The 115,343-nt window shown below is 72.7% G+C and carries 101 protein-coding genes and 2 pseudogenes (2 of these 103 cut by a window edge); 47 read left to right on the forward strand and 56 right to left on the reverse strand.

The genetic code is table 11. The annotated features are described in order from the left end of the window. A protein-coding gene (locus tag ASE25_RS02475) for an NAD-dependent succinate-semialdehyde dehydrogenase (protein ID WP_056822468.1) crosses the window boundary here: on the forward strand, positions 1–314 show its final stretch. The gene continues 1,183 nt to the left of window position 1, outside the view; only the last 314 of its 1,497 coding nucleotides appear in the window; its start codon lies off the left edge, out of view; its stop codon occupies positions 312–314. A 172-nt stretch (positions 315–486) separates the two neighbouring features. On the opposite strand, the gene ASE25_RS02480 is transcribed toward ASE25_RS02475, so the two are convergent. Further along, complete coding sequence (locus ASE25_RS02480; protein ID WP_082622647.1) at positions 487–4,233, reverse strand: S8 family serine peptidase; 3,747 nt, start codon at positions 4,231–4,233, stop codon at positions 487–489. A 232-nt stretch (positions 4,234–4,465) separates the two neighbouring features. On the opposite strand from ASE25_RS02480, the gene ASE25_RS02485 reads away from it, so the two are divergent. From ASE25_RS02485 to ASE25_RS02495, 3 genes are all read left to right on the forward strand, one after another. Further along, the gene (locus tag ASE25_RS02485) at positions 4,466–5,452 is read left to right on the forward strand and encodes a helix-turn-helix domain-containing protein (protein ID WP_056771839.1); all 987 of its coding nucleotides are present in this window, start codon (positions 4,466–4,468) and stop codon (positions 5,450–5,452) included. 117 nt (positions 5,453–5,569) lie between these two features. Beyond that, positions 5,570–7,762 carry a glycosyltransferase gene (locus ASE25_RS02490; protein ID WP_056771842.1) on the forward strand — a complete coding sequence of 731 codons (2,193 nt, stop codon included), beginning with the start codon at positions 5,570–5,572 and terminating at the stop codon, positions 7,760–7,762. Then, positions 7,759–9,099, forward strand: a complete 1,341-nt coding sequence (locus ASE25_RS02495; RefSeq protein ID WP_056822472.1) for a nucleotide disphospho-sugar-binding domain-containing protein — start codon at positions 7,759–7,761, stop codon at positions 9,097–9,099. The genes ASE25_RS02490 and ASE25_RS02495 overlap by 4 nt, the downstream gene beginning before the upstream one ends. Positions 9,100–9,176: 77 nt before the next feature. On the opposite strand, the gene ASE25_RS02500 is transcribed toward ASE25_RS02495, so the two are convergent. From ASE25_RS02500 to ASE25_RS02545, 10 genes are all read right to left on the reverse strand, one after another. Beyond that, positions 9,177–10,355 carry a guanine deaminase gene (locus ASE25_RS02500; RefSeq protein WP_235508506.1) on the reverse strand — a complete coding sequence of 393 codons (1,179 nt, stop codon included), beginning with the start codon at positions 10,353–10,355 and terminating at the stop codon, positions 9,177–9,179. Between the two features lie 129 nt (positions 10,356–10,484). Then, complete coding sequence (xdhC, locus tag ASE25_RS02505) at positions 10,485–11,318, reverse strand: xanthine dehydrogenase accessory protein XdhC (RefSeq protein WP_056822474.1); 834 nt, start codon at positions 11,316–11,318, stop codon at positions 10,485–10,487. 1 nt (position 11,319) lies between these two features. Further along, positions 11,320–13,791 (reverse strand): xanthine dehydrogenase molybdopterin binding subunit, encoded by a 2,472-nt coding sequence (xdhB, locus tag ASE25_RS02510; protein ID WP_056822476.1) that lies wholly within the window; start codon positions 13,789–13,791, stop codon positions 11,320–11,322. Next, a complete protein-coding gene (locus ASE25_RS02515; RefSeq protein WP_056822478.1) occupies positions 13,788–15,254 on the reverse strand; it encodes a xanthine dehydrogenase small subunit in 1,467 nt (488 codons plus the stop codon). The genes xdhB and ASE25_RS02515 overlap by 4 nt, the downstream gene beginning before the upstream one ends. A gap of 54 nt (positions 15,255–15,308) precedes the next feature. Beyond that, complete coding sequence (gene ribA, locus ASE25_RS02520; protein ID WP_200958950.1) at positions 15,309–15,923, reverse strand: GTP cyclohydrolase II; 615 nt, start codon at positions 15,921–15,923, stop codon at positions 15,309–15,311. A 68-nt stretch (positions 15,924–15,991) separates the two neighbouring features. Continuing rightward, on the reverse strand, positions 15,992–16,687 hold the full coding sequence (locus ASE25_RS02525; RefSeq protein ID WP_082619394.1) for a RibD family protein: 696 nt from the start codon (positions 16,685–16,687) through the stop codon (positions 15,992–15,994). Beyond that, positions 16,680–17,663 carry a lysylphosphatidylglycerol synthase transmembrane domain-containing protein gene (locus ASE25_RS02530; protein WP_056822479.1) on the reverse strand — a complete coding sequence of 328 codons (984 nt, stop codon included), beginning with the start codon at positions 17,661–17,663 and terminating at the stop codon, positions 16,680–16,682. The genes ASE25_RS02525 and ASE25_RS02530 overlap by 8 nt, the downstream gene beginning before the upstream one ends. Before the next feature lie 83 nt (positions 17,664–17,746). Beyond that, the gene (locus ASE25_RS02535; RefSeq protein ID WP_082622649.1) at positions 17,747–18,808 is read right to left on the reverse strand and encodes a glycosyltransferase family 4 protein; all 1,062 of its coding nucleotides are present in this window, start codon (positions 18,806–18,808) and stop codon (positions 17,747–17,749) included. Next, complete coding sequence (locus ASE25_RS02540; protein ID WP_056822482.1) at positions 18,796–19,194, reverse strand: 6-carboxytetrahydropterin synthase; 399 nt, start codon at positions 19,192–19,194, stop codon at positions 18,796–18,798. Before ASE25_RS02540 ends, ASE25_RS02535 begins: the two co-directional genes overlap by 13 nt. Positions 19,195–19,205: 11 nt before the next feature. Beyond that, a complete protein-coding gene (locus ASE25_RS02545) occupies positions 19,206–20,198 on the reverse strand; it encodes a zinc-binding alcohol dehydrogenase (protein WP_056822484.1) in 993 nt (330 codons plus the stop codon). Between the two features lie 92 nt (positions 20,199–20,290). Between ASE25_RS02545 and ASE25_RS23115 the strand changes: the two genes are divergently transcribed. The 4 genes from ASE25_RS23115 (at position 20,291) to ASE25_RS02565 (ending at position 24,526) form a co-directional block, all read left to right on the forward strand. Beyond that, positions 20,291–21,085, forward strand: a complete 795-nt coding sequence (locus tag ASE25_RS23115; protein WP_235508507.1) for a CDP-alcohol phosphatidyltransferase family protein — start codon at positions 20,291–20,293, stop codon at positions 21,083–21,085. Beyond that, entirely contained in the window at positions 21,082–22,752 is a 1,671-nt protein-coding gene (locus ASE25_RS02555; RefSeq protein WP_056822488.1) for a hypothetical protein, read from the forward strand. Before ASE25_RS23115 ends, ASE25_RS02555 begins: the two co-directional genes overlap by 4 nt. 96 nt (positions 22,753–22,848) lie before the next feature. Next, on the forward strand, positions 22,849–23,238 hold the full coding sequence (locus ASE25_RS02560; RefSeq protein ID WP_056771876.1) for a hypothetical protein: 390 nt from the start codon (positions 22,849–22,851) through the stop codon (positions 23,236–23,238). Between the two features lie 94 nt (positions 23,239–23,332). After that, positions 23,333–24,526 carry a hypothetical protein gene (locus tag ASE25_RS02565; protein ID WP_056822490.1) on the forward strand — a complete coding sequence of 398 codons (1,194 nt, stop codon included), beginning with the start codon at positions 23,333–23,335 and terminating at the stop codon, positions 24,524–24,526. Here the strand turns inward: ASE25_RS02565 and ASE25_RS02570 are convergent. The 9 genes from ASE25_RS02570 to ASE25_RS02610 all read right to left on the reverse strand — a co-directional run bounded on the left by ASE25_RS02570 (position 24,501) and on the right by ASE25_RS02610 (position 35,689). Then, positions 24,501–26,333, reverse strand: a complete 1,833-nt coding sequence (locus ASE25_RS02570) for a HAMP domain-containing sensor histidine kinase (protein WP_082622650.1) — start codon at positions 26,331–26,333, stop codon at positions 24,501–24,503. The two genes, ASE25_RS02565 and ASE25_RS02570, sit on opposite strands and share 26 nt — an antisense overlap. A gap of 24 nt (positions 26,334–26,357) precedes the next feature. Beyond that, positions 26,358–28,832 (reverse strand): ATP-binding protein, encoded by a 2,475-nt coding sequence (locus ASE25_RS02575; RefSeq protein ID WP_056822495.1) that lies wholly within the window; start codon positions 28,830–28,832, stop codon positions 26,358–26,360. A gap of 166 nt (positions 28,833–28,998) precedes the next feature. Then, a complete protein-coding gene (locus tag ASE25_RS02580) occupies positions 28,999–29,412 on the reverse strand; it encodes a nitroreductase family deazaflavin-dependent oxidoreductase (protein WP_056822498.1) in 414 nt (137 codons plus the stop codon). A gap of 81 nt (positions 29,413–29,493) precedes the next feature. Further along, positions 29,494–30,663 carry an acyl-CoA dehydrogenase family protein gene (locus ASE25_RS02585; RefSeq protein ID WP_056771890.1) on the reverse strand — a complete coding sequence of 390 codons (1,170 nt, stop codon included), beginning with the start codon at positions 30,661–30,663 and terminating at the stop codon, positions 29,494–29,496. 75 nt (positions 30,664–30,738) lie between these two features. After that, complete coding sequence (locus tag ASE25_RS02590; RefSeq protein ID WP_056822500.1) at positions 30,739–31,959, reverse strand: acyl-CoA dehydrogenase family protein; 1,221 nt, start codon at positions 31,957–31,959, stop codon at positions 30,739–30,741. 2 nt (positions 31,960–31,961) lie between these two features. After that, entirely contained in the window at positions 31,962–33,008 is a 1,047-nt protein-coding gene (locus ASE25_RS02595; protein ID WP_056822501.1) for a phosphotransferase family protein, read from the reverse strand. Position 33,009: 1 nt separating this feature from the next. Next, positions 33,010–33,780 (reverse strand): 3-oxoacyl-ACP reductase FabG, encoded by a 771-nt coding sequence (gene fabG / locus ASE25_RS02600; RefSeq protein ID WP_056771899.1) that lies wholly within the window; start codon positions 33,778–33,780, stop codon positions 33,010–33,012. Then, positions 33,777–34,562 (reverse strand): SDR family oxidoreductase, encoded by a 786-nt coding sequence (locus ASE25_RS02605; RefSeq protein ID WP_056822504.1) that lies wholly within the window; start codon positions 34,560–34,562, stop codon positions 33,777–33,779. The genes fabG and ASE25_RS02605 overlap by 4 nt, the downstream gene beginning before the upstream one ends. 116 nt (positions 34,563–34,678) lie before the next feature. Continuing rightward, positions 34,679–35,689: an alpha/beta hydrolase gene (locus tag ASE25_RS02610; protein WP_056822506.1), complete on the reverse strand. Its 1,011-nt coding sequence runs from the start codon at positions 35,687–35,689 to the stop codon at positions 34,679–34,681. A 112-nt stretch (positions 35,690–35,801) separates the two neighbouring features. On the opposite strand from ASE25_RS02610, the gene ASE25_RS02615 reads away from it, so the two are divergent. The 13 genes from ASE25_RS02615 (at position 35,802) to ASE25_RS02675 (ending at position 53,960) form a co-directional block, all read left to right on the forward strand. Next, positions 35,802–37,379 (forward strand): ATP-dependent DNA ligase, encoded by a 1,578-nt coding sequence (locus tag ASE25_RS02615; protein ID WP_056822508.1) that lies wholly within the window; start codon positions 35,802–35,804, stop codon positions 37,377–37,379. 154 nt (positions 37,380–37,533) lie between these two features. After that, on the forward strand, positions 37,534–39,345 hold the full coding sequence (locus ASE25_RS02620; RefSeq protein ID WP_235508508.1) for a glycoside hydrolase family 3 protein: 1,812 nt from the start codon (positions 37,534–37,536) through the stop codon (positions 39,343–39,345). A gap of 26 nt (positions 39,346–39,371) precedes the next feature. Then, the gene (locus ASE25_RS02625) at positions 39,372–40,694 is read left to right on the forward strand and encodes an exo-beta-N-acetylmuramidase NamZ domain-containing protein (protein WP_056822510.1); all 1,323 of its coding nucleotides are present in this window, start codon (positions 39,372–39,374) and stop codon (positions 40,692–40,694) included. 55 nt (positions 40,695–40,749) lie between these two features. Further along, on the forward strand, positions 40,750–42,492 hold the full coding sequence (locus ASE25_RS02630) for a serine hydrolase (protein ID WP_056822513.1): 1,743 nt from the start codon (positions 40,750–40,752) through the stop codon (positions 42,490–42,492). Positions 42,493–42,496: 4 nt separating this feature from the next. Beyond that, positions 42,497–43,396, forward strand: coding sequence for a MurR/RpiR family transcriptional regulator (locus ASE25_RS02635; RefSeq protein ID WP_020142469.1), 900 nt, complete (start codon positions 42,497–42,499; stop codon positions 43,394–43,396). Positions 43,397–43,605: 209 nt separating this feature from the next. Next, positions 43,606–44,556, forward strand: a complete 951-nt coding sequence (locus ASE25_RS02640; protein ID WP_056822516.1) for an N-acetylmuramic acid 6-phosphate etherase — start codon at positions 43,606–43,608, stop codon at positions 44,554–44,556. A 68-nt stretch (positions 44,557–44,624) separates the two neighbouring features. After that, positions 44,625–45,944: an ABC transporter substrate-binding protein gene (locus tag ASE25_RS02645; protein WP_056771917.1), complete on the forward strand. Its 1,320-nt coding sequence runs from the start codon at positions 44,625–44,627 to the stop codon at positions 45,942–45,944. A gap of 10 nt (positions 45,945–45,954) precedes the next feature. Further along, positions 45,955–46,854: a carbohydrate ABC transporter permease gene (locus ASE25_RS02650; protein ID WP_056822518.1), complete on the forward strand. Its 900-nt coding sequence runs from the start codon at positions 45,955–45,957 to the stop codon at positions 46,852–46,854. Continuing rightward, positions 46,851–47,759, forward strand: a complete 909-nt coding sequence (locus tag ASE25_RS02655; protein ID WP_056771920.1) for a carbohydrate ABC transporter permease — start codon at positions 46,851–46,853, stop codon at positions 47,757–47,759. The genes ASE25_RS02650 and ASE25_RS02655 overlap by 4 nt, the downstream gene beginning before the upstream one ends. Positions 47,760–47,772: 13 nt before the next feature. Next, complete coding sequence (locus ASE25_RS02660; RefSeq protein ID WP_056822519.1) at positions 47,773–48,726, forward strand: BadF/BadG/BcrA/BcrD ATPase family protein; 954 nt, start codon at positions 47,773–47,775, stop codon at positions 48,724–48,726. Positions 48,727–48,897: 171 nt separating this feature from the next. Next, entirely contained in the window at positions 48,898–51,396 is a 2,499-nt protein-coding gene (locus tag ASE25_RS02665; RefSeq protein ID WP_157623293.1) for a glycoside hydrolase domain-containing protein, read from the forward strand. A gap of 149 nt (positions 51,397–51,545) precedes the next feature. Further along, on the forward strand, positions 51,546–53,315 hold the full coding sequence (locus ASE25_RS02670) for an alpha-amylase family glycosyl hydrolase (RefSeq protein ID WP_056822522.1): 1,770 nt from the start codon (positions 51,546–51,548) through the stop codon (positions 53,313–53,315). Between the two features lie 93 nt (positions 53,316–53,408). Continuing rightward, positions 53,409–53,960: a DM13 domain-containing protein gene (locus ASE25_RS02675; RefSeq protein ID WP_056822525.1), complete on the forward strand. Its 552-nt coding sequence runs from the start codon at positions 53,409–53,411 to the stop codon at positions 53,958–53,960. A 169-nt stretch (positions 53,961–54,129) separates the two neighbouring features. On the opposite strand, the gene ASE25_RS02680 is transcribed toward ASE25_RS02675, so the two are convergent. After that, on the reverse strand, positions 54,130–55,398 hold the full coding sequence (locus tag ASE25_RS02680) for an FAD-binding oxidoreductase (protein WP_056822527.1): 1,269 nt from the start codon (positions 55,396–55,398) through the stop codon (positions 54,130–54,132). A 141-nt stretch (positions 55,399–55,539) separates the two neighbouring features. On the opposite strand from ASE25_RS02680, the gene ASE25_RS02685 reads away from it, so the two are divergent. Together ASE25_RS02685 and ASE25_RS02690 are read left to right on the forward strand one after the other, a co-directional pair. After that, positions 55,540–57,174, forward strand: a complete 1,635-nt coding sequence (locus tag ASE25_RS02685; RefSeq protein WP_235508509.1) for a CdaR family transcriptional regulator — start codon at positions 55,540–55,542, stop codon at positions 57,172–57,174. Between the two features lie 28 nt (positions 57,175–57,202). Next, a complete protein-coding gene (locus ASE25_RS02690) occupies positions 57,203–57,886 on the forward strand; it encodes a hypothetical protein (RefSeq protein WP_056822530.1) in 684 nt (227 codons plus the stop codon). On the opposite strand, the gene ASE25_RS02695 is transcribed toward ASE25_RS02690, so the two are convergent. Further along, positions 57,883–58,326: a VOC family protein gene (locus tag ASE25_RS02695; RefSeq protein ID WP_056771939.1), complete on the reverse strand. Its 444-nt coding sequence runs from the start codon at positions 58,324–58,326 to the stop codon at positions 57,883–57,885. The genes ASE25_RS02690 and ASE25_RS02695 overlap by 4 nt on opposite strands. 137 nt (positions 58,327–58,463) lie before the next feature. On the opposite strand from ASE25_RS02695, the gene ASE25_RS02700 reads away from it, so the two are divergent. Then, the gene (locus tag ASE25_RS02700; protein WP_056822532.1) at positions 58,464–58,931 is read left to right on the forward strand and encodes a hypothetical protein; all 468 of its coding nucleotides are present in this window, start codon (positions 58,464–58,466) and stop codon (positions 58,929–58,931) included. 99 nt (positions 58,932–59,030) lie between these two features. On the opposite strand, the gene ASE25_RS22165 is transcribed toward ASE25_RS02700, so the two are convergent. Continuing rightward, positions 59,031–59,222, reverse strand: coding sequence for a BldC family transcriptional regulator (locus tag ASE25_RS22165; protein ID WP_045191048.1), 192 nt, complete (start codon positions 59,220–59,222; stop codon positions 59,031–59,033). Positions 59,223–59,664: 442 nt separating this feature from the next. Between ASE25_RS22165 and ASE25_RS02705 the strand changes: the two genes are divergently transcribed. After that, entirely contained in the window at positions 59,665–59,859 is a 195-nt protein-coding gene (locus tag ASE25_RS02705; RefSeq protein WP_020142456.1) for a DUF3073 domain-containing protein, read from the forward strand. Between the two features lie 254 nt (positions 59,860–60,113). Here ASE25_RS02705 and purM read toward each other — a convergent pair whose 3' ends face one another. From purM to ASE25_RS02740, 7 genes are all read right to left on the reverse strand, one after another. Next, entirely contained in the window at positions 60,114–61,244 is a 1,131-nt protein-coding gene (gene purM / locus ASE25_RS02710; RefSeq protein WP_056771946.1) for a phosphoribosylformylglycinamidine cyclo-ligase, read from the reverse strand. 69 nt (positions 61,245–61,313) lie between these two features. After that, positions 61,314–62,876 carry an amidophosphoribosyltransferase gene (gene purF / locus ASE25_RS02715; protein ID WP_056771949.1) on the reverse strand — a complete coding sequence of 521 codons (1,563 nt, stop codon included), beginning with the start codon at positions 62,874–62,876 and terminating at the stop codon, positions 61,314–61,316. Between the two features lie 42 nt (positions 62,877–62,918). Then, positions 62,919–63,479: an RNA 2',3'-cyclic phosphodiesterase gene (gene thpR, locus ASE25_RS02720; protein ID WP_056822534.1), complete on the reverse strand. Its 561-nt coding sequence runs from the start codon at positions 63,477–63,479 to the stop codon at positions 62,919–62,921. Continuing rightward, positions 63,476–64,678, reverse strand: coding sequence for a CaiB/BaiF CoA-transferase family protein (locus tag ASE25_RS02725; protein ID WP_304437911.1), 1,203 nt, complete (start codon positions 64,676–64,678; stop codon positions 63,476–63,478). Before ASE25_RS02725 ends, thpR begins: the two co-directional genes overlap by 4 nt. Then, on the reverse strand, positions 64,675–64,923 hold the full coding sequence (locus tag ASE25_RS02730; protein WP_056771955.1) for a hypothetical protein: 249 nt from the start codon (positions 64,921–64,923) through the stop codon (positions 64,675–64,677). Before ASE25_RS02730 ends, ASE25_RS02725 begins: the two co-directional genes overlap by 4 nt. Further along, positions 64,920–65,300, reverse strand: coding sequence for a sterol carrier family protein (locus ASE25_RS02735; RefSeq protein ID WP_056822537.1), 381 nt, complete (start codon positions 65,298–65,300; stop codon positions 64,920–64,922). The genes ASE25_RS02730 and ASE25_RS02735 overlap by 4 nt, the downstream gene beginning before the upstream one ends. Positions 65,301–65,343: 43 nt before the next feature. Beyond that, positions 65,344–66,225, reverse strand: a complete 882-nt coding sequence (locus ASE25_RS02740; RefSeq protein ID WP_056822539.1) for an LLM class flavin-dependent oxidoreductase — start codon at positions 66,223–66,225, stop codon at positions 65,344–65,346. 88 nt (positions 66,226–66,313) lie between these two features. Between ASE25_RS02740 and ASE25_RS02745 the strand changes: the two genes are divergently transcribed. Together ASE25_RS02745 and ASE25_RS02750 are read left to right on the forward strand one after the other, a co-directional pair. Beyond that, entirely contained in the window at positions 66,314–66,739 is a 426-nt protein-coding gene (locus tag ASE25_RS02745; RefSeq protein ID WP_056771963.1) for a VOC family protein, read from the forward strand. Between the two features lie 111 nt (positions 66,740–66,850). Then, complete coding sequence (locus ASE25_RS02750; RefSeq protein ID WP_369793452.1) at positions 66,851–67,669, forward strand: spermidine synthase; 819 nt, start codon at positions 66,851–66,853, stop codon at positions 67,667–67,669. A gap of 19 nt (positions 67,670–67,688) precedes the next feature. Here ASE25_RS02750 and purL read toward each other — a convergent pair whose 3' ends face one another. From purL to ASE25_RS02775, 5 genes and pseudogenes are all read right to left on the reverse strand, one after another. Beyond that, positions 67,689–69,989, reverse strand: coding sequence for a phosphoribosylformylglycinamidine synthase subunit PurL (gene purL / locus ASE25_RS02755; protein ID WP_056822541.1), 2,301 nt, complete (start codon positions 69,987–69,989; stop codon positions 67,689–67,691). Next, entirely contained in the window at positions 69,986–70,681 is a 696-nt protein-coding gene (gene purQ, locus ASE25_RS02760) for a phosphoribosylformylglycinamidine synthase subunit PurQ (RefSeq protein ID WP_056822544.1), read from the reverse strand. The genes purL and purQ overlap by 4 nt, the downstream gene beginning before the upstream one ends. A gap of 89 nt (positions 70,682–70,770) precedes the next feature. Then, a pseudogene (purS, locus tag ASE25_RS02765) lies at positions 70,771–71,019 on the reverse strand (phosphoribosylformylglycinamidine synthase subunit PurS); the annotation flags it as partial. 94 nt (positions 71,020–71,113) lie between these two features. Then, positions 71,114–71,743, reverse strand: a complete 630-nt coding sequence (locus ASE25_RS02770; protein WP_056822546.1) for a hypothetical protein — start codon at positions 71,741–71,743, stop codon at positions 71,114–71,116. 129 nt (positions 71,744–71,872) lie between these two features. Next, the gene (locus tag ASE25_RS02775; RefSeq protein ID WP_056822549.1) at positions 71,873–72,442 is read right to left on the reverse strand and encodes a GNAT family N-acetyltransferase; all 570 of its coding nucleotides are present in this window, start codon (positions 72,440–72,442) and stop codon (positions 71,873–71,875) included. Between the two features lie 120 nt (positions 72,443–72,562). Here ASE25_RS02775 and ASE25_RS02780 point away from each other — a divergent pair, with 120 nt between their 5' ends. Then, positions 72,563–74,323: an HNH endonuclease gene (locus tag ASE25_RS02780; RefSeq protein WP_056822551.1), complete on the forward strand. Its 1,761-nt coding sequence runs from the start codon at positions 72,563–72,565 to the stop codon at positions 74,321–74,323. Positions 74,324–74,326: 3 nt separating this feature from the next. On the opposite strand, the gene ASE25_RS02785 is transcribed toward ASE25_RS02780, so the two are convergent. The 4 genes from ASE25_RS02785 to purD are packed head-to-tail and all read right to left on the reverse strand — an operon-like array spanning position 74,327 to position 77,729. Beyond that, positions 74,327–74,794: a GNAT family N-acetyltransferase gene (locus ASE25_RS02785; RefSeq protein WP_157623295.1), complete on the reverse strand. Its 468-nt coding sequence runs from the start codon at positions 74,792–74,794 to the stop codon at positions 74,327–74,329. 23 nt (positions 74,795–74,817) lie between these two features. After that, a complete protein-coding gene (locus ASE25_RS02790; protein ID WP_056771980.1) occupies positions 74,818–75,723 on the reverse strand; it encodes a phosphoribosylaminoimidazolesuccinocarboxamide synthase in 906 nt (301 codons plus the stop codon). A gap of 56 nt (positions 75,724–75,779) precedes the next feature. Then, complete coding sequence (locus tag ASE25_RS02795) at positions 75,780–76,415, reverse strand: RNA polymerase sigma factor (protein ID WP_235508510.1); 636 nt, start codon at positions 76,413–76,415, stop codon at positions 75,780–75,782. Between the two features lie 36 nt (positions 76,416–76,451). Continuing rightward, on the reverse strand, positions 76,452–77,729 hold the full coding sequence (purD, locus tag ASE25_RS02800; protein ID WP_056823793.1) for a phosphoribosylamine--glycine ligase: 1,278 nt from the start codon (positions 77,727–77,729) through the stop codon (positions 76,452–76,454). Here purD and ASE25_RS22170 point away from each other — a divergent pair. After that, positions 77,644–78,144 (forward strand): DUF664 domain-containing protein, encoded by a 501-nt coding sequence (locus ASE25_RS22170; protein WP_082619432.1) that lies wholly within the window; start codon positions 77,644–77,646, stop codon positions 78,142–78,144. The two genes, purD and ASE25_RS22170, sit on opposite strands and share 86 nt — an antisense overlap. Before the next feature lie 150 nt (positions 78,145–78,294). On the opposite strand, the pseudogene ASE25_RS02805 reads toward ASE25_RS22170, so the two are convergent. Continuing rightward, positions 78,295–78,870, reverse strand: a pseudogene (locus ASE25_RS02805) (GNAT family N-acetyltransferase); the annotation flags it as partial. Here ASE25_RS02805 and ASE25_RS02810 point away from each other — a divergent pair. Continuing rightward, a complete protein-coding gene (locus ASE25_RS02810) occupies positions 78,846–81,164 on the forward strand; it encodes an ATP-binding domain-containing protein (protein ID WP_235508511.1) in 2,319 nt (772 codons plus the stop codon). The pseudogene ASE25_RS02805 and the gene ASE25_RS02810 sit on opposite strands and share 25 nt — an antisense overlap. A 581-nt stretch (positions 81,165–81,745) precedes the next feature. After that, entirely contained in the window at positions 81,746–83,323 is a 1,578-nt protein-coding gene (locus ASE25_RS02815) for a M4 family metallopeptidase (protein WP_056822557.1), read from the forward strand. A 65-nt stretch (positions 83,324–83,388) separates the two neighbouring features. Here ASE25_RS02815 and lysS read toward each other — a convergent pair whose 3' ends face one another. From lysS to ASE25_RS02850, 7 genes are all read right to left on the reverse strand, one after another. After that, positions 83,389–85,182: a lysine--tRNA ligase gene (gene lysS / locus ASE25_RS02820; RefSeq protein WP_056822560.1), complete on the reverse strand. Its 1,794-nt coding sequence runs from the start codon at positions 85,180–85,182 to the stop codon at positions 83,389–83,391. 59 nt (positions 85,183–85,241) lie between these two features. Further along, a complete protein-coding gene (locus ASE25_RS02825) occupies positions 85,242–86,552 on the reverse strand; it encodes an adenylosuccinate synthase (RefSeq protein ID WP_056771996.1) in 1,311 nt (436 codons plus the stop codon). Between the two features lie 271 nt (positions 86,553–86,823). Beyond that, positions 86,824–87,627 (reverse strand): Cof-type HAD-IIB family hydrolase, encoded by an 804-nt coding sequence (locus tag ASE25_RS02830; protein WP_056822562.1) that lies wholly within the window; start codon positions 87,625–87,627, stop codon positions 86,824–86,826. 25 nt (positions 87,628–87,652) lie between these two features. Continuing rightward, positions 87,653–88,060, reverse strand: coding sequence for a DUF3151 domain-containing protein (locus ASE25_RS02835; RefSeq protein WP_056751827.1), 408 nt, complete (start codon positions 88,058–88,060; stop codon positions 87,653–87,655). Beyond that, the gene (gene fbaA / locus ASE25_RS02840; protein WP_056822563.1) at positions 88,057–89,085 is read right to left on the reverse strand and encodes a class II fructose-bisphosphate aldolase; all 1,029 of its coding nucleotides are present in this window, start codon (positions 89,083–89,085) and stop codon (positions 88,057–88,059) included. The genes ASE25_RS02835 and fbaA overlap by 4 nt, the downstream gene beginning before the upstream one ends. Before the next feature lie 102 nt (positions 89,086–89,187). Further along, positions 89,188–89,976 carry a hypothetical protein gene (locus ASE25_RS02845; RefSeq protein WP_156415423.1) on the reverse strand — a complete coding sequence of 263 codons (789 nt, stop codon included), beginning with the start codon at positions 89,974–89,976 and terminating at the stop codon, positions 89,188–89,190. Between the two features lie 13 nt (positions 89,977–89,989). Then, positions 89,990–90,835 carry a GNAT family N-acetyltransferase gene (locus ASE25_RS02850; protein WP_156415425.1) on the reverse strand — a complete coding sequence of 282 codons (846 nt, stop codon included), beginning with the start codon at positions 90,833–90,835 and terminating at the stop codon, positions 89,990–89,992. Between the two features lie 29 nt (positions 90,836–90,864). Between ASE25_RS02850 and ASE25_RS02855 the strand changes: the two genes are divergently transcribed. Then, complete coding sequence (locus ASE25_RS02855) at positions 90,865–92,277, forward strand: FAD-binding oxidoreductase (RefSeq protein WP_056822565.1); 1,413 nt, start codon at positions 90,865–90,867, stop codon at positions 92,275–92,277. Between the two features lie 15 nt (positions 92,278–92,292). On the opposite strand, the gene ASE25_RS02860 is transcribed toward ASE25_RS02855, so the two are convergent. Then, the gene (locus ASE25_RS02860; RefSeq protein WP_056822567.1) at positions 92,293–93,420 is read right to left on the reverse strand and encodes a Xaa-Pro peptidase family protein; all 1,128 of its coding nucleotides are present in this window, start codon (positions 93,418–93,420) and stop codon (positions 92,293–92,295) included. A 79-nt stretch (positions 93,421–93,499) separates the two neighbouring features. Here ASE25_RS02860 and ASE25_RS02865 point away from each other — a divergent pair, with 79 nt between their 5' ends. From ASE25_RS02865 to ASE25_RS02880, 4 genes are read left to right on the forward strand one after another with little or no spacing between them, the layout of a single operon-like run. Continuing rightward, entirely contained in the window at positions 93,500–94,888 is a 1,389-nt protein-coding gene (locus ASE25_RS02865; protein ID WP_056822570.1) for a sensor histidine kinase, read from the forward strand. Further along, positions 94,885–95,589 carry a response regulator transcription factor gene (locus ASE25_RS02870; protein ID WP_056822572.1) on the forward strand — a complete coding sequence of 235 codons (705 nt, stop codon included), beginning with the start codon at positions 94,885–94,887 and terminating at the stop codon, positions 95,587–95,589. The genes ASE25_RS02865 and ASE25_RS02870 overlap by 4 nt, the downstream gene beginning before the upstream one ends. A 35-nt stretch (positions 95,590–95,624) precedes the next feature. Next, positions 95,625–96,551 carry an ABC transporter ATP-binding protein gene (locus ASE25_RS02875; RefSeq protein WP_056822574.1) on the forward strand — a complete coding sequence of 309 codons (927 nt, stop codon included), beginning with the start codon at positions 95,625–95,627 and terminating at the stop codon, positions 96,549–96,551. Then, positions 96,548–97,798 carry an ABC transporter permease gene (locus ASE25_RS02880; protein ID WP_056822576.1) on the forward strand — a complete coding sequence of 417 codons (1,251 nt, stop codon included), beginning with the start codon at positions 96,548–96,550 and terminating at the stop codon, positions 97,796–97,798. The genes ASE25_RS02875 and ASE25_RS02880 overlap by 4 nt, the downstream gene beginning before the upstream one ends. 2 nt (positions 97,799–97,800) lie before the next feature. Here ASE25_RS02880 and ASE25_RS02885 read toward each other — a convergent pair whose 3' ends face one another. Together ASE25_RS02885 and ASE25_RS02890 are read right to left on the reverse strand one after the other, a co-directional pair. After that, positions 97,801–99,069, reverse strand: a complete 1,269-nt coding sequence (locus ASE25_RS02885; RefSeq protein ID WP_056822579.1) for an MFS transporter — start codon at positions 99,067–99,069, stop codon at positions 97,801–97,803. A gap of 214 nt (positions 99,070–99,283) precedes the next feature. Continuing rightward, on the reverse strand, positions 99,284–100,456 hold the full coding sequence (locus ASE25_RS02890) for a citrate/2-methylcitrate synthase (protein WP_056822582.1): 1,173 nt from the start codon (positions 100,454–100,456) through the stop codon (positions 99,284–99,286). A 118-nt stretch (positions 100,457–100,574) separates the two neighbouring features. Here ASE25_RS02890 and ASE25_RS02895 point away from each other — a divergent pair, with 118 nt between their 5' ends. Next, positions 100,575–101,753, forward strand: coding sequence for a citrate/2-methylcitrate synthase (locus ASE25_RS02895; protein WP_056822584.1), 1,179 nt, complete (start codon positions 100,575–100,577; stop codon positions 101,751–101,753). A gap of 1 nt (position 101,754) precedes the next feature. On the opposite strand, the gene ASE25_RS02900 is transcribed toward ASE25_RS02895, so the two are convergent. Then, complete coding sequence (locus ASE25_RS02900; protein ID WP_056772038.1) at positions 101,755–102,423, reverse strand: TrmH family RNA methyltransferase; 669 nt, start codon at positions 102,421–102,423, stop codon at positions 101,755–101,757. Positions 102,424–102,599: 176 nt separating this feature from the next. Between ASE25_RS02900 and ASE25_RS02905 the strand changes: the two genes are divergently transcribed. From ASE25_RS02905 to ASE25_RS02920, 4 genes are all read left to right on the forward strand, one after another. Beyond that, the gene (locus ASE25_RS02905; protein WP_235508512.1) at positions 102,600–103,514 is read left to right on the forward strand and encodes an SPFH domain-containing protein; all 915 of its coding nucleotides are present in this window, start codon (positions 102,600–102,602) and stop codon (positions 103,512–103,514) included. Further along, on the forward strand, positions 103,511–104,137 hold the full coding sequence (locus ASE25_RS02910; protein WP_056772040.1) for a hypothetical protein: 627 nt from the start codon (positions 103,511–103,513) through the stop codon (positions 104,135–104,137). Before ASE25_RS02905 ends, ASE25_RS02910 begins: the two co-directional genes overlap by 4 nt. Positions 104,138–104,395: 258 nt before the next feature. Further along, on the forward strand, positions 104,396–105,124 hold the full coding sequence (locus ASE25_RS02915) for a DedA family protein (protein WP_056772041.1): 729 nt from the start codon (positions 104,396–104,398) through the stop codon (positions 105,122–105,124). Between the two features lie 91 nt (positions 105,125–105,215). After that, positions 105,216–106,166 carry a TIGR03086 family metal-binding protein gene (locus ASE25_RS02920; protein ID WP_056822586.1) on the forward strand — a complete coding sequence of 317 codons (951 nt, stop codon included), beginning with the start codon at positions 105,216–105,218 and terminating at the stop codon, positions 106,164–106,166. Between the two features lie 19 nt (positions 106,167–106,185). Here ASE25_RS02920 and ASE25_RS02925 read toward each other — a convergent pair whose 3' ends face one another. Continuing rightward, the gene (locus ASE25_RS02925) at positions 106,186–106,935 is read right to left on the reverse strand and encodes a LemA family protein (RefSeq protein ID WP_056822589.1); all 750 of its coding nucleotides are present in this window, start codon (positions 106,933–106,935) and stop codon (positions 106,186–106,188) included. Positions 106,936–107,078: 143 nt separating this feature from the next. Between ASE25_RS02925 and ASE25_RS02930 the strand changes: the two genes are divergently transcribed. Both ASE25_RS02930 and ASE25_RS02935 read left to right on the forward strand, forming a co-directional pair. Beyond that, the gene (locus ASE25_RS02930; protein WP_056772051.1) at positions 107,079–107,372 is read left to right on the forward strand and encodes a DUF1905 domain-containing protein; all 294 of its coding nucleotides are present in this window, start codon (positions 107,079–107,081) and stop codon (positions 107,370–107,372) included. After that, a complete protein-coding gene (locus ASE25_RS02935) occupies positions 107,369–108,049 on the forward strand; it encodes a hypothetical protein (protein WP_056772053.1) in 681 nt (226 codons plus the stop codon). The genes ASE25_RS02930 and ASE25_RS02935 overlap by 4 nt, the downstream gene beginning before the upstream one ends. Here ASE25_RS02935 and pyrE read toward each other — a convergent pair. Next, the gene (pyrE, locus tag ASE25_RS02940) at positions 108,013–108,576 is read right to left on the reverse strand and encodes an orotate phosphoribosyltransferase (RefSeq protein ID WP_056772055.1); all 564 of its coding nucleotides are present in this window, start codon (positions 108,574–108,576) and stop codon (positions 108,013–108,015) included. The genes ASE25_RS02935 and pyrE overlap by 37 nt on opposite strands. 81 nt (positions 108,577–108,657) lie before the next feature. On the opposite strand from pyrE, the gene ASE25_RS02945 reads away from it, so the two are divergent. From ASE25_RS02945 to ASE25_RS02960, 4 genes are all read left to right on the forward strand, one after another. Further along, positions 108,658–109,431: a maleylpyruvate isomerase N-terminal domain-containing protein gene (locus ASE25_RS02945; RefSeq protein WP_056772059.1), complete on the forward strand. Its 774-nt coding sequence runs from the start codon at positions 108,658–108,660 to the stop codon at positions 109,429–109,431. Between the two features lie 122 nt (positions 109,432–109,553). Next, positions 109,554–111,014: a right-handed parallel beta-helix repeat-containing protein gene (locus ASE25_RS02950; protein ID WP_056822591.1), complete on the forward strand. Its 1,461-nt coding sequence runs from the start codon at positions 109,554–109,556 to the stop codon at positions 111,012–111,014. Beyond that, positions 111,011–111,469: a hypothetical protein gene (locus ASE25_RS22625; RefSeq protein ID WP_056822593.1), complete on the forward strand. Its 459-nt coding sequence runs from the start codon at positions 111,011–111,013 to the stop codon at positions 111,467–111,469. Before ASE25_RS02950 ends, ASE25_RS22625 begins: the two co-directional genes overlap by 4 nt. Positions 111,470–111,546: 77 nt before the next feature. Beyond that, complete coding sequence (locus ASE25_RS02960) at positions 111,547–113,136, forward strand: Rieske 2Fe-2S domain-containing protein (RefSeq protein WP_056822596.1); 1,590 nt, start codon at positions 111,547–111,549, stop codon at positions 113,134–113,136. 43 nt (positions 113,137–113,179) lie between these two features. Here ASE25_RS02960 and ASE25_RS23345 read toward each other — a convergent pair whose 3' ends face one another. The 3 genes in view from ASE25_RS23345 to ASE25_RS02975 are tightly spaced (each overlapping or abutting the next) and all read right to left on the reverse strand, a layout consistent with a single transcriptional unit that may run on beyond the window. Next, positions 113,180–113,824, reverse strand: a complete 645-nt coding sequence (locus tag ASE25_RS23345; protein ID WP_369793463.1) for a sugar transferase — start codon at positions 113,822–113,824, stop codon at positions 113,180–113,182. After that, positions 113,821–114,831 carry a hypothetical protein gene (locus ASE25_RS23350; protein WP_162260582.1) on the reverse strand — a complete coding sequence of 337 codons (1,011 nt, stop codon included), beginning with the start codon at positions 114,829–114,831 and terminating at the stop codon, positions 113,821–113,823. The genes ASE25_RS23345 and ASE25_RS23350 overlap by 4 nt, the downstream gene beginning before the upstream one ends. Beyond that, a protein-coding gene (locus ASE25_RS02975; protein WP_056772078.1) for a lipopolysaccharide biosynthesis protein crosses the window boundary here: on the reverse strand, positions 114,828–115,343 show its end. The gene runs 771 nt beyond the window's last position; the window shows 516 of its 1,287 coding nt (coding positions 772–1,287); its start codon lies beyond the right edge, outside the window; its stop codon occupies positions 114,828–114,830. Before ASE25_RS02975 ends, ASE25_RS23350 begins: the two co-directional genes overlap by 4 nt.

Here is a 115,343-nt window from a genome sequence, read left to right on the forward strand (position 1 = left end):
AGGAGATCTTCGGACCGGTCGCCTCGATCGTTCCCTTCGACACCGAGGACGAGGCCGTCCGCCTCGCGAACGCCACGCCGTTCGGACTCGTCTGCTACGTCTACACCCGCGACCTCGACCGAGGGCTCCGGATGGGCGAACGTCTGGAGACCGGGATGCTCGGCCTCAACACGGGCGTGGTGTCCAACCCGGCAGCTCCGTTCGGCGGCGTGAAGCAGTCCGGCCTCGGCCGCGAGGGAGGACGTGAAGGTATCGAGGAGTACCTCGAGACCTGCTACATCGGCGTGGCCGACCCGTTCGCAGCATTCGGATGAGGGTCGGTCCGCCGCCGCGCCCTCATTCCCCGGCGCGCGAGATGACCTCGGCCACGAGCCAGCCGGGTTCGTGGTCAACCTCCCAGCGGGCAGGTGCGCCGAGTCATGGGCGGATGCCGCCCACCTCCTGGGAGGGGACGGCATCCGCCATGTCGAGAAATCTGGCGCTTCGTCAGCGCACCGCGTAGGCCGACTTGACGACCTGCGTCACCGAAGCACCCTTGCTGTCGGTCACCTCGACCCGCGTGGTGACCGTCTTGCCGCTGGCACCCGTGTGGTCGACGACCGCGCTCCACGCCCCGGCGTTGCTGGACACCGCGGCGTCCGTCCACGTCGTGCCACCGTCGTAGGAGAAGGCAAACGTCGCCGAGACGATGTCACCAGGGGCGTAGCCGCCGTGACCGGTGACCCGGATCGGCAGCACCTGCCCCGCCGAGGCGCCGAGGGTCTTGCTGCCTTCCTCGGGCAGGCCGACCCGCGGGAAGAGCAGCGGGAGACCGACCGAGAACGTGTCGGGGTCGAGCGCGGAGCGGAAGCGCCACGTCGTCTTGACCTCGGTCGATCGGGCCCACTGACGCGCCGGGCTCCCGAACTTGCCGGTGTTCATCTCCAGCTCGTAGGCCGAGTCCTCGGCCGGCACCTCGAAGACGCCGTTGGGGGTGTAGCTGTAGCCGATCTCCTCGCCGTTGCGGCGCAGCGTGAGGTTGCCCTCGTCCCCGAAGCTGCCGGGGTTGGCCACGTGCCCGAAGTCGTCGCCCCACATCTGGGGGGCGAAGCCCATCAGGCCACCCTGCCGCTCGGCCGTCAGCTGCTCGAGGCCCTGGTCGTTCTTGATCGCAGCCGGGGCGACGATGCCGCCGTACCAGCTGTCGGTGCGGACGCTGCCGGCCGGGTAGGTGCGCCAGGCCTCGGTCATCGCCTCTCCGAAGGGGAAGCTCGAGGTGAGGTAGTGCAGCCACTTCGTGCCGCCGTCGGTGTAGAACTCGGTGCGCTTGGTCGCGACGTGGACCGCCTCATAGGCGGAGACACCGAAGGTGACGCCGTTGTCACGACCGGCATAGACGTAGTCCAGGAGCGGCGTGTCGACACCCATGCCCTTGTAGTCCGCCTCCGTGCGGCCGAGCTTCTTGTCCTGGGCGACGAACGTCTTGTCGTCGGTCAGCGGGGTCGACTGGGTGAAGCCGAGGTTGTAGACGTACGGGCTGCTGGCCGTCGCCTTCCAGGAGAGCGTCAGCTGACCACCGGGGGCGGTGGCAAGGAGCGCCTGGAGCTGGTCGCCCTCGACCATCGGAAGGGAGTAGGTCGCCACGCTGAGCGGCGTGAACCCGGCCACCGGCAGCCACTTGCCGGGAGCCGGAGCGTACGCGAGCAGGGCCCTGACACCGGCCGCGCGAGCCCGGTTGACCATCGACGGAGAGATGCCAGCGGTGCTGACCTTGACGAGCACGACCTTGCCACCCACGCGGGCGGGGTCGAAGATCGAGCCGGTACCGCCGTCGACGAGACCCGCAGTGCCGACACCGTCGAGGCCCGGCGCCGCGTTCGGCGCCGCGATCGGGTGCAGCACCGGTCCTGCGACGACCGACAGGGACTCGACGGCAGGCGCGTAGCGGCGCGACCAGTCACCGAACTCCCAGGTGCCCTGCTGGGGGTTGCCCTGCACGTCGGCGTACACGGCGGTCGTCGTCGAGCCACTGCTGAGGGAGCCGGCGTGGATCCACGTGTCGTCCCACGTGCGGGAGAACGAGAGGACCGAGGCCTTGGGCTCACTGGGCCGGTCCGTCTTGACCGACAGCAGGTGCGCCTTGGTCGCGTCGAAGTCGACGGTCGTGTCGCCGGTGATCTTGATCTCCGGTCGGCCGAAGTAGGCGATGGAGCCGACGGTGTTCGGGGTCAGGTAGGTCGGGTCGGGGCTCCTGACGAAGCTCGACAGGAAGTAGGTGCCGGGACGCACCTGGAACGTCTGCTCCGCGGCGCCGTTGTTGAAGGCGCGCTGTGCCTTGATGGAGTCGATGTTGACCACGTCGACGCTCGAACCCAGGTTGGCGGGCTGACCGAGGCGGTCCTTCATCCGGACGGTGAGCCGCACCGTCTGGGGAGTGACGTAGAGCGAGAAGGGCGTCGACACGTCGGCGCCGCCGGTGGCCAGGATGCGGCCCGTGACGTCGCCGTACTGCGCAGCCGCGAGCTTCGCGGTCGGGTCGACCTTCAGCGGGACCTTGACGGTGCCACCAGCGGGGACGGTCACCGACGAGGCTCCGAGGACGGCCGGCGTCGACGTGACGGCGGAACCGTCGTCACCCGTGACACCGGCGACGGACAGCTTGAGAGTGACCGGCTGGTCGGTGACGTTGGTGTAGGGAAGGTCGATGGTCGTGACCTGGGCGCTCGTGTGCGGCCACGCGAACGTCCCGGCCTGCACCGGCATGGTGATCACCGGGGCCTTCGCCGCGGCGATCACATCCAGTCGACCCGCGCCCTGCGCGCGGACGTCACCGGGAACATCGGACTTCGCCGACGACACGAGGGCCGCCTTGAGCTGCTGCCCGGTCCAGGTCGGGTGCGTCTGCTTGACGATGGCGGCGGCACCGGCGACGTGCGGCGTCGCCATCGACGTGCCCGACATCGCGACGTACGCGTTGTCGCCCCGCCCGCCTGAGCGGGCGGCGGTGATGCCGACGCCCGGCGCCGAGATCTCCGGCTTGAGGGTGTGGTCGACCGCTGTGGGCCCGCGGCTGGAGAACCATGCCGGCACGTCCTGACGGTCCACGGCGCCCACCGTCAGCACGGCGGGAGCACAGCCGGGAGCCGAGACCGTGTTGTTCGCCGAGCCCGTGTTGCCCGCCGCAATGACGAAGAGGGTGGAGCTCGTGGTGGCGAGCTCCTGCGCAGCGGACGACATCGGGTCGTTGCAGGCGGCAGGTGCCCCATTGCTCCCGAGGCTCATGGACACGACGTCGGCGCCCTGCGAGACCGCCCACTCCATGCCGCCGATGATCATCGAGTCGGAACCACCACCGTTGTCACCGAGCACCTTGCCGATGAGCAGCTGGGTCTCGGGCGCGACGCCCTTCTCGACGCCATCGCTCGCCGCGCCGGAGCCGCCGACGGTGGAGGCGGTGTGCGTGCCGTGACCGTGCACGTCCGACAGCGCTCCACCCGCTGAGCCGGTGAAGTCCTTGGACGCCACGATCCGACCCTGCAGGTCAGGGTGCTCGGCGTCGGCGCCCGTGTCGAGGACGGCGACCTTGGTGCCGGCCCCCTTGAGGCCCTCTGCCCAGGCCTGGTCGGCGTTGACCTGCTTGGTCGACTGGTCGAGGGTGGCGTACGCCTTGGCGTCGAGCCAGATCTTCTCGATCTTGGCGCCCGCCGCGGTGGACGGGTCCGTCGCGTCGGCGAAGAAGTGAGCGGCCTGCGCCTTGCCGGCCTTGAGCGCGATGCCGTCGATCGAGTGCAGCGTCTGGCCCTTTGCCGCGCCCTTCGGGGTGACCGGTGCCGAGCGGGCCCGGCTGAGGTCAGTGGTGTAGCGCGCGATGACCGGCACGCTGTCGGTGCTGGCGTCGTCGTAGCCCATGGCGACGAGCCCGGTCACGTTGAAGAGCTCCTCGTCCACCTTGCCCGAGGCCAGGGCGTCCACGGCATCGGCGGGATAGACGTAGACGTCCTTGCCGACCCGGCGCGTCTCGACAGAAGGCACGGTGCCGTCCTCGCGCGGCAGCACGGTGACGATCGGCGCGTTGGTGCCTGCCCCGGTGACGAGGACCTTGTCGCCCGTGATCAGGGTGACGGTCTTGGGGGCGTCGCTCGCCGCGTGGGAAGCGGACGATCCGACGATCGGGCGGGGTGTGGCACCTGAGTCCTGGCCGAAGGCCGAGGTGGGGGCGGCCGCGGTGGCGGCAACGATGGCAACCGTTGCCACCCCTAGGGTGTGACGCCAGATGGGGCGCATGCTGGTCCTCCGGGGAGTGTGGCGCGAGCCCGCTGTTCGGGTCACGCTGCGTGAGGGTGGCGCCGGGGGTGGGACTCCGGCGCCGCGAGCCACAGTGCCCGAGGAGCGAATCGTCGGGAAGAATGTGCGTGCGGCGGTTATGCGTCATGGCGCAGGTGCGCCACCCGCCCGAACGACGTAGGACGTACCGGAAGGAGCCGGCGTGGAAGCGCTTGCCGCGCTGGGCCTCGGCCCGGCGGAGTCCACGCTCTACCGCACGCTGGTCGGGCTGGGTGGCACGACCGTCGACGACCTCACCCATCGCTGCCAGCTCTCGAGCGCGGAGGTCGAGGAGAGTCTCGTCGGGCTGGAGCGCATGGGACTGGTGGCACAGTCGGCCGCCACGCCGGGCCGCTGGGTGGCGGCGCCACCGGGGATCGCGCTGCGCGCCCTCCTCAACGACCGCCGTCACGAGCTCGATCAGGCTGAGCTCGTGGCCGCACGGCTGGCGGAGGCGCACCGCACCGATGCTGCGGGGAGCGTTCACGATCTCGTCGAGGTGGTCGTCGGGGCCGGCGCGGTCGGACAGCGGTTCCACCAGCTGCAGCTGGGCGCCGTCGAGGAGGTCTGCGTCCTCGTCACCGACAACCCGACGGCCGTGACGGCGGCGGAGAACCAGGCCGAGGACATCGCGGCGGCCCGCGGCGTCCGGTACCGGGTCGTGCTCGAGCGCGACGTGCTGGAGCAGACGTCGCAGACCGAGCTGGTGGCGGTGATACGCCGCGACGAGGAGGTGCGGATCAGCGACCGTGTCCCGACCAAGCTCGTCATCGCCGACCGTCGCACCGCGATGGTGCCCCTTGACGCCGACTCCCCGGAGCCGGCGGCCCTCGTCATCCACTCGACCGGGCTCGTCCAGTCCCTCCTGTCGCTCTTCGACTTCGTCTGGCGCGAAGCCTGGCCGCTCAACTTCGTGTCTCCGGAGAGCGACGAGCTCGTGGAGACGGCCCCGGGTCCGGACGAGACCGACCTCCAGGTGCTCTCGCTCCTCATCGCCGGCGCCTCCGACGTCCTGGTCGCGCGGCAGCTCGACGTCGGGCTACGCACCGTCCAGCGCCGGGTCCGGTCGCTCATGGATGCCACCGGTGCCAACAGCCGCATCCAGCTGGGTTGGGCGGCACACGAGAAGGGCTGGCTCCGCCGACCGTAGCTCGACGGTCTCCGCCCCCGACCGCTGAGGCGGGTGCCGGTGCCGCCTGCTCGCCTGCTCGGCCAACGTTGGACAAGGGTTGTACATCTTTGCGATCGGACGCTTAAGGTCGGAGCCATGGACCCCCGCTCCGCGCTCGAGGCGGTCCGGACCGCTCCCACCCTCCTCGAAGCCATGCGGGCAGCGTCGACGCTCACCGATGTCACGGCGCAGGCGGACGGTGACGCCGTCCGTGACCTGATCTCGGCCACGCTCTCCGACGATCCCCTGACCGCCCTCGCCGCCGTCCACGCGCTCGGCGTCTGTGACGACCCCACCGCGGCACCAGCACTCGCACGCCTGGTGGCTGACGGGCGGCGCCACGTGGCGGAGCACGCGCTCGACGCGCTGCGGCACACGGCTCCCGTCGACGAGGCGCTGCCCCACCTCGTCAGCGCGAGCCGCGACGGCGGCTTCACTGGGATGCTGGCCCAGCGCACCCTCGAGAGCTGGGCGGTGCGGCAGCCGGACCGGGTGCGTGGTGCCGTGCTGACCCGCCTGGCGGCAACGGCCGACGACGACGGCCGCGCCAGACTGGCCGAGACACTGGGGCTGGTGCCCGGCGCAGCGACCACGACGGCGCTCGTGGCTCTCGCGGCAGACGACACCGAGGCGCTCCCGGTGCGCGCGGCCGCGACGGCCGCCCTCGGCGACGGACCCGCGGCCGACCACAGCGCCGAGGCGCTCCTCGTGTCGTTGGCCCGCACGGTCGGCCCTCTGGCCCAGACCGCCCGGCTCGCCCTCTTCGACCTGCGTCCGACCCCCGCACCGCCCGTGCCCGACGGGTTGACCGTCGTGCAGCTCTTCCTCCACTCCGACATCGACGGGCAGCTGCACCATTCCGGCCGGGGCGACACGGGCGGCATCGCCACGCTGCTCGTGCACCTCGGGGACGCCCTGCTGCGCGGCGAGCCCGCGATGGCTCGGGTCATCACCGTGTCGGGCGGCAGCCCCGAGCCGACCCAGTTCCCCTCAGGACGTCCGTCCGCCGCGCCCGGTGGCCACCTCGGCTCCTCGCTGCTCGCGAGGGGCCACCACTACGCCAAGGTGCCGCTGTCGGGTCCTGTGGGGGTGAGCCGTGCGTGGCCTGCGCGGGTCGCGGCGCGCCGCGGGATCCGGCGGGTCCTCCGGACCGCCGGTCGCGTCGACGCGATCCACCTGCGGATGGCCGACGTCGGGTCCATGGCCGCCGCAGAAGTGGCGGACGAGCTCGGCATCCCCGTCGTGCTGACCGTCGCGCCCGACCCCCAGGCCCTCATCGACGCGCGGGACCACGCCGGGACGTTGACCCGTGCCGGGTTCGACGAAGCCGATCTCGTGGAGCACCTGTGGTTCCGCGACCAGCTGCTCCGCGACCTCGCCGCGCGCGCCTCCCACCTCGTGCTCTTCCCGCGCCCACGGGTCGGCGACGACCTGCGGCGCTACCTCGGGATCGACATCGACGTGCAGCGAGACCGCCTCACCGTCGTCGGCGAGGGCATCGACGTGGCAGGTGTCGACCGCATCGTCGGCGAGACCCTCGATGGGTCGGGACGTCGCCGCGGGTCCGGCGTCGCATCCGCACTCGACGAGCTCGACACCCTCCTCGACACCCTCCCCGACGACCGCCGAGCCCTGCCGACCGTCGTGTCGGTCGGTCGGCTCAACCCCGTCAAAGGGATGGCGACCCTCGTGCGGGCCTGGCGCGACGACGCCCGGCTGCGCGAGCGCTGCAACCTGCTCGTCGTGGGCGGCGACCTCGACCACCCGAGCGACGAGGAGGCAGCCGAGCTGGCCCGGATCGACGCCGTCGTGCCTGCCGCCGAGGCGGCCGACCTGGGGCTGCTCGTGGCCGGGCACCGTCCCAACGCGACGACCATCGCGTGGCTCGCGCGGCTGCGCGGACGTCCGGGCGACACGGCGCCGCCCGGGGTCTACGTGAGCGCGAGCCTCAAGGAGGAGTTCGGCATCGCGATCCTCGAGGCGATGGCCGTCGGGCTCGTCGTCGTCGCACCAGACGGCGGGGGCCCGGCGACCTACGTCGCCCACGGGAAGACGGGCATCCTCGCCGACACGTCCAGTGCCGCCGGCCTCGCGGGCGCGACCCACGCCGCCCTCGACCTCGCAGCCGCACCGGCCGCCGACACCCGGAAGGCGCAGGCCCGGGACATGGTGCGCACGCGGTTCGGCATCGACACGATGGCCGCGTCGCTCGCCGGGGTCTACCGTGAGGTGGCGCCGCAGCGAGCGGGCGAGCCGCGCCTTTCCGACGCCGTGGAGGGAGCCTCGTGACGCTGCTCGTCATCAGCCCTGACTACGCCTCCCACCTCTACCCTCTCGCCACCCTCGCCACGGCCTGGCGTGATGCGGGTGAGCGCGTCGTCGTCGCCACCGGCACGGCCACCGATGCCCTCGTCACCGCCTTCGGCTACGAGCGCGAGCACCTGCAGCTGGGACGCGGCTCGAACCCGGGCGTCATCCGGGCCGAGGAGCAACCGGCGGGCGAGGACGACTCGCTCCGTGGGTTCTTCGAGGCGACGCGGCTCGGCGCCGTCGAGACGCTGGCCTACCAGGCCCGGGCGCGCGGTGACGACCTCCTCTGGAACGCCGTGGGCGTGGCCCGGGCCGTGCACGACGTCGTCGACCGGGTGCGCCCGGACACGGTCGTCGTCGACCACCTCGCCTTCGGTGCGCGACTGGGTCTCGCCAGCAGGGGCACCAGCCACGCCGACGTCGTGCTGGGTCACCCGTCCGCTCTCACCGTCGGCGACGAGGTCTACGGCTACCCGCCCGCCTGGCCGCGTGCCTTCACGCCCGGGCCGGACGCGCTCGCCGAGCTGCGGCGCCTCTCGGAGCAGGTGCGCGACGACTTCACCGCGCAGTGGAACACCGCACTGGCGCAGCTGTCGCCGGGGGCCACGCCGAGCGTCGACGCCTTCGCCGAGACCGGCGACGTCCTCATGCTCAACTACCCCGCGGAACTGCACGACCACGACCGCACCGCCCTGCTCCCGCGCCACACCTTCCTCGGCTCCGCGGTGCGGGCCGAGGCCCCGGACGAGGAGGTCGAGGCGTGGCTCGGCCGCAGCGACCAGCCGGTCGTCTACGTCAGCCTCGGCAGCTTCCTCTCCGCCCGCTCCGACCTGCTCGCGACGATCGTCGAGGCGCTGCGCCCGCTGGACGTCCGCGTCGCCCTGGCCCACGGGTCGACGCCGCGCCCCCTGCTGGGTGCTCTCCCGGAGTCGTGGCTCGTACGCGAGATGCTCCCGCAGGTGACCCTGCTCGGTCACGCTTCCGTGGCCGTCTCGCACGGCGGCAACAACAGCGTCACCGAGTCACTGACAGCCGGCGTCCCCCTGCTCCTCCTCCCCCTCTCCACCGACCAGTTCGCCGGCGCCGCCGCCGTCGAGGTGCAGCGGCTGGGCGAGGTGCTCGACCCCAACCGCGCCGACGCCGCTGCGATCCGCTCGGCCGCCGAGCGCCTGATGGGTCCCGCGGACTCCGTGGACCGCGCGGGGCTACACCGGCTGGGTGCGTCGATGCGCGAGCATCCGGGCCCCCTTCGGGCCCGCGACGCACTGACGCGGCAGACCACGCCCGCAGGCGGGAGCGGTCCCGCAACGCTCTGAGCCTCACCCCGGCGCGTGGGGACGTCCACCTCGGCAGGTGGGGCGGCGGCATACGCCCTCGGTCGGGCGGGGGCACGTCAGCGGGGGCGTGGGCTCCGCCACCGGCCGGCGGCGATCTGCTCGCCCCCGACCCACACGCCGCCGACGTCGGAGGTCGTCCCCAGCGCGAAGACCTTGGAGAGCGCGTCGTCGGGGGACGATGCGTTGTCGAGGCCCACGGCGAGCGGGTCGCCGGACTCGGGCAGCACCCAGACGGCGTCGAACTGCTTGCCGACCGAGAGGTCACCCACGTCGTCACCGAGCCCGAGCGCGTCGGCGCCCGCCCCGGTGCTCAGCCAGAGCAGGTGGGCCGAGGTCAGCAGCATCCCGTCCGGGCCGAGGAGCTGCTGGACGAAGTAGGCCTGCAGTCCCTCCTTGAACAGCGAGAAGCCGGTGCCGGCGCCGACGTCCGAGCCGAGGGCGACGCGCACCCCGGCCTCGACGTGACGACGGAGCGGGAAGAGCCCGCTGCCGAGCGCCGCGTTGCTCGTGGGGCAGTGCGCCACGGCGGCGCCGCGACCGGCGAGCGTGCTCAGCTCGGCATCGGTCGGGTGGACGTCGTGAGCGAGCACCGACCTCGGCGTGACGAGGCCGAAGCGGTCGTAGGTGTCCACGTAGGAGGCCCCGCCGAAGAGGGCGGCGACCTCGCTGATCTCGTGGAGGTTCTCGTTGAGGTGCGAGGTGAAGAGCGACCCCGGCACCTCGGCGAAGGTGGCGGCACAGGCCTCGAGCACCCCCTCGCTCGCCGAGAGGGAGAAGCGTGGTGTGACGGCGTAGCGCAGCCGGCCCTTGCCGTGCCAGCGGGCCGCGAGCTGGCGCGACTCGGCGTAGGCGCGCTCGGGGGTCGTGAGCAGCGGCTCGGGCAGCAGCCGGTCCGAGGTCACGAGGCCGGTCGCGACCCGCAGGCCCCAGTGGTCGGCCGCCTCGAACATCACGTCGACGGCCGGGGCCTGGTGGGCCCCGAAGACGAGTGCGGTCGTCGTCCCGGCGTCGACGAGCCCCGCCACGAAGTCACGGGCCACGCCCCGGGCGTGGTCGACGTCGGCGAGCCGCATCTCCTCCGGCAGGGCATAGCGGTCCAGCCAGTCGAGCAGCGGCAGGCCGAGCCCGCCGATGACGCGCACCTGGGGGAAGTGCACGTGCGTGTCGACGAGCCCCGGCAGGAGCAGACCCTCGCGCAGGTCGAGGACCGGCTCGTCGGGATGCTCCGCGCGCACCACGTCGAAGGGGCCCGCGGGCCGTGATGACGCCGTCCCCGACGAGCAGCCCGCAGTCGTCGTCGGACCGGAGCGTGCCTCCGGCGAAGGGGCTCGTCGGCGTGTCGAGGACGCGCACCCTGAAGATCGTCACGGACGGGTGCCCGGCGTCGGGCGCTCGAGCTGCCGCTCCCGCTCGAAGGCCGCGAGCAGGTCGACCGCGACCGCCACGGCGATGGTCGCCGGGCTCTTGCCGGTGAGCCCGGGCGCCCCGATCGGCGTCGTGATCCTGCCCAGGTCCTGCGCCGAATGGCCTTCTGCCGCAAGGCGTTGCTCGAAGCGGCGCCACTTCACCGACGACCCGATGAGCCCGATCGAGCCCAGGTGCGAGCACCTCAGGGCGGCGTCGCACAGCGCGACGTCCTCGGCGTGGTCATGGGTCATGACGAGCACGTGAGTGCCGCGCGGGACCTGCCCGAGCACGAGCTCCGGCACGGGCGCGTGGTGGACGTGCACACCGGCCACGGCGTCGGCGAGCCCCGCGAGTCGTCCCGCGGCCACGCGGTCGGCCCGGCCGTCGACGAGGTGCAGCTCGAGGTCGTGTCGGCTGAGGATGCGCGCCAGCTCGGCGCCGACGTGCCCCATCCCGAAGATCGCCACGGAGGGCACGACGGGCAGCGGCTCGAGCAGCAGCGACACCTCGCCCCCGCAGCACTGCTGGCCGTGCTCGACCGGGGCGCGCTCGTTGAGCGCCAGGTCCAGCTGCTCGGGAGCGACCTCGCCCCGGGCGAGCATCGCGCGCGCCCGCTCGACGGCCGTCGCCTCGAGGTTGCCACCGCCGATGCTGCCCCACGCGTCGTCGGGCGAGACGACCATCTTGGCGCCGGGCTCGCGCGGGGCGTGGCCGCGGACGGCCGCGACCGTCACGAGCACGCCGGGGATCCGGTCTGCACGCAGCCGCTGGGCTGCCGAGAGCCAGTGCACGTCAGTCACCCCTCCCGGCGGCGACCTGCTCCGAGTGCGGGCGCAGCGGGTGCCCGTCGGGGTCCGCACGCTCGGGCGCGACGCCGACGCCCTGGCGCCCGCCCCGTACGACCGCCACCGTGTGCGGCGGCTGGCCGGCGCCTCGTGCCTGCTGGACGGCCCAGAAGACCGCCTCGGGGGTGGCCGGCGACGCGAGGTCGACCTGCGTGCCGTCGGGCCCGAAGGCGGCGGCCGCCTGGCGCAGGGCTTCGCGGACCGACATGGCGAGCATGAGCGGGGGCTCCCCGACGGCCTTGGACCCGTAGACGACGCCGTCCTCGGTGGCGCGCTCGAGCAGTGCGACGTTGAAGACCTCGGGCATCTCCGAGAAGCTCGGCAGCTTGTAGGTGCTCGCCGATGCCGTGGCGAGCCGGCCGCGTGTCGGGCCGGAGGACTCGTCCCACCGGAGGTCCTCGAGGGTGAGCCAGCCCGCACCCTGCACGAAGCCACCCTCGATCTGGCCGAGGTCGACGAGCGGAGAGAGCGAGTCACCCACGTCGTGCACGATGTCGACCCGGCGCAGCCGGTAGGCGCCGGTGAAGCCGTCGACCTCGACCTCGGCTGCCGCGGCGCCGTAGGAGAAGTACTTGAACGGCGAGCCCTGCATCCTGGTCGAGTCCCAGTGGAGTCCCTCGGTGCGGTAGAAGCCGGCCGCCCAGAGCTGGACCCGTTGGTAGTAGGCCTCACTCACGAGATCGGCCCAGGCCACCTCTGCTGCGCCTGACGCCGCTCCCGACGCCGCTCGCGCGCACCCGTCCTCGAACCGCACGTCCTCGGCGGGGACGCCCAGCCGGGCGGCGGCCACGGCGCGGAGCCGCTCGAGGATCTGCTCACAGGCGTCCTTGACCGCTGCGCCGTTGAGGTCGGCCCCCGAGCTCGCCGCCGTCGCAGACGTGTTGGGCACCTTGTCGGTGCGCGTCGGCGCCAGCCGGACGAGCGACAGGGGGACGGCGAGCGACGTCGCGGCGACCTGCAGCATCTTCGTGTGCAGGCCCTGGCCCATCTCGGTCCCACCGTGCGTGATGAGGACCGAGCCGTCCTTGTAGACGTGCACGAGCGCCCCGGCCTGGTTGAAGGCGGTGAAGTTGAAGGAGATCCCGAACTTCACCGGGGTGACGGCCAGGGCCCGCTTCGTGTGCTCGTGGGACGCGTTGTACGCGGCGATCGCCGCCGAGCGCTCCGTGAGCTCGCCGGTCGTCAGCACCTGCTCCCAGCACGCGACGGCCCGCTCGGGGTGACGGACGACCTGGCCGTACGGCGTGGCCTCGCCCTCCGCGTAGAAGTTGCGCCGCCGCAGCTCGACGGGGTCGATCCCGAGCAGCGGGGCGCAGCGGCCGAGGACGTCCTCGATGACGAGCATCCCCTGGGGTCCGCCGAACCCGCGGAACGCCGTCTGGGACGTCTTGTGGGTCCGGGCGATCCGCCCGTCGGCCCGCAGGTGGGGGATCCAGTACGCGTTGTCGACGTGACAGAGCGCCCGCGCCAGCACGGGCTCGGAGAGGTCGAGGCTCCAGCCGCCGTCGGAGGTCAGGGTGGCATCGAGCGCCTGGATGCGACCGTCAGCGTCGAACGCGGCGCGCCACTGCGCGTGGAAGCCGTGCCGCTTGCCCGTCATCGTCAGGTCCTGGGTCCGGGTGAGGCGCAGGCGCACCGGGCGCCCGGTCAGGACGGCTCCCAGCGCGGCGACGGCTGCGTAGCCGTGCGGCTGCATCTCCTTGCCGCCGAAGCCTCCTCCCATCCGCAGGCACTGGACCGTGACGGCGTGACTCGCCAGGCCCAGCACGTGCGCCACGATCTGCTGGGTCTCCGTCGGGTGCTGGGTGCTGCTCTGGACGAAGACCTGTCCGCCCTCGTCGACGTGGGCGAGCGAGCAGTGCGTCTCGAGGTAGAAGTGCTCCTGCCCGGCGAGGTCGAGCTCGCCGCTGAACACGTGCTCGGCCGCGACGAAGGCCTCGTCGACCTGCCCGCGCTCGAGCCGCGGCTGGCCGCCCTGGAAGCTGCCGGCCTCGATCGCCTCGCGGACGGTGACGACCGAGGGCAGCGGCTCGTAGTCCACCTCGACGGCCAGGGCCCCGAGCCGGGCCGCCTCGAGGGTGTCGGCCAGGACCCAGCACACGGCGTGACCGAAGAACATCACCTCGGACGGGAAGAGCGGCTCGTCGTGCTTGACGCCGGCGTCGTTGACGCCGGGCACGTCGGCAGCGGTGAGGACGCGGACGACGCCCGGAACCGTGAGTGCTGGGTCGGGGTCCAGCCGCGTCACGCGGGCGTGGGCGTGCGGTGCCTGGACGGGGTGGGCGTGCAGGACCCCAAGGGTCCGCACGCTGAGGTCATCGGTGTAGAGCGCGTCGCCGGTGACGTGAAGGGCGGCCGACTCGTGCGGGATCGGCTGTCCGACGACGGAATCCGCGGCCCGGCGCGACAGGGACGTCATGCGCCCACCCCGTCGGCAGACTGCTCGTCCCCATGGAGGCGAAGGAGTGAGGTCCCGAGCACCGCGATGCGGTAGGCCGCGCTGGCCCGGTGGTCGTCGAGCGGGGTGCCCTCCCCCCGCATCACCTCGGCGGCCGCCTGCACCGTCGCCGCGGTCCAGGCCCGGCCCTCCAGGGCTGCCTCGGTGGCGAGCGCCCTGACGGGGGTGGCCGCCACGCCGCCGAGACCGATGCGCGCCCGCCGGACGGAGCCGTCGACGACATCGAGGGCCACGGCGACGGCGACGCTGGAGATGTCGTCGTAGCGGCGCTTGGCGACCTTGTGGAAGGCCGTGGTCGGGCTGAGCGGCAGGGGGATCCGCACCGCACGGATCAGCTCGTCGGGGCGGCGCACGCTCTGCCGGTAACCGGTCCAGTAGTCGGCGAGCGGCACCTGCCGGTCCCCGTCCGGACTCGCCAGCACCATGACGGCCTCGAGCGCGAGCAGGGCGGGCGGCAGGTCACCGATCGGCGAGCCCGTGCCGAGGTTGCCGCCGAGGGTCGCCCCGTTGCGGATGAGCCGGGAGGCGAACTGAGGGAACACCTGGTCGAGCAGCGGGATCCGCCCGGCCAGCTCGCGCTCGACCTCGGTGAGGGTCAAAGCGGCGCCGATCTCGACGGCCTCGTCATCGACCTCGAGGCGGCGCAGCTCGGGCAGACGGTCGATGCCGATGACGAACGGCGCCCTGGTGCCACGGAGGTTGACGTCGACGCCCCAGTCGGTCGAGCCGGCGACGACCGCCGCGCCCGGATGTGCCGCGAGCAGCTCGAGCGCCTCGTCGAGGTCGGCTGCCCGGGCATAGGTGCCGGTCGCCCCCGAGAGTCGGGTCCCGACCGGAGGTGGCGGCGCGCTCGAGCGCCGCGAGGCGAGCGCGTCGTCGGCCGCCGGGGAGTCGAGCACGAAGGCTGCGTCCCGGATCGGCCGGTAGCCGGTGCATCGGCACAGGTTGCCGGAGAGCGCCCCGAGCCGGAAGCCGTTGGGCCCCGACTCGTGCGCGTCCGCGTCGCTGCCCACACGGGCCGCGTCGTCCTGCCGGTCGGCCCGGTAGTACTCGGCAGCCATGGAGCAGACGAAACCGGGCGTGCAGTAGCCGCACTGCGACCCGCCTCGCACCGCCATCTCGTGCTGCACGGGGTGCAGGTGCTGGGGCGTCCCCAGTCCCTCGGCGGTGACGACCTCCTGGCCGTCCAACGAGGCGGCCGGCAGGAGGCAGGCGTTGACGGCCGTCCACTCGGTGCCCGACCCACCGTCGGGGCGGGCCACGAGCACCGCGCAGGCGCCACACTCCCCCTCGGCGCACCCCTCCTTGGCCCCGGTGAGCCCCTGCCCCCGCAGCCAGTCGAGGGCATTGGTCGCGGGGTCGGTGCCCGCCAGACCGCGCTCGGTGCCATTGACCGTCACCGAGAGGCGCTGCCCCGGCGTCATCCGAAAGTCCCGTCGTCCACGGACCCATGATGCACCGCCGGGTGCTGCGGTCAATCAGGGCTGGACGTTCAGGTCGAGGGTGTGCGCGCCACGCACGACCTTCGTCGCGAGGTAGTGGGCGTTCGCGTCAGACAGGTGGACGCCGGTCGGGACGCGACGGGCCACGGTGACCCCGAGCGCCCGCAGCTGATCCACCTTGTCGGGGTTGTTGCTGAGCAGCTCGACGCGGCTCACGCCCAGCGCACCGAGCATCTGCGCCGCGACGGTGTAGTCCCGCTCGTCCTCGCCGTAGCCGAGCGCGACGTTCGCCTCGTAGGTGTCGAGGCCCGCGTCCTGGAGCACGTATGCGTCGAGCTTCGGGTAGAGCCCGATGCCGCGGCCCTCCTGCCGCAGGTAGAGCAGGAACCCGCCGCTCGCGTCGAGGCGCTCGACCGACTCGCGCAGCTGGGCGCCGCAGTCGCACCGCCCGCTGCCGAAGACGTCACCGGTCAGGCACTCGCTGTGCAGCCGGGTCGGCGTCGGGTCACGGTCGCAGGCCCCTGGACCGGGGGCGTCCGCACGGTCCCCGAGACCCAGCGCGACGTGCTCGCGCCCGTCGGCGAGACCGTCGAAGGTGAAGACCCGCGCCGTCGTCGCGAAACCGTCGGCGAAGGTGACCGGTACGAGCACGTGGGTGCGGATGCGGGCCGGTGGGGGTCCCGGAGCAGCCGCCGGTGCGCGACTCGGCGCCCCGGGGATCACGCGCTCTCCCGGAAACGCGGCGACAACGCATACCTCAGCAGGACCACGTCGCCGATCTGGCGCACCTCGGCGAGCGTCGCCCGACGGCCGGCGTTCCAGGGGTAGCGCCCGTCACCGACGAACCGGCACGCCGCCGAGTCCCCGACGAAGAAGGGCGCCACGACGAGCTGGAGCTCGTCGGCGAGGTCGTCGGTGAGCAGCTGCGTGTGCACGGTGCCGCCGCCCTCGACCATGAGCCGCCGCACCCCCCGGTCGCCGAGGTCCTCGCAGACGCGGCGCATCGTCGCGGGACGACCGGCATCGACGACGGCCGCAGCCGCACCGAGCCGTCCGCGCGCCTCGGGCACGACGTCGCTGGGGCAGTAGACGATCTTGTCCGCACCGTCGGCCGCGAAGAAGCTTGCGGCGCAGTCGAGCTCGGCCCGTCTCGTGACCGTCACCTTCGTCGGCGACGGGGTGAGACCGCGGGCCACCCGTGCAGCCCGCCGCTCGGGCGAGCGGACGAGCAGGCGCGGGTTGTCGTGACGGATCGTGCTGGCACCGACGAGGATCGCGTCGCTCGCGGCTCGCTCTCCGTCGACACGGTCGAAGTCGGCGTCGTTGGACAGCATGAGCCGGGCCGAGGTGCCGGCACTGAGATAGCCGTCGATCGACATGCCACAGCTGAGCAGGGTGTAGGGGCGGTCAGCCACGGACGGCTCCTTCCGGTGGGAGCGCGGTCGGGGTGCGGGGGCCTCCGCGCCGTGACACGACGAGCAGCGCCGCACCCGGCAGGGCAGCGACGAACGACATCACGCCGTAGACGACGGCGGTCGCCACTCCCCCGGCGACGCCGAGCCCGGCCACGCCGAACACCCAGGCCGCCACCCCTTCACGCGGTCCCCAGCCGGCGACGTTGAGCGGCAGCGCCATCGCCACGAGGACGACGAGCGCGAGCGGCACGAGGTCGGCCACGGGCGCCTCCACCCCGGCACTGCGGGCGGCCAGCACGAAGGTCGCGACGTGCCCGACGACGACGAGCGCCGAGACCACGACGACGCCCGGCCACGTATGCCGTCCCAGGAGTCCGTGACGCACGTCGGCGACCGCGACCCGAAGGACCCGCGAGACCTGCGCGAGGGGCCCGGGTGGCACGGCCGGGGTGCGACCCGAGCGACGCCGCCGGGTCGCCACGACGCCGACCAGAGCGGCGGTCCCGGCGACGAGAACCATGGTGGCCACGGGGGATCCGCCCGGCTGCAGGCGCGACGGCAGCAGCAGCACGGCGCCCAGCGTCAGCCCGAGGAGGACGGCCTGACCGGCCGAGCGCTCCCACACGACCGACCGCACGCCGCGGCTGACGTCGCCGCCGTCACGCCCGTGTCGGACGCCTCGGTGCACGTCGCCGAGCACACCCCCGGGCAGGGTCACGTTGAGGAACTGCGACCGGTAGCACGCGGCGACCGCCGAGCGCAGGGACAGCTCGGACCCGAGGCCCCGGGCCACGAGGACCCACCGCCACGCGCCGCAGACGGTCGTGACCACGGCGATGGCGGCCGCCGCCGCGACCGAACGGGCGTCGACGTGGCGCAGTCCGTCGACGAAGGCGCCACCACCGATGCGCCACACGAGGACGCCGAGGATCACGAGCCCCGCGAGGGGGCGCAGCCAGGACCGGTCGCGCTGCATCTCCTCCGCCCTTTCTGCCCAGGATCTGCCGAGTATCCGCCCGGGACCCCTGATGGTGACGACGTCCGGCTCCACGATCGGGTTCAGCGACCCCCTACCCGCTCGAGCACGGCCGACACGTGTCCTGCGGTCTCCGACCACGATGACAGGGTGTCGCGTCGCGCCAGGGCATTCCGGCGCAGCCGTTCCCGCAGGGCCCCGTCGGTGAGCCACGACCGGAGCGCAACCGCCAGCGCCTCGGGGCTGCCTGCAGGGACGAGCAGCCCGGGCCGCCCGTCACCCGCCTGCCCGACCGCCTCGCGGACGCCACCGACGTCGGTCGCGAGCACCGGGACGCCGCGCGCGAGTGCCTCGGTCACGACCATCCCGTACGTCTCGAGGTGGGAGGGCAGGACGAGGAGGTCGGCGGTGGCATACGTCAGCTCGAGGTCCGCGCCGACGCGCGGTCCCACGAGGTGCACGCGGTCGCCGAGGCCCGCCGACGCGACCCGCCGACGCAGCCCGTCGACGACGTCCGGCTCGCGCGTGAGGGCGCCGACGAGGACGCACGACCACGGGAGGTCGTCCACGAGCGCGAGCGCCGCGAGGAGGTCGGCCTGCCCCTTGAGCGCGGTCACCGCGCCGACGCAGATCAGGCGCCCGCCGTCGGGACCGCCGGCCGCCACGCGCGCCCGGTCGACCCCGGGCCGGGCGACGCGCACGGCCGCGGGAGCGAGGGCGTACGCGTCGAGCAGGACGTCCCGGGTCCACCCGCTCGTCGTCACGACGGCCGCGGCCGCGGTCAGCACCCGGCCCTCAGCCGCGGCCGCGCTCGGGTCAGAAACCCCCAGCGGCAGGTGGACGACGACGACGAGATGGACGCGGTCCGCCGCGGGCACGAGGACGGCGTCCGCGGCCGACGCGACGAGGCCGTCGACGAGCAGCACCGACCCCGTGGGGACGGCCGCGACGACATCGGCCAGGCAGGCCGTCGCTGCCGAGTCCGGGTGTGGCCACCGCCCGGGCACGTGGTGCTCGCTCGCCTGCCACCCGAGGGCACGCAGGCCGTCGAGCACCCTGCGGTCGTAGGTGTTCCCCCCGCTCGGGAGCAGGGGGTCGTCGATCCCGGCCGGGACGACGGCGTGGAACTCCCTCAGAGCTCGCACTCGTAGCTCGCCCAGGCGACGTGTGACTCGTGGAGGGTCACGGCGAGCGCGGTGACCCGGTCGGTGGCGCCGCCGAGGTCACCGGCGCGTATGCGACCCGCGACCCGCTCCGCGATGGTGCGGGCCAGCACCTCGGTCGAGGTGTTGACCCCCGCGAAGTCCGGCTCGTCGTCGAGGTTGCGGTAGCCGAAGGCACCGACGACCTCGCGGACGTGCTGGGTCGCGAGACCGATGTCGACGAGGATGTCGTCGTCGTCGAGCTCGGGACCGCGGAAGGTCACGTCGACGACGAACGTCGCCCCGTGCAACCGCTGCGCCGGACCGAACACCTCCCCCCGGAAGCTGTGCGCGATCATCATGTGGTCCCGGACGGTCACGCTGAACATCGGCTCCCCGCTCAGTGGGTGGGTCGGTAGGAGATCGTGTGGCAGATGGCCGGCAGGGAGCCGTCCGCGAGGCGCGGCATCAGCGCGGGCAGCTCCTCGAAGGGCGAGTCGCCGGTCAGCAGGGCGTCGAAGGCCGGGTCGCGCAGGAGGTCGAGCGCGAGCGCCAGCCGCTCGGCATACGTGTATCTCGAGCGCCTCGCTGCCGCAACGGAACCCACCTGACTGGCTCGGATCCGCAGCCGCGACGAGTGGAACGCTCCGCCGAGCGACAGCTCGACCCGCGCGTCGCCGTACCAGCTGAGGTCGAGCACCGTCGCCTCCGGTGCGAGGAGGTCGAGCGAGAGCTGGAGCCCGGCACCCGTGGCGCTCGTGTGGACGACGAGGTCGTGGCCCCCGCGCACGTCGACGAGGTCGGCCGGCCGCGCGAAGCCGACCCCGAGCGACCCCGCCACCGCCTCCCGCGACGGGTCCACGTCGACGAGGGTCACCCGGCACCCGGGGACCCCGGCGAGCAGGCGCGCGACGCAGCACCCGACCATCCCCGCACCGACGACGGCGACGCGGTCACCGAGCCGCGGAGCGGCGTCCCACAGCGCGTTGACGGCGGTCTCGACGGTGCCGGCGAGCACGGCCCGCCGAGCGGGCACGTCGTCGGGGACGACGACGACCGCCCCGACGGGGACGACGTAGGACGTCTGGTGCGGGTGCAGGCAGAAGACCGTCCTCCCGACGAGACCCGTCGGGCCCTCCTCGACGACGCCGACACCGAGGTAGCCGTACTTCACGGGACCGGGGAAGTCCCCCTCCTGGTGCGGGGCGCGCATGACGGCGTACTGGTCCTCGGGGACTTTCCCACGGAAGACGATCGTCTCGGTGCCGCGGCTCACGCCCGAGTGCAGCGCCCGCACGAGCACCTCGCCCGACCCGGGAGCGGGCACGGTGACCGGCCGGATCTCGCCCCTGCCGGGCTCGACCACCCAGAAAGCCCGCGCATCGGTGGACACGCGACCAGACTAGGGCTGTCCGTGAACTCCGGCGGTGACGACGGCGTCCTTGGATGAAACCTCTCAAGCCCGGTGGAGGCGCAGTGCGTCACGTGACCCCTCACGGCCCGGTCGTCGGGCTCGTCGGCGTGCTGACCCTGCTCGCCGTCCTGGGCCGGGCGACCGACCTCGGCGCAGCCGGCTGGATCGTCGGCCTGGCCTCGGGGGTGGTGCTCTGCGCCCTGCTCACGGCCGGGCTCGTCCGGGCCTCGCGCCGGCGCCTCCTGCCCGCCGACCGTGTCACCCTGTCGAGGGCGGTGCTCGTGTGCGGCGTCGCGGCCCTCGTCGCCGACAGCGTGGCGGGGACCGTGGCGGGGACCGGGGGCACCGACGAGCCGACCGGCGTCCTCGTGGCCCTCGCCTCGGTGGCACTCGTCCTCGATGCGGTGGACGGCCGGGTCGCGCGCCGCACCGGGACCGTCCACCCGCTCGGCGCGCGCTTCGACATGGAGACCGACGCCTTCCTCATCCTCGTCCTCAGCGTGGCCGTCACCCGTGACCTCGGGTGGTGGGTGCTCGGCGTCGGGGTCGCCCGCTACCTCCTGCTGCTCGTCGCGCTCGCGGCCCGATGGGCGCCGTGGCTGCGCGGACAGGTCCCGGCACGTCTGTGGCGCAAGGTGATCGCGGCCTACCAGGGCATCGTCCTCACGGTGGCCGCCGCCGGCATCCTGCCCGCTGTGGCCGCAGCGGTCGCCGTGGCAGCCGGGCTCGGGCTGCTCGTCCTCTCGTTCGGCACCGAGGTCCTCACGCTGCGGCGGATGTCGGTGTCCCGACGCCACGAGGTCGAGGTCCTCGCTCCGCGGCCGGTCGTCGGGCAGATGGCCGTCGACGCGCGCGTGCTGCCGTGACGTCGCCACCCCGGGCCCGGACCGGCCGCCGCGTCGCCGGCCACGTCCTCACCACCCTCGCCGTCCTGCTCGTCTGGGTCGCGCTCGTCGCGCCGAACCCGGCGGTCGGCTGGTCGCCGACACCGCTGGCGCTGCTCCGGATCCCCGTCGAGGGCCTGGTCCTCGTGGCCGGGCTCCTGCTCCTGCGCGGCGTGGCCGCGCGGTCCTTCACGATCGCGGTCGGGCTGGGCCTCGGGGTCCTCCTCGTCGTCCGGGTCCTCGACGCGGCCTTCCTCGCGACGCTCTACCGGACGTTCAACCCGCTCACCGACTGGCGCTACGCCGGGTCGGCCACCGACCTCCTCGGCGACTCGACGGGTCCGGTGACGGCGGTGGTGGCCGTCGTCGCGGCGGGGCTGCTCCTGCTCGGCATCGTCGTGCTGACGCCCCTGGCCGTGCGACGGGTCGGGCGGGTCGTCGATCGCCACCAGACCGGCGCGACGCGCGCCCTCGTGGCCGGGGCGGTCGCCTGGGGCGTCTGCGCCTCGCTCGGGCTCGGCGTCACGGCAGACCTGCCCGCCGCGTCGTCGAGCACGGCGGCCCTCGCCGGCCGCGAGTTCACGTCGGTGCGCGACGGCCTCCACGACCAGGACGTCTTCGCCGCGCAGATCACCGTCGACCCGTACCGCGACACCGCGCCGGGCGGTCTGCTGACCGCGTTGCGCGGCAAGGACGTCGTCGTCGTCTTCGTCGAGAGCTACGGCAAGGTCGCCGTCGACGAGAGCCCCGACGTGGCAAGGGCGCTCACGGCCGGGACGAACGGGCTGAAGGCCTCCGGCTACACGACGCGCAGCGCGTGGCTCACGTCCCCCACCTTCGGCGGGATCAGCTGGCTCGCCCACTCCACCCTCCAGTCCGGACTCTGGGTGAGCAGTCAGCGGCGCTACGACCAGCTCCTCGACACCGCGACGTCGGCCGACCGCCGCCTCACCCTCGCCGGTGCCTTCGCCCGCGCCGGGTGGCGCACCGTCGACGTCATCCCGGCCAACCGTCACGACTGGCCCGAGGGCAAGGCCTTCTACGGCTACGACACCGTCTACGACGCACGCACCCTGGGCTATGCCGGGCCCGGTTTCGGCTACGCACCGATGCCCGACCAGTACACGCTGTCAGCCTTCGACCGGCTCGAGCTGCAGCGCCGCCCACCCGGTCGACGGCCGCCGGTCATGGCCGAGATCGACCTCGTGACGAGCCACGTCCCCTGGGCGCCGCTGCCGCGGCTGCTCGACTGGGCGGCGATCGGCGACGGCTCCCCCTACCTCGCCCAGGCGGGGCTCGCGACGCCACGCGACGTGGTGTGGAGCAGTCCCGAGAGGGTGCGGGCGGCATACGGCCAGACGGTCGCGTACTCCCTCGACAGCGTCGTGTCGTTCCTGCGCGCGACCCACGACGACGACCTCGTCGTCCTCGTGCTCGGCGACCACCAGCCGGTCAGCATCGTCTCGGGCGACCACGCCGGGCACGACGTGCCCGTCAGCATCGTCGCCCGCGACCCGGCCGTGCTCGCGCGCATCTCCTCGTGGGGCTGGCAGGACGGGCTGCGACCCGGACCCGCCGCCCCGGTCTGGCCGATGGACCGCTTCCGCGACCGCTTCCTCGCCGCCTACGGGCCGACCGCCGGCGGCTGAACCGGCGCCCACGACGGAGCGTCTTCAGGGGAAGGGAGTCCAACACCGCGACGCCAACGGGACGCCGCGGCGCGACCCGGACGACAGGAGCGCATCATGAGACTCCGAGGCGTGGGAGCGGTGGCGTTGCTCGTCTCCGCCGGCGTGCACCTCTACCTGTGGTTCGACGGGGTGCGCAACCAGAGCGTGGGGCCGATGTTCCTCATCAACGTCGTGGCCGGCGTCGTCATCGCGATCCTGCTGCTCCGCTGGGAGCACTGGGTCCCGGCGTTCCTGACCGCCGGTTTCGGAGCCGCCACGCTCGGGGCGTTCATCATCGCGTCCACCGTCGGACTGCTCGGCGTGCACACCGTGTGGGCGGGCGGCTCGGTCTGGACGGCCGCGATCGCCGAGGTGGTCTGCATCGTCGTCGGCGGCCTCCTGCTGCTGCGCGGGCGGTCGATGGCGCCCCAGCTGGCGCAACCCGCCAAACGGCACGCCGCCTGAGCCTCACCCGCATCGGGGGATGCGGGGGCCCCGACGCCACGGGAGGCTCGGAGGACAGGTCGGAGGCCTGTCCCCGTGACACCCGGAGGTCGAGATGCCCGCACGACTGCGCTCGGTGCTGGCAGCCGTGCTCCTCGTCATCGGCGTCGTGCTCGTGCCGGTCGGGGCGACCGCGACGTGGCTGCGCACGACGGTGACCGACACGGACACGTATGTCGCGACGATCACCCCGCTCGCCACCGACCCGGCCGTCACGTCCTTCGTCGAGGACCGCGCCACCGCACGCGTCGTGGCTGCGATCAGCGACCAGCACCTCGTCGACCGTGCGCTCGCCGCGCTGGAGAACCGCGGGCTCCCCGCCGCAGCCACCCGAGCGCTCGGACTGCTCGCGGCACCGCTCGCGGCCCAGGTCGAGCAGGTCGTGCGCCGGGTCGTCACCGCGGTCGTCGAGAGCGACCAGTTCGCCACTGCCTGGGTCGCGGCGAACCGGGTCGCGCACGCCCAGCTCGTCGCCGTGCTGTCACGGTCGCCCGACGGCGCCATCGTCGACAACGGGTCGACCGTGAGCATCGACATCGGCAACCTCGTCGAGCCCGTCGAGCAGCGCCTCGTCGCCGCAGGGGTCCCGCTCGTCGACAAGCTGCCGCCGATCACCGTGTCGGTGCCCCTGCTCCCCAGCAGCGACCTCGACACCGCACGCACCGCCTACAACGCCCTGCGCATCGGCGGCGTGGCCCTGCCGCTGCTGGCTCTCGCGTTCATCGCCGGAGGGGTCGCCATGGCGCGCGACCGCCGGCGAGCACTGGTACGCGTGGGGCTCGGTGCCGCTGTGGCCTGCGTCGTGCTCGTGCTGGGGCTGTCGTTCGCCCGGTCGCACGTGGCGAGCAGCCTGCCGCCTGGCGCCTCCGCCGCCGCGGTCTCCGTCATCGACACGGTCACCGAGGGCCTGCGCCAGCTCGTGCGCGTCGTCGTCGTGGTCGCTCTCGCCGTGGTGCTCGTCGCCCTCGTCGTCGGCCCGTCGCGCGGGGCCCGCCGGGTGCGGTCCCTGGCCGTCACCGGGTGGAACGGTGCCCGCGGCGGGATGGACCGCGCCGCCGGCACGCCGCTCGCGATCCCGGTCGCCGTCGGGGTCGCCGTCGTCTGCGTGCTCGTCGTCGTCTTCGCCGGCGACCTCGGAACGGGCTGGACGATCGTGCTCGCCGCCGTGGCCGCGCTCGCGCTCGTCGTCGCCCTGCTCGCCGGTCGGGCCCCCGCGCCCGAGGTCAGAGAGCCGGCAGCAGGAGCGTGATGCTCGTCCCCCGGCCGAGCTCGGACTCGACGTCGATGCGCCCGCCGTGCCTCGTCACCACGCGCTGCGCGATGCTGAGGCCGAGACCCGTGCCCGGCACCTGGAGGGTCTCCGGGTTCGTGCCGCGGAAGAACTCAGTGAAGAGGCTCTCCTGGTCCTCGGGTGAGATGCCGAGTCCGTCGTCGATGCACTCGAGCACGACCCGGTCGCGTCGGCTCGCGACGGAGACCGCCACCTTCCCGCCGGCCGGGGTGAACTTCACCGCGTTGCTCACGAGGTTCTGCACGACCCGCTCGAGGTCGCCAGCACTGCCCCGGACGAGCGGCAGCCGCTCCTCGAGGTCGAAGGTCAGACTGACCTGCTGGGTGTCCGCGCGCGGACGGAACATGTCGACGACGTCACGTGACACCTCGCCGAGGTCGACGTCGGCCTCGGGCATGGGCCGGTCGGGGTCGCTGACCCGCGACAGCGTCAGCAGGTCGTCGACGAGGCTCTGCAGCCGCTCGGTGTTGCGCTCGATGACCCCGAGCGACCAGTCGCCGTTGCCGTCCGGCTCCTGCCGGAGCAGCTCGACGTGCCCGACGATCGAGGCGAGGGGGTTCTTCAGCTCGTGCGACACGGTCGAGAAGAGCTGCGTCTTGCTGCGGTCGGCCTCACGCAGCTCGGCCGCGACCCGCCGCTCGACGGCATACAGCCGGGCGTTCCGGATGGCCCGCCCGAGGTCACGGCCCATCTCGAGCGCGGCCTGCGCCTCGGCGTCGGTCCAGTCGGGGTCACCGGGCCCGCGCGTGCAGGCGATGTAGCCGAAGCAGCTCGACCCCGAACCCATCGGCGCGATGAGCAGCGAGCGCGCGGCGGCGTCGGACAGGAAGACGCGCACCTGCGCGATGTCGTCGTTGCTCCAGAGGCGCGCCGGCTCGACGTGGCCGTCGGCGCCGACGACCGCGACGACACCGGCACGCCAGCAGCGGGCGGCCATCCGACGGGCGATCGCGACGAGCGAGACGGGCGTGTGCACGCGCTCGCCGCTGCGCGCCGAGACGCTCTCACGCTCGTCGTCGTCCTCGCCCGCGAAGGCCCGCAGCCACAGGCCCGCCGACGCGAGGCCGGCCGAGATCGGCATCGCCGCGACGTCGACGACCCGGGCGGGGTCGAGGTCCTCCTGCGCGATGCGCGCCACCGTCTGCACGGCCTCACCGAGACGGACCCGCTCGGACAGGGCGTGGCGCTGGCGGGCGGCCGAGATGGCGATGCCGGTCTGGTTGGCGAAGAGCTCGAGCACGGCCCGTTGCGTCACGTCGGGGCGACGCCCGCTGAGCGGCAGGTCGACCGAGAGGATGCCGAGCAGCTCCCCGACGGCGTCGAAGAACGGTGCGATGAGGGTGTCCTCGGGGTTCCACGCATCGGGGTCACCGGCAGGGGTCGGCGCGGTCCAGTCGGCCGACACCCAGCCCTCGGCCGACCCGTCGGGCAGCTCGCCGGCGGGGACGAAGCGCAGGCTCCCCCACCTCTCGGCCACGGCGAACTCGGCCTCGAGGACCGGACGCGGCGTCCGCCTGCCGAGCAGCTCGACGCGCGCGTCGTCGTCGCCGGCCACGGCCACGACCTCGATGTCGCCCGAGGGCACGACGAGACTGATCGCCGCCACCTTGAAGCCGACCACGTCGGCGGCGCCGTCGACGACCATGTCGAAGAGGATCGACAGGTCGTCCTGTGCGCTGACCCGGTTCATCAGCTCAGTGAGCCGACTGAGCGCCAGCACCTCCCACACCACGCCGTCGCGCACCCTGTCCCCTGTCTGCGTCATACCCCTGGATCGTGGCCGCCGCCACTAGGAATCATCCCGATGGTCACGATATGTCCGAGAGGCCGCTTGCGTGGGCGGACCGGCAGAACCCGCAACGGGAAGACACACCGTGAACGTCGATCCCTCGTCGGGGGTCGAGGCGACCGACACCGACCCGCCGTGCCCCTCGGCGATGGCGCGCACGATCGACAGCCCGAGACCGGAGCCCTGGATGGCCCGCTCGTTGGCCGCACTCGAGCGGAAGAACCGCGCGAAGACGCGCTCGTGGTCGGACTCCGGGATGCCCATCCCGGAGTCGGAGACGACGAGGCGGACCGTGTCCGGACGGCGGTCGTCGGGGTGCGCGGCGAGCGCGACCCGGCCGCCGTCCGGGGTGAACTTCACGGCGTTGGAGAGCAGGTTGGTGACCATCCGCTCGAGCGCGGCCGGGTCGCCCTCGATCCACAGCGGTCGCGGCGACACCTCGACCTCGCGCACGAGGTCGCGCTGCGCCGTCACCGTCTCGACCGACGTCCACGCGCTGGCGACGACGTCGGACAGGTCGCACCGGCGCGGGGCGAGCTCGAGACGTCCGGCCTCGATGCGGGAGTTGAGCAGGAGGTCCTCGATGAGCGAGAGCAGGCGACGGCCGTTGCGGTCGACGCGGGCCACGAGCTCGAGCTGGCGGTCGGTGAGAGCGCCGGCGGCGCCGTCCTCGAGCATCTCGGTGTAGCCGAGCACGCTGGCGAGCGGAGTGCGCAGCTCGTGGCTGACCGCCGACACGAAGTCGGACTTCGTCCGGTCGAGCTGGGTCAGCTCCTCGACCGCCTCACGCTCCCGGTCGAGCGCGACCTGCAGGGTGACCTCGACCTGCCGGCGTCTCGTGACGTCCTCGGCGACGCCGAGGTAGCCCGTGAGCTGTCCGCCCTCGTCGCGGATGCCGCTCATCGTCAGGGACACCGTGCGACGGGTGCCGTCCTTGCGGACATAGGTCCAGTCACGGGTCTCGGTCGCGGCGCCACCCCGGACGCGGTGCACGAGCACGTCGAATCCGGGCTCGACGCCGAGCTCCTCGGCCCGGCGGTCGATCTCGGCGGGGTCGTGCAGCAGCGACCAGTCCTTGCGGCTCACGACCTCCGACGCGCGCCAGCCGAGCACGGTCTCGGCACCGCGGTTGAAGAGGGTGATGACGCCGTCGAGGTCGGTGCCGATGATCGCGGTGGCGGTGGCGGCCTCGAGCACGGCCTCGACGAAGGTCCGGGCCGCACGCTCGTCGGTGACGTCGACGCCGGTCTTGACGAGGTGGGTGCGGTGCCCGGTGTCGTCGGTGAGGTACGCGTTGGTCCACACGATGTGACGCACCCCGAGTCCCGTGACGCGCCAGTCCTGCTCCTCGTGGAGCGGCACGGCACCCTCGCCGATGCCGGCCATCTGCGCGGAGACGCGCTCGTGGTCGTCGACGGGGAAGACCTCCGCGGCCGGACGTCCGACGAGCTCGGCCTCGGGTGCACCGAGCAGCCGCGCCGCCGTCGCGTTGAGGCGGGCGATGGCCCCGGCGCGGTCGACGACGATGATCGCGCTGGCGGCGGTGTCGAGCACGACGCTGCTGAGCTCGACCTCGCTGCGCAGGTCGGCGAGGGCAGCGCGGCGCTGCGTCGAGGCGACGGCGAGCGAGAGGGCGGTGACGGCGGCCGTCACGAGGAACGCCTGGGTGAGCGCGCCGACCGTCTCGGGCCGGAGTCCGCCGACCCGCGCCGCCGCAGCGAAGGGTCCGCCGCCGATGCTCGTCAGCGTGACGGCCAGGACACCGACGACGAGCAGCTGGATCGCGACCGTGCGCAGCCCGAGGCGCAGGGCGCCCCAGACGAGGACGGGGATGGGCAGGAACGCGAGCGGCAGCGCCTGGTCGGGATTGAAGACCCAGGCCGTGAGCCCGACGACGACGACCCACTGGACGAGGTCCTCGAAGCCCGGGCGGCGGGTGCGGCGCGTGCCCACGGCGATGCCGAGGGGAGCGAAGACGAGCACGGCGGCGGCGTGCGAGGCGGTGACGGCGGACGCGGTCGCGAGGAACGGGCCGCCGACACCGATGCTCACGGTGAGCCCGGCGAACAGGCCGAAGACGAGGGCTCCGGCGAGCGTCGCCGCGAGGAGGTTCCAGAGATCCTCCATCGACGCGAGCGCGGGTCGCCGGCCGCCGCGGGTCAGCAGCCCGTAGACGACCGCCACCTCGGCGGCATTGGCCACGCCGAAGCACAGGGCCACGAGGGGCGAGCGCCCTCCGTAGGCGTTGGCGGCCGCACTGGAGACGAGGACGCCCACGACGAAGAGCCAGGCCCGTGCGCCCCGTGCCGTCGCGACCAGGAACGACACCGCGAGACCGGCGGCCGGCCACCAGACGGCCACGGTCGACCCGGGCGGGGCGAAGCGCACCGCGGTCGCCCCGAGGACGAAGACGCCGACGAGCGCCAGGGCCGCCGCCACCCACCAGCGCGCGCGGCCGAGGGTCGGGCGGGTCACGAGGGTGCCCTGTTCGGGGCCAGCGTCCCGGAGCTCGTCGGTCGACGCGCGGCGTCACGTGCAGCCTTTTCCGCTGACCTCATTGACTCATGATGTCGCAGAGACGGCGACAATCCGGCAAAAGGGACTTTTCGCACCCCGTGTCGTCGGCCGGAGTGGCCGGTCGTCACCAGCCGGACTGCATCGCCGAGTGCTCGGGGGCCGGGGTCCGGGTCAGCTGGAGGAAGCCGCCGGGCATGTCGCGGCGGTCGATCGCCCGCCGGGTCATGCCCTTCGCCGCGGCGAGGGCGACGGCCTTGTCGACGAACGTCGGCTCGGTGCAGGTGAACTCGCGGCCCTTCCAGCGGATCGTGCAGCCGCCGGCGGCGCGGACGTTGCGGACCCAGTCGGTGCCTCGTCCCCACGGGAGGGCGATGATGAAGGTCGACGGCGTGGGGATGACGGCGATGGGGGTCGCGTAGTCCTTGCCGCTCGAGCGGCCTTGGTGGCGCAGCACCGCCCAGAGCGGGAAGACGCGGTGCCCGGCGAGCCGGACGGCGACCTTGTTGAACTGCTTCGCGCTTGCGGGTGGGCCTGCCATCCCCACAGCATCCTCCCCACCGGCCCCGACGGGGCTCCTTTGGTCGAGGGCGTATGCCGCCGGGTCGGGTGCGGCCGCGCGTCAGCCCAGGTGCCCACGCACCGACACGTGCCCCTTGAGCAGGTTGCGCGCGATGGTGCGGCGCTGGATCTCGTCGGTGCCCTCGTAGATGCGCAGCAGGCGCAGCTCGCGGTACCACCGCTCGACGGGCAGCTCGCGGGTGTAGCCCATGCCGCCGTGCATCTGGAGCACGCGGTCGACGATCTCGTTGGCCTTGACGCCGCCGTAGAGCTTGGCCATCGACTGGGACTGGCGCGAGTCGAGGCCGCGGTCGACCTGCCAGGCGGCGGCGAGCACGAGCCAGCGCAGCGCCTCGATCTCGACGGCGGAGTCGGCGACCATCCACTGGATGGCCTGCCGCTCGGCGATGGGCTGGCCGAAGGTGACCCGGTTGCGGGCCCACTCCATCCCCATCTCGACGAGCCGCTCGCACGAGCCGAGCGCGCGCGCGGGCAGCATGTAGCGCCCCTTGCCGATCCAGCGCATCGCGAGGTCGAAGCCCTTGCCCTCCTCGCCGAGGATCGCGGAGTGCGGCACGCGGACGTCGTCGAAGACGAGCGCGGCCGGGCCCCACTCGCCCATCGTGTCGATGGGGGTGCTCGTCCACCCGCGGTCGCGGTCGACGAGGAAGCACGTGACGCCGCCGTCGGCGCCCTTCTCCTTGTCCGTCACGGCGAAGACCATGACGAAGTCGGCCTCGTTGCCGCCGGTGATGAAGGTCTTCTCGCCGTTGATGACCCACTCGTCGCCCTCGCGTCGGGCACTCGTGCGGATGGCGCGGGCATCGGAACCGGCCCCGGGCTCGGTGATCGCGAAGCACGACCTCCGGGTGCCCTCGATCGTCGGGCGGAGATAGGTGTCCTGCTGCTCCTCGGTGGCCGAGAAGAGGATGTTGTCGGCCTCGCCGGCGAAGCGGAACGGCACGAACGACCGGCCGAGCTCGATCTCGATGAGCGCGGCGACGACGGCACCCTGGCCCATCCCGCCGTGACTCTCGGGTGTCTGGATGCCGAAGAAGCCGGACGAGCGGGCCTTGTCCTGAAGGGCTTTCAGCTCCTCGGCCGTGAGCCCGCGCTCGCCCCGCCGCTCCCGCTCGAGCACCTGCGGCTCCAGCGGTACGATCTCCTTGCGCACGAAGGTGCGCACCCAGTCGCGGATCTCGCGCTCCTCGGCGCTGAGGTCGAAGTCCATCGTCGGTCCCTTCGTCGTGCGGTCGGGTGGGTCGTGCCGTGGGGCGCCCGGCGGGCGTATGCCGTCCGGCGGGGGTCAGCGGGCGGCATACCTCCGCAGCTCGGCCTTGGCGAGGGCGTTCTTGTGCACCTCGTCGGGGCCGTCGGCGAAGCGCAGCGTGCGGATGCCGGCGAAGGCGGCCGCGAGCTCGGTGTCCTGGCTCAGCCCGGCGGCGCCGTGGGTCTGGATGGCCTTGTCGAGGATCCACTCGACGGTCTTGGGCGTCGCGATCTTGATCGCCTGGATCTCGGTGTGGGCGCCCTTGTTGCCGACGGTGTCCATGAGCCAGGCGGTCTTGAGCACGAGCAGGCGCAGCTGCTCGATGCGCACGCGGGACTCGGCGATCCAGTCGCGGACGACACCCTGCTCGGCGATGGGCCGCCCGAAGGCGACGCGCTCGGAGGCGCGGCGGCACATGGCCTCGATGGCGACCTCGGCGAGGCCGATCGAGCGCATGCAGTGGTGGATCCGGCCGGGGCCGAGGCGGGCCTGGGCGATGGCGAAACCGGTGCCCTCCTCGCCGATGAGGTTGCTCGCGGGCACGCGGACGTCCGTGAAGCGCAGCTCGGCATGGCCGCCGTGGTCGTGGTCGTCGTAGCCGAAGACCTCCATGCCGCGGACGACCTCCACGCCGGGGGTGTCGCGCGGGACGAGGACCATCGACTGCTGGCGGTGCCGGTCGGCGTCGGGATCGGTCTTGCCCATGACGATGAGGACCTCGCACTCGGGGTTCATCGCGCCGGTGATCCACCACTTGCGGCCGTTGATGACGTAGTCGTCGCCGTCGCGCCGGATGCTCGTGGCGATGTTGGTCGCGTCGCTGCTCGCGACGTCGGGCTCGGTCATCGCGAACGCCGAGCAGATCTCGCCGCGCAGCAAGGGTTTCAGCCACCGCTCCTGCTGCTCGGCGTTGCCGAACTGGGCGAGCACCTCCATGTTGCCGGTGTCGGGGGCGGCGCAGTTGAGGACCGCGGGCGCGAGGCGGATGGAGCGGCCGGTGATCTCGGCGAGCGGGGCGTACTGGAGGTTCGTCAGGCCGGCGCCGTGCTCGCCGGGGAGGAAGACGTTCCACAGCCCGAGGTCGCGGGCCTCCTGCCGGAGGTCCTGGAGCACGGGCGCGGTACTCCACGCCCAGCGGTCGGGCATTGCCGATACCTGCTCGTCGAAGACGGGCAGCGACGGCACGATGCGCTCGTCCATGAAGCCGAGCAGCTCCTGGCGCAGCTCCTCGGTGCGGGAGTCGAATCCGAAGTCCATGGTCAGCTCTCCTTGACGGCGGCGAGGCCGGCGGTGACGAGGGGGACGGTGGCCTCACCGATGCGGGCGAAGCCGCTCCCGACCGTCTGGCCCTGGGTGTAGCGGTAGTGGATGCCCTCGAGGATCACCGCGAGCTTGAAGTAGGCGAGCCCTAGGTGGAACGAGAGGTGCCCGAGGTCGCGACCGCTCGCGGCGGCATACCGCTGGCGCAGCTCGGGACCGCTGATGAAGCCCGGCGTCCGCGAGACGTCGGAGACGGCGACGCTGTCCATCATGAGCGGGAGGGTCTGGTAGGCCTCGAGCAGGGCGACGTCGGTGAGGGGGTCACCCAGCGTCGCCATCTCCCAGTCGAGCACCGCCGAGACCTCGTCGTCGCTCGTGACGAGGAGGTTGTCGAGGCGGAAGTCGCCGTGGACGATCGTCGGGTCACCCTGTGCCGGAACGGATCCCGCGAGCCTCTCGTGCAGCTCGTCGATGCCCGGGAGGTCCCGGCTGCGGGAGGCGTCGAGCTGCTGCTTCCAGCGCCGCACCTGCCGCTCGAGGAAGCCGTCGGGGCGACCGAAGTCGCCGAGACCGACCGACCCGGGGTCGACGGCGTGCAGGGCGACGAGGGTGTCGACCATCCGCTCGCTGACCGCCCGCACCCGTGTGGCGCCGAGGGGCTGGAGCTGTGCCTCGAAGCGGTAGGGCGTGCCCTCGACCCGCTCCATGACGTAGAAGGGCGCCCCGACGACGTCGGGGTCGTCGCACACGGCATACGTCGTGGGGACGGGGACGGCGGTGTCGCGCAGGGCGGTGATGACGCGGTGCTCGCGCACCATGTCGTGCGCCGTGGCGAGCACGTGGCCGAGCGGCGGGCGGCGCACGATGACCGTACGGGTGCCGTCACCGACCTCGTAGGTGAGGTTGGACTTGCCGCCCGCGACGACCCTCCCGCTGAGCGGGCCCGACAGCAGGTCGGGCGCCGTGTCGTCGAGGAATCGCCGGAGCCGGTCGAGCGGCAGGCCGGGCGGGTCCCCGTCGGGGGCGGCGTCGCGGGCGTCGGTCACGTCAGTCCTTCGGTCCGCCGGCGACGTAGATGACCTGGCCGGAGACGAAGCCGGCCTCGTCGCGCACGAGGAAGGAGGTCGTGGCGGCGATGTCCTCGGGCTGGCCGACGCGGGCCACCGGGATCTCCTTGGCGGCGCCCTCGAGGAACTGCTCGAAGGTGATGCCCATCCGCTCGGCCGTCTGGCGCGTCATGTCGGTGGCGATGAAGCCGGGGGCGATGGCGTTGGCCGTGACGCCGAACTTGCCGAGCTCGATGGCGAGGGTCTTCGTGAAGCCCTGGAGGCCCGCCTTGGCGGCGGAGTAGTTGGCCTGCCCGCGGTTGCCGAGCGCGGAGGTCGAGCTGAGGTTGACGATGCGGCCGAACTTCGCGTCGATCATGTGCTTCTGCGTCGCCCGCGTCATGAGGAAGGAGCCGCGGAGGTGGACGTTCATGACGGCGTCCCAGTCGTCGGCGCTCATCTTGAAGAGCATGTTGTCGCGGATGATGCCGGCGTTGTTGACGAGCACCGTCGGGGCACCGAGCTCGGACGCGACGCGGTCGACGGCCGCCTGCACGGCCGCCTCGTCGGACACGTCGACACCCACGGCGAGACCCGTGCCACCCGCGGACTCGATCTCGGACACCACTGCAGCGCAAGCGGACTCGTCGAGGTCGAGGACGGCGACGGCATACCCGTCGGAGGCGAGGCGCTTGGCCACGGCGGCGCCGATGCCGCGCGCGGCCCCGGTGACGATGGCGGTGCGCTGGGAGGTGTTCGGCTGGTCGGTCATGCGTTCTCCTGCTGGTCGGCGGTCTGGTGGTCGAGCTTCTGCTGGAGCCGGTTCATGCCGGCGAGCCAGGCGTCGGGGTGGGCGGCGCGCTGCGCGTAGTAGCCGCTCACCTCGGGGTGCGGGAGGACGTAGAACTCGTCGCCCGCGAGCGCCCGGAACGCGGCGTCGGCAACCTCGTCGGCGGTCAGCGTCGCGTCGAGGGTGAGCAGGTCCTTGAGCGGGCCGGAGCCGTCGAGCATCCGGGTCTGCACGCCCTGGGGGCAGATCGCCTGGACGACGATCCCGCGGTGGCGGTAGGTCGCGCTCAGCCACTCGGCGAAGGCGACGGCGCCGTGCTTGCTCACGGAGTAGGGCGCGTCGCCGAGCATCGTCAGCAGCCCGGCGGCCGAGGCGGTGACGACGAGGCGCCCGCCGCCGGCGTCGAGCCAGCGCGGCACGAGGTGCCGGGCGGCACGCACGTGGGCGAGGACGTTCGTCTCGAGGGTGCGGGTCCACTCGTCGTCCGAGGCGTCGAGACCCTTGAGGGTGCCGATCCCCGCGTTGGCGAAGAAGACGTCGACGTGCCCGAGGCGGTCGTATGCCGTGTCGACGAGGTGCTGCACGCCGGCGTCGGCCGACGTGTCGCCCGGGACCGCGAGGGCGCCCAACTGGTCCGCGACCGCCTGGAGCTCAGCGGCGTCGAGGTCGGCGACGACGACCTGCCAGCCCTCGCGGGCCAGGCGGGTGGCGATGGCGCGGCCGATCCCCCGGGCTGCTCCGGTGACGACGGCGGTGTCGGGCATGGTGCTCCTCGCGATGGACTAAGCGCTTGCTTACCCTGACGACAAGAGCCCCTCCACGTCAAGTGCCGCCCCGCCCCACCCCTCGAACGTCGAGGGGGCCAGAGTTCCAGCGGTCCTCAGCCGGCGACGCGCTCGATGAAGGCGACCGCCCGGTCCAGTGCCTCGCGCCCGTCCGCGGTGTCGAGGTCGAACTGGAACTCGTGCCCGAGCCGCGGCTCGTGGCCGTCGTCGAAGAGCAGGGCGTCGTGGTCGACGCCGTGCCGGTCGAGTGCCTCGACGAGCGCGACCGTGTGCGGGAGGAGAGGGTCACCGTTCCCGGCCGAGACGAAGGCCGGGGGGAACGACGACGTGACGTGCACCGGAACCGAGCCCTGACGGGTCGTCCGTTCGTCGTGGCGCCGGGTCGAGCCGAGGTAGGACCAGATGGCCGTGTCGATGAGCCAGCTGCCCAGCCGGGTCGAACCCTGCGCGAGGCTGAAGTCGTAGGCGCCGCAGAAGAGCACGAGACCCTTGAGGGACGCCGGCGGCACGTCCACCTCGATGCCGACGTCCTTCGCGTAGGCAGCGTCGCTGGCGAGCAGCGCGACCTGCGCAGCGATCTGGGCGCCGGCCGAGTCGCCGGCGAGGACGATGCGCGCCGGGTCGACGCCGAGCCGGTCGGCGTGGTCGACGAGGTGGTCGAGCGCGGCGGCGACCTGCTTGACGGGCGTGGGATAGCGCGAGCCGGGGGCGATCGAGTAGTCGACCCCGACCGTCGTGAACCCGCGGCCGGCGAGCACCCGGAGGTAGTTGGCGACGTCGCCCTTCGACCCGGACACGAACGCACCGCCGTGCACCCAGACCACCGTGGGCAGCGGCTCGGTCCGAGGTGGCCGGAAGACGTCGAGCCGCCCGTCGGGGGAGGCGATGTCATACGCCTCGTCGACGACCTCGACGAGGTCGCCCGGGACGTGCTTCTCCAGGGCGGCGCTCGCGTGCGCGGCCCCACGGTCGAAGACGGCCCGGATGAGCAGCGCCGACGGCCAGGGCGTGGTCCGCGCGGTCACGAGCAGCGCGCCGGCCGCGGTTGCCGTGCCCAGCGCGACCCTGCGCACGAGACCGCGAGTCCGGTCGACGATGACACTCATCCTGCGAATCTAGTCCGGGCACCCGCAGACCTTGGCCCCTCGACACCTGGCCACCCACAAACTGTGGCCTCTCGACGGTGGGGATGTGGGTGGGAGCGGGCAGGATCGGGGCATGCAGCTCTCCGACGTCGTCGCCACCTCGCACACCGTCACCGCCACGTCGTCGCGCACCGCGAAGGTCGAGGCGCTGGCGGCCTGCCTGCGGCGTGCGGCGCAGGACGGTCCCGACGTCGTCGAGGTCGTCACCGCCCACCTGTCGGGCGCGCTCCCCCAGCGGCGCATCGGCGTCAGCTGGCGCGGCCTGCAGGGCCTGCCCGACCCGGCCGACACCTCGACCCTGACCGTCGAGGAGGTCGATGCCGCGGCCACCGCGATCGCCGCCATCGGCGGGTCCGGGTCCGGCGCCGCCCGCTCCTCCGCCGTGCGCGAGCTCTTCGGACGCGCCACCGCCGACGAGCAGGCCTGGCTCCGCGGACTCATCACCGGAGAGACCCGGCAGGGCGCCGGCGACGGCGTCATGCTCCAGGCCGTCGCCAGGGCCGCCGACGTCCCCGACGCCGCGGTGCGCCGGGCCGTCATGCTCGCCGGCTTCGCGGGGCCGGTCGCCCGGGCCGCCCTCACCGGGGGCACCGAGGCCCTCGAGGCGCTCACCCTCGAGGTCGGCCGCCCGCTGCGCCCGATGCTCGCCGGCTCGGCCCCCGACGTCGCCGCAGCGCTCGCCACGCTGGGAGGCGAGGTCGTCGTCGAGACCAAGCTCGACGGCATACGCCTCCAGGCCCACGTCGACAACCGCACGAGCCCGGGCACCGTGCGCCTCTTCACCCGCACGCTCGACGAGGTCACCGACCGGATGCCCGAGATCACCGAGGCGCTCGCAGCCCTCGACGTCGAGACCCTCGTCCTCGACGGCGAGGTCATCGCCCTGGCCGACGGCGGCCGGCCCCAGCCCTTCCAGGTGACGGGTGCCCGCACGGCGAGCAGCGCCGACGTCGACCGGCTGCGCGAGGAGGTGCCGCTCACGCCCTACTTCTTCGACGTGCTCCACCTCGACGGCAAGGACCTGCTCGACGAGCCCGCGCACGTGCGCTGGGAGCGCCTCGCCGCGACGGTGCCGCCGGCGTGGCGGGTGCCGCGCGAGCGCACCGCCGACCCCCAGCGCGCCCAGCAGTTCTTCGCCGACCTCGTCGCGGCCGGGCACGAGGGCGTCGTCGTCAAGGACCCCGCGCTGCCGTATGCCGCCGGCCGCCGCGGTCCCGGATGGGTCAAGGTCAAGCCGCGGCACACCCTCGACCTCGTCGTGCTCGCGGTCGAGTGGGGTAGCGGTCGGCGCCGGGGGTGGCTGTCCAACATCCATCTCGGCGCCCGCGACGCCGACACCGGTGAGCTCGTCATGCTCGGCAAGACCTTCAAGGGGATGACCGACGAGATGCTCGCCTGGCAGACCGAGCGGTTCAGCGGCCTGGCGCTCGACCCGACGGACGTCGAGGCGGGGCGCTCGGACCAGCAGTGGGGTGTCGTGCCACTGCGCCCCGAGCAGGTCGTTGAGATCGCCTTCGACGGCGTGCAGAAGTCGTCGCGCTACCCCGGCGGCATGGCCCTGCGCTTCGCCCGGGTGCTGCGCTACCGCGACGACAAGCCGGTCTCCGAGGTCGACACCGTGCAGACCGTGAGGTCCCTCGCCGGCTGGTGAGCGAGGCCGGCGGATGGGGCCGGTGGGCCGGTCCCCGCCCGGCGCGTCGTGAGATGGCACGCCGCTATCTGTTGCCTACGCCACAGTACGTAGGTAAGTTCCGGCGCGACGGCAGATTGCGTGAATTCTTCACATTCCTGGAGGCACCATGTCCATGTCCGAACTCTCACGTCGCTCCGTGATCGCGGGCGGCCTCGCCGCAGCAGCGGCCGGTGCGGCAGCCGGAAGCGCCCGCGCCGCCGCGGGCTCCTCGCCTGCAGCGACCGCCGGCGAGACGGGCTGGGTGACCGCGACGATCGCCCGGATGTCCTTGGAGGAGAAGGTCGGTCAGCTCTTCATCCAGAACGTCTACGGCAAGGACGCCACGACCCCCGACAGCCGCAACGTCCCGCTCTACGGCGTCGCGAGCCCGGCGGAGGTCGTGCAGAAGTACCACCTCGGTGGTGTCATCTACTTCGCCTGGACCGACAGCGTGCAGAACCCCGACCAGATCGTCGGCCTCTCCAACGGCCTGCAGAAGGCGGCCCTGACGCAGTCGAGCAAGGTCCGGATCCCCCTCCAGATCGCGACCGACCAGGAGCAGGGCGTGGTGACACGCATCGGGCCGCCCGCCACGCAGTTCCCCGGCTCGATGGCCCTTGGAGCGGGCCGGAGCGCCGCCGACGCCCGCACGGCCGCCGCGATCACCGGCCGCGAGCTGCTCGCCATGGGCGTCAACACGAACTTCGCCCCCGACTGCGACGTCAACGTCAACCCGCTCAACCCCGTCATCGGCACGCGGTCCTTCTCGTCCCGGGCCGCCCTCGCCGCCGAGCTGGCGGCCGCGCAGGTCGCCGGCTACCAGCGCGACGGTGGCGTGGCGTCGTCGGCCAAGCACTTCCCCGGCCACGGTGACACCGCAACCGACAGCCACGTCGCGTTCCCGATCATCACCCACACGCGCGAGCAGTGGGAGTCGATCGACGCGCCGCCCTTCAAGGCCGCCATCAACGAGCAGATCGACATGATCATGACGGCGCACCTGTCGTTCCCGGCGCTCGACGACTCGGGCAACCCGGCCACGCTGAGCAAGCCGATCATGACGGGCGTGCTGCGCGGGGAGCTCGGCTACGAGGGCGTGATCGTCACCGACTCGCTCGCCATGCAGGGCGTCCGCGACCTCTACGGCGACGCCGAGGTGGCCGTCCGGGCCCTCCTCGCCGGCGTCGACCAGCTGCTCATGACCCCCGCGATGGACGACGCCTACGCCGCCGTCATCGCCGCGGTCCGCGGCGGCCGCATCCCGCGCAGCGAGCTCGACGCGAAGGTACGCCGCGTGCTGGGCCTCAAGTACCGCCGCGGCATCGTGGCCCGACCGTACGCCGACCCCGCCGCGCTCTCGTCGGTCGTCGGCACGCCTGCGCACCTCGCGTCGGCGAGCTCGGTCACCGACCGCACGACGACGCTCGTCAAGAACGACGCCAAGGCCCTCCCGATCGCCCCGGCCGGCAAGAAGGTCCTCGTCACCGGCTACGGCGTCTCGACGACGGCGACCCTCGCGGCAGCGATGACGGCCAAGGGCGCGACGGTCCAGACCGTCCAGACCGGCACGTCGCCCACCGACACGGTGGTGGCCTCCGCCGTCGCGGCGGCCGCCGACAAGGACGTCGTCGTCGTCACGACGATGAAGGCCTGGGACACGAGCGTCACGGACACCCGTGGCGGGCAGCAGAAGCTCGTCAAGGCGCTCCTCGCCACCGGGAAGACCGTCGTCGTCGTCGCCGTGCGCGACCCCTACGACATCGCCTACTTCACGAGCGCCCCGACCTACCTCGCGACGTACTCCTACAGCCCCGTCGCGATCGAGGCGGTGGCGCGTGTCATCACTGGCGACGTCGCGCCGACGGCCTCGCTGCCCGTCGACATCCCCGTGGCGGGCGACCCGGCCACGGTGCTCTACCCGTTCGGCCACGGCCTCACCTACTGACACCCGCCACGACAGGGAGCGACCAGATGACCAACCTCAACCGCAGGCAGCTGCTCACCGCCGGCGCCCTCGGCGCCGTCGCCATCCCCGCCACAGCAGCGGGTTCCGTTGCTGCGCAGGCCGGCCCGACGGCATACGCCAGCAGCTACCCCAACAACCCCGTCACGACGGGCGCGCAGAGCGCCGCCGCCTCGAGCTGGTCGGCGCTCTCGGGCCAGAAGGTCGGGATCATCACCAACCCGACCGGCATCCTCACCAACCTGCGCACCATCGTCGACGAGATGCACGAGTCCGGCGCCGTCGACGTCGTCGGCGTCTTCGGGCCCGAGCACGGCTTCCGCGGCACCGCGCAGGCCGGCGACTCCGAGGGCAACCACACCGACCCGCGCACCGGGCTCATGGTCTACGACGCCTACGGCGCCAACGCCGCCAAGATGACGACGCTCTTCCGCACGGCCGGCGTCGAGACCGTCGTCTTCGACATCCAGGACGTCGGCTCGCGCTTCTACACCTACATCTGGACGATGTACACGGCGATGCGCGCGGCCGTCGCCGTCGGCGCCCGCTTCGTCGTGCTCGACCGCCCGAACCCCATCGGCGGCACGGCGATCGGGCCGATGATGACCACGCCGTGGACCTCCGGCGTCGGCGCCAAGGAGATCGTCCAGGCGCACGGCATGACGGTCGGCGAGCTGGCCCGCTACTTCGACGGCGAGTTCCTCACGGCTGACGCGGGCGGCCGCCTGCGCGAGCTGTCCGTCATCGAGGTCAAGGGCTGGCGCAGGGACGTGCCGTATGCCGTCACCGGGCTCCCGTGGGTCATGCCGAGTCCCAACATGCCGACTCCCGACACCGCGCTCGTCTACCCCGGCACGGGGATGTTCGAGGGGACCAACCTCTCCGAGGGCCGCGGCACGACCCGGCCGTTCGAGCTCATCGGCGCGCCCTACGTCGACTACCGGTGGGCCGAACGCCTCGCCGCCCTGGACCTTCCGGGCGTGGGCTTCCGCGAGGCCTACTTCTCCCCGACGTTCAGCAAGCACACCGGACTCGTCTGCGGCGGCGTCCAGCTGCACGTCACCGACCCGTCCGCCTTCGACCCGATCCGCTCGAGCGTCGAGATGCTCGTCGCGGCCAAGGCGCTCTACAGCGATTTCGCCTGGCGCTACGACTCCTACGACCCGGCGCGACCCTACTGGATCGACAAGCTGACCGGCTCCCAGCGGCTCCGCACCCAGATCTCGGCCGGCGCCCCCGCCGCCGAGGTCGTCGGCGCGTGGCGCGACGAGCTCGCGGCCTTCGACGCGCGGCGCCAGCAGTACCTCCTCTACCGCGGCCCCTCGAACTGACCTGTCCACCGGCTCACCACCCGCTGCACGACCTGTTGCACGATCTAGGAGTGACATGCGCCTGCGCACCCTCGTCCCCGCTGCCCTCGGCAGTCTCGCCCTCGCGGGCAGTCTCGTGACCGCGGGACCCGTCGGCTCCGCGACGGCCGACGACTTCAGCAAGCCCGACCGCGGTTTCGCGCCGCCCAACACCGTGCTGTCCGACGCGAGCCCCGCGTCACTGGGGCTCGACCCGGCCCCGATCGCCGAGGCCGTCGACCGGATCCACGCCCACGAGCAGGTCGACGCGAGCGGACACCCGCTCTTCGCCGGCGCCGTCGGGATCATGGGCCACGAGGGACGCATCGTCGAACGCGACGCGAGCGGCTGGGCGCTCCGCTACGCCGACGCGAGCACCGAGCTGCCCCGCGACCAGTGGGAGCCGATGCGCACCGACACGATCTTCGACCTCGCCTCGGTGTCCAAGCTCTTCACCTCGATCGCCGTCGTCCAGCTCATCGAGGAGGGGCGCGTCTCCCTGGAGAGCCCGGTGGCGGCATACCTCCCGGAGTTCGCCGCGGGCGGCAAGGGGGCCGTGACGGTGCGCCAGCTGCTGACGCACACGTCCGGCTTCACCTCGTGGCTGCCGCTGTGGAGCAAGTGGCCCGACAAGGCCTCGCGCATCAAGGCCGTCATGGACCAGCCGCTGACCAACGCGCCGGGCACGACCTACCTCTACAGCGACCTCAACCTCATCACCCTCGGCGTCATGGTCGAGAAGCTGCGGGGCGAGCCGCTCGACACCGTCGTCCACGACCGGATCACGGCGCCGCTCGCGATGAAGGACACCGGCTACAACCCGACCGACAAGGCCCGGACGGCGGCGACCGAGTACCAGACGGCGCCGCCGCGCGGCATGGTCCGCGGCGAGGTCCACGACGAGAACGCCTGGTCGCTGGGCGGGGTCGCCGGGCACGCCGGGGTCTTCTCCACCGTCGACGACCTCGCGATCCTCTCGCAGGCGCTGCTCAACGGCGGCTCCTACCGCGGCGAGCGCATCCTCAGCCGCAAGAGCGTCGAGGCGCTCATCACGAACTTCAACGGCGCCTTCCCCGGCGACTCGCACGGCCTCGGCTTCGAGCTCGACCAGCGTTGGTACATGGACGCGTTGTCGGGCCCCCGCACCGCGGGCCACACCGGCTACACGGGCACGTCGATCGTCATCGACTTCACGTCGCGGTCGTTCGCGATCCTGCTCACCAACCGCGTGCACCCCTCTCGCAACTGGGGATCGATCAACCTCGCCCGTCGCGAGTGGGCCCATGGGCTCGCCGCGTCGATGGGCATCCGCCCGCGCCATGGCGACACGGCCTGGTTCACGGGGTCCGACAACGCGACGACCACCACCCTGACGACACCCGCCCTCCCCGTCGGTCCGGGAGGTGCGCGCCTCGGCTTCGACCTCTTCCTCGACACCGAGGAGACCGACCTGCTCCACCTCGAGCGCTCCACCGACGGAGGCGCGACGTGGACGGCCCTGCCGTTCGACGTCGTCGACCGCGGGCAGACCGAGACGGCCGACGGCGTCATCTCCGGCGCTGGCACGCGGCGCTGGGTGCAGGTGCGGGCCGACCTGCCGGCCGGGTCGCAGCTGCTGCGCTGGCGGCACACGACCGACGGGGGCTACCTCGGTCGGGGCGTCGCCGTCGACGACGTCGTCGTCCGGGGACCGGGCGGCGTCCTGCTCGACGGCGAGAAGACACCAGGCGCCTTCACGGCGGACGGTTGGCGGCTCGCCGGCCGCGACGCCGTAGCGTAGGCCCATGCCCAGGACCGAGGACGGGGCCTCGTCCCCCGCAGGTGCCGCGAGCGCGTCGCTGCTCATCCGCCTGCGGGGGATCAAGCCCTCGCTGTCGCCCGCCGAGGACCGTGTCGCCGACATCGTCCTCGCCGACGCGCGCCGCGCCGCCGGCCTGACCATCAGCGAGCTGGCCACGGCAGCACGCACGTCCGAGACGACGGTGCTGCGCTTCTGCCGTCGGCTCGGGCTCCCCGGCTACCCGCAGCTGCGGCTCGCGCTCGCCGAGGAGTCGGCCCACCCGCGCACCATGAACCGCGGCGGCACCGACATCAGCGCGAGCGACACCATCGACGACATCATCGCCAAGGTGGCCTTCAGCGACGCGAGCGCCGTCGAGGAGACCGCCCAGCAGCTCGACCGCGACGCCCTCGCCTCGGCGGCGGCAGCCATCGCCCGGGCCGGTCGCGTCGACATCTACGGCATCGGCGCGAGCTCGATCGTCGGCACCGACCTCCAGCAGAAGCTGCACCGCATCGGCATCGTCGCCTTCGCGTGGAACGACCCCCACATCGCCCTGACGAGCGCGACGCTGCTCGGCCCGGGCGACATCGCGGTCGGCATCTCGCACTCCGGCACGACGACCGAGACCATCGAGGCGCTGGCGGCGGCGCGCTCGACGGGTGCGCGGACGCTCGCGATCACGAACTTCCCGCTGTCCCGGCTGGCCTCCGGCGTCGACATCCTCCTGACGACGGCGGCACGCGAGACGAGCCTGCGCTCCGGCGCCACGGCGAGCCGCATCGCCGCCCTGACCGTCGTCGACTGCCTCTACATCGCCGTCGCGCAGCGCAACCTCCGCAAGGCCCGCAAGGCCGTCGCCGACACCCGCGAGGCCGTCGCCGGCCACCACGTCACCGACTGACACCGAGGCCCTTGACCAACTCGAGTGAGCGACCAGTCACAGTCGAGTGAGCGCCGAGCCACAGGCATACGTCCCGGAGTCGGCGACGCGTGGGACGCGGCGCTCAGTCGAGTGGGACGAAGCGCTCACTCGAGGACTGGGGACCGTGACGCGAATGTTACTCATTTACGGCATTGACGCTGGCGACGTAGGAAACTAACCTCGCACGGGTGAGCAGCGAGGTGACCGTGGACGCCCCCACTGAGGAGCGCCATCCGGGGACGACGTCCATCGACACGCACACCTCCCTCGACATCCTCCGGGCACTCAACGCCGAGGACGCGACGGTGGCCGGTGCCGTCGGTGAGGTCCTCCCCGAGCTGGCCCTCCTCGTCGACCGCGCGGTCGAGTCGCTCCGCGCCGGCGGGGCCGTCCACTACTTCGGCGCCGGCACGTCCGGACGCCTCGCCGTGCTCGACGCCGCCGAGCTGCGCCCCACCTTCAACGCCCCGGCCGGGCTCGTCGTGGCCCACCACGCGGGTGGCCCCGGCGCCCTGCTCGAGGCCGTCGAGAACGTCGAGGACGACGTCGACCTCGGTCGCGAGGAGGCCGAGGCCCTGCGTCCCGGCGACATCGCCATCGGCCTCACGGCCTCCGGGCGTACGCCGTTCGTGGCCGGCGCTCTCGCGCGGGCTCGCGAGCTCGGCGCCGTCACGGCCCTCGTCACCGCCAACCCGGACGCCGAGGTCGCCGTCCACGCCGACCTGCTGCTCGCCGTGCGCACTGGACCCGAGGCGCTGACCGGCTCGACCCGCCTCAAGGCCGGCACCGCCCAGAAGCTCGTCCTCAACTCGTTCTCGACCGCCGTGATGATCCGCCTCGGCCGCACGTGGAGCAACCTCATGGTCGACGTCGTCGCGACGAACGCCAAGCTCCGCGGCCGCGTCGTCCGGATCCTCCAGGAGGCCACCGGCGCCGACGCCGAGCAGGCCCGGCGGGCGCTCGACGACGCCGACGGCGAGCTCAAGCCCGCACTGCTCTCGATGCTCGCGGGCATCGACGCCGCCACGGCCCGCGACGCGATCGCCGCCCACGACGGCTCCGTGGCCCACGCGCTGACGTCCCTCGGCGGCCAGGTGGCCGCACCGGCCGCCCCCGCCGCCCCGACCCCCGAACGCTGAACCCACCACCCTCCCACCCACCCGTGCCGACCCCCAGGCACCCAGCAGAACCCGACAGGAGCACCACCATGACGTTCGCCTCACGCCTCCCCGGCTCGTCGCGGCGCGCACGCCGCACGGTCCTGACGATCGCCGCGCTCTCCGGAGCGCTCGTCGTGACCGCCTGCTCGCCCTCCTCCTCGGGCTCCTCGAGCGGCGGTGACGACGGCAAGGTCACCCTGACGGTGTGGTCGTGGCGCGTGGAGGACGAGGCGGCGTACACCAAGATCTTCGACGCGTACGAGAAGGCCCACCCCGGCGTCACCATCGACTTCAAGGCGTTCAAGGCGACGGAGTACAACAAGATCCTCGCGACCGGCCTCGCCGGCTCGAGCGGCCCGGACGTGCCGCAGGTCCGCTCCTACGGCCAGCTCCAGGGCACCGTGGCCAGCAAGTCGCTGCTGCCGCTCGACGGCAAGGTCGACCTCGCGGGCTGGGACGAGAACGTCGTCGCGAGCGCCAAGGGCAAGGAGGACGGCAAGACGTACTCGGTGCCACTCGCGCGCCAGACCGTCCAGATGTTCTACAACCAGGGCCTCTTCGAGAAGAACGGCATCAAGGCCCCCACCACGTGGGCCGAGTTCATTGCCGCCAACGACAAGCTCATGGCGGCCGGCGTCACGCCGATCGCCATCGGCGCCAAGGACGACTGGACGCTCCCGATCGTCCACGAGGTGCTCGCTGCCCCGCGCTTCGGCGGCAAGGCCTTCCAGGGCGAGGTCCTCTCGGGCCAGAAGACCTTCACCGACCCTGACTGGGTCGGGTCGGTGCAGGTCGTGGGCGACCTCGAGAAGTACATGCCCAAGAACGCCACCGGCGTGGCCCAGACCGACGCGCAGACGCTCTTCTCGGCCGAGAAGGCCGCGATGATCCCCGGTGGCAGCTTCGACCTGTCCGTCTTCCAGAAGGCCAACCCGGCCATGAAGATCGGCATCTTCCAGGTGCCGCCGGCCCCAGGCTCGCCGAGCGGGTCCGAGGCGACGACGGCAGGATGGGCCGATGGCAACTTCGCCGTCTCCGCCAAGTCGAAGCACCCGACCGAGGCCACGGAGCTCGTGAAGTGGATGACCACGAAGGAGTTCGGCCAGATGGTCAACGACGACATCAAGCAGATCTCGGCCGTGCCGGGTGTCGAGCCGACCGACCCGCTGCTCAAGCAGATGAGCGAGAACTACACGAAGTCCGGCTCGCCGTACCTGCTGCTCACCGACTTCCGCTACGGCGCACCCACGGGCACCGACCTGCTCGGCAAGGGCCTGCAGGAGATGCTGCTCGGCTCCAAGGACGCCACCGCGGTGAGCCAGGACCTCGAGACCGGCGTCAAGACCTGGTTCAAGCCGAGCGCGTGACGGTTCCTGCATGAGGCGCCGCACCGGCCTGGTCTTCGTCGCTCCGGCGCTCGCGCTCTTCGCGGTGTTCGTGCTCTACCCGATGGTGACGGCGTTCTCCTACGCCTTCTTCCAGTGGCAGGGCACGACCCGCGGAGCGTTCGCGGGCCTCGAGAACTTCGTGACGCTCTTCACCAGGGCCCCGTTCACGACAGACCTCCCGCGGGCGCTGCTGCACAACGTGCTCTTCTTCATCGGCACGATGCTCATCCAGAACACCTTCGGGCTCACGATCGCCTACCTGCTCTACACGCGTCCGCGCAGTTGCCGGATGCTGCAGACGCTCTACGCGATGCCCTACCTCGTCAGCCCGATCGTCATCGGCTACCTCTGGACGCTGCTCCTGTCGCCGACGTTCGGCCCGGTCAACACGCTGCTGACGAAGGTCGGCCTCGAGTCATGGGCCCTCCCGTGGCTCGGTGACCCGAAGACGGCCATCTGGGTCGTCATCCTCGTCAGCGTGTGGCAGTGGATCGGCTTCCCCGTGCTGCTCTACGGCGCCGCACTGGGTGGCGTCCCGGAGGAGCTGACCGAGGCGGCCCGCGTCGACGGCGCGAGCAACCGGCAGGCGTTCTTCAAGATCACGCTGCCGCTGCTCGTGCCCGCCATCGGCACGGTGTCGGTCCTGACGTTCATCTTCGCCATGGAGGCCTTCGCGCTCCCCTACGCCTTCGGTGGTTCGACCGGAAACCCCGCGGGCGCAACGGACTTCGTGTCGCTGCTCTTCTACCGCACGGCGTTCGACTCGGGAGCGACCGACGCCATCGGCAGCTCCTCGGCCCTCGCCACGCTGCTCTTCCTCATCATCTTCGGTGGCGCCTACGCCGCCACGGCCGTGCTGCGCCGTCACGAGCGGAGGATCACCGCATGACCACGGCCGTCGTCACCACCGAGGCGCCGCAGGAGCAGGTCGCGGCCCGTCCGGCCCAGGGCAGCCGCCGGCGCCCACCGCGGGTCAACCGTCCCGTGGGCGGCGCGGGTGCCAGCGTGCTCCTCTGGGGGTATGCCGCCCTGGCGCTCGTGCCGCTGCTGCTCATGGTGAGCAACAGCTTCCGCACCAACGCCGACCTCATCACCGACCCGCTCGGCCTCCCCGCTCCCCCGACGACGGCCAGCTACGTCGAGGCGTGGACCACCGGCAACTTCGCGACGTACTTCGGGAACTCGCTCCTCGTCACGGTCGGCGCGGTCGCGATCTCGACCGCCGTCGCGACGATGGCCGCCTACGCGCTGGCCCGCGGGCGGTCGCGGATCTTCCGCTGGCTCGAGGCGCTCTTCCTCTCCGGCCTGATGCTGCCGATCCACCTCGCGATCCTGCCGATCTTCTACCTCTTCGACGGGCTCGGGCTCATCGACTCGCGGCTCGGTCTCATGCTCATGTACGCCGCATCGGGCATCCCGTTCTCGATCTTCGTCCTCACGACGTTCTTCCGGCAGCTGCCCGAGGAGCTCGAGGAGGCGGCGGCGCTCGACGGCGCGAGCAGCTGGCAGACCTTCTGGCGGATCATGGTCCCGCTCGTGCGCCCGGCCCTCGCGACCGTGGCCGTCTTCCGGTTCGTGCCGATCTGGAACGACTTCCTCTTCCCGCTCGTGCTGCTGCGCAGCGAGGACAAGTACACCCTCCCGGTCGGGCTGACGAGCTTCTTCGGCGAGAACGCGACGAACTACTCGGCCGTCTTCGCCGGGCTCGTCATCACGACGGTCCCGCTCATCGTGCTCTTCCTCGTCGCCACGAAGCAGATCGTCGCGGGCTTGACCGCCGGCATGGCGAAGTGATCGGCTCGCTCGCGTGAGCGAGCAGCGGGTCGTGGCCGTCGACGTCGGCGGGTCGGGCCTCCGACTGCAGACGTGTGCCGTGTCGCCCGGCCCCGTGCTCACGGCACCGGGCGTGCGGGTCGGGGCGGGCGGCATCGACGTCGCAGCGCTCGTGTCCGACGCCCGCGCCCTGCTGGGAGCGCGCCCAGACGACGAGACCCGTCGTGGCACAGCGGCTCCCGCGGTCGTCGTCTGGTCGATGCGCGGCCTGCTCTTCCTCGCCGACCGGTCGGAGGTGCTGCGCACCGTGGCGCAGGGCCTGGGCGCCGAGCGCACCGTCGTCGTCAGCGACGCCGTCGCCAACCTCGTCGGCGCGACGGGCCGGATCGGTCCCGGCGCGGTCGTCGCGGCGGGCACCGGGGCGGTCGCGTTCGGCACCGACTTCGAGCAGCAGTGGCGCCGGGTCGACGGGTGGGGGCACGTGCTCGGCGACGCCGGGTCGGCGGCGACCCTCGGCATGGCCGGACTCCGCGCCGCACTGCGCGCCCACGACGGGCTCCCCGACGGGTCGCCGCTCCTGCTGGCAGCGGCCAGCGACCTGCTCGGCCCTCCGGAGGGCTGGCCGCGCCTCGTCATGACGAGCCCCGACGCCCCCGAGCGCCTCGCCGCCGTCGCACCGCTCGTCACGGCGGCCGCCGCCGACGACGACGTCTCCCACGCCCTCTGCGCCCGCTCCGGCGCCGACCTCGCCGACTCGCTGCTGCGCGCGGCGGAGGGCCTGACCGACCCGGTCCTCACGGCGACCGGCGGCCTCCTCAGCGCCCGACCGGTCGCGGACGCTCTCGACGACCGGCTCGCCCGGGTCGGCGCGGGCGCCCGGCGCTCAGCGGCCCGCGGTGGGGCCCTCGACGGCGCCCTCCACCTGGCCCGGCACCTGCGCGACACGGGAGCGGTCCCCGAGCACCCGGCATACCTCCTCACGACGTGATCGGCGGGCCGGCACCCCGCCCGGGCAGCTGACGAGCCCGGAATGGCCCCAGCGGTGCGGCGAGCCGGTACCCTCCGACGGGGGTGGTCCGATTCACCCGAATTGTGCCGTGCCTCCGCCGGGATCCACGTGCCGTCCGGACCACCGCCGTGACGCTCGAGAGGTTCTGACATGCCCGGTTCACCCCGCCGACTCACGGCACTCGTCGGTGCTGCCGCACTGGCGTTCGGTGCAGTCTCCAGCGCGAGCGCCGCTGCCCTGACGGCGGCTCCAGCACCGGCGACTCCCGCGACAGCGACTCCCGCGACAGCGACCCCCGCGCCGGCCTCGGCCGTGACACCCACGGGCACGCGATCCGTGGACTACCGCGACGTCCACCTCTCCGTCCCGTCCGACTGGGCCGTCGTCGACCTCGACGCCGACCCCACCCGCTGCGTCCGCCTCGACGTGCGGGCCGTCTACCTCGGCCGACCGGGCTCCCAGCAGGACTGCCCCGCACACCTCGTCGGGCGCGCCGAGACGATCTGGCTGCACCCGGGCTCCGACCGCGCCAGCACGGCGACGACCTCGAGGACGACCGCCCTCGGCACGCTCCGGGCCCACACCGGCACCGACCGCGCCGCCGGCACCAAGGTGGCGAGGTTCACGGCACAGGACGTGCAGGTCGACGCCACGTGGGGCGCGAGCGAGTCGAGGGTCGACGACGTCCTCGCCACCGCGACCGCGAGCTCGGCGGTCACGCGCACCGCCCCGGCCGCCGGCACGACGGCAGCCACCTCCTCCACCTCCGCCTCGTCCTCGTCCTCGTCCTCGTCGGTTAGTGCCTCCACGGCCACCGCCTCCCCGGGCACGGCCTCGACCGCCGCGACGTCGGGGCCACACCCCTTCACCGGGATGGCGTTCGACGCGTGCGCCGCCCCGAGCGTCGCGACGATGCAGTCCTGGCTGGCGTCCCCCTACCGTGCCGTGGGCATCTACATCGGCGGCTCGATGCGGGCCTGCGGCGACGGCAACCTCTCCTCGACGTGGGTGAGCCAGGTCAGCTCGATGGGCTGGGGACTCATCCCGATCTACGTCGGGCCACAGGCACCCTGCGTCGACCAGACCGGCCTCAGCACCATCGACCCGACGCAGGCTGCCGCGCAGGGCAGGGCCGCCGCTGCCGACGCGGCCGGGCGCGCGGCCTTCTTCGGTCTCGGCGCCGGCACGCCCGTCTACTACGACATGGAGGCGTACGACCCCACCGTCTCCGGCTGCACGGCCACGGTCCTGTCGTTCCTGACGGCGTGGACGCAGGAGCTGCACGCCCGCGGCTACACGTCCGGTGCGTACGGCAGCAGCGCCTCGCTCATGGTCGACCTGTCCAGGGCGATGGGCACGACGGGATTCACCGCACCCGACAACGTGTGGTTCGCCAGCTGGAACGGGCTGCAGACCCTGTCCGACTCGACGAGTCACCCCGAGTTCCGGGACAGCTACTGGGCCGGCGGCCAGCGGCTCCACCAGTACGCCACCGGCAGCGAGACGTGGGGCGGGGTGAGGATCGACATCGACGCCGACTGGGTCGGCGGCCGCGTCACGGGCGCGCCGGTCCCGATCAGCTACGGCTCCGACACGACGGGCCCAGGCAGCCCGTCGTTCGTCTTCACCGGCAACATGTCCTACTGGAAGCCCAACCAGGGCCAGGGTGTGCAGGGACGCGCCTACTCCACCTACGCCAACGGCAGCACGGAGGAGAACGGCGCCACGTGGTCCCCGGCCCTCTCCGCCGGCCTGTACACCGTGAGCGCCTACGTCCCGACCACCCGCGCCGACGCCAAGGTCACGTATGCCGTCACCGACGCGCGCGGGTCCGCGACCACCGTCGTCGACCAGTCCACGGCGGCGGGCACGTGGTCCCCGCTCGGCACCTACCTCGCCCGCTCCGGGACCTCGGTGCGGGTCCACGCCGGCGACAACGGACCCAGCCCCACGACCGCCCAGGTCGGCGTCGACGCCATGCGGTTCTCCCTCGTGGCCACCGCGCCGTCGGCCCCGACGTCGGTGTCGGCGGTCCCCGACAACGGCCGCGCGACCGTCCGCTGGACCGCGGCCACGTCGAACGGCAGCCCGGTGACGGGCTACACCGTGACGTCCTCGCCCGCGGGGGCGAGCGCGACGGTGTCCGGCTCCGCCACGTCGGCCACCCTCACCGGGCTGCGCAACGAGACGGCCTACACCTTCACGGTGACGGCGACGAACGTCATCGGTGCCGGCCCAGCCTCGACCCCGTCGGCGGCCGTGCGGCCCTCGTCCTTCTCGCACCTCGTCCCGGTAACGCCCACTCGCCTGCTCGACACCCGCGTCGGCACGACATCCAACCCCGTCCGCACCGCGATCGCCGCCGGCGCCTCGCTCACCATCAAGGTCGCCGGCGTCACCGGGTCACCCGTSCCCGCCGGAGCGACCGCCGCCGCGATCAACCTCACCGCCACCTCMCCCCGGGCGGCCGGCTTCCTCAGCGCCGACTCGACCGCCACCACCGGCAGCTCCACCGCCAACTTCGCCGCCGGCCAGACCGTCGCCAACCTCCTCGTCGGCCGCCTCACCACCTCCGGCACGCTGACGATCGTCAACCACTCCGCCGGCACCGTGCAGGTCATCGCCGACGTCACCGGCTACCTGCGCTGACGCGGCGAGTCGACCGAGCGAGCCGAGCCGAGCGAGCCGAGCGAGCCGGGCTTAGCGAGCCGGGCAGGCCGATCGGGTACGTCACGGGTCGGCTCGAGCAGCCAGGTCTACGCTCGGGCTGCCCCCCTCACGACCCGACTGGAGCCCGCATGTCCGAGCACGACGCCCACCGCCCCGGACTCGGGTCGATGCCCCACGAGGGCGGCACCGCCTTCCGTGTCTGGGCCCCGAACGCCGACGCCGTCGCAGTGACGGGCAGCTTCACCGACTGGTCGGGTGACGGCCACGCGATGGTCTCCGAGGACAACGGTCACTGGTACGCCGACGTGGAGGGCGCCGGGCCCGGCGACGAGTACCAGTTCGTCATCACGAACGGCGACCAGCGCCTCATGCGGATCGACCCGCGCGCTCGCGTCGTCACGAACTCGTCGGGCAACGCCGTCGTCTACGACCGCGACGCCTTCGACTGGGGCGGTGACACGTTCGGCTGCCCGCCGCACGACGAGCTCGTCATCTACGAGACCCACATCGGATCGTTCGTCGCCACCCAGGGTGATGTCGGTGACCTCGGTGGCCTGGCGGGCAAGCTCGGCTACCTCGCCGAGCTCGGCATCAACGCCATCGAGCTGATGCCGGTCGCCGAGTTCGCCGGTGACTACTCCTGGGGCTACAACCCGTCCAACCCCTTCGCCGTCGAGAGCGGCTACGGCGGCGCCGACGCGCTCAAGGCCTTCGTCAAGGAGTCCCACCGGCACGGCATCGCCGTCATCCTCGACGTCGTCATCAACCACTACGGCCCGAGCGACCTGTCCCTCTGGCAGTTCGACGGCTGGAGCGAGGACGGCAAGGGCGGCATCTACTTCTACAACGACGAGCGCTCGTCGACCCCGTGGGGTGACACCCGCCCCGACTACGGCCGCGAGGAGGTGCGCGCCTACCTCCACGACAACGCCCTCATGTGGCTCGAGGAGTTCCACCTCGACGGGCTCCGTTTCGACGCGACCCTCTACGTGCGCACCATCGACGGTCTCGGCAGCGGCGACCTCCCCGAGGGCTGGGACCTCATGCGCTCGATCACGACGACGATCCGTGAGCGGCACCCCGACAAGATCCTGATCGCCGAGGACCTCCAGTCCGACCCGGCGATCACCTCCTCCGACGAGGGCGGCGCGGGCTTCCACGCCCAGTGGGACACGAGCTTCGTGCACCCGGTGAGGGGGCTGTTGACGGCCGTCGACGACGCGGAGCGCTCGATGACCCAGCTCGCGGACGCCCTGCTTGGCAACGACGAGCCGTTCCGGCGCATCGTCTACACCGAGAGCCACGACGAGGTGGCCAACGGCAAGCTCCGGGTCCCCCACGAGGTCGACGGGGATGACCCGAGCGGCTGGGCGGCGCAGAAGCGCGCGACCCTCGGCTTCGCCATCGCCCTGACGACGCCCGGCATCCCGATGCTCTTCCAGGGCCAGGAGTTCCTCGAGGACGAGTGGTTCCGCGACGACGTGCCGCTCGACTGGGAGCGGGCCGAGCAGTTCCGCGACATCGTGCGGCTCGGCCGTGACCTCATCCACCTGCGCCGCGACGTCGACGGCGTCTCTCGCGGCCTGCGTGGCGAGGGCTTCGAGGTGCTCCACCTCGACGACGAGGCCAAGGCCCTCGCCTGGGCACGGCGCTCCGGCGACGACGTCGCCGTGGTCGTCGTCAACGCGAGCGTCGAGGCGCGCGACATCACGACGGGTATGCCGTCCGCCGGGCCGTGGGTGGTCCGCTTCAACTCCGACGCGGCGACCTACAGCGCCCTCTTCGCGGGCCACGAGACCCACGACGTGGACGCGGTGGACGAGCCCCTCGACGACCAGCCGGCGAGCGGCACCGTCTCGGTAGGCGCCTACACCCTCGTCGTGCTCACCCCCGCCTGACGCACGCGTCCCGGGGCGTGGCCCGTAGGGACGTCAGCACCTCGTAAGGCTCTCGTCATGGTCGGGCCATCCCGGACCCGGTGCACTGGAGCCATGACACGACGTCCCTGGATCGCCGCCACCGTCGTGCTCGGGCTCGTCGCGCTGGCCGTCGGTCTCGTGCTCTTCCAGCCGTGGCGGCTGCTCACCCGCAGCGTCGTCGACGAGCCGGTCCCCGTGGCCGTCGCGACCGCCACGACGGCCGGCGGGGGCACGGGGCCGACCACCGGGCATACGCCCCCGGCCGCACCAGCGGCTCCGCACGTCGTCGGCCAAGGGCGCTTCGTCGACGGGGAGCACGCCACCTCCGGCACGGCCCGGGTGCTCGAGCTGGCCGACGGCACGACGGTCCTGCGGCTCGAGGGCTTCTCGACGAGCGACGGGCCGGACGTCGTCGTGTGGCTGACCGACCAGCCTGCGGGAGGGGACGACTGGCATCGCTACGACGACGGCCGGTTCGTCCCGCTCGGCGACCTCAAGGCCACGGACGGCAACCAGAACTACGCCGTCCCGGCAGGCACGGACCTGTCGGGCCTGACCTCGGTCGTCATCTGGTGCGACCGGTTCGACGTCGCCTTTGGATCGGCACCAATCCGGTCCGCATGACGTCTCCGAACCACGGTTGACGGCTGCCGCCGCACTGAGGGGTCCGGTGGCAGCCGTCTCCGGCGGGCGCTGACGCGCCGCCGATGCGCGGGGGGACGCGCACGGAGGCCCACCTGACGAGTGTCGTCAGGTGGGCCTTGTCCGTGTCTCCCGGTGCTGCCGGGGGCGCTCAGCGGAGCGGGTTGAAGGGCGCGAGCTGCTCGGGCGCGCGGCCGGTGACCATCTGCTCGGCGAGCAGGCGGCCGGTGACCGGGCCGAGGGTGATGCCCCACATGCCGTGGCCGCCGGCGACGAAGACCTTGGGGTTCTTCGAGGCGCCGATGAGCGGGAGCCCGTCGATGGTGCAGGGACGCGAGCCCACCCACTCGTCCTGGCGGTGGTCGAGGTCGGCTCCCTGGAGCAGCGGGCGCGCCGACTCGACGATGGCCTTGATGCGGCGCGGGTCGAGCGCAGCCTCCGGCTGGCGGAACTCCATCATGCCGGCGACGCGGAGGCGGTCACCGACGGGCGTGCAGGCGACGCGCGCGGCCGGGAAGTAGACGGGGCCGTTGGGCAGGTCGTCGACGGCGACGCTGAAGGAGTAGCCGCGGCCGGCCTGGACCACACGCGTGACGCCGAACTCCCGCGCGAGCTTGCCGAGCCACGCGCCGGTCGCGACGACGACCGCGTCGTAGTGCTCGGCCTGGCCGAAGTCGTTCGTCACGAGCACGCCGGTCGGGGTGTCGGTGATGCGCGAGACGGCACTGCCGGTGACGATCTTGCCGCCGCGGGCGGTGACCGAGTCGGCGAGCGCGGCGACGTAGGCGCCCGGGTTGATGAAGCGCTGACCGTGCAGCACGATCGCGGCGCCGATCTCGTCGGACAGGGCCGGCTCGATGGCACGGGCCTCGTCGCCGCTCAGGACGTCGAAGGTGATGTCGCCGCCGGAGGCGTGGATGTGCTCGATCTCCTCGAGCAGGGTCTGGCGCTCCTCGGCCGTGCGGTAGGCGGCGGTGAAGGACTTCGCCTCGTAGGTGTCGGCGTCGACCCCGCCGGCCTTGAGGAGGTCGAAGCTCTGGAGCGAGAGATCGTTGACGGGCACGAGGGCCCCCATGGCCTTCTTCCACGCCGTCATGGTGCTGTGGCGCGTGAAGCCGGTGACGAAGCGGAGGAAGTCCGGGCGCGCGCTCGGCGGCACGTAGACGGGCGAGCTCGGGCTGAGGACGGCGCGCAGGCCGTACTTGAGCACGGCGGGCTCGGGCAGCGGCGTCGCGATGCCGGGCGTCAGCCAGCCCGCGTTGCCCCAGGACGCGCCGGCGGCCACGCCGTCGCGGTCGATGACGGTGACCTCGACGCCACGCTCCTGGAGGAACCAGGCGGTGGCGAGACCGACCATGCCGGCGCCGACGACGGCGACGCGCTCGGGGACGGGGGTACCGGCGGGGGTCACAGCGGCCATGCGATCGACTCCTGGGTCTGGTGCTCGGGTGGTGCCTTGCCTCCATGGTGGGGCCGCGCGTGAAGGGGCCCATGGTGCTGCGCTGCCAGTGTTTGCGAACCTTGTTGTGCTGGGAGCACCACACCGGGCCACAATGGTCGTATGCCGTCCGCCCCGTCCCGCGCGACCCGACGGTCCGCGACCCGCACCTCGTCGACGACCCCGGTCGGCCTGCCCATCGCTCAGCTCGTCGGCACCCTCGGCGGCGGCCTGCTCACGGTGGTCGTCGACGTCGGAGGTCCGACGGTCGACGACGTCACGCTCGCCGAGCCCGGCTCGGGCGTCTTCGGCCAGGCCGGCGACCTGCTCCTCGGCGTCGGGGTCGAGCGGCCGGCCGAGGCGGCCGCCCTGCTCGAGGGCGCGGCGGCCGTCGACTGCGGCGCCGTCGTGCTGCGGCGGGCCGCGGCCCGCAACCAGCAGGTGCGCGCCGCGGCGGCCCGCTTCCGCGTCAGCCTCGTGGAGCTCGCCGACCACGCGTCGTGGGCGCACGTCGTGTGGCTGCTGCGCGGTGTCCTCGACCGCGCAGCGAGCGGACCGGCGGTGCGCGCGGAGGGCCCGGTGCTCGACGAGCTCTTCGCCCTTGCCGACGCGTGCGCGGCCCTCGTCGCGGCTCCCATCACCATCGAGGACACCCAGTCGCGGGTGCTCGCCTACTCCTCGACCCAGGACGTCGCCGACCCGGCGCGCGTCTCGACCATCGTCGGCCGGCGGGTGCCCGACGAGGTCATCGCCAACCTCCGCGGGCGCGGGGTGTTCCGCCGGCTCGCGCGCTCCGACGAGCCCTTCTTCGTCCCGGCCGGGCGCGGCCTGCGGGCCCGCGTCGTCGTGCCGGTGCGGGCCGGCACCGAGTGGCTGGGCTCGATCTGGGCCGTCGTCGACGAGGAGCCACCCGAGCAGGTCATGGGCTCGCTCGCGCAGACGGCGTCGGTCGTGGCCCTGCACCTGCTGCGCCTGCGGTCGCAGGCCGACCTCGCCCGACGGGTCTCGGCCGACCGGCTCCGGGCCGTGCTGAGCGGCGACACGCTCGAGGCCGAGGGCTGGCTGCCGGCGGCACCGTGGCGGGTCGTCGTCCTCGCCGGTGCGCACCGGCCGCGCACCGACCCGACCGGTGAGGGCGCGCCCCGTGACACCGAGCACGAGCTCGACGTGTGGGAGTCCGCTGCTCGGCGCCGCTCGTGGCGCCAGCCGCTCCTCGCGATCTTCGACGGCGTCGCCCTGACCCTCGTGCGAGACGTGCCCGGCGACGCGTCCCCCGGCACGTGGGAGTGGCTGCTCGGCGTCGTCGAGGAGGTCGCGGGTGTCACGCCGACGGCCACGGCGAGCGCCGGCGGCCGGGTCTCGCGCACGGTCGACCTCGACCGCTCGCGACGCGAGGCCACCGAGGTGCAGCGCCTGCGCGACGTCGGCCGCGTCTCGGGCACGACCACGACGGTCGAGGACGCCTGGGCGGCCGTCACCAACGCCCGCGCCCTCGGAGGCATCTGGACCGAGGAGCTGCTCGGTCCGGTCGCCGCCCTGCGCGAGCACGACGAGGCCCACCACACGGCCTACCTCGAGACGGTCGCGGCGTGGCTCGACCACCCGGGCGACCCGCGGGCGGCCGCGGCGCGGGTCCACGTGCACCCCAACACGCTCCGCTACCGGATGCAGCGCCTGTCCGGCGTCGTCGAGCTCGACCTGCACGACCCCGAGACGCGTCTCGCCCTGCGCCTCCAGTTGCGCGCACTCGGCCACTGAGGCGAGCCGCCGGCGCTAGCGTGGCGTCGTGGGCGAGCAGGAGGCGGACGAGCAGGACGAGGTGACGACCGGCGGGCAGCAGTGGCTCGCACCGGACGAGTTCCAGCGGATCTACGGTCCGCAGCACCCGTGGACCCCCGCCGAGGTCCGGGACCTCCTCGCCGGGCTCGACGTGCCCTGGTGGGTGGCCGGCGGCTGGGCCCTCGAGGCCTTCACCGGCGTGGCCCGCGACCACGAGGACATCGACGTCTCGGTGCTCCGTCGCGACGTCGGCGCGATCCGAGCCCACCTCGAGCCGCACTGGCACCTGTGGTCCGCCGGCGACTCGGGCCTGCTGCACCTGCGGCCCGGACGGGAGGTGCCCGAGGACTCCGGCCAGATCTGGGTCCGCGAGCACGCGCTCGCCCCGTGGCGCGGGGAGATCCTGCTCAACCCGGACGTCGACGGACGGTGGCAGTTCAAGCGCGACCCCTCGCTCGTGGTGTCACTGGACGATGCCACGTGGGAGCGCGACGGTGTGCGCTACCTGCGCCCCGAGCTCGTCCTCGCCCACAAGGCCGCCTCGCCCCGCCCCAAGGACGACTCCGACCTCGAGGCCGCGCTCCCCCTGCTCGGTCCCGCCCAGGTGGCGGTGCTCCGGCGAGTCGTCGACGCCCAGCCGGCCGGCCATCCGTGGCGGGCTCGCCTGGACGGGGTTCGAGGCGGCGCCTAGGCAGGCGCCTCGCCCAGGTGGACCGTGCCGTCGGCGTCGACCCGGAAGTTCGGGTTGTGCACGAGATCCCACCGGAAGCCGTCCGGGTCGGCCACGCACGCACTGACCCCACCCCACTCGCGCTCGGTCGGGGCGGAGACGGAGGTCGCGCCGGCAGCCAGCGCGGCGGCATACAACGCCTCGACCTGGCCGACCTCGGTGACGTTGTGGCCCAGCGACACGGGTGGCGCCGAGGAGCCGTGCGCGACGTCGCCGTACTCGCTCGGCATCTGCGCGACGTCCCACAGGGCGAGGAGCACGCCGGGGGCACCCTGGACGAAGGTGATCTCCGGCAGGTGGAGGACGGAGCGGAAGCCGAGCCCGTCGACGTAGAACGCGCGGGAGCGCTCGACATCGCGGACGCCGAGGGTGATGGCGGTGATCTCGGGTGGGTTCGTCATCCCGCCACGATAGGACCGGCCACCGACGTCGCCGAGCCGTAAGGACCGGATAACCACCTCGTCATGGAGTGCACGACCGGGACGGGATTGACTCGGTGGTGAGCCGGTCAGGGTGACCGGACGAAAGGTGGAAAGCCATGTCTCACAAGCTGACTCGTAGGACCATCCGGTCTCTCTGTGTCGCCGCGGTCGCCCTCCCCGCCCTCGCCGCGGGCACCTCCGCCCAGGCGGGCGGCGTGTCGGGGCCGGCGTTCTACGTCGACCACGAGCTCTACCGGACGGTCGCGACGCCGACCGATCTCAGCGGCACCGGCGCACCCGCGCAGTCGTGGGACACGATCTACAGCTTCGGCGCCGTGCAGCGCAGCGTCGCCACCGCGGCCCCCGGCGACCCCGGCTACAACGGCGGACGCTGGCAGGTGCACGCCGTCTCGCTGACCAGCACGTATGCCGCGGCGCTGGCGGCCGGCGACCGCGACGGCAACGGCGTGCTCGACGCCGCGGACGAGGTGCAGGCGGCCATCGGCGCCGGAGCCCTCGTCGACGGCGGCGTCGTGAAGTACTTCGTGTGCACGGTCAACCCCGTCCCCCACGGCCGGGCCTGACCACAAGGTCCAACCACCGGGTAGCAGTCGGGGGAGGAACACCGTGTGGTGCGCCTCCCCCGACGATCTGACCGGTTTACCCCCAACTTTCCGTCGAGATCAGTGCCCGCCACCCAGAAGGTCGCGCACCTCTGACTCGCGATACCTCCGGTGCCCACCAAGGGTCCGGATCGAAGTCAGCTTTCCTGCCTTGGCCCACCGCGTGACCGTCTTCGGGTCCACACGGAACAGGGCCGCAACCTCGGCAGGAGTCAGTAGCTTCTCGGTCTCGTGTCGATCCTGAGTCGTCATTGTCATATCCCCACCACCCTGTCGCTAGGTGCAGCGACACGCATGCGCCCCAATCGGGGCTCAGTAAAGCAAGGGTAAAGTCTCGGCCAGTCTAATGGCGGTTAAACACTGAAAAGAGTCAAATCGTCCCGCTTCCGAGACACAAGGTGTATACGCCCGACCGGCCGCCCGGAAGCGTACCCCCGACCCCTGACGGTCCCTGGCGGACCCCCGAGCAACCCCCGAGCAACCCCCGAGCGACCTCCGGCCGGTCGGCCCGCTTCGAGCAGGTGCGACGCGCCGCCGATCAGGGGGTGGGGCGGGCGCAGGATTTGCCTCACTCATGTAGCGTTAGCACCACGAGAACACACACATTCCCGGGGCCGCTACGCGGACATCGAAGAACCACCCGGTTCTCCGAGGAGCGATGCCGTCCCGGCACGACGCACGAGGGGGTCACGCCATGGGGCGCGGCCGAGCCAAAGCCAAGCAGACCAAGGTCGCACGGCAGCTCAAGTACTACACACCTGACACGGACTTGAGCGCGCTGGAGCGTGAGCTGCACGGGCCGTCGCAACGCGACGTGTCCAACCAGCCACGATCCGTCGACGACGACGAGTACGACGAATACGGGAAGTGGGCCTCGGGCGGGCGCTGAGCCTGCCTTCCTCTTCCGTCTGCACCTCGTGCGTCGGGTGTTCACACCCGGCGCGCGATCGGTGCTGCCCTCGAGGCGCCTGAAGCTCCCGCCCACGTGGCGAGAGCGTCGGGGTGACGCATCGATGCCCGCACACCCTCCGGGGTGCTGCGGGCTTCGTCATGCCCGCGTCCGTGGGGCGTATGCCGTGTGCCGCGGTACTCCCGTCGGGTCGGGTGTGCCGCCCGGCCGGGTAACCGCGTGCCGGCCCGGGCTCAGGCGGTCGGGTGCTGCCCGACGACCTGCACGGCGCCGCCGTCGACGCCCTTGGCGCCGCGCACGATCTCGGCGTCACCGGCGACGAGGCCGTCGGCGTGCGCCCGCTCCTCGGTGGCGACCTCACCGAGACGCCACGCACGGATGCCGCGGGCCTCGCTCAGCTCGATGGCGCGCTCCGCCTGGGCCTCGGGGAGCACGGCGACGAAGCCGATGCCCTGGTTGAGGGTGCGCTCGATGTCGGCTTGCGGCACGCGGCCGAGGTCCTGCACGGTGCGGAAGACGGCAGGCGGGGTCCACGTCGAGCGGTCGACCCGGGCGAAGGTGCCGGTCGGGAGCACCCGGGCGAGGTTTGCGGCCAGGCCACCGCCGGTGACGTGGCTCAGGGCGTGCACGTCGACACCCTCGGCGGCGATGAGCTCGAGCAGCGGCTTGGTGTAGATGCGGGTCGGCTCGAGCAGCTCCTCGCCGAGGGTGCGGCCGAAGTCGTCGACGTGGCGGTCGAGCTGCCAGCCGGCGCTCGCGATGACGCGGCGCACGAGGCTGTAGCCGTTGCTGTGCAGGCCACTGCTCGCGAGGGCGACCACGACGTCTCCGTCGGCGACGCGCTGGGGACCCAGCACGGCGGCATACTCCACGACGCCGGTGGCAGCGCCGGCGACGTCGTACTCGTCGGGTTCGAGCAGGCCCGGGTGCTCGGCGGTCTCGCCGCCGACGAGGGCGACCCCCGCCTCCTCGCACGCGCGGGCGATGCCACCGACGATGGCGGCGATGCGCTCCGGGACGACCTTGCCCGTCGCGATGTAGTCGGTCATGAAGAGCGGCTCGGCGCCGCACACGACGATGTCGTCGACGACCATGCCGACGAGGTCGAAGCCGATGGTGTCGTGCACGTCGAGGGCCTGGGCGATGGCGACCTTGGTGCCGACGCCGTCGGTGCTCGTGGCGAGGATCGGGCGGGTCATCCGGGCGATCGCGCTCGCGTCGAACATGCCGGCGAACCCGCCGAGGCCACCGACGACCTCTGGTCTGGTGGCGCGCCGCACCGACGCCTTCATCAGCTCGACGGCCTTGTCACCTGCCTCGACGTCGACTCCGGCCGAGGCATACGTGATGGGGGCATCGCTCACGGGCCCCAGCCTACCGGCGCCAGAGGGACGCCCGGTCCGGCGTCCAGCCGACCGCCCGCCGGAGGGCGGTCAGGGGTGCTGGAGGGCGTTCTCGCCGCCGAGGCCGACCCCGAGGGTCACCCCGTCGACGTCGACCGAGCGGTCGTGGCCGGTGCGCACCGTCAGCGGCAGCGTTTCGAGGACGTGCTTGCCGATGCGACCGTCCTCGGGCAGCTCGATGGGGTACTTCCCGGTGAAGCACGCGGAGCAGAGCTCGTCGGCGGGCTGGTTCGTCGCGCCGATCATGCCCTCCTCGGAGATGTAGCCGAGGGAGTCGGCGCCGATCGAGGCCCTGATCTCCTCGACCTTGAGGCCGGTCGCGATGAGCTCGGCCCGCGTCGCGAAGTCGATGCCGTAGAAGCACGGCCACTGCACGGGCGGCGAGCTGATGCGCACGTGCACCTCGGCCGCGCCGGCCTCGCGGAGCATGCGGATCTGCGCCCGCTGGGTGTTGCCGCGCACGATCGAGTCGTCGACGACGACGAGGCGCTTGCCGCGGATCGTGTGCTCGAGCGGGTTGAGCTTGAGCCGGATGCCGAGCTGGCGCAGGGTCTGCGACGGCTGGATGAAGGTGCGGCCGACGTAGGCGTTCTTGACGAAGCCCTGGCCGAACGGGATCCCCGACTCCTGCGAGTAGCCAACAGCCGCAGGCACGCCCGACTCCGGGACACCGATGACGAGGTCGGCGTCGACGGGGTGCTCGCGCGCCAGCACGCGCCCCATCTCGACGCGGGCCTCGTGCACGACCCGGCCGCGGATGACGGCGTCGGGGCGGGCGAGGTAGACGTACTCGAACACGCAGCCCTTGGGCTGGGGCTCGGCGAACGTGTGCGAGCGCAGGCCGTCCTCGTCGATGACGATGAGCTCACCGGGCTCGACCTCGCGGATGACGGCGGCGCCGATCGTCTGCAGGGCCGCGGTCTCGGACGCGACGACCCAGCCCCGCTCGAGGCGGCCGAGCGCGAGGGGACGCACGCCCCACGGGTCGCGGGCGGCATACAACGTCGTCTCGTCCATGAAGACGAAGGAGAACGCGCCCTTGAGCTTGGGCAGCAGCTCGAGGGCGGCCTGCTCGGGGGTGCGGTCCTCGTCGGCCGCGAGCAGCGTCGTGACGAGGGCGGTGTCGGAGGTGTTGCCGCGGGCGAGCTCGCCGGTGATGCGGGTGCCGCCGAAGTGCTCGTCGACGAGGGCCTTGAGCTCGACCGTGTTGATCAGGTTGCCGTTGTGGGCCAGGGCCAGGGTGCTGTGGCCGGTGCCGCCGAGCGTCGGCTGGGCGTTCTCCCACGTCGAGCCGCCGGTCGTGGAGTAGCGCGTGTGGCCGATGGCGATGTGGCCGCGGAGCGAGCTGAGCGCGGTCTCGTCGAAGACCTGCGACACGAGGCCCATGTCCTTGTAGACGAGGATCTTCTCGCCGTCACCGGTCGCGATGCCGGCCGACTCCTGACCGCGGTGCTGCAACGCATAGAGCCCGAAGTACGTCAGCTTCGCGACGTCCTCTCCGGGAGCCCAGACGCCGAAGACCCCGCAGGCGTCCTGCGGGCCTTTCTCGCCGGGGATGAGGTCATGGTTCAAACGACCGTCGCCACGTGCCACAGCGCCAGTGTCGCACACGCCGGTGGGCGACTCGTCCGCGGTTCACGACCGCAGCGGCAGCTCGGCGAGCACCTCGTAGCGCGGCCGCCGCCCCCGCCCCTCACCGAGGTGGGACTCGACGAGCGCGAGGTGGTCGACCCGCCAGGCCGGCCCCTCCCAGGCGTCGAGCGCGCGGATCCAACGGGTCGCCTCGGTGGGGCGGTGGAAGCGGCCGAGCGTCAGGTGCGGGTGGAAGCGCGTCCCGTCGGGCGTCGCCCCCGCCGCCGTCGACGCACGGCGTATGCCGCCCGCCACCGCTCCGAGGTCACCGCGGACCTGCTCCACGCCCGCCCAGAGCACGCGGGCGGCGTACGGGTTCGGGAAGGCGCCGGCCCCTGCGAGCTGCAGGACGAGGGGATCGCGCCGTGCTGCGGAGCGCCCGAGCGCCTCGGAGAGGTCGTCGAGGCGGGCCTCCGGGACGGCGCCGAGGAAGGCGAGGGTGACGTGCCACTGGTGGCGGTCGGTCCAGCGGATCTCCGGACCCGCCTCGCGCCGCGGCTCGACGTGCGCCTCGAGGTCGTCGAGCACGTCGTCGGGAGGGACGACGGCGACGAAGAGCCTCACGGCGTGGAGGCAGCGCCCGAGGCGATGAGGGCGTCGACGTCGTCGATGCCCCACGCGGCGAGGGCGGCGCGGGTGTCGGCGCCGGGTGTGGACGGTGGGGTGCCGAGTGCGGCCGGGGTGCGCGAGAAGCGGGGCGCCGGGGCCGGCTGGACGAGGCCGTGGTGCTCGACGTAGGTGCCGCGCGCGGCGAGGTGCGGGTGGCCGGGTGCCTCGGCGTAGCTGAGGACCGGCTCGACGCACGCGTCGGTGCCCTCGAGGGCAGCCGTCCACTCGTCGCGGGTGCGGCTGCGGAAGGTGTCGGCGAGCAGGGCGCGCAGGGCAGGCCACGTGCGCGGGTCGAGGCGGTCGGGCGCGGTGTCGGTGAGGCCGGTCAGGCGCAGCAGCTCGGCATAGAACGCGGGCTCGAGCGGACCGACAGCGAGCCAGCCACCGTCGCTCGTCTCGTAGACGTCGTAGAAGGGGGCGCCGGTGTCGAGGAGGTTGGTGCCGCGGCGGTCGGACCACAGCCCGGCGCCCACGAGGCTCATGACGAGCGAGGAGAGGTGGGCGGTGCCGTCGACGATCGCGGCGTCGACGACCTGTCCGCGGCCGCTCGTGCGGGCCTCGAGGAGGGCGGCGAGGACGCCGACGACGAGGTAGAGCGCTCCTCCCCCGAAGTCGCCGACGAGGTTGACGGGGACCTGCGGAGGTCCGCCGGCGCGGCCGATGGCGTGCAGCGCTCCGGTGATGGCGACGTAGCCGATGTCGTGCCCGGCGGCGTGGGCGAGCGGGCCGTCCTGCCCCCACCCGGTCATCCGGCCGTAGACGAGGCGTGGGTTGCGACCGAGGCAGTCGGTGGGCCCGAGCCCGAGCCGCTCGGCGACACCGGGCCGGTAGCCCTCGAGGAGCACGTCGGCCTGCTCGACGAGCGCGAGGATCGTCGCGAGACCTTCGGGATGCTTGAGGTCGAGGGCGACGGAAGGGCGGCCGCGGCGCAGCAGGTCGGCCTCGGGCGACAGCGGGACGGGCAGCGAGCCCTCACCGGGCCTGTCGATCCGGATGACGTCGGCGCCGAGGTCGGCGAGCAGCATCGCCGCGAAGGGTGCGGGGCCGATGCCGGCGAGCTCGACGACGCGGATGCCGGCAAGGGGTCCCGTGCGCGCGGCAGGTGCGCCCTGGGCGTCCGGCACGCCCTCGGCGTGGCCGACCGGCGGGGTCACGACTGGTCGCGACCCGACCGGTCGAGGAGGATGCCGAGGACGCCGGCCAGGCCGGTGCCGATGAAGGCGCCGAGGGCGCCGATGTAGAGCGCGCCGGTGGTCGTCGTGTAGCCCTGCACCTCGTCACCGACGATCGAGATGGCGGCACCCACGATGAAACCCAGCACGGCGCCCGTGATGAGGAAGCGCTTGAAGTTGGGGATGCGGGGACGCTCGGGGCGGGTGGTCGGCGAGGGCTGGGTCACGAGTCCAGCCTAAGCGAGGTGAGCGGAAGCAGGCCGTCGAGGTGGGCCCGCTGACCGCTGGCCCGGACCCGCGCCCCGTCGAGGGCCGCCTCCCAGGCCAGGTCACCGACGGCGAGGCGCAGCCACGTCGCCGCGTCGGTCTCGATGACGTTGGGCGGCGTGCCGCGGGTGTGGACCGGGCCCCCGATGCACTGCACCGCGCCGTGCGGGGGGACGCGCACCTCGACGGTGCGGCCGGGGGCGATGGTCGCGAGCTCCTCGAGCGTGTAGCGGACCGCCGTCGCCGTGGTGCGGCGGTCGGCCTCCCAGCCCGCCTCACGGCAGGCGACGAGGGCGGCATGTCCCTCGGCGACGGGCGTACGGCGGCGTGGCGGCATACCTCGCAGGCTATCGGCGTGCGCCGACGGCCGACCGACGCCCTCAGCGCAGGCGGGGGATGACGTCGGCGACGACCTCGTCGAGGACCTCGCGGGTGGTGTGGAAGGGTTCCGTCGTGCGCGGCCAGTGGGTGATGACGTCGGTGAAGCCGAGGGCCGCGGCGCGGCCCACGGCGTCCTCGAACGCGGCAGCGCTCGACAGCGAGAAGGTCGGAGCCGAGTCGAGGTTGAGGTAGCGGCCGAAGCCCGCGGCGTCGCGGCCGGCGACCTCGAGGGCGGCGTCGACCCTCCGGCTGTGACCGGCCACGAGCTCCCACCACTCGTCGTCGGTGTCGGCGGTGCCGCCGTAGGTCATCCAGCCGTCGCCGCGCTCGACCGCCAGGCCGATCGACTTGGGGCCGTTGGCCGCGATGACGAGCGGCACCCGGTTGCCGGTGTCGCCGCCGCGAACCGGGCCGGGGAGGGTGCGCACGTCGCGGGCGGCATAGAAGCGGCCGTCGACGGTGACGTGGTCGTCACGCAGGAGGCGGTCGAGCAGGTCGGTGAACTCGGTGAAACGGGCGACGCGGTCACGGAGCGTGAGGTCCTCGCCCATGATCCGTGAGTCGAGGTCGCCACCCGTCCCGATGCCGAGGAGGAACCGTCCGCGCGAGATGTCGTCGAGGGCCAGCACCTCGCGCATGAACTGCACCGGGTGGTGGTTGTTGGGCGACGACACGAACGTGCCGAGACCGATGCGCTCGGTGACGGCAGCGGCCGCGGCGAGCGTCGGCACCGCGGCGAACCACGGCGACTCGGGCAGGCCGCCCCACGTCACGTGGTCGAAGGTCCAGGCGTGGTCGAAGCCCATCTGCTCGGCCGCGCGCCACATCGGCTCGGCCTCGGACCAGGGGTGCTCGGGCAGGATCGCCAGACCGAATCGCATCCCCTGACGGTAGTCCAGAACCGTTGTCGCCGACGGTGCCGAGCCGTAGCGTCGGAGAGGACAACCCACGCCCGCCGAAGGAGCAGCCATGTCCAATCTCGTCGTCCACTTCGAGATCCACGGCTCGGACCCCGCGCGCCTCGCCGACTTCTACGAACGGCTGCTCGGCTGGTCCTTCCAGCAGTTCGGCGACATGCCCTACTGGGCCATCGACACCGGCGACGAGGCGGCGAGTCAGGGAGGCGTCGGCCACGGCATCAACGGGGGCCTGACGCAGCGCCAGGGCCCCGCACCCGAGATCGGCGGGGCCGTCAACGGGGCCAACCTCGTCATCGCCGTCGACGACGTCGACGGCCTCTTCGCCCAGGGCCTCGAGCTGGGCGGGTCCGAGGCCCTCGCGCCGGCCGACATGCCAGGCGTCGGGCGCCTGGCCTACCTCCACGACCCCGACGGCAACGTCTTCGGCCTCATCTCCCCGGTCCTGTCCGACGGCACCACCGCGATGGGGTCGTGACGCCACTGCCACCTACGCTGGTCGCGTGACGCCAGCCCGAGGATCCGACCCCGCTGCACCGTCGTGGGCTGCCCCACCGACTGCTGCCCGCACTCTCGCCCTGGATCTCACGTGAGCGCGGGATCGACTGCGGCACAGCACGTCTCGCTCGAGTGGGACGAGCGCGGCGGCGTCACGGTCCACATGGACGGCTCGCCGCAGTCGCACGTCCAGCCCGACGACCCGACCCTGCTCGTCTTCGAGTACGTCCAGCACCTGGCGCTCGCCATCGACACCATGCCGCCGGGCCCGCTCGGCGTCACGCACGTCGGCGGCGCCGGCCTGACGTTGCCGCGCTGGGTGGAGGCGACCCGTCCGGGCTCGCCCCAGATCGTCCTCGAGCCGGACGAGGCGCTGACCGAGCTCGTCCGTCGCGACGTCCCCCTCCCCCGGCGCCACCGCATCCGCGTCCGCCCGGTCGACGGCTTGACGGGCGTGCGCGCCCTCAGGGACGGCTCCGCCGACGTCGTCGTGACGGACGCCTACGCGGGAGGGCGCGTGCCGGCGGAGCTCGTCGGGACGGCATACGCCCACGAGGTGGCGCGCGTGCTCAAGCCGACGGGCATCGCCCTCTGGAACCTCGCCGACGAGCCCGGGATGCGCTGGGTCGCAAGGGTGGTCGCGACGGTGGCCACGTCGCTGCCGCACGTCGCGGTGATCGCGACGCACGAGGTGCTCAAGGGCCGACGGTTCGGCAACTCGGTGCTCGTCGCCAGCGCCTCGCCGTTGCCGGCGGAGGCGCTGAGGCGTGACGTCGCCCGGGCAAACCTGCCGACCGGGCTGCGTGAAGGAGCAGCACTGACAAGGCTGGTCGCGGGCGCAAAACCCTTTGACGACAGGGGAATGCAGAGCCCGCCACCTCCCGAGGCCGGGAAGTGGCGGGCGCGTTGACGAGCTGAGGGCGGGGGCCTCAGGAGCCGAAGACCGCCGGGAGCGTGAACTCGTGCGCCGACGTGAGCTCGGCGACCGAGACGGAGAAGTGGCCGACGACCTCGAGGTCGCGCCCACCGGTCACGCCGATGCGCGCGTGCGGCACGTCACCGAGCATCGCCTCGAACTCGGCCGCGTGACCGGCCGGCACCGCGACGAGCGCGCGGGCGCTCGACTCGGAGAAGAGCGCCGTGAAGGCGTCGAGGGGGTTGCCCTCGGCGTCCGCGCCGATCGCATCGAGTCCGTCGACGGTGACACCGACGCCGTGACGCATGCACGCCTCGGCGAGGGCGATGGCGAGACCACCCTCGGAGAGGTCGTGCGCGGCCTCGACGATGCCGGTGCGCGCCGCCTCGACGAGGACCCGACCGAGGGCCTGCTCGGCCGCGAGGTCGACCTTCGGCGGGAGACCGCCGAGGTGCTTGTGGACGACGTGCGCCCACTCGGACCCGTCGAGCTCGTCACGCGTCGTGCCGAGGAGGTAGACGTGCGCGTCGTCGCTGCGGAAGCCCGAGCCGGAGCGCTTGGAGACGTCGTCCATGACCCCGAGCACGCCGATGACGGGCGTCGGGTGGATCGCGACGTCGCCGGTCTGGTTGTAGAACGACACGTTGCCGCCCGTGACGGGGATGCCGAGGAATCGGCACCCTTCGGCGATGCCGCGGATGGCCTCACGGAACTGCCACATGACGCCGGGGTCCTCCGGCGAGCCGAAGTTGAGGCAGTCGGTGACGGCGAGCGGGGCGGCGCCGGCGGTCGCGACGTTGCGGTAGGCCTCGGCGAGCGCGAGCTGCGCACCGGCATACGGGTCGAGCTTGGCGAAGCGGCCGTTGCAGTCGGTCGACACGGCGACGCCGCGGCCCGTCTCCTCGTCGACGCGCACGACGCCCGAGTCATCGGGCTGCGCGAGAGCGGTGTTGCCGAGCACGTAGCGGTCGTACTGGTCGGTGATCCACGACTTGTCGCAGAGGTTGGGCGAGCCGAGCAGCGTCAGCAGCTGCGCCCGGATCTCCTCGCCCGTCTGCGGCTTGGCCAGCTCGGCCGTGCCCGCGGCGTTGAGACCGTCGAGGTATGCCGGCCGGGCCAGCGGGCGGTTGTACGTCGGGCCCTCGTGGGCGACCGAGCGCGGCGGCACGTCGACGATGACCTCGCCGTGCCAGGTGATGACGAGGTGGTCGCCGTCGGTGACCTCGCCGATGACGGTGGCCTCGACGTCCCACTTCTCGGTGATGGCCATGAACTCGTCGAGGTGCTTCGGCTCGACGACGGCCATCATGCGCTCCTGCGACTCCGACATGAGGATCTCCTGCGGCTGCAGGCTCGCGTCGCGCAGCGGGACGAGGGAGAGCTCGACCTGCATGCCGCCGTCACCGTTGGAGGCGAGCTCGCTGGTGGCACAGGAGAGCCCGGCACCGCCGAGGTCCTGGATGCCGTCGACGACGCCGGCCGCGTAGAGGTCGAGACAGCACTCGATGAGCACCTTCTCGGCGAACGGGTCGCCGACCTGGACGGCGGGGCGCTTGGTCGGGCCGCCCTCGTCGAAGGTCTCGGACGCGAGCACCGAGACGCCGCCGATGCCGTCGCCGCCGGTCTTGGCGCCGAAGAGGATGACCTTGTTGCCGGGACCCGACGCCTTGGCGAGGTGGATGTCCTCGATGCGCATCGCGCCGACGCAGAGGGCGTTGACGAGCGGGTTGCCCTGGTAGCAGTCGTCGAAGACGACCTCGCCGCCGATGTTGGGTAGGCCGATGCAGTTGCCGTAGCCGCCGACGCCTGCGACGACGCCCGGCAGGACGCGCTGGGTGTCGGGGTGGTGCAGGTTGCCGAAGCGGAGTGGGTCCATGACGGCGATGGGGCGCGCACCCATCGACATGATGTCGCGGATGATGCCGCCGACGCCCGTCGCGGCGCCCTGGTAGGGCTCGACGTAGGACGGGTGGTTGTGCGACTCGACCTTGAAGGTGACGGCCCAGCCGTCACCGATGTCGACGACGCCGGCGTTCTCACCGATGCCGACGAGGAGCTTCTCGCGCATCTCGTCGGTGGTGTTCTCGCCCCAGAGGGAGAAGTGGATCTTGCTCGACTTGTAGGAGCAGTGCTCGCTCCACATGACGGAGTACATCGCGAGCTCGGCGATGGTCGGACGGCGCCCGATGATCTCGCGGATGTTGGCGTACTCGTCGACCTTGAGGCCGAGCTCGGCCCACGGCTGCTCGACGTCGGGCGTCGCCGCGGCGTGCTCGACGGTGTCGAGGAGGGGCGCGGTCTGGGTGTCGCTCATGCGGTGGCTGCGCTCTCGAGGGTCTGCTTGATGATCGAGGTGAAGAAGCCGCGACCGTCGAGGCTCGGGCCGTAGCCCTCCTCGACGGCGTGCTCCGGGTGCGGCATCAGGCCGACGACGTTGCCGCGCTCGTTCGTGATGCCGGCGATGTGGCGGTAGGAGCCGTTGGGGTTGCGCCCCTCGGCGTCGGGGACGTAGCGGAAGACGACCCGGCCCTCGCCCTCGAGCGTGTCGAGCGTCTTCTCGTCGGCGACGAACCCGCCCTCGCCGTTCTTGAGGACGATCGTGATCTCCTGGCCGGCCTCGAAGTCGGACGTCCAGTCGGTGGAGGCGTTCTCGACGACCAGCCGCTGGTCGACGCAGTTGAACTTGCGGTGGTCGTTGCGGATCAGCGCGCCGGGGAGCAGGTGGCTCTCGGTGAGCACCTGGAAGCCGTTGCAGATGCCGAGGACGGGCAGGCCGCCCCGGGCCGCGGGCACGAGGGCGTCCATGACCGGCGCGAAGCGTGCGATGGCGCCGCACCGGAGGTAGTCGCCGTAGGAGAAGCCACCGGGCAGGATGACCGCGTCGACGCCCTTGAGGTCTGCGTCGCCGTGCCAGAGCGGGACGGCCTCGCCGCCGCACTCACGGACGGCGCGCGCCGCGTCACGGTCGTCGAGCGAGCCGGGGAACGTGACGACGCCGATCCTCACTGCTCGCCGTCCTCCGCCTCGTCGGGCTCGCCGTCGGCGTCCTCTGCGGGAGCGTCGGCCTCGTCGGCAGCGCTCTCGTCCGCCGCGCTCTCGTCGAGCACGTGCACGGAGACGACGTCCTCGATGACCGGGTTGGACAGCAGGGTCTCGGCGGCCTCACGGGCCGCGGCGAGGTGCTCGTCCGTGACGTCACCGTCGACGGTGAGCACGAAGCGCTTGCCCTGACGGACGTCGGTGAATCCGTTGAACCCGAGCCGCGGCAGTGCGCCACCGACGGCCTGCCCCTGGGGGTCGAGGATCTCGGGCTTGAGCATGACGTCGACGACGATGCTTCCCATCAGTGGTGCTTCTCCCTGCGCTGGATGGGGGATGGAGGCGTCCCGAGGGACGGCCAGAGTCTATCGGGCGCCGTGCGGGCCACCGGACAGCGTCTCAGCGCGACTGCAGGGCGTCGAGCGCGACGGCCATCGCCATGCCGACGCGCCAGTCGATGGGCTTGCCGTCGGCGAGCGCCGGGAGGGTCACGTGGTAGACGTCCTTGACGCCGACCTTCTTCGTCGAGCTGAGCGCGACCGACCCGTCCTGGGCGGCGAAGTCGAAGTGGAAGAGGAAGGGCACGGGGATGTCGCCGACGACGGGGACGATGTCCCAGAGCCTGCGCACGACGGCGACCTTGGCGTTGCGCTCCTTGCCGACGAACTCGCGTCCGTCGGGGAGGCCGAGCGTCCACGTCGAGTTCACGAGCGAGGCCTTGAACTGCTTCTTGAACCAGCCGATCGGCTGGCCCTGGCTGTCGGTGACGTCGTATCCGGAGCTCAGGTCGATGCGCTTGCGGGCCTTGAACCCGAAGAGCGGGTGGGTCTTGGCCGAGTCGGTGTAGAAGGTCACCTGCTCCTTGGCGGCCATCCGCTTCTGCTCGGCGAAGCACAGCAGACCGAGCTCCTTGCCGAACTCGTCCTGACGGACGATCTCGTAGCGGTTGACCATCATGGTCAGCTTCTGGCGGAGGAGGTAGCGCTCGGCAGGGGCGTCGGACGTGGCGTCGGCGACGGGCTCGGTCATGAGCCCAGCGTCCCACAGCGGCACCGCGCGACAGCGTGCGTATGCCGCCGGGCTCGGGAGGTGCCGACGCTCGCCGGGTGCCGGAAACGCATACGACAGCGGCCCTCCCGGCTGGGTGGGACGGACGGCTCAGACGGGCGCGAGCCGGGCGTGGAGGTGCATGTCGTGCCATCCGTCGGGGTGGAGCAGGGCTGACCGGCGGGTGCCCTCGAGATCGAAGCCGTTCCTGACCGCCACACGACACGACGGCTCGTTGAGGACCGAGTGCATGAGCTCGACGCGGTGGAGCCCGAGCTCGAAGAGCCAGTCGGTCATGGCGGTGAGCGCACGTCCGGCCACGCTGCGACCGCGACCCTCGGGCAGCACCCAGTAGCCGACCTCGGCGACACCTTCGTCCAGGTGCAGGACCGGGAGACCGACCCTGCCGACGACGACACCTGCTTCGACGACGGCCCACTCGGCCCCGGTCTCAGCCTGCCAGCGGTGCCACGCCCGCCCGCGGACCCACTCGAGGGCCTCCTCACGCGTCAAGGTGCGACGGTGCCAGCGCTCGATGGCCGGGTCGGCATACGCCCGGACGAGCACCTCGGCGTCGGCCTCGACGAACGGTCGCAGGCTGAGCCCCGCGCCTGCGTCGATGACCGGCTGGGGCTGACCACTGACCGCGCCGGCAGGGACGGCCACAGGAAGCGACGACATGCGCCCATCCTCGCAGGCGGCACCGACAGAGGCACCGAGGCGGGAGAAGCATTGGAGCACAAGTCAATTCGATGTGGACAAGCATTGTCGGTCGCACGATCTCCATCTAGAATGGAACACATGTTCGGACGTGCGACGGATGCAGACGTGTGGAGAGCCGACCCGCTCGGCGACTCCGTCGACACGTCCGCCGCCACGTCCGCCCTGCTGCGAGAGGTGGCAGGCCTCGACGGTCGTGACCTCGACGACGCCGACCTCATCTCGGCCATCGACGCCCTCGAGCGGGCCAAGGCCGCGTGCGCGGCGGCCCAGGCACGGTTGACGACGCGCTTCGTCGAGTCGCAGGCACGCACCGCGACGCGTCTCCGGGCGGAGGCGCAGGCGTGCTCCGACGCCGGCGACTTCGACGGCTGGGTGGCGGCACGCGACCGGGCGCGCACCCTCGAGCTCGAGCGGGTGCCGTTCGAGACGCCGGGCCGTCGACCTGGTCCGTCGCGGTCCGATCGCCGGACGACGCTGTCGCGCACCGGGGTGTCGGCGCAGGTCGGCCTCGCGCGTCGGGAGTCACCGTCCCGGGGCGCTCGACTGGCGAACGCGTCGGTCGCCCTCGTGCAGCACCTGCACCACACGCTGGAGGCGCTGGGCGCCGGCGTCCTCAACGAGCGTCGCGCCGAGATCGTCGTGCGCTGCACGAGCCACCTCGACCCCGAGCTCAGGACGAAGGTCGACAGCGAGGTCATCGGGGCGCACCTCGACCTGTCCGACCCCACTGCCCCGTGCGGGGTCGGCTCCTGGGGTGACCGCGAGCTCGAGCGTCGCCTTCGCGCGTGCGCCGACCGCCTCGACGCGGCGGCCGCGGTCGAGCGGTGCCGCATCGCCGAGGGCGAGCGGCGGGTCACGATCCGACCGGTCCCCGACGCCATGGCTCTGGTCACTGCCCTGCTCCCCGTGGCCCAGGCCGTCGCGGTGCATGCCGCCCTGACGCGGGCCGCCCTGTCCGGCAAGGCAGCAGGCGACGAGCGCGGCAAGGGCCAGCTGATGGCCGACGCGCTCGTCGAGCTCGTCACCGGACAGTCCGTGGCCGACGACGTCCCGGTCGAGGTGCAGGTCGTCATCACCGACCGGGCGATGCTCGCCGGAGACGAGACCCCCGCCCACGTGCCCGGCTACGGCCCGGTCCCGGCCGGCTGGGTCCGCGAGCTCCTCACCCGGCATTCCGAGACGGAGACGGACGACCGTGCGGACCCCGCCACGACCGCGCTTCGCGCCGGAAAGTCGCGCCCCGGACAGTCGCGCCCCGGACAGGCCGACGCCCCGTCGGGCGTCCCGCCTGACTGCCGCGGCTCCAACGACTCGGAACCACGCCATTCCCCGAACGAGCACACCGCCAAGATCTGGGTGCGTCGACTCTTCACCCACCCGTCCAGCGGGACCCTTGTGGCGATGGACAGCGCCCGGAGACTCTTCCCGGCAGCCCTCCGCCGCTTCGTCGTCGCGCGTGACGGCACGTGCCGCACGCCCTGGTGCGACGCGCCCATCGCGCACGCCGACCACGTCGAGCCGCACGCCGACGGCGGTCCGACGAGCGCGGCCAACGGCCAAGGCCTCTGTGTCCGCTGCAACCTCGTCAAGGAGGAGCCGGGCTGGTTCTCGGAGGTGCTGCACGACGGACTCGGTCCCACCGACGCTCGCCCGCACACCCTGCGCACCACGACGCCGACCGGGCACCGCTACGGCTCGACTGCTCCCCCGCTGCTCCCGATGCCGCCACCTGCCGCTACACGGCCACGAGCGGACCGGCGGGCGCGCGACGGGCAGGCCGAGGTCATCCGGCTCGAGCTCTACCGGCGCGCCGACCTCGCGGTCGAGCTCACCGGTTGACCGTCAGAGCACGAGCTTCATCCTCGGCGCACTCGTCAGGACAAAGCCGAGCCGTTCGTAGAGCCGTCGCCCGTCGGGAGTCGCGCTGAGATCCACGCGGTCCGCATCGATCGATCGGGCCCACTCGACCACGTCGCCGACGAGGAGGGTGCCGATCCCGTGCCCGCGATGCTCCGGCACGGTGATGACGTTGGCGAGCCGCACCGTGCGGCCGCGAGCGCAGTGCGGGTTGGGAACCCCGAGCTCGAGCGTGCCGACCGCCGTCGCGACGATGACGCCGTCCACCTCTACGACCGGGAACCGAGCCGTGGCACCGTCATCGACGACGCGGACGAACCAGTCCCGCGCCGATTGCGCCCAGCCCTCACCCAAACCGCCCTCGTCGCCGCCCTCGTCGCCGTCGTACACGAGAGCCCACAGCGAGAGCAGGCGCGCGAGATCGGACTCGGTGGCCGGACGGAGACGTCCCACCGACGCGCCGGCCCGGTTGCCGGTCAGAAGGTCTCTCCTGTCAGGCGCTCGTAGGCCTCGACGTACTTCGCCCGCGTCTGGTCGACGACGTGCTGGGGCAGCTCGGGCGGAGGCCCACCCGCCTTGCGGTCCCAGCCCGACTCGGGCGAGGTCAGCCAGTCGCGGACGAACTGCTTGTCGTAGGACGGCTGCGGGTGTCCGGGCTCCCACCGCTCAGCCGGCCAGAAGCGCGACGAGTCCGGGGTCAGCACCTCGTCGGCGAGCACGAGCCCGCCCGTGCCGTCGGACGACAGGCCGAACTCGACCTTCGTGTCGGCGATGAGGATGCCGCGCTCGGCGGCGATCTCGTTGCCCCGCGCGAGGATCGCGCGCGTCAGGCGCGACACCTCGGCCGCGACCTCGGCACCGAGCTCCGCCTCGACCTCGTCGGGCGCCATCGGCAGGTCGTGCTCTCCCACGGGCGCCTTGGTCGTGGGCGTGAAGACCGGGTCGGGCAGCCGCGAGCCGTCGACGAGCCCGTCGGGCAGCACGACCCCGGAGACGGATCCCTTCTCGCGGTACTCCTCGAGCCCCCCGCCGGTCAGGTAGGCCCGCGCGATGGCCTCCACCTTGAGCATGTCGAGCCGGCGCACGAGCACCGCACGTCCTGCGACGGCGTCGGGGACCTCGGTCGAGATGACATGGTTGGGCACGAGGTCGGCGAGCTGGTCGAACCACCACAGCGACAGCCGGGTCAGCACGGCGCCCTTGTCGGGGATCTCCGGGGACATCATCCAGTCGTAGGCCGAGAGCCGGTTCGAGGCGACGAGCAGCAGCTGGTCCTCGACCACCTGGCCGTCGTCACCGACCGGCGCGTAGAGGTCACGCACCTTGCCGGAGTAGATGTGCTCGTAGCCAGGGAGGTCGATCGGTAGGTCGGTCACGCGCACAGCCTGCCACCTGCCCAACTGATCGGGCAGGGTGCGCTCGGGGGGAACGGGCAGGTTCACGACAGTGCCTCCTTGAGGGCATCGATCTCGATCACGGTGGACAGGCTCTGACGGGCCCGGTGGAGACGGGACTTCACGGTCCCCTCGGAGACACCGAGCGCGCCGGCCGCCTCGGCGATGGAGCAGTGCGACCAGACGACCAGCTCGATCGCCTCGCGCTGGACCTGCGGAATGAGCCTCAGGGCTCGGCGCACCTCGCTCATCTGCAGCTCGTCGTCGACCCGCTCCGCCGTCGATCCGGCGTGGTCGGGCGAGACGGCACCACCGGAGTCGGCCTCGATGCGCCCGTGCAGCAGTCGCTGCCGCCGCGCCGTACGTGCGACGTTGGCGCACTCCTGCCCCGCCATGACGAGCAGCACGGCCCGCGCCGTCTCGGACCGCAGCGCGTCCACGGTGCCGGCACGAGCCCGTCGCCAGACGGCGGTGAAGGTCGCCTGCACCACGTCCTCGGCGGCCGCCCAGGACGCCGTGCGCCGGAACGCGAAGTTGTAGACGGCGTCGCAGTGTCGCCGGTACAGCTCGGTCAGCGCCGCATCGTCGGCTCCCGCCAGCCGCGACCACAGCACGCGGTCGTCCGCCACCATGGCGGCAGCGGACCTCGGCTCTCCTCGGCTCGTGGTCGTGGTGCTCATGCCCAGGAGAGTCCGGCTCGGCCGGAACGGTTCGCCTCAGCCGACCGTGATCTCGCCGCGCTCGGCGCGGAGCGCGATGTCGGAGCGGTGGTGCGACCCCTCGAGCTCGATGACCGCGACGGCGTCGTATGCCGCCTGGCGCGCCTTCGACAGGGACGGCGCCACCGCGACGACGTCGAGCACACGCCCGCCTGCCGAGACGAGCGCACCCGACCCGTCGAGCGCCGTGCCTGCGTGGAGGACGACGGTGCCGGGCACCTCGGCCGCGGCGTCGAGCCCGGTGATGAGGTCGCCGGTGCGGGGTGACGCGGGGTAGTCCGAGGCGGCGATGACGACGACGACCGCGTGGTCCGACGACCAGCGCAGCCGGCCGAACTGGCCGAGCCCGCCCGTGGCCGCGGCGAGGAGCAGCTGCGCGAAGGGCGTCTCGAGGCGGGCGAGCGAGGCCTGCCCGTCGGGGTCGCCGAAGCGCGCGTTGAACTCGATGACCCGCGGCCCCCGCGACGTCAGGGCCAAGCCGACGTAGAGCACCCCGACGAAGGGCGCGCCACGGCGGCGCATCTCGTCGATGGTCGGCTGGGCCACGCGCCGCACGATGTCGTCGGCGAGACCGTCGGGCGCCCAGTCGAGGGGCGAGTAGGCGCCCATGCCACCGGTGTTGGGCCCGGCGTCGTCGTCGCCGACGCGCTTGAAGTCCTGGGCAGGCGCGAGCGCGACGACGGTCTCGCCGTCGCTGATGCAGAAGACCGACACCTCGGGCCCGTCGAGGAACTCCTCGACGACGAGCCGACCGTCGGGCTTGGCGAGGCAGGCTCGCGCGTGCTCGACGGCCACCTCACGCGAGTCGGTGACGACGACGCCCTTGCCGGCGGCGAGACCGTCGTCCTTGACGACGTGCGGTGCGCCGAGCGCGCCGAGGGCGGCCTCGACCTCGTCCATCGTCGTGCAGACGTGGGCCAGGGCGGTCGGCACGTCGGCCGCGGCCATGACCTCCTTGGCGAAGGACTTGCTGCCCTCGAGACGGGCGGCCTCCGCAGAGGGCCCGAAGACGGCGAACCCGGCCGCACGGCATACGTCGGCGACGCCCGCGACGAGCGGGGCCTCGGGTCCCACGACGACGAGGTCGACGTCGTGCTCACGGGCCAGCGCGGCGACGGCAGCGCCGTCGAGGATGTCGACGGGGACGCACAGCGCGGTCGCGTCGATGCCCGGGTTCCCCGGCGCGGCGATGACCGCGTCGACCTCGGGGTCGGCAGCGACAGCCTTGACGAGAGCGTGTTCACGGGCGCCGGAGCCGAGGACGAGAACCTTCACGGCGCCCACCCTATTGGCTCACCGGGCCGGCCCTGCCACGCTGTCTCGATGCCCGACACCCATCCGGCACCGGACCTCCTCGGACTCGTCCAGCACCTCGCCCACGTCGAGTTCGGATACCGACCTCTACCGCGCGGCCTGGCGGCACGGCGAGGGCACCATCGCCCTCGGTCTCGACACCAAGGGTCGCGTGCCGCACTGGCCGGAGGAGCGCGCCCATGTCGACGTCCGCTTCGTGCTCGGTCACCTCGTCGCCGAGACCGCACGGCACGCGGGGCACGCCGACATCCTGCGTGAGCAGCTCGACGGGGCGGTCGGACGCTTCCGCGACCGCGACAACATGCCCGGGGTCGACGCCGCCTGGTGGGCCGCCTACCTCACGCGCGTCCAGGCCGCCGCAGACGCGCACCGCTGAGGCCGCCCCTGAGCCGAGCCGCTCGAGCAGTCCGGCCCGCACCCGGGGCCACTCGTCGACGAGGATCGAGTGGACCGCCGAGTCGCGCCACGAGCCGTCGGCGCGCCTCACGTCGCGCCGCGTGATCCCCTCGAACGTCGCGCCGAGCTTGAGAATGGCGGCCCGCGAGCGCGCGTTGACGACGTCGGTCTGGATCTTGACCCGCCCGAAGCCGCACGTCTCGAACGCGTGCGCGAGCAGCAGGAACTTCGCCTCCGGGTTGACCTGCGTGCCCCACCAGCGCGAGCCGTACATCGTCCAGCCGAGGTGCACGTGCTCGCGGTCGGTGTCTACGTCGCCGAGCGAGCTCGACCCGACGACGGTGCCCGCCGGGCCGAGGTCGCCGTCGGCGACGAGCCTGATCGTGTATGCCGTCCGGCCCGTCCCGTGGGCACCGCGCGCCGCGACGGCGGCCGCCACGAGGGCCTCGGTCTCGGCCACCGACGTGTGCGGTCGCATCATCACGAAGCCCTGCTCGGAGCACCGCGGGTCGGCGTAGACGGCGAACAGTCCGGGGGCGTCGTCGGGGGTCGTGACGTCGAGGCGGACGAAGCGGCCGACGAGCGGCGCGCCGGTGGGCGGGACACAGACCTCGATGGGCATGAACTGACAGTAGACTTGATGGTTCCCGCGCCACCCGGCGCGTCCCTCAGAGTCCTTGGATGTCAGTGAGCACTTCGAACGCATCGTCCCAGCGGACCAGCGCGCCCGGATCGCGGGGCGCCTCGCCGGTGTCGACCAAGAGCATCCCCGACGAGCTCGCGCGCGAGATCGCGGTCGAGCAGGCCCACGTCGACCGCGTCCACGAGGAGCTGGAGAAGGCCGGCGTGCGCGCCGACAGCGTCCAGGCCGAGGGCCTGGCTCGCAGCCACTTCGGCCGTCAGGTCGAGGTCGGCGACGCCGAGGGCGCGGCCCTCTTCGAGCGCGACGCGCTGATGTTCCACGCCGCCAAGCGACGCACCGCCCTCGACACGCAGTACGAAGGCCTCGTCTTCGGGCGCCTCGACATCGACCACGCGATGCTTCGTGCCGCAGCAGTCGAGTCCAACGGCAACGGCCACCGCCCCGCCGACGGCAGCTCGGGCGGGGACCGCGAGATCCGCTACATCGGCCGCCTCGGCGTCCGCGACGACGACTACGAGCCGCTCGTCATCGACTGGCGCGCCCCGGCCGCCTCTGCCTTCTACCGCGCGACCCCGACGCAGCCGATGGGCGTCCTGCGCCGCCGCGTCCTACGCAGCCGCGGCACCGTCGTCATCGGCATCGAGGACGACCTCATGGTCCCCGAGGCTCCCGACGACCTCGTCATCGTCGGTGACGGTGCACTCATGGCCGCCCTGACCCGCAGCCGCGGCGAGCGGATGCGCGACATCGTCGCCACGATCCAGGCCCACCAGGACGAGGCGATCCGGGCCAGCGCCCGCGGCATCACCGAGATCACGGGTGGCCCGGGCACCGGCAAGACCGTCGTCGCGCTGCACCGCGCGGCCTACCTGCTCTACTCCGACCGCCGCCGCTTCGAGTCCGGCGGCATCCTCGTCGTCGGCCCGTCCGGCGCCTACACCGCCTACATCGAGCGTGTGCTCCCCTCGCTCGGCGAGGACAGCGTCATCCTGCGCGCCCTCGGCGACGTCCTCGACGTCGTGCACACCGAGCGGTTCGACCCGCCGGCCGTCGCGCGCACCAAGGGCTCGACCCGCATCCGGCCCCTGCTCGGCGCCGCCGCCCGTGGCCGCGTGCCGGGCACGCCGACCGAGTTCCGCGCCATGGTCGCGGGCCGCCCGGTCCGCCTCGAGATGCGCGAGCTCGACCGCGTGCGTGCCCGGGTGCTGCGCCAGCACCAGCGCAACACGGGCACGGCCGCCGCCCAGGACGCCCTCGGCGAGGCCGCCTGGACCTCCCTCGGCATCACGGGCGACCGGGAGGCCAAGGAGGAGTTCCTCGACAAGTGGGAGGACCACCTCGACGTCGAGGCGTTCATGCAGGTCTGGTGGCCGCAGGTCGACCCCCGCGAGGTTCTCCTGTGGCTCGGCGACCCCGAGCTCGTGCGCCGGCACGCCCGCGGCACCCTGCGCGACGACGAGATCGAGCCCCTGGCTGCCTCGTTCCGGCTCGCGCTCGAGACCGGCACGTGGTCGGTGGCCGACGTCGCGCTCGTCGACGACATCGCCGCCCGCGTCGGCCCGGTCCAGGAGGCCCCCAAGGAGGAGCGCGGCTTCTACGAGATCGAGGAGCTCGAGGACCTCAGCCAGTACGGCGTCACCGAGGTGCAGCCCGTCGTCAGCGCGGCGCGCGACGCCGGTGCCCCGCGTGTGCTCACCGACCCGCGCGACAAGCTCCTCGCCGGCCGCATCGGCAAGCCCGACGAGTACGCCCACGTCCTCGTCGACGAGGCTCAGGACCTCTCGCCCATGCAGTGGCGGATGATCGGCCGTCGCGGTCGGTATGCGTCGTGGACCGTCGTCGGCGACGCCGCCCAGGCGTCGTGGCCCGACGCCGCCGAGGCCGCCGCCGCGCGCGAGGAGGCCTTCGGGTCGCAGGCGCGCCAGCAGTTCCACATGGACACCAACTACCGCAACGCGCGCGAGATCTTCGACTACGCCGCCGAGGTCGTGCGCCGCGAGGTGCCGGACGCAGACATCCCCCAGGCCGTCCGCGAGACGGGCATCGACCCCGTGGAGGGCGTCCTCGGACCGGACGCCCTGGCCTCGGTCCGTGCCGCCGTCGAGTCGCTGCTCGAGCAGGTCGAGGGGGCCATCGCCGTCATCACCCCGGCCGTGCACGCCACCCTTCTCGAGCCGGTGGCCCAGCTCGGTGAGGGACGCGTCCAGGTCATCGACCCGATGTCGACGAAGGGCCTCGAGTACGACGCCACCGTCGTCGTCGACCCCGACGAGATCACCCGCGAGTCGCCCGGCGGGATCCGGGTGCTCTACGTCGCCCTGACCCGTGCGGCGCACCGGATGACGATCCTGGCCTGACCCGCGCGGAGCGGTGGGGTCCTCGCCCTCCGGCCTCCCGGACGAACCGACGTGATCGGTTCGTCCTGATGTCGGGGCCGTTCGGCGCAGACTTCGCCGTCTCGACGGTGCCCTGTCGTCCAATGTGGACCGGCAGCCTCGCCCGGGCGCAGGAAGGCTCGTTCCGGCCAGTTTTCTTTAGGTAAAGACTTGTTCAAGGATTCTGCGAACCGTCGACTGTGCCTCCACCCGGGGGGATGATTGCTACAACGTCAAGGCGCGCGAACCTACCCTCCCCGCCGCCTCCTCCCCCCTGAGGCCCTTGGCGTTCGGCGAAGTCCCGCCCCCAATGTGGACGACGCACCGGGCGAGGGACGAGATGCAACCCCCCTGCATCTCGCCCCTCGCCCGCTTCCATGCCCGGGGTCATCCCACCCGCTTCCTGAGAGAAGTCTGGGAACAGCCATCGGTCCGGTTCATTTCTTGTTCAAGCACCGGCAAACATTGACCCTGCCCTCTGGCGTCGCGCCCTCAAACCGACAAATGTGGCGGAACGGTCATCCGACCGCCCTCGGGGGCACCTCGGTAGCCAGGAGTACGCCTTGAAGAAGAGCTTCATCACGACGTCGGTCGCCACCGCAGCGATCGCCGCCACCGCCCTTGCGACGATCGCCACGAGCGGCGCGCAGGCAGCCACCCGGTCCGCCTCGGGAGCCGGCCTCGACCGGGCCGTCGCCGCGGCCAGGGCCCACGGTTCGGCCTTCGGCCTCGACCGGGACCAGGGCCTCACGTCCCGCAGCGTGGCCACCGACAAGGACGGCACCACGCACGTCCGCTTCGACCGCACGTTCAAGGGCCTGCCCGTCGTCGGTGGCGACCTCGTCGTCCACACCGACGAGGCGGGCGCCTGGAAGGGGGTCAACGCCGCGTCCACGTTGGTCCGGGTCGCGTCCACGACCCCCACCGTCGCCCCGGCCACGGCGGCCGCCACGGCTGCTCGCACCGTCGACTACACCGTGAGCGCATCGAAGCCGACCCTGGCCGTCTACGCGATGAGCGGCCCCGCCCGCCTCGTGTGGAAGACCCAGGTCGACGGTGTCGGCGCCCACGGTGAGCCAGCCGGCACGGTCGTCTTCGTCGACGCGCGCTCCGGCGCCGTCGTCGACCACTGGGCGACGGAGGTCAACGACGCCGGCACGGGCAACAGCCTCTACCTCGGCACCGTGACACTCCAGACCACCGCGTCGGGCGGCCAGTGGCAGATGATCGACGCGACCCGCGGTGGGGCCCGCACCGAGGACGGCAACAACGGGTCGACGACCTCGACGACGGGCACCCTCTTCACCGACGCCGACAACGTCTGGGGCACCGCCGGATCCACCACGAACCGGCAGACCGCCGCCGTCGACGCGGACTTCGGCGTCGGCGCGACGTGGGACTTCTACAAGAACACGTTCGGCCGCAACGGCATCAAGAACGACGGCAAGGGCGCCCGCAGCCTCGTCCACGTCGGCACGAACTGGGTCAACGCATCGTGGAGCGACACGTGCTTCTGCATGCGCTACGGCGACGGTGACGGCGCCAGCTACGGCCCGCTCGTCTCGCTCGACGTGGCCGGCCACGAGATGACGCACGGCGTCACCTCGGCGACGGCGGGGCTGACGTACGCTCGCGAGTCCGGCGGCCTCAACGAGTCGACCTCGGACGTCATGGGCACCATGGTCGAGTTCACCGCGAACACGAGCGGCGACCCGGGCGACTACCTCATCGGTGAGCGCTTCGCGAAGAACGGCGCGGGCCCGCTGCGCTACATGGACAAGCCGAGCAAGGACGGCGCGTCCGCGGACTGCTGGAGCAAGCGGGTCGGCACCCTCGACGTGCACTACTCGTCGGGCGTCGGCAACCACCTGTTCTACCTGCTCTCCGAGGGCAGCGGCGCCAAGACGATCAACGGCGTCAGCTACAACAGCCCGACCTGCAACGGCGGCGCGGTGACCGGCATCGGTCACGACGCAGCGGCTGCGATCTGGTACCGCGCCCTGACGACGTACTGGACGTCGTCGACGAACTACGCCGGTGCCCGCGCCGGCATGCTCTCGGCCGCCACCGACCTCTACGGCGCCGGCAGCGCCCAGTACGCCGCCACTGCCACCGCCTGGTCGGCCGCCGGCGTCAACTGACGCGCACGCCTCTCTGAGTCGAAAGAGCAGCTCGCCCAGCTCGGGCGAGCTGCTCTTTCGCTGCCTCAGTGGCCGACGAGGCTGCGGACCCGGTCGGCGCCCACGGCCAGCAGCAGCGTCGGCAGGCGGGGGCCGGTGTCCTTCGACACGAGCAGCCGGTAGACGAGCACGAAGAAGGCGCGCTGGGCGGCCGACAGCTCGGGGTCCTTGACCTTGGCCTCCGGGTCGATGCCGCGCTGGATCTTCGGCACGCCGTAGACGAGGTGGGTCAGGCCGTCGAGCGACCAGTGCCCGTCCAGTCCCTCGGCGAGCAGGCGCAGCGACTCCTGCTGCTGCTCGTCGAGGCTGCCGAGCAGCTCGGCGTCCGGCTCGGTGCGCACGATGGTGCGGTCCTCGGCGGGCACGTAGCCGAGCATCCAGCGCTCGGCGCAGTCGAGCCGGGGCCGCAGGTCGTCGGTGGAGGCCACGGGGTTGTCGGGCTCGAGCTCGCTGAGGATGCGGACGGCCTGCTCCTCGTCACCCTGCGTCACGTCGATGACCGACGCGATGGTGCGGAAGGACATCGGTCGCGGCGTCGAGGGCAGCGGACCCGCGGCCGTCGACGTGGCGCGCAGGTGCGCGGCGAGGTCGCCTGCCTGGGCCGAGCCGTCGGCGACCTTGCGGCCCAAGGCATCCCACTCGTCGTAGAGGCGCTGGAGCTCCGGACCGAAGGCGACGTCAAAGCTCTGGTTGGGCCGGCGCCGAGCGTAGAGCCAGCGCAGCACGGGCGCCTCCATGACCTCGAGCGCGTCGGTGGGGATCGGCACGCCGCCCTTGCTCGAGCTCATCTTGGCCATCCCGGCGATGCCGACGAAGGCGTACATCGGCCCGACGGGCCGCTCCCAGCCGAAGATCGGCGCGAGGTCCTTGCCGACGACGAAGCTGCTGCCCGGGCTCTGGTGGTCGACCCCCGACGGCTCGAACATCACGTGCTCGTGCCCCCAGCGCATCGGCCAGTCGACCTTCCACACGAGCTTGCCGTTCGTGAAGGTGTCGAGGTCGACGGTCTCGGTGTGCCCGCACTTCGTGCAGTCGTAGGTCAGCTCGTGGCTGTCGTCGTCGTAGGCCGTGACGGTCGTGAAGTCGGTGCCGCACGAGGAGCAGAAGGGCTTGAAGGGGTAGTAGCCGGCCTTGCCCTCGCTGCCGTCGTCCTCGGACGCCGCGCCGGAGCCGCGCTCGGCCTCGGTCGCCGCGGCGGCCTGCTCCTCGGTGAGCTTCGCCGCCTTGCTGCCGCCACCACCGCCGCCGCCCCTGCCCTTGCCCTTGCCAGTGGACTTCTGGCGCGCCGCCTCGACGGCCTCGAGCGTGCGGTACTGGTCGAGCACCTTGTCGATGGCGAAGCGCTCACGCATCGCGAGCAGCACCTGGTCGCGGTAGACGCCCGCGCGGTACTGCTCGGTCTGGCTGATCTGGCGCACCTCGATGCCCGTGGCCACCATGGCCTCGAGGAGTGGTGCCTTGAAGTGGTCGGCCCAGCTCGCGTGAGCGGAGCCCGCGGGCGCCGGCACCGAGGTCAGCGGCATACCGATGTACTGCTCCCACGAGTCGTCCACTCCCGCGAGGTTCTTCGGCACGCGGCGGAAGCGGTCGAAGTCGTCCCAGCTGAGGATGTGCTCGCAGTCGATCCCGCGCCGCTTGATCTCGTCGGCGACGAGGTGCGGCGTGATGAGCTCGCGGAAGTTGCCGAGGTGGATCGGTCCGGACGGGCTGATGCCCGACGCGCAGACGATCGTCTCGCCGGGGTGGCGCTCCTGCGCCTCGGCGATCACGTCGTCGGCCAGACGCGTGACCCAGTCGAGCGGGGTGACCTCTTCAGTCATGGGTTTCCTTCAGTTACAGAGGCTTTCGTATGCCGTGTGCGTGCGACCGCGCGACCGCGTCAGTTCGCGACGGCCGGCTTGAGCGGGAAGCGCTCGATGATCTCGTCGCGGCCCGGGCCGACACCGATCGCCGAGACGCGGGCGCCGATGAGCTCCTCGACGCGCAGCACGTAGGCTTGGGCGTTGGCGGGCAGGTCCTCGAAGCTGCGGCAGCCGGTGATGTCCTCCCACCAGCCGTCGAGCTCCTCGTAGACCGGCGTCGCGTGGTGGAAGTCGGTCTGGTTGACCGGCATCTCGTCGTGGCGCACGCCGCCGACGTCGTAGGCGACGCAGACCGGGACCTTCTCGAGGCCGGTGAGGACGTCGAGCTTGGTGATGACGAAGTCGGTGACGCCGTTGATGCGGGTCGCGTAGCGGCCGACCACGGTGTCCATCCAGCCGCAGCGGCGCGGGCGTCCGGTCGTCGTGCCGTACTCGGCGCCCGTCTTGCGGAGGAACTCGCCGCTGTCGTCGTGCAGCTCGGTCGGGAAGGGACCCTCGCCGACGCGGGTCGTGTAGGCCTTGAGGATCGCGATGACCGAGTCGATCCGGGTCGGAGGCACGCCGGAGCCGGTGCACGCGCCGGCCGACACGGCGTTGCTCGACGTGACGTAGGGGTAGGTGCCGTGGTCGACGTCGAGCAGGGTCGCCTGCCCCGCCTCGAAGAGCACCGTGTCGCCGCGGTCGAGCGCCTGGGTCAGCACGAGGCTGGTGTCGGCGACCATGGGAGCGAGGCGGGCGGCATACGACAGCAGCTCCTCGACGACGTCGTCGACGGCGGAGGCGCGGGTGTTGTAGATCTTCGCGAGCACCTGGTTCTTCAGCTCGAGGGCGGCCTCGACCTTCTGGCGCAGGATGCCCTCGTCGTAGAGGTCCTGGATGCGGATGCCGACGCGGTTCATCTTGTCGGCGTAGGTCGGGCCGATGCCGCGGCCGGTGGTGCCGATGCGGCGCTTGCCGAGGAAGCGCTCGGTCACCTTGTCGATGGTGCGGTTGTAGCTCGGGATGACGTGCGCGTTGGCGCTGACGAGCAGCTTGCTCGTGTCGACGCCGCGCGCCTCGAGACCGTCGAGCTCCTCGAAGAGGACGCCGAGGTCGATGACGACGCCGTTGCCGATGACCGGCACGCAGTTGGGGCTGAGGATGCCGGAGGGCAGCAGGTGCAGCGCGTACTTCTCGCGCTTGCCGTCCTTCTCGATGACGACGGTGTGGCCGGCGTTGTTGCCGCCGTTGAACTTGACGACGTAGTCGACGCTGCTGCCCAGCAGGTCGGTCGCCTTGCCCTTGCCCTCGTCACCCCACTGCGCTCCGACGAGCACGATTGCCGGCATCGGTCTGCCTTCCGGTTGTGGTCCAAGCCAACCGCAAGGTTATCGGTTCGAGACCCGTGCCCCGGACGCGGCTTCTCCGCCCCGGCCGAGTTGGGGTGGCGGATCAGGCCCCCCGACCCCGATTCCTCCGCCCCGGCGGAGAAAGGTGAGGCGGATCGGGCCACCCGGCCCCGATTGCTCCGCCCCGGCGGAGTTGTGGCGGCGACGATCGCCTCGCCACCCAGCGTGCAGCGCGCAAGCGACGGGCCGATCCGGTCCAGCTGCGCACCGGTCAGTGCGAGGCGAGCCAGTCCTCCAGGTAGGCGGCGACGCCGTCCTCGCGGTGGTGGCCCGTGACGACCGTGGCCGCGTCGAGGGCCGGGTCGACGGCGTTGGCGACGGCGACCGCGGTGCCCGCCACGGCGAAGGCCGAGACGTCGTTGTGGTTGTCGCCGAAGAAGACCGTGTCGGAGACGTCGACGCCGAGCTCGTCGGCGAGGGCGCGCAGCCCGTCACCCTTGGAGCAGGCGGCGTTGGCGATCTCGAGGTAGGTCGCCTTGGAGCGGTAGGTCACGAGGCCGGCTCGACCCGTGAGCGCCGCCTCCAGCTCGTCGACGAGCGCCGGCTCGCCCATCGCCATGACCTTGTGCGGCGGCTGCACGTCGACGCGACCGCCCGACACGTAGTCGTGCGCCGACTCCGGGCTCGGGTCGACGGCGGTGATCGTCGCCTCGCGCTCGGTCCACTCGTCGGGACCCCAGGCGTACCAGTCGTCCCCGGCGAAGAAGCTCGCGTGGAGCGCGAGCCGCTCGCACACGGCATACGTGGCCCTCGCGTCGTCGGGCGTGATCGCGACGTCGGTGACGACCGAGCGGTCTGCACGCAGCACGAGCCCGCCGTTGTACGCGATGAGCGGGGTGGGCTCCACGCCGCAGAGACGCTCGAGACCCTCGAGGGACGCGGGCATGCGCGAGCTGCAGAGCACGAACGTGTGGCCGGCCTCCCGCACCGCCCGGATGGCGGCCACGGTGCGGGAGGACAGCGTGCGTCGGTGGTCCAGCAGCGTGCCGTCGACGTCGGAGCAGAAGAGCGTCATGCGGTGCAGTGGCCGAGCAGGCCGGTCAGAGACCGAGCTCGCGCGCCGCCTCGGCCGAGCTGTCGCGCAGGAACTGCGTGCAGCGGGCCTCCTCGTCGCTCTCGCCGATGGCGCGCGCCGCCCGGGCGAGGGCCGCGAGCGCACGCAGGAAGCCGCGGTTGGGCTCGTGCGACCACGGCACCGGACCCTGGCCGCGCCAGCCGGACTTGCGCAGCGAGTCGAGCGCCCGGTGGTAGCCGGTGCGGGCGTACGCGTACGCCTCGACGTCGCGGTCACCGTCGGCGAGCGCGTCCTCGGCGAGGACGGCCCACGCGAGCGAGCTCGCGGGGTATGTCGCCGCCACCTGCACCGGGTCGACCCCGGCGTCGAGCTTCTCGGCGGCCGGGTCGACGGCGAGCCGGGTCTCGGGGATGCCGAGCAGGTTGTCGCTCACTGGTGCGTGCCCGCCGAGCGCAGCGCGTCACAGGCCTCGACGACGCGCTTGGCCATGGCCTCCTCGGCCGACTTGCCCCAGGCGCGGGGGTCGTACTGCTTCTTGTTGCCGACCTCGCCGTCGATCTTGAGCACGCCGGCGTAGTTGCCGATCATCCAGCCGGCGATGTCGCGCGTGAAGGCGTACTGCGTGTCGGTGTCGACGTTCATCTTGATGACGCCGTTGTCGACGGCGGCCGAGATCTCCTCGGGCAGCGAGCCCGAGCCGCCGTGGAAGACGAGGTCGAAGGGGCGCGCATCGTCCGTCAGGCCGAGCTCCGTGGCGGCGGCGTGCTGGGCCTGCAGGAGGATCTCGGGGCGCAGCTTGACGTTGCCCGGCTTGTAGACGCCGTGGACGTTGCCGAAGGTGAGGGCCGTCAGGTAGCGGCCGTTCTCGCCGGAGCCGAGGGCCTTGATCGTCGCGATGGCGTCCTCGGGGGTCGAGTAGAGCTTGTCGTCGATGGCTCCCTCGACGCCGTCCTCCTCGCCGCCGACGACGCCGACCTCGATCTCGAGGATGACGTTGGCGGCCTTGGCGAGGGCGAGCAGCTCCTGGGCGATCTGGAGGTTCTCGTCGAGCGGCACGGCCGAGCCGTCCCACATGTGCGACTGGAACCACGGCGTGCCGCCGGCCTGGACGCGCTCGGTGCTCGCCGCGAGGAGCGGGCGCACGAAGGAGTCGAGCTTGTCCTTGGGGCAGTGGTCGGTGTGCAGCGCGATGTTGACGGGGTAGTTCTTGGCCACCTCGTGCGCGTAGGCCGCGAAGGCCAGCGAGCCGCTCACCATGTTCTTGATGCTCGGGCCGGAGAGGTAGTCGGCCCCACCCGTCGAGACCTGGATGATGCCGTCGGAGCCGGCGTCGGCGAAGCCCTTGAGCGCGGCGTTCAGCGTCTGTGAGCTCGAGACGTTGATGGCGGGGTACGCGAAGGAGCCGGCCTTCGCGCGGTCGAGCATGTCGGCATACACCTCGGGGGTGGCGATGGGCATTGCTACTCCTGCTGTCTGGTGAGCGGGTTCACGATCCGCCGTGAATCCTGCCACGTATGCCGCCGCGTGCCCACGGGTGCCCACCCACCGGTGAGCGCCCGCTCAGAGAAGGCGCGCGACGAGCACTGCGAGGGCCCTCTGCTGCTCCCCCGGCTGCCACCCGCTGCCGTCGAGCGTGGCCCACACGAGGTGGGCTCCGCGGCGCAGCAGGACCACCTCGGCGGACCCGGCGCCGTACTCCGAGGGGACCGTCCCGATGCGGGCGCCGACCCCGGCCACCCGGCTCGGCGACGCCTTCGCGCAGGTCGTGAACGCGGCGTCGAGATAGGCGACGAGGCCTCCCGGGTCGCCTGCGGCGAGGTCGACGAGGCTGAAGGTGACGACCTTCGTGCCGGCCGAGCTCTCGGGCGGGGCCTGGTTGCCGGCCTGCTTGGGCATCGTCAGGAGGTAGCCCTCGACGACGCGTCGCGCCCGGCTCGCCGGGATGAACGCATCGTTGAGCAGGCCGGTCCACGGCACGAGGCCGTCGCACTGCGGTCGGGAGGGCAGCTCGCCGGGACACTGCGCCCGGTCGGCGGCGTCGGGACCCGGCACCGCCTCCTTGGGGGCGGAGAACGCGCTCGTCTCGGCGCCGGGGAAGACGGCGTCGAGGGGCACACGGCCCGTGCCGGTGAGCGGCCGCGTCGTGGTGCACCGCGGGGCGGCCTCGATGAAGGTCATCCCGGGATCGGGCTGGGCCGTCCCCGTCGTCGACGTGGCGCTGCGGACGGCGGGGTCGGCGCTCTCCGTGGTGCACGCGCCGAGGAGCGTGGTGGCCAGCGCCCCGACGGCCAGGGCGGCCAGGGCGGCCCGAGCGGCCGTGGCTGCGCGCCGCCGTGGCGCCCGCGTCACCACCGTCGCCCCGTCAGGCCCTGGGATCGAAGACGTACGGGGTCGTCGTCGCGACGCGGTGCAGGCCGAGGCGACGGAGGATCGGCTCGGAGTCGGGCGAGGCGTCGACGCGGACGTACTCCTTGCCGCGGTCGAGGCCGAGGCGGGCCCGGTGGAGCAGCGTGGCCCGGTAGAGCCCACGGCCCCGCCACTCCGGCAGCGTCGAGCCACCCCAGAGGCCGGTGAACCCGCTCGCGTCGTACTCACCACGGGCCGCGCAGAGGACCGGCCCCTCGCGGGACTCCTCGACGACGACGACGTCCATCGAGTCGGGCCGGGCGACCCACTCGGGATAGAGCGACTCGGTCACCCAGGCGTGGTCGTCGCCCCACACCGTCTCGGACATCGTGCGCATCCGGGCGAAGTCCTCGAAGCCGTCGGCAGCACGCACGACGACGCCCTCGGGCAGCGCGAGGTCCTGCGCCGCGAGTGGGCCGGCCTCGCCGAGGATCAGCGCCTCGTCGTCCTCGCGGACGAAGCCCGCAGCCTCGAGGCGCGCGCCGAGGTCGCTCGGCTCGTCGTAGTCGTAGGTCTTCCACTCGACCTTCTGGCCGCGCTGGGCGAAGAAGTCACGCACCCGGAGGACGAGACCGTCGGGGTCGTCACCGAGACCGTCCGGGCTCTCGACCATCGCGAAGTGGCCGGCCGGGTCGAGGTCGTAGTGCTTGCGCACCGGGCCGTCGAGCTCGAGCGGGCGCTCGGCCGTCCCGAGCGGGACGGGGGCGCGCGTCTGGTCGTGGAAGACCCGGAGCAGCTGCTCGGGCAGGGGCGCCGACGCCGGCGCGGCATCGCTCTGGAACGAACGGGGGTTCACAGGCACCAGCCAAGCATGGTCTGATCCGTCTCGTCATGCCTGTTTCCCCGCTCTCGCCCCGCGCCGCCACGGCTCTCGCCGACGCGCGCCCCGTCCCCTTCTGGACCGACCGTCCCGAGCGGCCCGACCCGCGGGCGCCCCTGACGGGCGCAGCGCCCCGCACCGACCTGCTCGTCGTGGGCGGCGGGTTCACCGGGCTGTGGGCCGCGATCCAGGCCAAGGAGGCCGACCCGTCGCGCGACGTCGTCGTCGTCGAGGCCGGCCGGCTGGCCGACGGCGCGTCCGGGCGCAACGGCGGCTTCATGGCGCCCTCGCTGACCCACGGCCTCGCCCAGGGCGTCGGCTGCTGGCCCGACGAGATGGAGACCCTCGACCGGCTCGCGGCCGAGAACGTCGCGGGCATCGAGAGGACACTGACGGCCTACGGCATCGACGCCGACCACCACGTGCCCGGCGAGCTGACGCTGGCCCTCACCGAGCACCAGGTCCCTTCCGTCCGCGAGTCCTTCGAGCTGCACCGCGCCCACGGCGTCCCGGTCGAGCTGCTCGACGCCGCGCAGGCGCGGGCCCGCGTCGACTCACCGCGCTACCTCGCCGGGATGTACGACCCCGAGGTCGCGCTCGTCGACCCCGCGCGCCTGGTCTGGGGGCTGGCCCGCGCGGCCGAGTCGCTCGGCGTGCGGCTCCACGAGCACACGCGTGCAACGGGGTTCGACACCGAAGGCGACGGCGTGAGGGTGACGCTCGACGAGGGCTCGATCCACGCGCGACGCGTCGTCATCGGGACGAACGCGTCGCAGGGCGTGCTCAAGCGCTTCAGCGCGTGGGTGCTGCCCGTCTACGACCACGTCCTCATGACCGAGCCCCTGACGCCGGCCCAGCTCGACGCCATCGGCTGGAAGGGGCGCGAGGGACTGACCGACGCGGGCAACCAGTTCCACTACTACCGAAGGACGCTCGACGACCGGGTGCTCTTCGGCGGCTACGACGCGAACTACCACTTCCCCGGACGCATCGACCCGGCGCTCGAGCAGTCGGATGCCTCGCACGGGCTGCTCGCCGACCACTTCCTCGACCTCTTCCCGCAGCTCGAGGGCATCCGTTTCACGCACCGCTGGGCCGGCGTCATCGACACGACGTCCCGTTTCACGCCGGTCTTCGGCACGGCGCTCGGCGGGCGGATGGCGTATGCCGTCGGCTACACCGGGCTGGGCGTCGCCTCGACCCGCTTCGGCGCGGCCGTCGCCCTCGATCTCGTCGACGGCAAGGACACCGAGCTGACCCGCCTCGGGATGGTGCGGCGCAAGCCGATCCCCTTCCCGCCCGAGCCGATCCGGTATGCCGCCGTGCGGGCCACGCGGTCCTCGCTCGCCGCCGAGGACCGCACCGGCCGGCGCAACCTGTGGCTCCGCGCGCTCGACCGGATCGGCGTGGGCTTCGACTCCTGACCTGCTCCGGGCTCGTCAGAGGACGACGAGGTCGGTGGGTCTCGTGTTGAAGCGCTCGACACCGTCGTCGGTCACCGCGACGATGTCCTCGATGCGTGCGCCCCAGCGGCCCGCGAGGTAGACGCCCGGCTCGATGCTGAAGGTCATGCCCGGCTCGACCGGGAGGTCGTTGCCGGCGACGATGTAGGGCTCCTCGTGGCCGTCGAGCCCGATGCCGTGGCCGGTGCGGTGGATGAAGTGCTCCGCGAGACCGGCCGCCGCGAGCACCTCGCGGGCGGCGCGGTCGATGGCCTCGCACGTCACGCCGGGACGCACGGACTCGACGGACGCCTGCTGCGCCGCCTGCAGCGCGGCATACGCCTCGGCCACGTCGGGCTCGCGGGGCGACCCGACGGCATACGTGCGCGTGCTGTCGGAGCCGTAGCCCGAGGGCAGCGGGCCGCCGATGTCGACGACGACGACGTCGCCGTCCTCGATGACACGGTCGCTGACGGAGTGGTGCGGACTCGCGCCATTGGGTCCCGACCCGACGATGACGAATTCGGCTGTGGCGTGGCCCTCCTCGACGATCGCAGCGGCGATGTCGGCCGCCACGTCGGCCTCGGTGCGGCCCGCGCGCAGCCACTCCCCGACCCGGGCGTGCACGCGGTCGATGGCGGCGCCGGCCGCGCGCAGCTCCGCGAGCTCGGCCGCGTCCTTGCGCATCCGCAGCTCGCGGAGGACCGGGCCGGCGAGCTGCTGGTCCGCCGCCCCGGCGTCACGCAGCCGCAGCAGGTGCAGGGCCGGTGTCATGTCGGACACCGCGACGCGACCGGTCGGCACTCCGCCGAGCGCCAGGGCGTAGGGGTCCTCGCCGTCGACCCACGTGCGCACCTCGACGCCGAGCTCGCCGAGCGGCACGTGACCGAGACCGGCGTACTCGAGCGCAGGAGAGACGAAGACGGGGGCGACCGCGGCGTCGCTCGGCACGACGAGCGCCGTGAGCCGCTCGAACGACGAGCCCGCGATGCCGGTGAGGTAGCGCAGGTCGGAGCCGGGTGACACGACGGTCGCCGCGACGCCTGCATCTGCCGCGTGGTGTCGCAGCCGGTCGAGCCGGGAGCGCATCGTCGGGACGTCGAGGACGGAGGAGGTGACACCCATGCGCCCGAACCTACCGCCGCCAGGCCCTCCACCTCGAGGGGGAACCGGCACGGGCACCGGTCTGCCTAGGCTGGCCCCCATGGACGGCCGGTGGACTGCCCTCGTGGCGCGGGTGAGGGCCTACTTCGGTGTCGACACCGACTGGGAGCGGGTCCCCGACGACTCGCCGCGCCAGCGGCGTGCCGACCTCTGGGTCGCCCTCGGCTTCCTCGTCGCGGGGTCGCTCGGCGTCGAGCTGCTGCGCAGCATCGACTCACTCGGCGCGCAGCAGGACTCGTGGGTCTGGCCGCACGTCGCCGTGGCCCTCGGCACGCTCCCGCTCATCTGGCGTCACCGGTGGCCCCTGCTCGTCGCGGCCGGGCTGTCGCTGCACCTCTTCGTCTTCGGCCTGCTCATGCCGGCGGTCGCGGTGTCGATGCCGATGCAGGTCGTCTACTTCCTCGCCCTCTTCACCGGCGTCGCCTGGGCACGTGACCGGCAGGCGATGCTCGGCGTCGTCGCCGGTGTCGTGCTGCTGATGTTCGGCTGGCTCGCCTGGCAGCTCGCGGTGGGCAGCGGCGTCGAGGAGGCGATGAGCCGCGGCGACGAGCCCCTCGTCCACCAGGGCCTCTTCAGCCCGGCCGGCGCCTACGTCGTCTACACCCTGCTCATCAACGTCTTCTACTTCGGCGGCGCCATCATCGGCGGCCAGGCCGCCTGGCGCGCCGCGCTCCAGCGCGACCGCCTCGCCGCCCAGGCCCGCACCATCGACGCCCAGGCCACGAGCCTCCAGAGGCAGGCCGTCGTCGAGGAGCGGCTGCGGATCGCCCGTGAGCTCCACGACGTCGTCGCCCACCACGTCTCGGTCATCGGGATCCAGGCCGCCGCGGCCCGTCGCGTGCTGCGACGCGACGCGGATGCCGCCGAGGGTGCTCTGCGCTCGGTCGAGACGTCGTCGCGCGACGCCGTGGCCCAGATGCGAGGGCTGCTCGGCACGCTGCGCGCCGACGACCACGAGGGGACGTCGGACGGGTCTGGACCGGGGGGCCGCACCCGGGCGCCCGAGCCCGGGCTCGCGGACGTGACGACCCTGGCCCGTGAGGCCTCGACCCACGGCCTCGAGGTCGAGTGCCACGTCGTCGAGGACGTGCCCGGCGCGGCCGCCTCCGTCCCGGCACCACTCGGGCTCTCGCTCTACCGCACCGCGCAGGAGGCGCTCGCCAACGTGCGGCGGCACTCGACGGCCTCGTCCGCGACGGTCTTCGTCCGCGTCGACCGGCGACCCGAGCACGGCTTCGCGCACGGCTACGCCGAGGTCGAGGTGCTCGACGGCGGGCGACCGCGGTCGGGCACGTCGGGGACCGGCCTGGGTCTCCTCGGCGTCCGCGAGCGCCTGTCGACGCACGGCGGCGTGAGCGAGATCGGGCCCCGGGTCACCGGCGGCTACCGGGTCCGCGTGCGCATGCCGCTGCCCGAGCAGGCCTCGTGAGGGCACCCGTCCGCGTGCTGCTCGTCGACGACCAGCTGCTCGTCCGGTCCGGCTTCTCGCTCATCCTCTCGGTGGAGGACGACATCGAGGTCATCGGGCAGGCGAGCGACGGCGAGGAGGCCGTGCGGCTCACCCGCGAGCTGCGACCCGACGTCGTGCTCATGGACGTGCAGATGCCGGTCATGGACGGCATCGAGGCGACCCGGCGCATCGTCGCCGACGACCTGGCCAGGGTCGTCATCCTCACGACCTTCGACCGGGACGACTACGTCTTCGCCGGCCTCACCGCCGGAGCGAGCGGCTTCCTGCTCAAGAACGCCGACGCCGACCACCTCATCGAGGCGGTGCGGGCCGTCTCGGGTGGCCACGCCCTGCTCGCTCCGGAGGTGACGCGGCGCGTCATCGAGCAGATGACGAACGGGCCGGTCGTCGACGCCCAGGCCGCCCCACGGCGGGACGACCGCGACCCGCGGCTCGACGACCTGACGCCGCGAGAGCTCGAGGTGCTCGGTCTCGTCGGTCGAGGCCTCTCCAACGCCGAGATCGCCGGACGGCTCTTCGTCGGTGAGGCGACGGTCAAGACGCACCTGTCCAACGTCTTCGCCAAGCTGCACCTGCGCGACCGCGTCCAGGCGGTCGTGCTGGCCTACGAGGCAGGTCTCATCCTCCGGGGGGACCCCGAGGATCAGCCGAACGGCTGATCCTGTGCACCCCCGCGCGGCCTAGCGTGGGTGGCATGAGCGAACACGGGGACCGCCTGACCAGACCACGCGCCACGGCCGACATCGAGCTGCGGCACCTGACCCGCACCTTCGGCGAGATCCGGGCCGTCGACGACATCAGCTTCACGGTCGGGGCCGGCCGGCTGACCGGCTTCGTCGGCGGCAACGGCGCCGGCAAGACCACGACGATGCGCATGGTCATGGGGGTCCTGTCGCCCAGCGGCGGCGAGGTGCTCTGGGACGGTCGCCCGATCACCGCCCTCGACCGGCGGCAGTTCGGCTACATGCCCGAGGAGCGCGGGCTCTATCCCAAGCAGGCGGTGGTCGACCAGCTCGTCTACCTCGGACGGCTCCGCGGCCTGAGCGCCTCGGCGGCCAAGGCCTCGGTGACGACCCACCTCGAGCGCCTCGGTCTCGCCGAGCGCGCCAAGGACCACGTCGAGAAGCTCTCGCTCGGCAACCAGCAGCGGGTCCAGATCATCGCCGCGCTCATGGGCCGGCCGCGGGCGCTCGTGCTCGACGAGCCGTTCAGCGGCCTCGACCCCGCCGCCGTCGACAACATGGCCGACCTCTTGCGCGAGCACACCGCACGCGGAGTTCCGGTCCTCTTCTCCTCCCACCAGCTCGACCTCGTCGAGCGGCTCTGCGAGCGCCTCGTCGTGCTCGCCAAGGGTCGGGTCGTCGCGTCGGGCAGCCCGGACGAGCTGCGCGCGACCTCCGTCTCGCGGCACCGGCTCGTCCTCTCGGTCGATGCCGGGTGGGTGCGCGGTGTCGGTGGCGTGCACGCCGTCGACGTCGAGGGACACACGGCCCTGCTCGAGATCGTCGAGCACGGCGCCGAACGGGCTCTCCTCGAGGAGGCCCTGAGACGCGGCGAGGTGCACGAGTTCTCGCCGCAGCGACCCACCCTGGCCCAGATCTACCGTGAGGTGACGGCATGACCACCCTCCAGCACCGACCGGACCCCGACACCGCCGGCGCCGGCGAGGCCTCCGGGCCCGCCGACGAGCAGACGTCCGGGGGCGGGCGTCCGTGGCTCATCGTGGCCGTGCGCGAGGTCGTCGTCCGCGTCACGAACCGCACGTTCCTCTTCTCCACGCTCTTCACGCTCGTCTTCATCGCCGGTTTCGCGGCCTTCTCGGCGTGGCAGGCGGGGAAGACGACGACCTACACCGTCGCCGTGTCGTCGGCCGAGGGCACACGCCTCGTCGAGCAGGCCGCGTCGACCGCGCGCTCGACGAGCGACACCGTCGTCATCACCCCGAGCACGGTCCCGGGCGAGGACGCGGCGCGCGCCGCCGTCGACCGGGGCGACGTCGACGCGTGGCTGCACGAGACGTCGGCCGGCTGGACGCTGACGTCCGGCGACGACGTGGAGGCGTCGCTGCGGACACCCCTCGAGGGAGCCGTGCGCGACGCCGCGCTCGACCGCAACGCGGCTGCGGCCGGCACGACGGTCGAGGCCCTCGAGCGCGGGGCGACCCTGGGCGCCGACCGCTTCGACGGGCAGACGACGAACCGCGGCTTCGTGCAGGCCGCCACCTTCGCCTTCGCGCTGCTCTTCTTCATGGGCGCCCTGATGTTCGGGCAGCAGATCGCCGCGAGCGTCGTCGAGGAGAAGCAGTCGCGGCTCGTCGAGATCATCGCGACGGCGATCCCGCTGCGCGCCCTGCTCGCGGGCAAGGTCGTCGGGAACTCCGTCATCGCGATGGGCCAGGTGGTGCTCTTCGCCGGGGTCGGGCTCGTGGCGGTGTCGTTCACCGAGTGGTCGTCGCTGCTGCCCGCGCTCTCGACGGCGGTCGTGTGGTTCGTCCTCTTCTTCGCGGTCGGCTTCTTCGCCCTGGCCTGTCTCTTCGCCGTCGCGGGCGCGCTGGCCTCGCGCACCGAGGACCTCCAGTCGACGACCTCGCCCCTGACGACCCTGCTCATGCTCGTCTACTTCGCAAGCTTCGCCCTGAGCGGCACGGCCCTCAAGGTCGCCTCTTTCGTGCCGATCGTGTCCGTCGTGGCGATGCCGGGGCGGATCATCGCGGGCGACGCCGCCTGGTGGGAGCCCGTCGTGTCCCTCCTGCTCATGGCGGCCTTCTCCGCGGTGGCCGTCGTCATCGGCGAGAAGGTCTACCGACGGTCGCTCATGCAGACCCGGGGCCGGATGTCGTGGAAGCAGGCCCTGCGCACGGCGGACTGACCTCAGGCGCGGCCCTGCGCCCGGCGCTGCACCGGGCGCTCACCCGGCGCCGTCACGTGGCGGTACGGCGAGCTCCAGAGCAGCAGGGCTGCGACCGCGAGCCCGACCACCCCGATGGCGATGGCGACCCGGTTGCCCCACGTCGCGGCGACGAGGCCCCCGAGGGGAGCCGCGACGGCGATCGAGCCCCAGTTGAGCGACCGGATCGTCGCGTTCATCCGTCCGCGCAGCCGGTCGGGTGTCACGAGGTTGCGGTAGCTCATGTCGAGCGGGTCGCGCAGCCCCATCGCCAGGCCGAAGAGCGCGTTCGCGACGAGCGGCCACACGATGGCATACGGCCCGGCCTGCGCGAGCAGCAGGAGGGCGTATGCCGCCGGGCTCAGCCACTCCGTCGTCGTGATCACCCGGCCGGTGCCGAAGCGCACGCCGAGTCGCGGGGACAGGCCCGCTCCGAGGACGCCGGTCACGCCGGTCGCCGCGAGGACGAGCCCGACCGCGAGCGGGTCGAGGTGCAGCTCGGTCGTGGCGAAGTAGACGAGGACCGTCGTGACCATGGCGTTGGCGAAGAACCAGAGGTGCAGCGAGATGGCGTACGGGCGCAGCACCCTGTGCCGGTAGACCCAGCCGGCGCCCTCGCGCAGCTCGCGCCACACGTGCCGCTCGGGGGTGCGCTCGGGAGCCCGCTCCTCGACGCGGACCGTCATGAGCACGACGGCCGACACGGCATACGACACGGCGTCGACGAGCACCGCGACGGGCGCGGACAGCAGCCGCACCAGCGCACCGCCGACGAGCGGACCGAGCGACTGCGTCGCGGCGTAGGTCTGGGCGAGCCGGGCGTTCGCCGAGGCGAGGCGCGTCTCCGGCACGACCGTCGGCAGGAACGACAGGTGGGCGGCGCTGAAGAACATAGAGGCGGAGCCGGCACAGAAGACGAGGACGGCGACGAGCGGCACCGTCAGGTGGCCGGTCAGGGCGAGCACCCCGATCGTGCCGACGAGCAGGGCGCACAGCAGGTCGGCCGCGACGAGCAGCGGCCGGCGCCGCACCCGGTCGACGACGACGCCGGCGAGCATGCCGAAGAGGAGGTAGGGCAGCCACGTCGCCGCCCGGACGATCCCCAGCTCGGTCTGGTCGGCGTGGAGGGTCTCGATGAGGAGCAGCTGGAGGGCGAGCGCCGAGACGAAGGTGCCCAGGTTGGAGACGGCGTCGGCGACCCAGAACCGGACGAATGCCGCATTACCGGGCGATTCGACCGACGTTCGTGACACCCCGAGCCCCCTCCTTACGCGATGCCTACCCTTCCTTGACACCACCTTGTCGAGTCCTGACCTGAACGTCGACCCGAGACTCCGATTCTGTCCTACCGTGGACGTGACGTTCGGAGGGCTCCGGGCGACCACCAGCGACCGGATGCTCCCCCGGTCGCGCCGAGCAGGCCCCGGCAACCGGATGCGTCGGGGCCTGCTCGATGCCCTCCCCCGGTCAGGCCGGTTGCGGGGCGCGCGTGCCGGTGGGCACCGGCTGGGGCGGCGGCGGCCCGACGTAGCGTGCGGCCGGCCGGATGATCTTCGGGTCGCGGCTCTGCTCGAGGACGTTGGACGTCCAGCCGACGACGCGCGCGACGCAGAAGGTCGGCGTGAACATCGACGGGTCGAGCCCCGCGAGCTTCATGACGACGCCGGCGTAGAACTCGACGTTGGCGTGCAGCTCGCGCCCCGGCTTCAGCTCGGCCAGCGCACGCTCGATGGCGTCCTCGACCCCGACCGCGAGGTCGACGAGCGGGTCGTCCCAGCCGCGGGCGATCTGTTTGAGCATCTCCGAGCGCGGGTCGCGCGTGCGGTAGACGGCGTGGCCGAAACCCATGATCCGGTCGCCGGACCCGATGCGGTCGCGCACCCAGCCGTCGGCCCGGTCCAGGGTGCCGATCTCGTCGAGGGCCTCGAGCGCCCGGCTCGGCGCGCCGCCGTGCTTCGGGCCCGAGAACGAGCCGATGGCCCCGACGAGGCAGGCCGCGAGGTCGGCGCCGGTGCTCGCGATGACCCGCGCGGTGAAGGTCGAGGCGTTGAAGCCGTGGTCCATCGTCGCGACGAGGTACTGCTCGACGGCGCGGGCGTCTCGCGCCGAGGGCAGCCGCCCCGTCACCATCCGCAGGTAGTCCTCGGCGTGGCCGAGGGTCGGGTCTGCCGGCACCGGCTCGAGCCCGTGGTGGAGACGGTGCGCGGCCGCGAGGATCGTCGGCGTGACGGCGACGGCCGCCAGGGCGGCCGCGGCCTTCTCGTCCTCGTCGCAGTCGTAGAGCGGACGCAGGCCGGCGATGCCGCCCCACGCCGACAGCGTCGTGCGCAGCACCTGGAGCGAGTCGGTGGTCGTCGCGCAGATGGCGGGGAGCAGGTCGGCGAGGCCGGGCGGCAGGACGCGTAGTCGCCCCACCTCTGCGGTGAAGGCCGCCAGCTCCGCGTCGTCGGGCAGGTGGCCGCGCTCGAGCAGGTGCCAGGCCTGCTCGAAACCGACCTGCTCGGCGAGCTCGACGGCGGAGTACTGCCGGTAGTGGAAGAAGCCCTCGTCGCCGCGGACGTCGCCGAGCTCGGTGTCGGTGACGACGACCTTGGCGAGACCCTTCGGGACCGTGATGAATCCGGTGGGAGTGGTGGACATGGGGTCCTCCTTTCAGGTTCACTCGTCACTCTCAGCGATGTTGATCAACATCGTCAATGTTGATCTCGTCAACGGTTGACCCGATCAACCCCATCGACCAGACCCGCCCGGAGGCGACGTGACGACCGCACGAGGCACGTGGATCACGACGACGGAGGCCGCCCAGCGACTCGGCGTCAAACGGGCGACCCTCTACGCGTACGTCAGCCGCGGGCTGCTGCGGAGCGAGCGCCGGCCGGGCCAGCAGGAGAGCCTCTTCGACCGGGCGCAGATCGACGCCATGGCCTCGGCGACCCGTCCCCCGGGCGGACCGCAGCCGGTCCTGCGCTTCCGGAGCATCGCCACCGCCGTGAGCCGACAGGCAGAAGGGGAGCTCTTCTACCGCGGCCGCGCGTTGAGCGACGTCGTCGCCCTGCGGTCGCTCGAGGAGGCAGCGGGGGTCGTGCTGGGGACGACGGTGCCGCAAGGCTTCTCGGGGTTGCCGGAGACGGCCGTCATCGACCTGACGAGTCTGCCGCTCGAGCGGCGGATGCCCGTGGCCGTGCAGCTGCTCGCGGCGGCCGACCCCTTCTCCTCGGACACGGACCCCGAGCGGGTCCGGCACGCGGCGCTGCCCGCGGTCCGGGCCGCGGTCGCCCTGGCGGGGGCCTCGTCGCTCGGTCAGGCGGCCCGCGCCCGGTCCGGCGACCTCACGGCCCTGACGCTGACCGCCCTCGGCGGCGACCCGACGGCCGGCGGCGACGTCGCCGTGCTCCGGGTGCTGCTCGTGGCCCTCCTCGACCACGGCCTCACCGCCTCGACCGTCGCCGCGCGCGTCGCGGCCTCGACACGCGCCGGGCTCCACGACTGCCTGTCGGCCGCGTACGCCGCGATGGCCGGCCCGCTCCACGGCGCGGCCCCGGTGGCCGCCCACGCGCTGCTCGCCGAGGGCGTCGACCCCGCCGTGCTCGTGGCGCGGTCGCTGCGCGAGCGGAGCGTGGTGGCCGGCTTCGGACACTTCCTCTACCCCGAAGGCGACCCGCGCGCCGACGTCGTGCTCGAGGCCCTGTGGCGTCGGCCCGGCACCACCCGGCTGCGGCGGCGCGTCGACGCGCTCGCGGCGCTCGTCGCCGAGCGCACGGGAGCGCTGCCCAACATCGACCTCGCGAGCGCCGCCGTGCTCCACGCCCTCGGCCTGCCCGCCGAGTCGGGCGAGGTGGTCTTCCAGGTCGCGAGGTCGGTCGGCGTCGCCGCCCACGTCGTCGAGGAGTATGCCGAGGAGCCCTTGCGCTGGCGCGGTCGCGACCCGCAGGGCTGAGCTACACCCGCTGGTCGAAGACGTGCCGGCGCACCCAGGCGTGCATCGCGATGGCCGCGGCCGCGCCGGCGTTGATCGAGCGGGTCGAGCCGAACTGCTCGATGTGGAGCACGGCCGTGCACTCGGCCCGCATCGGCTCGGACAGCCCGGGGCCCTCCTGGCCGAAGACGAGGACGCACCGGCGCGGCAGGTCGAACGTCTCGATGGGCACCGAGCCGGGCAGGTTGTCGACACCGACGAGGGCAAGCCCCTCGCCCCGCGCCCACGCGGCGAGCGCGGCGGCGTCCGGGTGGTGGTGCTCGTGCTGGTAGCGGTCGGTGACCATGGCCCCGCGTCGGTTCCACCGCCGCTTGCCGACGATGTGGAACGCGCGGGCGCCCATGGCGTTCGCCGTGCGGATGACCGACCCGATGTTGAAGTCGTGGCCCCAGTTCTCGACGGCGACGTGGAAGTCGTGGCGTCGGGCGTCGAGGTCGGCGACGATCGCGTCGTGGCGCCAGTACCGGTAGGCGTCGACGACGTTGCGCCGGTCGCCGTGCTCGAGCAGCTCGGGGTCCCAGTGGTCGCCGGACGGGCGCGGGCCCTGCCACGGGCCGACCCCGACCGCGACGGTCGGGCCGTTCGGTGCGTCCGGCCCGTTCGGGGTCTCACCCCCTTCAGGCGATGCCACGGGTCCCCTTCCGGTTCAGTCTGGAGTCACATCGGATGCCCGGAAGACTAACGACCGGGCGAACGGCCGGACGACCCACCGGGGCGGTCCGGTGGCGACAGGAGACCTGCCATGCGTTCCACGACCCCGGCGACCGGCTCGGTCACCACGCTCGCCGCGACCGGCCGGAGCCGGTCATGAGCACCGCCGCCACCGTGATCCTCGTCGTGCTCCTCGTGCCGATCCTCGCGATCTTCGCGTGGATGGTGGTCACGGCCTCGATGATCAAGGTGCCGGCCGGCGCCCTCGGCCTCGTGCTCAAGAACGGCCGGGCGACCGACCACTCCCTGACGCCCGGCCGGCACTGGGTGCCGCTCCTGCGCAAGACGATGGTCGTCGAGTACCCGTCGGTGGAGATGGCCTACCGCGCCGGCGAGGACGCGTCGTCGGCGGTGTCGCAGCTCGACCGCACCGGCCCCAGCCTCAGCTGCGCCCTCGGTGACCGGGCCCTGGCCGACGTCGCGTACACGGTGCGCTACGCGATCATCCCCGAGCGGCTGCGCACGGTCCACGAGCGGTTCGGGCCCGAGGGCGTCCACGGACTGGTCCGGGACGAGAGCGGCCGGGCGATCAGCCGGGCCCTGAGCGACCCCGCCGTCACGGTCGAGACCCTCTTCGGGCGCGCCCGCTCCGACACCGAGACCCGGCTCGCGGAGGCCGTCACCGCCGCGCTGGAGGAGCACGGCCTCCGCGTCACCGGCTTCGTGCTCGGGCCGGTCGACCTGGGCCGGACGGGGGAGGTCATCCAGGCCACGGTGCGCGCCACGTTCGAGCTCGCTCTCGAGGAGGCCGAGGCCGCCACGCGGATCGCCCAGGCCCAGAACGACGGCCGGCTCGAGCAGGAGATCACGACCGCACGCGAAGACGCCTGGCGCTACCGCGAGACCGACCTGTGGCGCGACCTCGTGCAGCGTTCGGACGGCGTTCAGGTGGGCCGTCGCCGTCCCGGCTACGGTCCCGGCCGGATGGGGCTCACGGTCCGCGAGGACCCTGCCGCTGGCCAGGGCGCCGCCGCGGCGGCCGACCAGCCTCCGGGCACTGAGCAGCAATGAACCGCGAGGGCTCCTTCGTCGATCGTCTCATCGAGATGGTCACGGTGCTCGTCCTCGGGCTCGCGACGGTCGGGACGGCCTGGTGCGGCTACCAGGCGTCCCAGTGGAGCGGGGCGCAGAGCACCGCGACGAGCACCTCGACCGACCAGCGCGTCGAGGCCAGCCGGCTGTTCGGCGTCGCGACCCAGAAGGTCAGCTACGACAGCAGCATGATCGCGCAGTACGCGCAGGCGGTGCAGGCGAAGAACACCCAGCTCGTGGCGTTCTACCGCGCGACCCTGATCCGCGAGGAGCTGCTCCCGGTCATCGACCGGTGGGAGGCCGAGATCCGGGCCGGCGGCACCCCGACGAGGCTCGTCGACGACACGAGCTACATGGACGACCAGCTCGGGCCCTACCAGGCGGCCACCGCGAAGGCGGACGCCTCGGGCAAGCAGGCGCTCCAGGCCGGGGAAACGGCGCACGACTACGTCATCAACACCATCCTGCTCGCGGTCGCACTCTTCTTCTCCGGCGTCCTGTCGAGCTTCCGCTACCGGCCGGCGCGCCTGCTGCTCGTCGTGGCCGCCATCGCGACCGTGGCCGTGGCCGCCGTGAACCTCGCGGACCTGCCCATCGCCTGACGACGCGACCGCACGCGCAACGGGATCAGGAGGAGGACGGCACGCGCGCCGTCGTGGGCGCCGCAGCGTCCTCGACCCCGAGTGTCCGGCAGGTGCCGCCACTCCTCCTTCGCTCCCGCGTCCATCGTGAACCGGGTCCGCGCGCCGACGGAAGGGACGTCGTCCCATCGATATCCCTTCGAGACCCGCTCGAGACCCCACAGCGCGCTGACAGCGCGGATTCAGGCGCTCCCGGGCACACGGCATACCCTGTCACCCATGCACGCACTCGCCTCCGTCCTGCCGGCCATCGCGCCGGCCCTCGGCCCCAAGTGGATGGACCCCACCTACCTGCTCCAGCAGTACGGCGAGGCCTTCTTCTGGATCGCCGTCGCCATCGTCTTCATCGAGTGCGGACTCCTCTTCCCGATCCTGCCCGGCGACTCCCTCCTCTTCGCGGTGGGTCTGTTCATCGCCACCGGCCAGGTGCACGTCAACCTCGGCGTGGCGATCGTGATCCTGTGCGCGTCGGCCTTCCTCGGCAACGTCGTCGGCTACGAGATCGGTCGGGCCCTCGGCACACCGCTCTATGCACGCGACGGCAAGGTGCTCAAGAAGAAGTACTTCGACCAGACGACGGACTTCTTCGACCGGCACGGCAACAAGGCCCTCGTCATCGGGCGGTTCGTCCCGATCGTGCGCACCTACATCACCGTCGTCGCCGGCGTCAGCCGGATGGAGCGCCGCCGCTTCTTCACGTGGAGCGCCGTCGGCGCCGTCCTGTGGGCGGCTGGCATCACCCTGCTCGGCTACTTCCTCGGCCAGGCCTTCCCGTGGCTCACCGACAAGCTCGAGGTCGCGATCCTGCTCGTCGTCGCCGTGTCGCTGCTGCCGATGGTCTACGAGTTCGTCAAGCACCGCCGCCGGGCCAAGGCCCTCGCCGCCGAGACCGCCGACGCCGCGGGCGACATCGCGGGCCACGCGACGGGCAGCGATCGCGCCTCCTGACCGCGCCTCCTGACCGCGTCTTGACGTGATGTCCTGACGCGCCTCCCGAGCCCGGGGCACACTGGTGCTGCAGGGGTGATGGGAGGACGTCATGGAGGCAACGACCGAGACCCCGCACACCGGGTCCGACCTCGGCGGCGCGTACCGCCGCAGCGTGCAGTGGTGGTCGCAGCAGGTCGCCTCGGTGGCCGACGACCAGTGGGGCCTGCCGACGCCGTGCAGCGAGTGGACGGTGCGGGACCTCGTCAACCACGTGACGGGCGAGGACCTCTGGACCTCGCCGCTGATGCGCGGCCGCACCATCGCCGACGTCGGCAGCCGCCTCGACGGCGACCTCCTCGGTGAGGACGCCCGGGACGCCGCGGCGTCGGCCGCGACCGAGGCCCTCGGCACCGTCGCCGAGAGGCTCCCCTCGCACGGCACCGTGCAGCTGTCCTACGGCGAGGAGTCGATGGACGAGTACGTCCGCCAGCTCGTGGCCGACCACCTCGTGCACGGCTGGGACCTCGCCGCGGCGATCGGGCAGGACCGCGCGCTCGATCCGGGGCTCGTGGCCGACGTGGCGACGTGGTTCGACCGCATGGAGGAGGCCTACCGCTCCGGCGGGGCCGTCGGACCGCGTATGCCGTCCGGCGGCGACGCGCAGACCGACCTCCTCGCGCGCTTCGGACGGGATGCCACGTGGGGTCCGAACCATGCGGGTTTCACCGCCTTCGTCGCGGCGTTCGGACGGGGCGACGTCGACGCGATCATGTCGCTCATGACCGACGACTGCGTCTTCGAGGCCACCGGACCGGCGCCGGACGGTCTACGCCATGAGGGCGCGACCGACGTGCGCTCGGTGTGGGAGTCGCTCTTCACCGAGACGGGCAGCCCGCTCTTCACGGCCGAGGAGTCCTTCGTCGCCGGCGACCGCGGGGTGCTGCGCTGGCGCTTCTCCTGGGTCGCCCCGGACGGCTCGCCCGGCCACGTGCGCGGCATCGACGTCGTGCGCCTGCGCGACGGCAAGGTCTGCGAGAAGCTCTCGTACGTCAAGGGCTGACGCCCCGAACACCCTCCGGTCAGGCGCCGGACGTGCCCGGGCCGGCAGAGTCGGCCGAGTCGGACGTCGGGTCGGGCTGGGTGGCACCGGGGGCCTGGGCCTGCGGCAGCGCGCCGGGCGCGCCACCCGGCTGGGTCGACGAGCCGCCGACGGCACCGGGCTGGGTGGACGCCGAGACGGCCGGGGTGCCGGAGCCCCCGACGGCGCTGTCGCCCCCGAAGGAGACGCTCGGGGCGACGGCCTCGGTCGCGGGGGTCTCGAAGTACTCGGCGCGCTTGACGCCCGCCAGGTTGGCGACGATGTTCGAGGGGACGGACTCGACCTTGGTGTTGAGCTCGCGCACGAGGGCGTTGTAGTAGCGGCGCGAGCTCGCGATGCGGTCCTCGGTGCTCGTCAGCTCCTGCTGGAGGGCGAGGAAGTTCTGGTTGGCCTTGAGGTCGGGGTAGGCCTCGGCGACGGCCATGAGGCGACCGAGCGCCTGGCTCAGCTGGCCCTCGGCCTGCGCCGCCGCGGCGGGGGTCGACGCGCCCGACATCGCGGCGGACCGGGCCTGCATGACCTCCTCGAGCGTGCCGCGCTCGTGCGACGCGTAGCCCTTGACCGTCTCGACGAGGTTGGGGATGAGGTCGTGGCGACGCTTCAGCTCGACGTCGATCTGGCGCCAGCCCTCCTCGACCTTGTTGCGCAGGCCGATGAGGCCGTTGTACATGACGACGCCGACGACGGCGAGGAGCACGACGAGGCCGAGCAGGATCCAGACGATGATCATGGGTTCTCCCGATAGAGGGCGGCGGGTCGGTGTGCCGATCGAGCCGATCCTAGTGCTGGGCGCACGCGTGCGGACCGGGTCGCGGGTGCGACGCAGGCGCTGCTCGCCCGGTTCCTGTCGGTGCCGGGCTCTAGCGTGGACGCATGACGACGCTCCGGTTCACGGCCGACCTGTGGCGCTGGGAGGCGCAGACGGGATGGTTCTTCGTGACGGTCGGCGACGACGCGTCGGCACGCATCCGCGAGGTCCCGCGGCCGCCGCGGGGCTTCGGCTCGGTGCGCGTCCGGGCGACCGTCGGAGCCACGTCGTGGACGACGTCCGTCTTCCCGGACGCGAGCCGGGGCGCCTACGTGCTGCCGGTCAAGAAGGCGGTCCGCCACGCCGAGGGTCTCGGCGAGGGCGACCCCGCCGACGTCGTCCTCGAGGTCCTCGAGTGAGCGGCCTCGACGCACCGGCCCGCAACCGGGTCGACCCCTTCGGCGACGTCGTCGCCGCCCCAGGGCGCGGCGACCTCATGGGCAACCGGGGCCGCCTCCACGACGGCGCCGGCACGCGCGACGTCCGCCGGCACCACGTCGGACGCGCGTGGATCACGTGCCTGCTCGAGTTCCGCGACCGCCGCGTGCGGCAGTGGGACCCCAGCCACTACACGCCGCTCTTCTTCCTCGACGAGGCGCTCGCCCTCGCGGCCGGGCATCGTCCGTGCGCCGAGTGCCGTCGCGCCGACTTCAGCCGGTTCCGCGACCTCGTCGCGGCGAGCCACCGCACGACCCACCTGCCGGCGCCCGGTCTCGACCGGCTGCTCCACGACGAGCGCTGGGACCCGCGGCGGCGCACCCGCCGGCTGCATGCCTACGCCTGGGGTGACGTGCCCGACGGCACCTACGTGCTGCTGGGTTCGGGTCCTGCCGTCGTCACCAGCGGCGGCCTGCTGCCGTGGCTGCCCGACAACACGTATGCCGCCACGCCCGTCGAGCGCCCGCGCGCCGGCGTCGCGACGGTGATCACGCCACCGTCGTCCGTCGAGGCGCTGCGGGCGGGGTTCGAGGTGCGCGTCGGGCGGCGCCCGGGAGGCCCTCAGGCGAGCCCGAGCTCCTCGAGCGAGAAGGCGTAGCGGTACTCCACGCCGGCCTCGGCGGTGATCCGGTCGCCGGCGCCGGTGGCGCGGTCGGCGATGGTGGCGACGGCGACGACCTCGGCGCCGTCCTCACGGGCTGCCTCGACGGCGGCGAGCGGCGACGCACCGGTCGTCGTCGTGTCCTCGACGACGAGCACCCGTCGACCCGTGATCGACGGCCCCTCGATGCGCTGCTGGAGGCCGTGCGCCTTGCCGGCCTTGCGCACGACGAAGGCGTCGAGGCGCTCACCGGCGGCCGCGGCCGCGTGCAGCATCGAGGTCGCGACGGGGTCGGCGCCGAGCGTCAGGCCACCGACGGCGGCATACGTGAGGTCCTTGGTCAGCTCGCGCATGACGATCCCGACGAGGGGCGCGGCCTCCCCGTCGAGGGAGATGCGGCGCAGGTCGACGTAGTAGTCGGCCTCCTTGCCGGAGCTGAGGGTCACGCGACCGTGGACGATCGCCTTCTCTCGGATGATCTCGAGCAGGCGGGCACGGGCAGCGGCGGTGTCAGTGACGGTCACGAGGCTCCATCGTAGGGCCCCACGTCAGTCGGACCGGAAAAGCGCTGTCGGGCGGCCGCGCCCGGGTGGTAGACATCCGGCGTGACGAGCGAGCTCGAGTTCCCCGACCTGCTGCGCCTCATCGACGAGCGGTCGCGGGCCTTCCGCTCGGCCGTCTCGACGGCGGCCAGCCTCGACGTGCCGGTCCCGACCTGTCCCGAGTGGACGCTGCTCGACCTGGTGCACCACCTGGGCGAGGGCCGTCGGTCGTGGGCCGCCACGGTCGCGGCCGGCCCTGCCGCCACCTCCCGGGTCCGGCCACCGTCGGACGGCGACGCGGCGGCGCCGAGCGAGCCCGACGCGCTGGACGGCTGGCTGGCGGCGTCCACCGGACAGCTCCTCGACGCGCTGCGCGAGGCCGGGCCGGAGCGCGGCTGCTGGACGTGGTGGGGCGACTCGCAGTCGCCCGGGACGTGCGGCGCGGTCGCGCGGCACCAGCTCCAGGAGATCGCGGTGCACACGTACGACGCCCAGCTCACGGTCGGTACGCCTCAGCCGCTCCCCGACGCCGTGGCCCTCGACGGTGTCGAGGAGTTCCTCTCCACGTGCTGCGCGACGACGAGCCCGTGGCCGCACGAGCCCGCCGTCGTCGACTACGCGGCGACCGAAGGACGCTCGTGGCGGCTCTGGGTCTCCGCCGACGGCGCACGCACCGCCCCCCGGCCCGAGACCGCCGGGCCGGTCGATGCCCGCGTCACCGGCACGGCGAGCGAGATCGTCCTCGCCGCGTTCTACGGCCGCCGTCCGCTGGAGGCACTGACGATCGAGGGCGACCGAGAGGTCATCGACCGGCTCATCGCCTGGGAGCCCGAGTAGCCCGACCGGGCGCGCCCTCGTGCAATGGGCGTATGCCGTCCTCCCACTTTCGGTGGGGGTGATCGTGCGGGCCGGTCGACAAACTGGAGGATCAGGCAGCCGCAGGATGGGAAGGACGAGTCATGGCCCCCCCGCACACCCCCGCTCGACGAGCCGTCCTCGCCCTCAGCACCCTCGTGGCCGGCCTGGGCCTCGCGGTCAGCTCCGTCGGGGCCGCGGCAGGCGCCGCCGCCTACCTCTACGTGGGCGGCGGCGGCTGCTCGGACACCGGTGCAGGCACGGCCGCGGTGCCGTTCTGCACCATCGCCAAGGCCGCGAAGGTCGCCGTCGCGGGGCAGACGGTGCTCGTGTCCTCGGGGACGTACACCGACGAGGTGTTCCCCTGGCACTCCGGCACCGCCGGCTCCCCCATCATCTTCCAGCCGGCCGCGGGCGCGGTCGTCACCATCGCGGGGGCCAAGCACGGTTTCACGATCTCCAACCAGAGCTGGATCACCGTGTCGGGCTTCACCGTCCGGGACACCACGAGCAACGCGTTCTACGTCTTCAACGCGACCGGCGTCCGGCTGTCGAACAACACGGCGCGGGGGTCGGGTAGCCCCGTGGCGGGCGCCACGGCATACGGCATGTACCTCAACTCGATGACCGGCTCGGTCGTCACCGGCAACCTCGTCACGGACAACTCGGCCTCCGGCATCTACCTGACGAACGGCTCGACCGGCAACCAGATCACGGGCAACGAGAGCTCGTGGAACGCGTACGGCTACGTGCGCAACGCGGTCGGGATCGACCTGCGGGCGCCCGGCAACCTCGTGAGCGGGAACCGCGTCCACGACAACGAGGACTCCGGCATCCAGTCCTACCCGGGCGGCGACCGCAACACGATCGTCGACAACGTCAGCTACCACAACAAGGGGTTCACGACCGCGGCCCTGACGAACTGCAGCGCCCCGCCGACCGGCAACACGGCCGGGTGCATCACCGGCGACCACGGCATCGACGACTTCGGCGTCACCGGCAGCTCGGTCGTCGGCAACACCGTCTACGACAACGTGGCGGCCGGCATCAACCTCGAAGGCGTGGCGTCGGGCACCCCGAGCGGGTTCACGTTCGCCGACAACATCTCGGTCGACAACGCCGCCTCGTGCCCCGACGGCGCGGGCGGCACGGTGAAGTGTCCCCGGACGAGAGGTGACATCCGCGTCGACGCGACGTCGCAGCTCGGCACGAGACTCGACTACGACCTCGTCAACCTCAGTGTCAGCGGCACGATGATGGTCTGGGGATCGACGTCCTACACGTCCTTGGCGGCGTTCCAGGCGGCGAGCGGACAGGAGTCGCACGCACGGCAGGCCGACCCTCGCTGGAACGGACCGGCGCAGGCCGACTTCAGCCTCCGCGCAGGGTCGCCGGCGATCGACTCGGCCGACTCGGGCGCGCCCGGCCAGCCGGCGCTCGATGCCGCCGGCCGTCCTCGGGTCGACGACCCGAGCACCCCGAACAGCGGGATCGGCGTGCGCTCCTACGACGACCGCGGCGCCTTCGAGTACCAACCTCCGACCACGAGAGGGGCGACATCATGAGCGCGTCGACGACCTCCACCCACCGCTGGCAGCTCCTGCTCGGCGTCGCTCTGACGATTGTCGTCGCGCTCGGGTCAGCCTTCGTCCTCACCGGCGCCACACGCGGGGCCGCCCCTGCCGCGCAGAGCGCCGCAGCCCAGCCGCTCGGCGGTGACTGCCCCGACATCGGGTCGCTCGTCGCGGCCGCCTCGACGACGACCGCGTCGACGACCGCGACGACGCACGGCGCGTCCGCGGCGGCCGTCCGTGCCGGGCTCGACACCGTTCTCTCCCGGGCCAGGGGCCTCGCGAGGACGACGGCCTCCGACGACGCCCGCGAGTCCGTGCAGAACCTCGCCGACGACCTGGCCGCCTACCGGCTCAGTATGACCCGACCGGCCACCGACCGCCACGCCGACATCGCCGCGACCGTCCGCGCCGACCTGACCGCCCTGCGTCGGCTCTGCGGACACTGAGGCTCCGTCAAACGACGTAGACGCGGGTCAGGCCCACGCGGGTGTCCAGCGGACGCGCGGCAGCGGATCGTCGAGGCATGAACGGACCACTCGTCACCTCCCTCGGCCACGCCGGTCTGCGCATCGACGCGCCCGGCATGCGGATGCTGTGCGACCCGTGGATGTCGCCACGCGGCGCGTTCCTCGGGTCCTGGTTCCCGTTCCCCGACAACGCGCACGTGCGGACACCGCAAATGCTCGATGCCGACTGGGTCGCCATCTCGCACGAGCACCTCGACCACTTGGATCTGCCGCTGCTGCAGGGCCTTTCGCCATCGACGCGTCTCGTCATACCGCGCTACCCCTCGAGGGAGATGCGCAACCGCATCGCGGGTGCGGGCATCTGCAACGTCGTCATCGAGCTCGACGCGTGGGAGCGGCTGGCCCTGAACGACCGCGGCGACTGGGTCACCGTCATCCCCGAGCTGAGCCCGATGTGCCACGACGCCGCGATCCTCGTCCACGTCGACGGGCACGCCGTGCTGCACACCAACGACGCGCGTCTCAGCGTCAGCCAGCTCCGCCGGGCCGCCGAGGAGTGCGGGCGTCCCCTCGACGTCATGGGGGTGCAGATGTCCGGGGCCTCGTGGCACCCCATCTGCTACGACTACCCGCGCGAGGTCGTCGAGCGGATCAGCTCCGAGAAGCGCTTGGGCAAGTTCCGCGCGGTGACCCGCCTGCTGCGGTCGGCGCCGCCGAAGATCGTCATGCCCTATGCCGGCCCGCCCGCCTTCCTCGACCCCGCCCTCGCGCACCACAACGCCGCGGTGCAGGCCCCCGGCATCTTCCCCGACCAGGCCCAGGCGCTGGCGTTCCTGCGCGACCGGCTCCCGGGCCAGACCTCGCTCTACCTGCTGCCCGGCGACCGCCTCCACGTCGGGCCCGGTGACGTCGAGCGCGACCCGAGGTGGGCCGACTTCTCCTTCGACGACACCTCCGAGTACCTCAGGGCGTATGCCGCCCGGCGCGCCGACGAGATCGCCGCGGTGTACGCAGAGCTGCCGGACCCCCCTCCGGAGAGCCGGATGGGCGAGCGCTTCCGCGACCACTTCCTCGCGCTCGGAGCCCTGTCCGGCTACTTCCTGCAGAGGATCGGCATGACGGTGCGGTTCGAGGTCGTCGGCCGAGCGGGCGGCACGTGGGACGTGCGGCTGGGGCCCGAGACGACGGAGGTGGACCTGTCCCCCGTCGGTGGGACGCCCGGCTACCACCTGACGGTCGAGGCCCGCTGGCTCGACGCGGTGCTCACGGGTCGCATCCGGTGGGAGGACCTCTTCCTCTCGCTGCGCATCCGCGCCAGCCGGGATCCCGACGTCTACAACGACTACCTCGTCGGCCTGCTCAAGCACGCGGACCGGGACGCCCTCGAGGCCGTCGAGGGGTACGAGACGAGCCGCGACCCGGCCGAGACGGTCGTGCTCTCCGACGGCCGGACGGACTACGTCGTGAGCCGCTACTGCCCCCACGCCGGCGAGGACCTCCAGTACGGCGGCGTCGTCCGCGACGGGAGACTCCGGTGCCTCGGGCACAACTTCGAGTTCGACCTCGAGACCGGGACCTGCCTCAACGCCAGGTGCGACCCGCTCCAGGTGACCCGGGCGCCGGCGCCGCTGCCGGCCGGTCGCTGAGGCAGGGACCGGAGGGGCGGGTCGTCGCGTCGTCGGCGGCGGTTCACTGGGGGTGGAGCAGGTAGACCGCGGTCTCGAGCAGCAAGGCCACGGTGCGCGACAGCGACGGAGCGCAGAGGTAGCCGGCATCGAGGTCCACCCGGCGCGGGACGACGTGCTCCAGGTACCACGTCTCGGGGTCCGGGGCGGGCGCGGAGGAGACCGCGGCGAGCGGTGGCTCGAGCACCCGTGAGTCGCGCATCCTGATCTGCGCCGGTCCAGTCAGTCCCGGTGTGGCCTCGAGCACCCAGCGGCACCCGGACGGGTAGCGGCGCGCCAACGCGACCGTCTCGGGCCTGGGGCCGACGAGGGTCATCTCGCCGCGAAGGACGTTGAGCAGCTGCGGCAGCTCGTCGAGCGAGGTGCGCCGGAGCAGGGCCCCGACCCTCGTGACGCGAGGGTCGCGCCCCATCGTGATGTCGAGACCCTCGCCACCCGAGGTCATGGTGCGCAGCTTGAGGATGGTGAAGGGGCGTCCGCCCGCGCCGACCCGCTCCTGGCGGAACAGCACGGGCCCCGGGCTCGTCGTGCGGATCGCGACCGCCGCCGCCACGACGACCGGCGCGCTCAGCACGAGGGCCACCGCGGCGACCACGACGTCAAGTGCCCGACGAGCGCGGCTGACCCGAGTGGATTCCGTCGTGCTCAGCCGGTCCCGGCCGCGACGAAGACGACGTCGAACTGGCTCGTCACCGCGCGGACGTCGTGTCCCCGGTCCACCACGTAGGCCGACGGCGTCATGTGTGTCCACAGCCGCGCTCCCTTCTTCCGCCTCTGCTCCAGCGCCCTGGTCAGCGCGTTCGGGACGTCCCCCGGGTCGACGAGGGTGACGAGCTGGCCGCGGTAGTGCTGCGCCCAGGTCCAGATGTCGACCGCTCTCGCCCCCTCGGCGAGGGGGATGTCCACGTAGGTGTGCACGTCGGCCTCGGCGCGCGCGACGTCGCCGGGATACGCCCCGGGGTGAGCCAGTGCCTTGCGCGCCTGGAGGGTCACCCGGGTGCCCCACCGGCGTACGGCCTCGCGCCAGCTCTGCTGCATCGCGTCGTCGCGGGAGCTGCCCTGGGAGGCGTACCAGGCATCGTCCTGCAGACCCGGGCTGAGGTCGATGACGTCCACCCCGGAGGCGGCGTAGCCGTCGACCGCGGCGAGGCTCGCTCCGGGGCTCGTGCTCGCGGAGCCGGCACCGCACATGCGCATGACCGCCGTGGACGAGGCGGTCCACGACAGGCAGCCCAGCTCGGGGACGACCACGTCGATGAGCACCTTCGTGCCGGGCGAGGAGGCGTGGATGTCGGCGACGGTGCGCCTCAGCATGTCCGCCGCCTGTTCCGGGGTCGTGCCGTCGTGGTAGCCGAGCTCGTCGGCGACCTTGATGCCGGCCACCCCTCGGCGGCGCGCGAGAGCGAGGGCGGTGCCGAGAACCTGGCGGTAACGGGTCGGTCCTGCGAGGTAGGCCTTGACGACGTCGGACTCGACCCAGACGCCGGTCCCCGTCGCGCTGAGGTCGTCGACGAGCTCGGCGTACCGTCCGTCCGTCGGCGTCTGGGTGCCGAGGACGCTCGCCGCCCGTGGGGTCGCGCTCGGGGCCGGCGCACCGCAGCCGCCGGCGAGAAGGGCCGACGCCGCGACGACCGAGGCCAGCACGCGCCTGGTCATCGCGGGGTGCCTGCCGTGAGCCGTCGCACGACGAGCACGGTGCTGACATCGGTGACGAGGTAGGCGACGGCGCTGGCCACGGCTGCCCCGGTCACCCCGAACGACGGGATGAGGGCGAGGTCGAGTCCGAGTGTCGCGAGCAGGCCGACGGCCTGCAGCACCGAACCGGTGCCGGGACGCCGGGTCCCCAGCAGGTAGCCGCCGGCCAGGCCCCCCGCGGGTGAGGCGCAGAGGCCGACGGCGATGATGGCGGCCGGCACGACGGACGCGACGAACTCCTGACCGTAGAGGGCCGGCAGCAGGGGTCCCGCGGCGAGCGCCAGCACGACGGCACCGACGATGCCCACGCCACCGAGCCACGGCAGCTGTCGACGCACGACCGTCGCGGAGGCCTCCGGCCCGAGGCGGGCGATCCGCGGATAGCTGACCCAGGTCACCGCGAGCGACGGCAGCCTGACGAGCTCGGCGAACTTCGAGGCCACGGCATACACGCCCAGCGGTGCCGGACCGGC

Origin of the sequence: Terrabacter sp. Root85 (genome assembly GCF_001429185.1) — a bacterium.
Taxonomy (GTDB): Bacteria; Actinomycetota; Actinomycetes; order Actinomycetales; family Dermatophilaceae; genus Terrabacter.

Coding starts and splice junctions, on each gene's coding strand:
- ASE25_RS02825 (WP_056771996.1), bottom strand. CDS start 86,552: ATGCCGGCAATCGTGCTCGTCGGAGCGCAGTGGGGTGACGAGGGCAAG.
- ASE25_RS02745 (WP_056771963.1), top strand. CDS start 66,314: ATGTCCAATCTCGTCGTCCACTTCGAGATCCACGGCTCGGACCCCGCG.
- ASE25_RS02910 (WP_056772040.1), top strand. CDS start 103,511: ATGAACCGCGAGGGCTCCTTCGTCGATCGTCTCATCGAGATGGTCACG.
- ASE25_RS02490 (WP_056771842.1), top strand. CDS start 5,570: ATGGACCCCCGCTCCGCGCTCGAGGCGGTCCGGACCGCTCCCACCCTC.
- ASE25_RS02855 (WP_056822565.1), top strand. CDS start 90,865: ATGCCTGTTTCCCCGCTCTCGCCCCGCGCCGCCACGGCTCTCGCCGAC.
- lysS (WP_056822560.1), bottom strand. CDS start 85,182: ATGACTGAAGAGGTCACCCCGCTCGACTGGGTCACGCGTCTGGCCGAC.
- ASE25_RS02675 (WP_056822525.1), top strand. CDS start 53,409: ATGACACGACGTCCCTGGATCGCCGCCACCGTCGTGCTCGGGCTCGTC.
- ASE25_RS02810 (WP_235508511.1), top strand. CDS start 78,846: ATGTCAGTGAGCACTTCGAACGCATCGTCCCAGCGGACCAGCGCGCCC.
- ASE25_RS02960 (WP_056822596.1), top strand. CDS start 111,547: ATGAACGGACCACTCGTCACCTCCCTCGGCCACGCCGGTCTGCGCATC.
- ASE25_RS02625 (WP_056822510.1), top strand. CDS start 39,372: ATGACCAACCTCAACCGCAGGCAGCTGCTCACCGCCGGCGCCCTCGGC.
- ASE25_RS02700 (WP_056822532.1), top strand. CDS start 58,464: ATGTCTCACAAGCTGACTCGTAGGACCATCCGGTCTCTCTGTGTCGCC.
- ASE25_RS02740 (WP_056822539.1), bottom strand. CDS start 66,225: ATGCGATTCGGTCTGGCGATCCTGCCCGAGCACCCCTGGTCCGAGGCC.
- ASE25_RS02585 (WP_056771890.1), bottom strand. CDS start 30,663: ATGGACTTCGACCTCAGCGCCGAGGAGCGCGAGATCCGCGACTGGGTG.
- fabG (WP_056771899.1), bottom strand. CDS start 33,780: ATGACCGACCAGCCGAACACCTCCCAGCGCACCGCCATCGTCACCGGG.
- ASE25_RS02775 (WP_056822549.1), bottom strand. CDS start 72,442: ATGTCGTCGCTTCCTGTGGCCGTCCCTGCCGGCGCGGTCAGTGGTCAG.
- ASE25_RS02705 (WP_020142456.1), top strand. CDS start 59,665: ATGGGGCGCGGCCGAGCCAAAGCCAAGCAGACCAAGGTCGCACGGCAG.
- ASE25_RS02530 (WP_056822479.1), bottom strand. CDS start 17,663: ATGCAGCGCGACCGGTCCTGGCTGCGCCCCCTCGCGGGGCTCGTGATC.
- ASE25_RS02645 (WP_056771917.1), top strand. CDS start 44,625: ATGACGTTCGCCTCACGCCTCCCCGGCTCGTCGCGGCGCGCACGCCGC.
- ASE25_RS02620 (WP_235508508.1), top strand. CDS start 37,534: ATGTCCGAACTCTCACGTCGCTCCGTGATCGCGGGCGGCCTCGCCGCA.
- ASE25_RS02590 (WP_056822500.1), bottom strand. CDS start 31,959: ATGGACTTCGGATTCGACTCCCGCACCGAGGAGCTGCGCCAGGAGCTG.
- ASE25_RS02615 (WP_056822508.1), top strand. CDS start 35,802: ATGCAGCTCTCCGACGTCGTCGCCACCTCGCACACCGTCACCGCCACG.
- ASE25_RS02540 (WP_056822482.1), bottom strand. CDS start 19,194: ATGTTCAGCGTGACCGTCCGGGACCACATGATGATCGCGCACAGCTTC.
- ASE25_RS02635 (WP_020142469.1), top strand. CDS start 42,497: ATGCCCAGGACCGAGGACGGGGCCTCGTCCCCCGCAGGTGCCGCGAGC.
- ASE25_RS02880 (WP_056822576.1), top strand. CDS start 96,548: ATGACCACCCTCCAGCACCGACCGGACCCCGACACCGCCGGCGCCGGC.
- ASE25_RS02865 (WP_056822570.1), top strand. CDS start 93,500: ATGGACGGCCGGTGGACTGCCCTCGTGGCGCGGGTGAGGGCCTACTTC.
- ASE25_RS23350 (WP_162260582.1), bottom strand. CDS start 114,831: ATGACCAGGCGCGTGCTGGCCTCGGTCGTCGCGGCGTCGGCCCTTCTC.
- ASE25_RS22165 (WP_045191048.1), bottom strand. CDS start 59,222: ATGACGACTCAGGATCGACACGAGACCGAGAAGCTACTGACTCCTGCC.
- ASE25_RS02610 (WP_056822506.1), bottom strand. CDS start 35,689: ATGAGTGTCATCGTCGACCGGACTCGCGGTCTCGTGCGCAGGGTCGCG.
- ASE25_RS02685 (WP_235508509.1), top strand. CDS start 55,540: ATGCCGTCCGCCCCGTCCCGCGCGACCCGACGGTCCGCGACCCGCACC.
- ASE25_RS02695 (WP_056771939.1), bottom strand. CDS start 58,326: ATGACGAACCCACCCGAGATCACCGCCATCACCCTCGGCGTCCGCGAT.
- ASE25_RS02680 (WP_056822527.1), bottom strand. CDS start 55,398: ATGGCCGCTGTGACCCCCGCCGGTACCCCCGTCCCCGAGCGCGTCGCC.
- ASE25_RS02630 (WP_056822513.1), top strand. CDS start 40,750: ATGCGCCTGCGCACCCTCGTCCCCGCTGCCCTCGGCAGTCTCGCCCTC.
- ASE25_RS02950 (WP_056822591.1), top strand. CDS start 109,554: ATGGCCCCCCCGCACACCCCCGCTCGACGAGCCGTCCTCGCCCTCAGC.
- purL (WP_056822541.1), bottom strand. CDS start 69,989: ATGAGCGACACCCAGACCGCGCCCCTCCTCGACACCGTCGAGCACGCC.
- ASE25_RS02860 (WP_056822567.1), bottom strand. CDS start 93,420: ATGGGTGTCACCTCCTCCGTCCTCGACGTCCCGACGATGCGCTCCCGG.
- ASE25_RS02875 (WP_056822574.1), top strand. CDS start 95,625: ATGAGCGAACACGGGGACCGCCTGACCAGACCACGCGCCACGGCCGAC.
- ASE25_RS02905 (WP_235508512.1), top strand. CDS start 102,600: ATGAGCACCGCCGCCACCGTGATCCTCGTCGTGCTCCTCGTGCCGATC.
- ASE25_RS02795 (WP_235508510.1), bottom strand. CDS start 76,415: ATGAGCACCACGACCACGAGCCGAGGAGAGCCGAGGTCCGCTGCCGCC.
- ASE25_RS02830 (WP_056822562.1), bottom strand. CDS start 87,627: ATGACGCTCTTCTGCTCCGACGTCGACGGCACGCTGCTGGACCACCGA.
- ASE25_RS02515 (WP_056822478.1), bottom strand. CDS start 15,254: ATGACGCCGGGGCAGCGCCTCTCGGTGACGGTCAATGGCACCGAGCGC.
- ASE25_RS22625 (WP_056822593.1), top strand. CDS start 111,011: ATGAGCGCGTCGACGACCTCCACCCACCGCTGGCAGCTCCTGCTCGGC.
- ASE25_RS02570 (WP_082622650.1), bottom strand. CDS start 26,333: ATGACGCAGACAGGGGACAGGGTGCGCGACGGCGTGGTGTGGGAGGTG.
- xdhB (WP_056822476.1), bottom strand. CDS start 13,791: ATGACGTCCCTGTCGCGCCGGGCCGCGGATTCCGTCGTCGGACAGCCG.
- ASE25_RS22170 (WP_082619432.1), top strand. CDS start 77,644: ATGACCGCGTCGACCTCGGGGTCGGCAGCGACAGCCTTGACGAGAGCG.
- ASE25_RS02925 (WP_056822589.1), bottom strand. CDS start 106,935: ATGATCATCGTCTGGATCCTGCTCGGCCTCGTCGTGCTCCTCGCCGTC.
- ASE25_RS02670 (WP_056822522.1), top strand. CDS start 51,546: ATGTCCGAGCACGACGCCCACCGCCCCGGACTCGGGTCGATGCCCCAC.
- ASE25_RS02770 (WP_056822546.1), bottom strand. CDS start 71,743: ATGACCGAGCCCGTCGCCGACGCCACGTCCGACGCCCCTGCCGAGCGC.
- ASE25_RS02920 (WP_056822586.1), top strand. CDS start 105,216: ATGGAGGCAACGACCGAGACCCCGCACACCGGGTCCGACCTCGGCGGC.
- ASE25_RS02915 (WP_056772041.1), top strand. CDS start 104,396: ATGCACGCACTCGCCTCCGTCCTGCCGGCCATCGCGCCGGCCCTCGGC.
- ASE25_RS02780 (WP_056822551.1), top strand. CDS start 72,563: ATGTTCGGACGTGCGACGGATGCAGACGTGTGGAGAGCCGACCCGCTC.
- ASE25_RS02890 (WP_056822582.1), bottom strand. CDS start 100,456: ATGTCCACCACTCCCACCGGATTCATCACGGTCCCGAAGGGTCTCGCC.
- ASE25_RS02930 (WP_056772051.1), top strand. CDS start 107,079: ATGACGACGCTCCGGTTCACGGCCGACCTGTGGCGCTGGGAGGCGCAG.
- ASE25_RS02655 (WP_056771920.1), top strand. CDS start 46,851: ATGACCACGGCCGTCGTCACCACCGAGGCGCCGCAGGAGCAGGTCGCG.
- ASE25_RS02605 (WP_056822504.1), bottom strand. CDS start 34,562: ATGCCCGACACCGCCGTCGTCACCGGAGCAGCCCGGGGGATCGGCCGC.
- fbaA (WP_056822563.1), bottom strand. CDS start 89,085: ATGCCCATCGCCACCCCCGAGGTGTATGCCGACATGCTCGACCGCGCG.
- ASE25_RS02560 (WP_056771876.1), top strand. CDS start 22,849: ATGAGACTCCGAGGCGTGGGAGCGGTGGCGTTGCTCGTCTCCGCCGGC.
- ASE25_RS02735 (WP_056822537.1), bottom strand. CDS start 65,300: ATGCCGCCACGCCGCCGTACGCCCGTCGCCGAGGGACATGCCGCCCTC.
- ASE25_RS02565 (WP_056822490.1), top strand. CDS start 23,333: ATGCCCGCACGACTGCGCTCGGTGCTGGCAGCCGTGCTCCTCGTCATC.
- ASE25_RS02580 (WP_056822498.1), bottom strand. CDS start 29,412: ATGGCAGGCCCACCCGCAAGCGCGAAGCAGTTCAACAAGGTCGCCGTC.
- ASE25_RS02650 (WP_056822518.1), top strand. CDS start 45,955: ATGAGGCGCCGCACCGGCCTGGTCTTCGTCGCTCCGGCGCTCGCGCTC.